This is a genomic window from Enterococcus sp. DIV0660C, assembly GCF_017316125.1.
GTDB lineage: Bacteria > Bacillota > Bacilli > Lactobacillales > Enterococcaceae > Enterococcus_B.
The window spans coordinates 1-115343 of sequence record NZ_JAFLWA010000034.1 but is presented as its reverse complement, the minus strand read 5'-3'; the positions used below and the strand labels follow the sequence as shown (position 1 = coordinate 115343).

The window sequence follows — 115343 nt, the reverse complement described above, 5'->3', positions numbered from 1 at the left end:
GGTGACAGAATTCTTTAAAGAATTTGAAGATTGGAAATCATCTGCTCTGTAATCATTCAAAATAGAAGGAGAGTACTATGTCTAAAACAATTGCAATCAATGCTGGAAGTTCAAGTTTAAAATGGCAATTATATCAAATGCCTGAAGAAACAGTTATCGCCAAGGGAATCGTTGAGCGTATCGGCTTAAGCGACTCTATTTTTACAATTAAATACGGTGACAATCAAAAGTTCGAACAAATTTTGGATATCGCTGACCACGACATAGCTGTTAGAATGTTATTAGACCAATTGATTGAATTAACAATCTTGAGTTCTTATGACGAAATCACAGGTGTTGGACATCGTGTTGTTCATGGTGGAGAAACGTATAGTGACTCTGTTGTCGTGACGGACGAGGTAATGGAACGAATTGCAGAATTGGCAGAATTTGCCCCATTACACAACCCAGCAAACTTGATGGGAATCAAGGCATTCAAAAAAATCTTGCCTGATATCATCAGTGTTGCAGTATTTGACACATCTTTCCATGCAACTATGCCAAAACATAACTACTTGTATAGTCTACCCACTTCTTACTACGAGGACTTTAAAGTAAGAAAATATGGTTTTCATGGTACAAGTCATCGATATGTTTCAGAACGTGCAGCTAGTTTATTAAACAAACCAATTGAAGACTTAAAGATCATTACTTGTCATTTGGGTAATGGTGTTTCAATCACCGCTGTTGATGGTGGAAAATCAGTAGATACGTCAATGGGATTCACACCGTTAGCAGGAGTAACGATGGGGACTCGTTCAGGTGATTTAGATCCAGCTGTTTTACCATACTTAATGGATAAATTGGATCTGACAATTGATGAAATGATTACAGTTTTAAACAAAGAATCTGGTTTATTAGGCTTAACAGGCTTATCAAGCGATATGCGTGATCTTGAGAAAAATTATGAAAAAGAGCATATCCGTTTAGCTTATGATATTTTTGTTGATCGTATTCGTAAATACATTGGTGGTTATGTAACTACTATGAATGGTGTCGATGCAATTGTGTTTACCGCTGGAATTGGTGAAAATGATGCGCACGTACGCAGTGAGATTATTAAAGGAATGACTTGGTTTGGGTGTGAAGTAGATCCCGAATTGAATAGCATTCGTGGTGAAGAAGTGGAAATTTCAACACCAGAATCTAAAGTAAAACTACTGGTTATTCCAACGGATGAAGAATTAATGATTGCTCGCGATGTGGAACGTTTACGCGGATAATAAAATTTTAAAAGAATGCCAAACTTAAGTTTGGCATTCTTTTTACATAATTCTGAAATACAAAATGTTTATCCCAAAGATGGAAGCTAATAGGCATGGAAGCAACTATCTACAAGTCAATTGTTGTCCGTCATTCAATATAGTTAAAACGAATAAAGCAGGGAGGGAGCGAACCGATTGTATCCGATTTATGATGTGATTGAAGAAGAAATCCAAAAGTTAAAGAAACCAAGTGTCATAGGAATCGATGGCAGTTATGCTTCAGGAAAAACGAACTTTACAACACAATTAGCCACTTATCTTAAAAATAATGGTTATGATGTACAAGTCATTCATTATGATAGCTTTCATAAACCGCTTCCCTTGATCAAATGGTCTGAAGAAAAAAGTAGTGAAGTGGATGCCTTTTATCATGCTTTCAATAGTCAAAAACTTTTGAATGAACTTTTGATTCCTTTGAAGCAAGAAGGTGTATTTAACAAGACAATCAAAGGTCTTGATTGGGTATTAGCTACCTATGTTGATGATTTGCCGATTAATATTGATGAGCATACAATTGTGCTTTTAGAAGGATCGCTTTTATTTAGAGAGAAGTTACTTCCATTTATTGACTACAAAATCTTTTTAGAGGTGTCACTGGAAGAAGTTATGCGAAGGGGAAGAGAAAGGGATGTACCGAAAGTCGGCGAATGGATTATGGACAAATATCGTACACGTTATATTCCAGTTTACCAACGACACCTTGAACAAAATCATGTAAAAGAAACCGCTGATTTGATTATCGATAATAACGATTATAATCATCCTAGTATAAAGTAGTTTACTTATTATAAGGGTTCTTATAATGAAAAATAAGCTTGTTTTGTCCAACGCATCTTGTAATAGGTATTTTAAAAATTAAAAAAAATCCCCGCCAATCATACATGATTGGCGGGGATTTTTAATTAAATTACTCTTCGTCGTCACCTGTTGGTAGTTGGTTTTCTAAATCTGTACGTACGACAAGGACGTCGCAATTTGCATTACGAATCACATACTCAGAAACTGAACCAATGAATAAACGTTCTACAGCGTTTAGCCCAGTTGCACCTAATAAAATCAAATCAATATCATTGTCATCAGGAATTTCTTTGGCAATGATTGGTTTTGGTGAACCATATTCCACAATAGTCGAAACTTTTTCTAGACCAGCTTCTTTTGCACTCTTTTCGTAGTCAGCTAGTGTTTGTTTAGCCATTTCTGTTGCTTGTTCAGCTAACATTCCATCAAATGAAGAAACAGTTTGAAATGCACGAGTATCAATAACATGTGCTAGTAAAAGTTCTCCGTTATTACGTTTTGCAACGTTGACCGCTTTTTTAAAAGCTAATTCCGCTTCGGCAGAGCCGTCGACGGCAACCATGATTTTTTTATATTGTTGTAACATAAGTGTTCGCTCCCTTCAAAGATCAGTTCTTTTCCTATCCTTATTGTAAAGCACTTTGCAAAAAAAGAAAATTATTTTACTGCTTAGTGGACGATATTTTTTTAGCAAATGAAATACTGAAAATAGTTGAAGCTAGAATAACAACTATTAAGAATAAAAAGGCAAGCATTCTTTGATTAAAAAAGATGACGAGTAAACCTAATGCAGCAAGAAAGGCATAGACAACACCTGAAAACTGCAAAAAGGCTTGATTCTTTTCAGATGGTTCAATTAAAACGAAGAAAATAGATTGTTTCTTGAATAAATAATAGCTAACAAAGACCAGTAGTATGGTTGCAATAGATATCAACACACGAATCATGAAGCGTTCCCCCAAAAAAATCAGAATAAAAATAGAAAAAGCAATTTGCTAAAAGCAAATTGCTTCATTCTTAAACAAAAGGTAATCTCCGTTAATGCCGTTGTTTGTCCTGTAGTATTGATCCCGCAAATTCTAGCAGGTGGGTCCCACGGTCGAAGCTTTGAACTACCAAATGATAAGGCATGTTACCAGCAGTGACACAAGACAGGTCCCAAGATATCAATAAAAATGTTCGGTCAACACACAAAGAGGACAATTCGAACATCACAGATTTCCCATCTCTATAGTAGCATAGGAATTTAAAAAGAGCAACGGGAGTGCTCCTTGGAAAGTAACCGTTCTATTTTTGAGGGGAATGCTTTTTCCAATTTTGAATTCGTTCATATTGTTGCTTTAAGGCTTGTTCATATTTTCCAGTTTCTTTTGGTTGATAATAGGTTTCATTTTTTAATTTTTCTGGTAAATATTGTTGATTGACCCAAGCGTGTTCAAAGTTGTGGGGATACTGATAATCAAGTCCGCGTTTTAATTTTTTCGCACCTTGGTAATGGCTGTCACGCAAATGATCTGGGACCTCACCGGCTTTGCCGGCTCGGATATCTGCAATGGCAGCATCTAGTGCAGTATAAGCAGAATTAGATTTAGGGGACAAACAAAGATCAACCACAACATCTGCTAAAGGAATTCGTGCTTCGGGTAATCCTAGACGTTCTGCTGCAAGAACAGCGTTAACAGTGCGGGCTGCTGCTGCGGGATTTCCTAGACCGATGTCCTCGTAGCCAATGACCATTAGACGTCGACAAATACTTGCAAGATCACCAGCTTCCACTAAACGTGCTAGATAGTGCAGGGCTGCGTCCACATCGCTGCCGCGAATCGATTTTTGGAAAGCAGAGATGACGTCGTAATGAGCGTCTCCATTTTTATCATGAGTTAATGCTTTTCTTTGTACACATTCTTCAATGATTGCTAAGGTGAGGTGGATAAGCCCATCTTCTATCGGTTTAGTTGATCGTGCTGCTAGTTCAAGGCCGTTTAACGCACTTCGCAAGTCTCCATTTGTTGCTCGTGATAAATGAAGCAAGGCGTCTTCATCAAGTTGAATCGGTAATTCTCCAAGTCCACGTTCTTTATCAAGTAAAGCTGTTTGAATTGCTGATTGTATATCTGTCTCATTTAAGGGTTTGACTTCAAAAATTTGTGTTCGACTACGAATCGCAGGATTAATGGTGATATAAGGATTTTCAGTCGTTGCGCCAATTAAAATGATACGTCCACTTTCAAGATGAGGCAAAAGAAAATCTTGTTTTGTTTTATCTAGTCGATGAACTTCATCAAGTAACAAAATGACTGTCCCGCTCATTTTGGCTTCTTCAGCTACAACTTGTAAATCTTTTTTTGAATCAGTTGCGGCGTTCAACGTACGAAAGGCATAGTTTGTAGAACCAGCAATGGCACTAGCAATACTGGTTTTTCCGGTGCCAGGTGGTCCATATAGAATCATTGATGACAACATTCGCGCGTCAACCATTCGGCGAATGATTTTTCCTTCACCGACTAGTTGCTGTTGTCCAACGACTTCATCGATTGTGCGAGGACGCATTCGATAAGCTAAAGGTTGTTGCATGAAGTGACCTCCCTTTCAATTTTTCGTTCGTTTATTATAGCATAGTTTGTAAAAAACTGGCGGAAAGAACATAGAAGAAACGTTTTGTTTTCATGGCATGTAACGGAAATATTGTGTATGATAAAGTAGGTGGAAAAAATGACAGAGAAAAAGAAAATCGAAAATTTTTTTGAAAATAAAACAACGCCAGAAATTGCGAAAAATTTATTAGGAATGTATTTAGAACATGTAACGCCGCTAGGTAAATTAGCTGGTTATATTGTTGACGCTGAAGCTTATCTTGGACCAGATGACCAAGCTGCCCACAGTTATGGAATGCGAGATACGCCAAGGGTGCGTGCGATGTATCAAAAGGCTGGAACAATCTATCTCTATACGATGCATACACATCGGATATTAAACATTATTACTCAACCAGAAGGCGTCCCTCAAGGTGTGATGATTCGAGCTGTTCAACCAGCTGCTAGTATTGAACAAATGAGTCAGAATCGTGGAGGAAAAGTGGGGCCAGAAATCAGTAACGGCCCAGGTAAGTTAGTAAAAGCATTAGCAATTGGTCCAGAACTTTATGGTCAATCAATTATGGATAGCGAAAGTACACTACGGCTAGACTTTGAAAAACGTAAGGAACCAAAAAAAATTATTGCTCTGCCACGAATTGGTATTCCAAATAAGGGAGAGTGGACGGATATGCCGTTGCGCTACATTGTTTCAGGCAATCCATATATTTCTTTACAAAAAAAGCGCCTGATCGATCAAGAAGATTGGGGATGGAGGAACGAAGATGAAAAAAAATAATTTATTAAGTTATTTGGATGAGTCCATTGAAAAAAACATTGCTACTTATGACGTCGCATTAGATTGGGATACAAAGAACCATACGATTGAAATAGTTGTGCGCTTGTTTGCGGAAAACAAAGCACATTTAGAAATCGATGATGCAAAAGGTGTTGTTTCTGAAGAAGAAATCATTGAATTTGAGGACGGTATTTTACTATTTAATCCACAAAAATCTTCATTTGATGAAGAGGACTATTTAGCAGTTATTCCTTATGAAGGTAAAAAAGGGTTGGAAAAAGCAGTTGTAGATGCAATGATTGATTATTTGAAGGATGTATTGGATCAAGGACAAAGCGATTTGTTGGACTTTTTAGATGCAGACGATGAAGATACGATTTTTGAATTACATTGGGACAATCAACAGTTCGCACAGTTCGTTGAAAAGAAACAGCAAGAACAAAATACAACAACTTATTTACCATATCCAAGTTATTAAGGAGTCGATAGCGATGAAATGGAACGAAGTAAAAGTAGAGACAGCAAGTGAAGCAGTTGAAGCTGTTGCCAATATTTTAATGGAAGCAGGAGCCAGCGGCGTGGCTATCGAAGATGCGCTTGACGTTGAGAATTTTAAATCAGACCAATATGGTGAAATCTTAGATAAGGCTGATTTTACTTCATTAACTGAAGGCGCATTGGTTATGGCATATTTTCCAGAAACAATTTTCTTACCAGAAATCTTACCTTTTATCAAAGACCGTGTGACACAATTACCTGAGTTTGGCTTGGCCATTGGGAAAAATATTGTAACGGCTAGTGAAGTAGAGGAGAGTAACTGGGCAACGGCTTGGAAAAAATACTATCATCCTGTTCGCATTACGAGAATGTTGACGGTTGCTCCAAGCTGGGAAAATTATACGACACAAGATCCACTGGAAAAAATTATTACCTTAGATCCAGGTATGGCTTTTGGAACAGGAACACATCCAACAACATTACTGACTTTGGAAGCATTAGAATCTGTTCTGCGTGGTGGTGAGACGGTACTAGATGTTGGTACAGGTTCAGGCGTGTTAAGTATTGCTGCCAAATATTTAGGTGCAAAAGATGTTTATGCATACGATCTTGATGAAGTAGCTGTCCGTTCAGCAAAAGAAAATATGGATATGAATGAAATTGCTAAAGATGTCCATGTTTCTGCAAATGATCTATTGAATGGGATAGAGATCGAAAGTGATGTAATTGTTGCCAACATTTTAGCTGATATTATTTTATTGATGATTCCTGATGCATGGCGTTTATTAAAGCAAACAGGAACGTTGGTTGTCTCTGGAATTATTGAAGATAAAAAGCAAATGGTTATTGATGCCATGGAGGCACAAGGATTTGTAGTTGATCAAATTTTCCAACAAAAAGATTGGTATGCAATTATTTTGAAAAAACCTGAGGTGGACTAAATGCAACGTTATTTTTTGGAGGAACCATATCAGCAAAAAGATCGTTTTTTATTAACCGGAGAGCCGTATCATCATATAACTCGAGTTATGCGTATGACGCTAGAAGACCGCGTTTACTTAGCTTTTAGTGACCAAGTGGCTATCATTGCTGAAATTATTGCTATTACAGAAAATGAGGTTGAATTAAAAGAGGTAATGAAAGAACAAGGGCAAAAAGAGTTGCCAAGTATGATTACCATTGCAAGTGGGTATCCAAAAGGTGAAAAATTAGACTGGATTGTGCAAAAAGGAACGGAACTTGGGGCACACGCATTTCTTGGGTTTCCGGCAAAGACGTCGGTTGTTAAATGGGATGAAAAAAAACGGAATAAACGGCAACAACGTTTAGCAAAAATTGCTCAAGAAGCTGCAGAGCAATCACATCGTCAAGTAGTGCCACAAGTAGAATTGTTAAGTACAGTCAATGAGTTCTATCAAAAAATTTCTACTTATGATCATGTGCTAGTTGCCTATGAAGAGTCAGCTAAGCAAGGCGAATTAGCAAACTTAGCACAAGCCTTACAAAAATCGGGTTCAGGACAACGTATTTTGGCAATTTTTGGACCAGAAGGTGGGTTGACGCCAGATGAAGTAGCAAAACTATCTGCAGAAGGCGCAATCCTTTGTGGTTTAGGTCCAAGAATTTTGCGAACAGAAACAGCACCATTATATCTATTGAGTGCCGCGAGTTATCAATGGGAATTACTAGGTGAACAGGAATAGGGAGTCCATTCGTGTACAATTATTGGATCATCAAATAAGTGATGACTTACTAAAAGACGGTGTACCATTTAGTTGCAAATGGGCTTACAAGAATCGCCATAAGTCATCGGAACTTTTCTTAATAAATTTGAACATGATAGAATTGAAAAAAGAAACGACAATTTGTATAATGGTAACAATAACCGTTCAAGAGTCCGATAAAAAATAAAAAGAGGTTGGGTCAAATTAACTAGCTCCGATGAAATTGACAAAAGGCACCAGAAATCATTTTTAGGTTTTTGTGTGATGATGCGTTGTTTTTTTCGGAGTTATTTTTAATACCATTCGTGGAAAAACGAATTCTTTATACCAGTTAGCTGAAATTTAGAAATTGTGATTTCAGATGCCTCTCCTGTTTTGCTATCGAAACGAAAGGGGGATCGGTTTGTATGTCAAAAGAAGAAATTTTAACAGGTCCTGGCGTTATTGCGCTTGTTAGTAAATATATGGGACCGGATCATGTTGCATTTGTACAAAAAGCATGTGATTATGCAACAGCAGCGCATGATGGACAATTTAGAAAATCTGGAGAGCCTTATATTATTCATCCGATCCAAGTTGCTGGGATCTTAGCTGAGTTGAAAATGGATCCGCACACTGTAGCAACAGGATTTTTACATGATGTAGTTGAAGATACAGAAGTGACTTTGGATGATTTACGAGAAGAATTTGGTGACGATGTAGCCATGCTGGTTGACGGTGTTACTAAATTGGGAAAAATAAAATATAAATCTCATGAAGAACAATTAGCAGAAAACCATCGTAAAATGTTGCTAGCAATGGCACAAGATTTACGCGTAATCATGGTGAAATTGGCCGATCGTCTTCATAACATGCGTACACTAAAACATTTACGGGAAGATAAGCAACGTCGAATTGCACAAGAAACATTAGAAATCTATGCACCGTTAGCACATCGTTTAGGGATTAGTCGAATCAAATGGGAATTAGAAGATACTGCTTTACGCTATCTTAATCCAAAACAATATTATCGAATCGTTCATTTGATGCGAACAAAACGTGAAGAACGCGAGCAGTATGTGAATGCAACTGTAGAAGATATTCGAGTAGCGACAGAAGAACTAGACATCTATGCAGAAATCTATGGTCGCCCAAAGCATATTTATTCGATCTATCGAAAAATGAAAGATCAGAAGAAACAATTTAGTGAAATCTATGATTTACTGGCTATCCGAGTAATTGTCGAGTCTATCAAAGATTGTTATGCAGTATTAGGTGCGATCCATACGAAGTGGAAACCAATGCCAGGAAGATTCAAAGATTATATTGCTATGCCAAAGGCGAACATGTATCAATCTTTGCATACGACAGTGATTGGTCCAGCGGGAAATCCTGTTGAAATTCAAATTCGTACGCAAGAAATGCATGAAATCGCAGAATTTGGGGTTGCAGCACACTGGGCTTACAAAGAAGGAAAAAATGATAAAGTAGAACCTGACGGAATGACGAAGCAGTTAAGTTGGTTCCATGAAATTATTGAATTACAAGACGAAAGTTATGATGCATCTGACTTTATGGAAGGCGTTAAGGGTGATATCTTCAGTGATAAAGTCTATGTCTTTACACCAAAGGGAGATGTAACCGAGCTTCCTAAAGGATCGGGACCATTGGATTTTGCTTATAGCATCCATACTGATATTGGGAACAAGACAACTGGCGCAAAAGTGAATGGCAAAATGGTTCAATTGGATTATAAATTGAAAAATGGTGATATCATTGAAATCTTAACTTCACCTAATTCGTTTGGTCCGAGCCGTGATTGGTTAAAAATTGTTGCAACGAGCAAAGCAAAAAATAAAATTAAACGTTTCTTCAAGGCACAAGATCGTGAAGAAAATATTACCAAAGGTCATGAATCAGTTACCAAGTGTATTTCTGATCTTGGTTTCTTGCCAAAAGATATTTTGACCAAAGAAAAACTGCAAGAAGTCTTGGATCGATTTAATTACAATAATGAAGATGATATTTATGCGGCCGTGGGGTATGGTGAAATCAGCCCGTTAACAATGGCAAATCGATTGACTGAAAAAGAACGTCGTGAACAAAAAATCGAGCAACAAAAACAAGAAGCCGACGAATTGATGAACCAACCGAAAAAAGAACCAGAAAAAATGAAGGTTCGTCATGAAGGTGGCGTGGTGATTCAAGGTGTTGAAAACTTGCTTATTCGTATTAGTCGTTGTTGTAATCCGGTTCCGGGAGACGATATTGTTGGTTATATTACCAAAGGACGAGGAATTTCCATTCATCGTCGTGATTGTCCAAATGTTCAGCCGGATAAACCGAATGTTGCAGAACGATTAATTGAAGTAGAATGGGAAGATACTTCAAATTCTAAAAAAGAATATGATGCTGACCTAGAAATTTATGGCTATAATCGTTCAGGTCTATTAAATGATGTTTTGCAAACTGTTAATTCTATGACAAAAAATCTTAATAGTGTGGAAGCACGTACGAATAAAGATAAGATGGCAACAATCCATTTAACGGTAGGGATCCAGAACTTAACACACCTAAAAAGTATTGTAGATAAAATCAAGTCTGTTCCAGATGTCTATAGTGTACGGCGGATGAACGGATAAATGTGAAGAGAGGGAAAATTTGATGCGAGCAGTCATTCAACGAGTGAGCCGAGCGACAGTTACGATCAATGGTCAAGAAATCGGTAAGATCAATCAGGGGTTATTAATTTTATTAGGTATTCATGAAGCAGATACTCAAAATGATGTAGACTATTTGGTTAAAAAAATCGCGCAAATGCGTATTTTTGAAGATGAACAAGGCAAGATGAATACAAGTATTGAAGACATTGGTGGTCAAATTTTAAGTATTTCACAATTTACGCTGTTTGCGGATACTAAAAAAGGCAATCGACCAAGTTTTATTGCCGCTGCACGTCCAGAAACGGCTATTCCATTATACGAAGCTTTTAATACTGGTTTGAAACAACGTGGTATTCCAGTTTCAACTGGTAAATTTGGCGAAGATATGGATGTTTCTTTAGTAAATGACGGTCCCGTAACCATTGTAATCGACTCACAAAATAAATAAAAACAGAAGTAAGAGCTCTCTTATTTACTAAAATAGTTAAGATAAAAGTCGACATGGCAGGTACATGCTAATGTTGGCTTTTATTTTTTATTTGTACTTTAAATTCGAAAATAAGGTTGTACAATACATTGATAAAATTATTGATGAATGTGCTTTTCTGTCATTTATTGGAATATCGACTAAAAAATAGGAGAGATTTGTCAGGTTTTGCAATCGATCTGGGGACATTAAATTAACACAGTTCTTCGTCATAGAAATCAATTCTATGTCAATTTATGTATCCTATGATTAATTTACTTGTATGGTATTTTTGTCCCAAGCTTTATGATGCAGTATGATAAAGCTTTTTATATTTCTATGTTATACTGGTGTATAAATATACAAAAAGGAGAGGTTTGATGGAAAATTTATTAGCAGGTGGTTTTCTATTTGTTGGAGGAGCGATACTTATGTTAGCAAGTGAGTATGCTAACTGGGTTCCCATTGTCGGAAGTATTGTTGCATTAGTAGGTTTTGGGATATTAGTTTATTTTTTATTTAGCAAAGATGGAAAGTATGACGGAAAATAAGTAGTATCTTTTTCTAGTATTGAATTGACGATAGAAAAATGCAATAACTACCATCAATCGCCTAGCCATTGGTTGCATTTTCCTATAACAAATCTTTTTTTAGCTTAAAGATGACGTAGAAAGCCGTAGATTTTAGTATATAAAATCTACGGCTTAGTCGAACAAGAACTTCTATTTTTGATTAAAATTCTGCAAATAGCTGATCGATTTGTTGGTAATCGGCATTTGTTAAATGGATATCTAAAGCCTGAGCATTACTTGAGACTTGTTCAGGTTTTTTTGCACCAGGAATTACGACAGAGACAGCTGGATTTTTCATATACCATGCTAATACTAATTGAGCAATGTTTGTTTGATAGTTCGCTGCGAGTGGACGAAGTTGCTCAACAGTATGAATAATTTTTTCAAAACGTTCACCTTGAAAATTTGGCTGCTTTAATCGAAGATCACCTTTAGAAAATGAAAGTGGTTGTCCAAGCTGATATTTCCCAGTCAAAAGACCTGAAGCTAGTGGAAAATAAGGGACAAAACTAATCTTATGTTGTTTGATGTAAGGAAAAAGTTCTGTCTCCGCCTTTCGTTGGATCAAGCTGTAATGGTCTTCAACGATATCTACGTATCCTTCTTGGTTAGCTTCTTTTAATTGGGCTAAAGAAAAATTTGAAACACCGATTGCTCGTATTTTTCCAGCTTCTTTTAATTGATGCAAAGTAGCTATTGCTTCGTTTTTTGGCGTTTTTTCGTCTGGAAAATGAATATAAAAAATATCAATATAATCTGTTTGTAGTCTTTTTAGAGCATCTTCAACAGCTTGAGTCAAAAATTCAGGTGTATTATTAAATTTTCCAGAATTGTTTGGGTCATGAGCTGCTTTAGTTGCAATGACGATACGTGAACGGTCATATTCTTTTTCTTTCAAGACTTCACCAATCAATTCTTCTGAGCGACCAAAACCATAGGCGTAAGCCGTATCAAGAAGATTGATGCCATTATCAAGTGCTGTTCGAATGATTTGTTTCCCCACTTCGTCCTCTAAATGAGGGAATAAATTGTGTCCACCAACAGCATTTGTTCCTAAGCCAAGTTGTTCTGCATATACTTGAGAATGTCCGATTCTTACTTCTGCCATGTTGAATTCCTCCTTTGTTTCAGTTTAAAACAAACTGAAGAAATGCAAAAATAAATTGTCTTTTGAAAAATGAAAGAGGCTTGTTTAACTTTTAGGGCAAATATTCTTGACTTTGTGAAGTGTTTTTAGTAAGTTGTAGATAATATAAAAAATCACTGAAAGAGCGAGTAAGTAACCTATACTTTTTAGATAGAGAGAATCATCGAGGCTGAAAATGATTCAAGAGTTGGTTACCGAAAAGACACTCTGGAGATGGACGCGTGCAAAGCCGTCCCGTGTACGAGCGTTATTCGTGAGAGGAAAGAGCAATCTTTCAAAATTAGGTGGTACCGTGTATGACTTTCATTCGCCCTTGTTCATTGTGAACAGGGGTGAATTTTTTTTTTTCACTTAGTTACATAAAAAGGAGAGAGATGTATGAACTTTCAACGACCAAAAGGAACGAATGATATTTTGCCAGGTGAATCAGAAAAATGGCAATTTATTGAAGAAACAGCACGTTTATTATTTAGAGACTATCAATACAATGAAATTCGCACGCCGATTTTTGAACATTATGAAGTTATCTCACGCAGTGTAGGAGACACGACTGATATCGTTTCAAAAGAAATGTATGATTTTTATGACAAAGGTGACCGTCACGTAACTTTACGTCCAGAAGGAACGGCTCCAATTGTTCGCTCATTTGTAGAACACAAATTATTCGGACCAGAGTTTGCTAAACCTTATAAAACTTTTTACATGGGGCCAATGTTCCGTTATGAACGTCCGCAAAAAGGTCGTTTGCGTCAATTCCATCAAATTGGTGTTGAGGCATTTGGTTCTGATAACCCAGCAACAGACGTTGAAAGTATGGCAATGGCGTTAGACTTTTTCAAACAGTTAGGCATCACACAAATTCGTTTGGTCATCAATTCTCTAGGTGATCAAGAAACACGACAGGCTTATCGTCAAGCATTGATTGACTATTTAGAACCAGTTGAAAATGAATTAAGTGAAGACTCAAAACGACGGTTACATCAAAATCCTTTGCGTGTCCTTGACAGTAAAGATAAACGAGACCAAAAATTTGTTGCAGATGCACCTTCGATTTTGGATTACTTAAGTGAATCAGCTAAGAACCATTTTGAAACTGTGACAGCTATGTTAGATGCATTAGAAATCCCTTATGAAATTGATAGCAATATGGTTCGTGGTCTGGATTACTATACACATACTATCTTTGAAATTATGAGTGATGCTCCAAAAATGGGTGCTCAAGCAACAATTTGTGCTGGTGGTCGCTATGATCGATTAGTAGAAGAGCTTGGTGGACCAGAAACACCAGCATTCGGTTTCGCAATGGGCATCGAACGTATCTTGTTAACCATGGAAGCAGAAGAAGTAGTTATTCCAGCCTTAAATGAATTAGATGCTTACGTGGTTGGAATTGGTGAAGTCACAAATCTTGAAGCATTAAAAGTGGTCCAAGCGATTCGTAACTTTGGCTTTTCTGCGGATCGTGATGTCATGAATCGTAAAGCAAAAGCCCAGTTCAAAACAGCTGACAAAGCAAATGCCAAATTAGTGCTAGTACTTGGAGAAGATGAACTAAAGAACCAGACAATTAATGTGAAGTCAATGGCAGATCGTAAAGAAAAAAGCTTTTCATTACAAGAAATCTATCAACGCTTTGATGAAGTGTACGATGAAATGACAACGACATTATTTGAGTAAGAAGGAGAGAGAAAGATGGCAAAAAGGACAATTTATTGTGGGTTTGTTTCCCAGAAACAATTAGATCAAACAATTACACTTAAGGGTTGGGTACAAAAACGTCGTGATTTAGGTGGATTGATTTTCATTGACTTACGTGACCGTGAAGGAATTGTGCAAGTAGTCTTCAACCCAGAAATTTCGAAAGAAGCTTGGGAAGTAGCAGATAAATGCCGAAGTGAATATGTAATTGAAGTAACTGGTGTGATCAAACGTCGTGCTGAGAATGCAATCAATACGAAAATGGCAACGGGTGAAGTCGAAATGATTGCCAATGAAATGACAATTTTAAACCAAGCAAAAACACCCCCTTTCTCGATTGAAGATGATCAAACAATCAGTGATGAAGTTCGTTTGAAATATCGCTATTTAGATTTGCGTCGTCCGAAAATGACAAAGAATATTAAAATGCGTCACGAAACAACTAAAGCCATTCGTCACTATTTGGATGATAATGATTTCCTAGACATTGAAACACCTTACTTAGGTAAATCAACACCCGAAGGCGCACGTGATTATTTAGTTCCTTCTCGTGTCCATGCAGGTCATTTCTACGCATTGCCTCAGTCACCACAATTATTTAAACAATTATTGATGAATGCAGGATTTGATCGTTATTATCAGATCGTACGTTGTTTCAGAGATGAAGACCTACGTGGCGATCGTCAACCGGAATTTACCCAAGTTGATATTGAAACAACTTTTTTAACTTCTGAAGAAATTCAAACCTATACAGAAGGTTTAATTGCGAAAGTCATGAAAGATGTTCGTGGATTAGATGTAACATTGCCATTCCCAAGAATGACTTATGATGATGCAATGAGTCGCTACGGCAGTGACAAACCTGATACACGTTTTGAAATGGAACTGATCGATTTAAGTGAAACGGTGAAATCCATCGAGTTTAAAGTATTCCAAATGGCTTTAGAAAATGGTGGAGTAGTTAAAGCTTTGAATGTAAAAGGTGCTGCTGGCAATTATTCTCGAAAAGATTTAGATCATTTAGGTCAATATGTTGGTCAATTTGGAGCAAAAGGACTTGCATGGCTGAAAGTGGAAGAAGAAGGTTTGAAAGGACCAATCGCAAAATTCATGAGTGAAGCTGGCGAAGAAATCATTCAAGCAACAGATGCCCAAGTTGGTGATTTATTGTTATTCTGTGCAGACAAAGCAGAAGTTGTCGCAGCATCATTAGGTGCTCTTCGTACGCGTTTAGCAAAAGAGCTAGGATTGATTGATGAAGAAAAATTCAATTTCTTGTGGGTAACTGATTGGCCACAATTTGAATATTCAGAAGAAGAAGGTCGCTATGTTTCTGCACATCATCCATTTACGATGCCAAAAGCCAAAGATGTTGAGTTGCTGGGTACAGATCCAGCGAAAGTCTATGCGGAAGCTTACGATATCGTTTTAAACGGTTATGAACTTGGCGGGGGTTCAATTCGTATCCATACGCGTGAGTTACAAGAAAAAGTTCTTGAAACACTTGGCTTCACGAAAGAACAAATGGAAGAACAATTTGGCTTCTTATTAACTGCATTGGACTATGGTTTCCCTCCACATGGCGGAATTGCTTTAGGCTTAGATCGTTTTGCTATGCTACTTGCAGGTGAAGAAAATATCCGCGAAGTGATTGCTTTCCCTAAAAACGGAAAAGCTGCTGATGTCATGAGTGAAGCACCAAGTTTAGTTTCGCCATTCCAGTTAGCAGAATTGAGTATTGATGTTACAGAGATTGAAGAATAAAATGAGTTAAAAAAGAAATGTTTCTGAGAGGATGGTAAAAGTCTTAAGCTTTTGCCATCTCCTCTTTTTTTTTATACGAAAAAACCTTATAATAGAGCCATAATTATGTAAAGCGAGGCTTTTTCATGAAAAAAACGTTCGAAAATTGGGCCTATCACGATTATACGACCAAGCTTTCGGTATCTATTGTTTATGCGTTAATTGCGTCAATTGCGTTAAATCTTTTTTATCAACCAGGTCATATTTATTCAAGTGGTATTACTGGTCTGGCACAAATTTTAACCACCTTATCCAAATCACTGATTGGTTTTGAAGTACCTGTATCAACAACTCTTTACCTATTGAATGTTCCGTTGTTTTTCTTAGCTTGGTTTAAAATCGGTAAGAAATTTACAATTTTCACGTTTATTACGGTCACGTTGACCTCGCTATTCATCCACATCGTTCCCGAAACAGTGTTATCAACTGATCCAATCATCTGTGCATTATTTGGTGGAGCAGTGATGGGGGCGGGGATAGGTTTAGTACTTAGAAATGGTTTATCTTCGGGCGGACTAGATATCGTCAGTATTACGATACGAAAGAAAACAGGGAAATCAATTGGATCTATTTCGATTTATTTCAATGCGTTGATTGTTTTTGTTGCAGGAATCTTGTTTGGTTGGCAATACATGTTTTATAGCACGTTGTCGATTTTTGTTAGCGGAAAAGTGACAGATGTTTTTTACACGAAACAGAAGAAAATGCAGGTTATGATTGTCACAAAACACCCTGAAAAAGTCGTGAATGAAATTCAAAAATGTATGCGTCGAGGGATCACGATCATCAATGAAGCAGAAGGTGCATACAAACATGATAAGCAAACAGTTTTGATGACGATTGTGACTCGTTATGAACTCCCGCTATTAAGAGAAGCAATGAAAGCCTCTGATCCGGACGCTTTCGTAAGTATTGCAGAAAATGTTCAAATTTTAGGCCGTTTCTATGAAGATGGCGTTTAAAGAGAAAATAAAAAAGAATCGGATAGGATAAAACGATTGTTCGTTTTATCCTGTTTTTTTACCCGTTTATTCGTGACCACAAAAAATAAATTGTTTCATCAAATCTTAGTTTGAAGCAAAAAGGAGGTAATGCGCTATTTCTTTTGAAAATTTCTTAAAGTCGATGAAATCATTGTTCTTTTGCCAAATTTTGTGGGATGATAGAAAAGATAGTAAGAAGTTTAAATAAGTCTTGCTATTTTCTTATAATGCACGTATATTACAAATGAAAAAAGTTTATGAAAAGTTGGAAGATTGAATGGAAAAACAAAAAAGATTGAAAAAGAGTCGCTATATCACAGGCTTTGATGGTATTCGTTCTTTAGCCGTAATGGGTGTTATTCTCTATCATTTGTTACCAAGAACAATGACAGGTGGTTATTTGGGCGTACCGATATTTTTTGTGGTATCTGGTTATTTGATTACCGATTTATTGCGACAAGAATGGGAACAAAATGGAAAAATAAATATTTGGCAGTTTTATGTTCGAAGGATGAAGCGGCTTTACCCGGGCTTAGTCTTTTTATTAGTTACTGCTTCAGCGTATATTACTTTGTTTCAGCGAGGTTTGTTAAATAACTTGCGAGGGACTGTCATCAGCAGTTTATTCTATGTGAACAATTGGTGGCAGATCAATAATGGATTATCTTATTTTGATCGGTTTGCCAATGAGTCACCATTCACACACATCTGGTCTTTGGCAGTTGAAGGACAAAATTATCTATTTTGGCCAATTATATTTGTTTTACTGATGACTTTAGTCCGAAAGAAAAAATGGATCTTTTACACTGTGCTGGGAATGTCAGGAATTTCAGCTATTTTGATGATGATTTTGTATTCGCCTGGCGCAGATCCAACTCGTGTTTATTATGGGACAGATACACGACTATTTTCAATTTGGCTTGGTTGTGCGTTGGCTTTTGTTTGGCCAAGCACACGTTTGAAAAAAGAGATTCCTAAACAAGCGAAGAAGACATTGAATATTGCAGGGTTGATTTCGTTTGTCTCATTGGTTGCGGCTTTCTTTTTCTTCAATGACCATATGGATTTTGTTTACTACGGTGGGATGTTGTTAGTTAGCTTGTTGTGTGTTGTATTAGTTGCTGTGACAGCTCATCCTGGTGCAAGTTGGAATAAATGGCTAACTAATCCGGTCTTTACTTGGATTGGGAAAAGAAGTTACGGCATTTATCTCTATCAATTTCCTGTAATGATTTTTTATGAGGCAAAGGTTTCTAATATTGGGGATCACGTTTTCATGCACACCATAATTGAAGTAACTTTGATCCTGCTGATCAGTGAATTATCTTACCGCTATATCGAACGACCGTTGGCACGTTTTGATTATGGAAAAACATTTTCAGTTGTTAAGGGGTGGTTCCAAAAACCCATTCTCAGTCTTGAAAAGCCATGGCTGATTCCCGGATTATTAGTTTTCATGATCGCATTAGTTGGTTTTGCGATTGCACCAAAGAATGCTGTGACAGCGGATCAAAAACAATTACAAGAAAAAATTGCAGCAAACAAAAAATTAGCAGAAAAAAGTAAAGAAGAAGATGGCAAAGCTTCTGGAGCATTGGATCAGAGTATTTTGGATAAATACGATTTGACCAAAGCACAAGGGAAGAAAGCACAAAAACTAGAACTTACAGCTTTTGGGGATTCAGTCATGCTTGATGCAGCCACGGACTTAAAAGAAATTTATCCTAAAGTAGTTGTGGATGGCGATGTCGGGCGTCAACTTTATACGAGTGAACCTTATCTTGAAGAACTGAAAAAACAAAAACTCTTGAAAGATACTGTGTTGGTTGGACTGGGAACTAACGGTGCATTTTCAGAAACGCAATTTGATAGTGTAATGGATGCGATAGGCGATCGCAAAGTTTACTGGGTGAATGTTCGAGTACCAACTAAACGCTGGCAAAATGATGTAAATGATATGCTAGCTCAAATGGCGAAAAAATATGATAACATGACTCTAATTGATTGGTACGACTATAGCAAAGACCATAACGAATGGTTCTACGATGATCAAGTTCATCCAAACCCTGAAGGAATGATCCATTATGCACACTTTGTTAGCCAAGCATTATTAGGTGGCAAAAGTACAGATAGTGAGTCAACAAAAGATTCAGAAGTAACTGATGAGGCAACGAGTCAAGGCAGTGAAACCCTAAGTAACGGTGCAGCTTCTTCCTCAACCTCAAGCATATCAGAAGAGCTAGATACAGAACAATAAAAAAAGAATTGAGATGAATCTTCATCTCAATTCTTTTTTTGTCCTAAAAGGAACAAGGTTAAGTTTTGTGTGTTAGATCTTTGGGAAGAATAACCGAAAGATGCGTAGTTAAATAAAGTTCTTTTTGCTTTCGAGTTAATTTTTTAAAGGCTGCTTCTGCTTTGGTTGCTTCGCTTCTAGTTTCAAAACATTCTGCGTGAATCATTTGTAGCGGCCGACGTTTACGTAAGCGAGTGTACTTAGCTCCTGTGCCGTTATTGTGTTCGGCAAGTCTCCTTTCAAGATTGGTTGTATATCCGCCATAAAAAGTATTGTCTTTACAAGCGAGTACGTAAAAGTAATGCTTAGTCTCCATAAAGCATACCACGTAATTCTGGAGTATATTGGCCTTCTTCATCATAAGTGATAAGTGGTGAAGAAACCTTGAAACCATCTAATTTTCCTTCTTTTATGCCTTCGACTAATAAAATATTCGCATCTTTTCCAACTTTTGGATAGACAAAACGGATCCGTTTTGGAATGATCTGATGTTCACGCATGACATCCAAAATTTCTAAAAAACGTTCAGGACGATGTACCATTGCAAAACGGCCATTTGTTTTTAAGAGTTTGCTGGAGATTTGAATAACATCGTTGAGTGTTGTATAAATCTCATGCCTAGCAATGGCTAAGTGTTCATTGGGATTTTTTTTGTTCGTAGGTAGCCCTTTGAAATAAGGTGGGTTACAGACAACGAGATCACAAGAATTATGACGAACAACTGCTAAACTATTTTTTAAATCAGTCGTGTGAACAGTGATTTGGTCTTCTAAATGGTTAAGCACAACGCTTCGTTTCGCCATATCGGCTAAACGAGGCTGTAGTTCGATCGAATCAATTTGTGCATTGGTTTTTTTACTTAAAAATAAGCCGACCGCACCGTTTCCAGCACATAGGTCAACGATTTGTCCTCTTTTTGGCACACGCGCAAAATTTGCGAGTAAAACAGCATCAAGTGAAAAAGAAAAAACTTGCGCACTTTGGATAATTTTAATATCTTCTGCGTATAATTGGTCAATTCGTTCGTCTTCGTGAAGCATAAGTTTCCCTCCAAAGTGAATAAAATAATCGTTTGTATTATACTATGTTTGTCAAAAAGAACCAAGTTTGCTTGCCAAGGAAGATTTTTTTAGGCATACTATCTATGTTCAGCAAAGAGAAAGGAAGAGTCTATGTTTTATCGTTTTATGCGCGGGGTTGTTCGAGTTGTCTTAGCAATAGTCAACGGCAATGCCCACTATGAAAATAAAGAATTATTGCCTAAAGATGAGAATTACATATTAGTTGCGCCCCATCGTACTTGGTGGGACCCATTGTATCTAGCAGTTGGAGCAGCACCAAAGAAATTTAGCTTTATGGCAAAAGAAGAGTTGTTCAAAAATTCAATTTTACGATTTATTTTGACACATGCGAATGCTTTTCCTGTCAAACGTGATAAGCCAGGGCCAAGTGCAATCAAAACGCCTGTAAAAATCTTGAAATCAACAGACTTAGGGCTAATCATGTTTCCAAGTGGCACGCGCCATGCAACAGAGTTAAAAGGTGGAATGGCACTGATTGCTAAAATGGCAAAAGTGAAAATCGTTCCAGCTGTATATCAAGGACCATTAACACTTGGCGATTTGTTCAAGCGAAAACGTGTAACGGTTCGCTTCGGAGAACCCATCGACTTATCTGACATTAAAAAGATGGATAAGGAAGGTTTGGAAGAAGTTGAGCGGCGAACACAAGGTGCGTTTGATCAATTAGACAAAGAAGTAAATCCTGATTTTAAATATGAAATAAAATAAGTAGGGAGCTGCGAGAAAATCAATTTTGATTTTTTCGTAGCTTTTTGTTTGTTCTCTGTTTTTTTTATAGATATAGGAGATGTGAAACATTTCTGTTATGACCTTCTGGGAAGTGTTATAATCATTAGAAGGACATTTTTTTGAGGTGAGTATATGCGTTTCTTGCACACGGCCGATTGGCATATTGGTAAAAAATTACAAGGCTATGATTTACTTGAGGAACAAAAGCAAGTTATTTCAGATATTTTGAAGGTAGCAAAAGAAGAACAAGTGGATGCAATCATTATTGCAGGCGATTTATATGATCGAAGCGTGCCAGCGACGGAAGCAGTGCAATTGTTTAATCAATTGATGATTGATTGGAATTTAGAAGAAAAATTTCCAATTTTCGCAATTTCTGGCAATCACGATAGTAGTATTCGATTGTCGACAGGGACACCTTGGTTTAGCCAATCTAATTTTTTCTTACGCACTCAGTTTGCTGAAGCGTTTCAACCAATTACATTTGGTGATACACAATTCTTTTTGTTACCTTACTTTGAACCAATTGCCGCTCGTTTATATTTTGAAGACGATGAAATTCGTACAATTCAACAAGCGATGGCTTTAGTCGTCGAAAAAATGCAGACGCTATTTGAACCAAATAAAAAACACGTATTAGTAAGTCACTTTTTTGTAACGGGAAGCTCAAAGTCTGACTCAGAAACAAAAATTGAAGTTGGCGGGTTAGATGCAGTATCTGGCGACTTATTGAGTGATTTTGACTATGTGGCATTGGGCCATTTGCATAACCAAGCGGCTTTGCACCAAGCAAATGCACGCTATAGCGGCTCGCCATTGAAGTTTTCTTTATCAGAAATCAATCAAAAAAAGGGTGTCTGGATTGTTGATTTAAATGATAAGCTACAATTGACGTTTCATGAGCTGACACCCCTACATGATATCCAAGAATTACAAGCCAATTTTAAAGAACTCTTGAGTCCAACATTTTACCAAACTGTTAATCGAGAAAATTACACACAAATCTACTTGATGGATCGAACGATCATTCCTAATATGATGAATCAGTTGCGGAAAATCTATCCAAGAATCTTAGGTGTGGAGCGAGTAAATGGTCGTTTAGAAACAATAACAAAAAAACAAACAGTAGAAATGAAGGATCCAAAATCAATGGCGATGAATTTCTTTAAAGAAATAACAAATGAACCACTGACCAATGATCAAGAAAAGTGGCTCACAGAAACTCTACAAGAACTCATGGAAATGGAATGATCAGTGATGAAACCACAAAAATTACGATTAAAAAACTTTGGTCCCTTTATTGATGAAATCATTGATTTTTCACTTTTGACTGAAGCACCTCTATTTTTGATTAGCGGGAAAACAGGTGCAGGCAAGACGACAATCTTTGATGGGATGACTTATGCTTTGTTTGGAGAAACCTCAGGGAGACTACGCTCGGGAAAAGAGATGCGTTCGTTATTTGCGACACCGGCGGAAGAAACCAGTGTCACTTTTTCGTTTGAACATCAAAAACTTACTTATGAAGTCACGCGTAAACCTGAGCAGATATTGGCTAAGCTAAAAGGTGACGGGAATCGTAAGCAAGCAGCGAAAGTTTCCTTGACGATTTTCGATGAATCAGGAAAAGAAGCACGTCAATTAACGAAACGCGGGGAAGTCGATGAACTGATTAAAGAACTCTTACACTTAGATGCTAAGCAATTTTCACAAATCGTATTACTGCCACAAGGGGAATTCCGTAATTTCTTGATTTCATCTAGTAGTGAAAAGGAAGTGGTGCTCCGTAATTTATTTGGTACGCAGATTTTCCAACAGTTCAATGAAATTTTAAAAGAAAAAGCTAAAAAGCAACAAAAAAAACTTGATTACTTAGAACAGGAATTGTTACTTTTGCAAAAACGCTTTGTTTCTTTAGAAGCACGAGACTTTTCTGAACTGAGCTTTGAAGAAGTGATGCAGTGTTGGACAAAAGAACAACAAGTGTTAGCAGAGAAAATCCAACTCGTTCAACAACAATTGAAAAAAGAACAAGATGCTCAAGAAAAGCTAGAAAAAGAGTATTATCAAATTCAATCTGTACAAAGACAAAGAGCAGAGAAGCAAACGTTACTTGAAAAACTAGAAAACTTGCTTGAAATGCAAGATGAAATAACAGAAAAACAACAATGGATTTGTTATTATGAGTTTGGGCAACGTTTGATTGACCCAGTATCACATAACAAAGAGTATGAAAATGAACGACAATCACTTCTTGAAGAGGAGGCAAAGCAGCGCCTTTTGTTGAACGAGCTGCAAGAAAAATTTACGCAGTGGAAAGAAAAAGAAAAAGAACGACAAAACTTGCAAGAAGCAGTTGATCGGTTAAATGATGACTATCAAGAAAAGAAAACACTGCTTCCTCGTGTCAAAGAATACAAGGAGCAAGACGAGTCACTTCAAGTGATCACTGCGGAATTAACTGATGGTACGCAAAAGTTGGCAGACTTGCAAGAGCAACAAAGCGTATTAAATAAACGTCAACAAGAAATAACACACCTCCTAACAACACAAGAAGAATTAGCAAAAGAACAACTGACATTTGCAAACTTACAGCAACAAAAAAGAGAGTGGGAAAGTGCACAACAAGAAACACAAAAACTTGACCAACAAAAAACGCAGAGTCAGCAGCAATTAGTTCAGTTAACTAGTGAAGTCGAAGAAATTCAAGAAGAACGAACAAGACATCAAGAAAAGATTGCTCGGCTTAAAAGTCAGTGGGCAAAGCAACAAATTGCTCGACTACAATTATTGCTTTTGCCAGGGGAACCTTGTCCAGTCTGTGGTTCTGTCGAGCATCCACTAGAAAATATCAGTCATGAAGCACCTGAAAAACAAACTGTGAAGCAACTGGAAAAAGAATTAGCAGATGCGGAAGCACATGCAGAATCGTTAAACCTACTTCTTGGTCAAAAAGAAGCATACTTAGCTAAGCTTGAACAACAATTAGTAAAAGAAGAAAAAGAATTAGCTAACTCACTGATAAAAGAAGCAAACTGCAAACAAACATTGAGTGAATCATTACAAGACTTTCCTTTGATCGAGGATTCATCAAAAATAACAGTTACCAATGAAAAAGTTTCAGGTTTGTTTAGTGAGATTGAGCAAAAAATAATTCAAGAAGAGCAATTATTAGGAGAAGCAAAGACGGAGCAAGGAGCCTTGCAAGCAAAACTTGAAAAAAATCGCCAAGCGGTCGAAGAACAACAAGAGATTCAGACGGAATTATTGGCGAAACATCAGCATAGCAGTGGACAATTGGAAACATTAAAGCAGCAATTAGCGACAGTTGACATCGATACACTGGAAGAAACCGTACAACGGCTGGCTCAACAAATAGAAGAGCAAAGTGAACAATTAGCTCAAGAAAAAGTAGCTGGAGAAAAAATCGATCAATCCATTGCGTTAACGCAAGCACAACTCAGCCAACTAATGGAACAATTAGAAAAATTAGTTGCCAAACAAATGAAAACACAAACAAAAATTCAAGGATTGTTAGCTGAACAAGAGTATTTTGACTCAGCAGATGCAGGAGTAGCTTTTGCGCAGCAACAAGTTGAATATGAGGAGTACAAAACAATTGTTACGACATATCAAGAAGAACAATTGATTACTAAGGCGAAACTGGCTCAACTAGAATCCGTGGATTTGTCAGCTGAAATGCCAGAGGATGCACATTTAGCTGAACAGATTGCACAAGGGAAACAATTGATTGAAGAACAACAAACAGCACTCTATAAAATTCAAGAACAACAAGAAAACAATCAAGCCATTGTGACAGAATTTTTAGCACTTTATCAAACTAGTCAAGAGCAATTGGATGAGTTGGCACAGTTACAACAACTTTCACAAACAATTAACGGTGAAAATGTGAAAAAAATCAGTTTAGAAAGATATGTCCTTCAAGTGTATTTACAAGAAGTGCTCCAAGTAGCTAACAACCATTTACAACGTCTAACGAAAAATCGGTATCAGTTTGAGTTAGCAGATTCAGTTGGGAGCTATCGTGGAAAAACTGGATTGGAAATCAATGTGTATGATGACGAAGCAGGTATGACACGAAGTGCACATACCTTGTCTGGGGGAGAAAGTTTCATTGCTGCCCTCTCGTTAGCGTTAGCATTGGCAGAAGTTATTCAGGCACAGTCAGGCGGAATTACTGTTGAAGCACTATTTATTGATGAAGGGTTTGGTTCTCTAGATGAAGAAGCTCTAGAGATGGCAATGGAAGCTTTAGAAACAATTGAAAGTGAAGGAAGGATGATAGGAATCATCAGTCACGTAAGAGAGTTAAAAGAACGAGTGTTACAACAAATAAGAATCGATGCAAAAGGTAGTGGACAAAGTACCGTTCGCTATCATCTTGGATAAAGGGAGATTGATAACGATGAAATGGAGTATTCCGGAAAAAGTGATTGAACGCGGACGCAAATACTTGCAAGAAGGTCGAGTGTTATCGGTTGTTCCTGATCAAGAAAATAACGTATGGCATGCTGAAGTATTAGGTAGCGAATTATACATGATTGATTTAGATGGTACAGCAAAGGAAGTTGATTATTGCCAGTGTCCTTATTGGGAAGAGCATCATTATTGTAAACATACGGTGGCTGTTGAATTATATCTTCGTTCCAAAAATGTTTCTCGAGTAATGAGTAAAGATCAGCAGATGCTTGAACCAGTTCGAACAGTTAGTGAAGGTGATATTTTAAGCAAAGGGTTTGCACGTTTACAGACGAAACAAACAACGCGTGCCATCCAGCCGCTAATTGTTGAGTACCAAGTCGAAGCAATTGAAACCAATCAATACCATCCAGAATTAGCGTTACTAGCAGTTTCTTTGAGAATCGGCTATTTAAAAGCACCTAAGAAAACCTATATTGTCAAAAATATCTATGACTTTTTGCAAGCTTATACAGAAAATGAATCGTACACTGTAAATAAACAATATCAATTTGAATTGGATAGACGCGCGTTTCAAGGAGAAGATCAAACGATTTTGAGCTTATTCGCTGGAACGGCACAAACACAACAACTACTCGGTGTCAGTGGACTACAAGTCAAAGGAAAATTAGACAAACGATATTTGATGTTACCAGTAGAGCAAGCAAAATATTTATTGGAGCAGATGAACCAAACCACTCGTTTGCAAGTGATGGTGGATCAACAAACCTATCAAGGAATTGAATTTTCAGAACAAGAAAAGCCACTGCATTTTAAAGTAGTTAAAGAAGATGATGCGTATCTATTACGTGCTGAAAAGACATTTGATTTATTTTTTACCCACTATCAATGGGGAATGATACAAGGAACTTTCTATTCTTTGACGAAACAACAGCAAACGATCTATCTTACTTGGGAACAACTAATGAAGCGTTTTGAAACGCCGCAAGTCAAATTTGAAAAGAAACAGCTTTCTTCACTTTTTAAAGAGTTGCTACCTTTGTTGTCTCAGATTGCAGAGGTTGAAGTAACGGAGGATGTAGAGTCAGAAGTTGTAGACATCCCTGTTGAATTTGTGTTTTTCTTCAGAAAGTCTAAAGGAAAAATTCAAGCACGAATTGATTTCATTTATGAAGATGTCATTTATTCAACTGATAAGAAGCATGAAGTACAATCAGACTCTTCTCGTGAAATTTTACGAGATCAAGCACAAGAACAACGAGTGATTGACTTATTCAAGATGTATCACTATCAAGCAAACGAAACTGGCTATGAGCGTGTGTTGCCTACAGGAGAAGAATTATATGCTTTTTTTAGAACAGAATTAGCTGTTTTTCGTCAATTTGGCGAAGTTCGCATTGGTAAAAAATTACGCGAGCTGTATTTGGATGCGCAAAAGCATCAACCACAAATTGAAGTGACTGAAACAGGTTCATGGTTAGATATACGGTTTGATGTGACAGGCATCCAAGAAAAAGAAATCGATCATGTATTACAAAGCTTGTTGCGCAATGATGCGTTCTATACACTGGAAAATGGTCAAGTATTATCCTTTGACTCAGAAGAATTTCAACAAACAAGTGAAGTTTTGCGTCAATTGAGAGAATCGATTCGCTCGGAGTCAGGAACGATCCATGTGCCCAAAAACCAAGGTTTGATTGTTCAAAGCCAATTATCAGGAAGTCGAGCAACCTTTAGTGACTCTTTCAAAAAAATGGTGCAGGATCTGATCCAACCAGAAAACTATGAAGTAACGTTACCTGAAGGATTGCATGCCGAACTACGTGATTATCAAAAGCAAGGATTTCAGTGGTTGAAGATGCTTGGTCATTATCAATTTGGTGGAATTTTGGCGGATGAGATGGGATTAGGGAAGACCCTGCAAACAATTGCTTTTTTACTTTCAGAAAAAGAAGAAAAAAATGAGCTATCTGCACTGATTGTTGCTCCTGCAAGTCTGATTTATAACTGGCAAGCAGAAATCAAAAAATTTGCACCTTCGTTAAGTGTCCAAGTGGTAAATGGAAATAAAAAAGAACGGGAAACACTTCTTAAAAATGATGTTGATATTCGTGTAACCTCTTATGCTAGTTTGCGACAAGACGTTATTGATTATCAAGAGATGCCAATTCAATATTTGGTTTTAGATGAGGCACAAATGGTAAAAAATAGTAGTACGAAAACGGCGCAAGCCTTAAGAGAACTACAAGTTCCACAACGATTTGCGCTGAGTGGAACACCAATTGAAAATAATTTAGAAGAACTCTGGTCATTGTTTGCGACAATCATGCCTGGTTTCTTTCCGAATCGAACAAAGTTCAGGGAACTTTCGACAGAAGAGATTGCACAGATGATTCGCCCGTTTGTTCTGAGAAGAGACAAGCAAACGGTTCTTCAAGATTTGCCAGAAAAAACAGAAATGAATTTATATTCTGCTTTGACGGAAGAACAGAAAACAGTTTATCTTGCTTATTTGCGGCAAATGCGGGAGGAAGTAGCTTCAATGGATGCAGAAGCATTTAAGAAAAATCGAATCGGAATTTTAGCTGGTTTGACACGCTTACGTCAAATTTGTTGTGACCCGCGCTTATTTATTGAGGATTATCAAGGGGGCTCAGGAAAACTAGAACAAGTGAAGGATCTGTTAGTTGCTGCAAAAGAAAACAACCGACGTGTGTTACTCTTCTCGCAATTTACTGGAATGCTAAGTATTCTGGAAGAAGAGCTGGCAGAACTAGGGATGACAACCTTCTACTTACGCGGAAGTACAAAACCACAAGATCGTTTGACAATGGTAGATGCTTTTAATGAAGGAGAACGAGATGTCTTTTTGATCTCATTGAAAGCTGGTGGAACGGGGTTAAATCTAACGGGAGCAGACACGGTTATCTTGTATGATTTGTGGTGGAATCCCGCAATTGAAGAACAAGCTGCCGGACGTGCGCACCGAATTGGCCAAAAAAATGTGGTAGAAGTTTGGCGAATGATTGCCGAAGGAACGATTGAAGAACGAATGAACTCTTTACAAAAAGAAAAACGAGAGTTGTTCCAAAAAGTAATTCAAGGAAACGAAGAACAATTAACGAAGCTGACAGAAGACGATATTCGCATGATCTTAAGTGTGGGTGAATTGGAAGAATAGCTTGAAAAAAAAGGAATGTTTTTGAAAAAGGTTACCTAATATTATCGCTAAATAGGAAAAAGCTTCCGGACAAAATAATTGTCCAGAAGCTTTTTTGATTTTTGTTAGGCAAATACAGACTCCATTGTTTCAAGTAATTGATCAAACGAACTAATTTCGATATCTGAAACAGGAGTTGTATCAATCGTTCTTCCACGATGATTAAACCAAAGTGAATGCCATTCTGCACGATGTGCGCCCAGAACATCATTGTCATAGTTGTCACCAACATACAGTGTTTCTGCTGGGTTCATTGAAAAGGTTTCGGCTGCTAATTGGAAAATTTCTTTTTCAGGTTTTTGAAACCCAGTTGCTTGAGAAACAATCATATTTTTAGTTGGAATCCATTTAGCTAATTGGAGCTGGTTTAATTTTTTTGATTGGTGATCTGTTGGGCCATTCGTAATAATGCCCATAGGTACGTTTTTTTCTTTTAGAAAGTCGAGTGTTTTGCGAACCTCATCATGTAGACAAATATTGTTTAATTCATCTTCGTATACTTGTTGGAAAAACAAACCATCTTCTTCAGTAATATGTGGATAATCTAAATCTTTTAGCGACTGGCTAATCCGATGTGCCCGCATATATTCTAATGTCCATTCCCCAGCCATCACTTTTGGGAAGTTTTCATCACTATGATGACGGAAACGAATATATAATGGATGCATATCTTCATCTGAAACCAGCGGAACCACTTTATTCACCGCATTTTTAAATGGTTGTTGTTGGTCATACATTGTATCGTCAACATCAAATACAACAGCTTTAATCAAATCTTACACGCCTTTCGATTTTCATTTGTTTTTTCACAAATCCTTCATCATTGTATCAGAAAAAAATCTCGATAAACGTTGATAATAAAGGTTTTTATTACTGTATTTTCTAGTCGTTGTTGTAACAACGTTTTTAAATTTCAGTTTTTTTCACCAAAAATGAGACAAAAAAGAAAAGAACAATCAAAACACTTAATTAGGCTTTTTTGAGATTATATTGTTGTGTGCTTTTGCTTTTAAATCTAAAGAAAAGTTTTAGAAATCGAATTTTGATACAGCATCAAAATTTCGTAGAAAACTTTAAATAACATTATTTTTCTTTTTAATTTAGAATTATTTTAATTGATTGTTTTTTATGTTAATAGTGGCTGTTATTTAGTACAGATGAAATAGGCGTTATGTTAAACATTTTTAGAAAACAGTAAGAAGGTATAATTGATCTTGTGGGAATAAAAAACATATCTACGAGAATGTATCCGATTTCTTTTGGCTTTGACGTTTTTAAAGTGGTACAGTTTTTTTAGCTGTTTAATTTTGCAGAAAAATTGGAAAACGATTGGAATTTTCTCATTTTAAAATGTGTATTAAAATGAAAAACCTTGCTTTTACTGTAAATAAACCTTAGATAACATTCATTTTTAAAAAAAAATATAAAAAAAAAGGTAGCTATTTAATTTGCGATTAGGTATAATAGAAACAGATGGAAGATGAAATGAGTCTTCTGTTACAAAAATGTGATGATTTTCACGAAAAGGAGTGGTGCACGTTGTTAACACTATATACTTCCCCAAGTTGTACATCCTGTAGAAAGGCTCGCGCGTGGCTGCAAGAGCATCAAATCCCCTTTGTTGAGCGTAATATTTTCTCTGAACCGTTGAATAGTGCAGAATTAAAAGCTATTTTACAAATGACAGAAGATGGTACAGAAGAAATTATTTCAACACGATCAAAGGTATTTCAAAAGTTGAATATGGATTTAGATGAGCTACCATTGCCAGAGTTACTAGACTTAGTTCAAAAAAATCCTGGATTGCTTCGTCGTCCGATCATGATTGACGATAAACGTTTGCAAGTTGGTTTTAATGAAGATGAAATTCGCCGTTTCTTACCGCGTGATGTTCGTCAATTAGAGTTACGTCAAGCCCAGTTGATGGCTGGTTTATAAAAGAGTATCGAACTTGGAAGACTGTCTGTAGATAGTCTTCCAAGTTTTTTGTTATAATAAAAAACTTGGATGCTATTTTTAGTTCAAGGATCATGATTATTTATTTTTGGTTAGATAAAAAATCATTACACAATTATAAAAAAGAGCATCAGTTGATTGTTTCAGTAGCTGCTTCAATAAAGAAAGATTTTTTAACTTTCTATTGGTAAAGTAAGGTTTTCCTTTACATTTAATTGGTTTTCGCTACAATGAAGCTATATTAACCGTTGTGGCAAAGTGAGGTGTTGCGAAATGGAAATGGAACATATAAATGAAAATACCATCCGCGTGTTGATTGGTCATGAAGATTTAGAAGAACGAGGTGTCTCTTTTTTAGATTTATTGGGCAATCATAAAGAGATTGAGAATTTCTTTTATAGTATTTTAGAAGAAGTCGACATCGAAGAAGAATTTCGTGGAAGCGAAGCTGTGACTTTCCAAGTTTTGCCAAAAGGTGATGGACTAGAATTATTTATTAGTAAGAATTTGCCTGATGAAGAAATGATCCAAGCGCACGATGGTCCGATTGATTCAAATGATGTTAGTGAGTTTTTGCGTCAACAAGTCATTGATGATTACGATGAGACCAAAGATGGGGAAGATGACTCTGTAAAAACGGATGAGAGTCGTGCAATTTTTGTATTTGATGACTTTGAACAAATGATTCAGTTAGCTCAAGATGTACAGTTGGAGTCTGCTTGGACGGATTTATATTTGTTTGAAGGAAAATACTATTTATCAGTACATTTTTGGCTTGAAAATCTTAACCAAGTGGATGTAGAAAATCAAGTTGCGAGAATTCTTGAATTTTCTAAGAAAAGTGACCGCACTGCAGATGCATTAAGCGAACATGGAACATGTTTAATGGAGCGAAATGCGATTGAACGTACTAGATTTTATTTCAACTAAATAGCGATATCGAAAAAGTCATTGTTGATAAACAATCAACAATGACTTTTTTTTGCAAAAAATTCATTAGAAATCGCGTAACTTCTTTTGACAAATGAAAAAGGGTGAATACGATGTTGTATGCAATCAATCGATGGGGAGAAAGATATCGCGCGGATGATGCTGAAAAACAAGAAAATTATTTTTGTCCAGGTTGTCGTTTACCGGTGATTTTAAAACAAGGGAAGCAAGTTCGGCCGCATTTTGCGCATAAAAAAAGTAATTTATGTCAAATGTTTAGTGAAGCAGAATCAGAGGAGCATATATTCCTGAAAGAAGTCTTTTATCAATGGTTAAAAAAATTCAATGAAGAGGTAGAAATAGAACCTTATTTACCCGAATTAGCTCAAAGACCCGATTTGCTTAGTGAGAATCTTGCGTTTGAGATCCAATGCTCGCCATTAATATATTCACGATTTATTGAACGGACAATGAATTATAAGCGTAAACAGTTCACCGTTTGGTGGATTCTTGGTAGTGGTTTGATTAACAAGAAGCTATTGTCGGAACAAAAATTATCTCAATTGGTGAAAGGAAGTTGCCGCTATGATGAACAACAAAATGTTCATTTTTGGGCAGTGGACAGACAAGCAGGAAAGTTGTATCTCTATTATCGATTAACGCTGTCGATTACTCGGAAAATCAGTTATCAAGTGATGGAATGGCCGTTTTATACTTGCTCCTTAACTGAGATTTTGACAAAGAAGTGGTGTAGCAGGACACAAATGATTGCTAATCGAGCTAAAAAAGGTATTTATCAGGAACTCGATCGGGAATTACGTCGGAAACAAGGTTCTCTGTTAAAAGTGCAAGAGTTTTGTTATATGAGAGGAAAGCATCTTCTTTATCTTTCATCATGGATTTACCAGCAAAGTGAATTTTTCTTTTTCTTTGGTACAAGTGTAGTTGTGTATCGAGTACTTTTTGAGGAAACAGTGCAAGAAAATCGATTGCTTCATTATCTTTTCTGGCGGGAAAAACTTGAAAAAATTGTGTCAGAGTGGTTATTTCCACTGATATCGAAAGAACAAACGTATTGGCGATTTTTTAAAGAGTGTTGTGATTTATGGAAAAAGAAAGAAGATAACTAAAAAGTTGAAAAACTTTTGTTAGAATATTTAGACTAATTTAAGCAAGAAGCTTTTGTCTGAGAAAATTTGTGATAAGATGAAGAAAGATTAAGAAAAGGAGTCGATTTCATGAGTGAAACAACCCAATTACCGAATCGTGAAGAATTATCCGAAAAATTAACTTGGGATTTGACGAAAATTTTTGCAAATGATCAAGAATTTGACGAAAAATATCAAGAACTATCTGAAGAACTGACGCAAGCAGAAACATATAAAGGAACATTGGCTAACGGCGCCACCGCATTTTTGAATGCGCTTGAGTTTGTTTTAGATGTTTATCGTAAAATTGAAGTATTGTATGTTTACGCTCATTTGAAGAATGACCAAGACACTGCAAATACGACATATCAAGCTTTGCATTCTCGTGCTGGCAGCTTAATGGCAAAAGTAGGGGAATCTGTTTCATGGTTAGAACCAGAAGTTCTACAATTGTCCGATGAAACGATTTGGAGTTACTTTGAAGAAGAACCAAAATTAGAAATTTATCGCCATTTCGTTCAACAAATGGTTGATAATCGCGCACATGTCTTATCCGCTGATCAGGAAGCACTTTTAGCTGGGGCTGGCGAGATTTTTGGCGCATCAAGTAGTACGTTTTCAGTGTTGAACAATGCTGATTTAGTTTTTCCAACAATCACAGGGGAAAATGGTGAAAAAATCCAACTTTCTCATGGGGTCTATGGTCAATTGTTAGAAAGTACAGACCGTTCTGTACGCGAAGCGGCATTTAAGGGATTATATGAAGTGTATGAACAATTTAAAAATACTTTTGCTTCGACTTTGAGTGCGCATATCAAGGGATACAATTTTAAAGCGAAAGCACGTCATTATGGTTCTGCTCGTGAAGCTTCTTTAAGCAATAATCACGTTCCCGAAAGTGTGTATGATACATTGGTTGAAGTAGTGAATAAGCACTTGCCATTGTTACATCGTTATATGGAGTTACGTAAACGTTTATTAAATGTGGAAGAACTACACATGTATGATTTGTATACGCCAGTATTGGGTGAAGCGCCAATCAAGTTCTCTTATGAAGATGCAAGAGCAAAAGCCTTGGAAGCTTTACAGCCAATGGGTGAAGAGTACATGGCAGTTGTTGAAGAAGCATTTGCTGATCGTTGGATCGATGTTGTTGAAAACAAAGGGAAACGTAGTGGGGCGTATTCTTCAGGAAGCTATGATACAAAGCCATATATTTTGTTGAATTGGCATGATACATTAGATCAATTATTTACCTTAGTTCACGAAATGGGTCATAGCGTGCATAGTTTCTTTACTCGTTCAAACCAACCGTATGTTTATGGGGATTATTCAATTTTCTTGGCGGAGATTGCTTCGACGACGAATGAGAATATTTTGACTGAGTATTTATTGGAAACAGAAACAGATCCTCGTGTGCGTGCATACGTATTAAATCATTATTTAGACGGTTTTAAGGGAACAATTTTCCGTCAAACACAATTTGCTGAATTTGAACATTTTATGTATGTTGAAGATGCAAAAGGTGTGCCGTTAACGAGTGAATATTTAAGTGAAAGCTATGGCAAATTAAATACAAAATATTACGGACCAGCAGTGGAAGAAGATCCAGAAATCAAATATGAATGGTCACGTATTCCGCATTTCTACTACAATTATTATGTTTTCCAATATGCAACAGGATTTTCTGCAGCCTCTGCATTAGCGAAGAAGATTTGGACGAAAGAACCAAATGCATTGGATAATTACCTAGCTTATTTAAAAGCAGGTAACAGTGATTATCCAGTGGAAGTAATGAAAAAAGCGGGTGTTGATATGACGCAAGCAGCTTATATTGAAGATGCAATGGCCATGTTTGAAAAACGTTTGGACGAATTAGAAGCGTTGATCGGTGAGTTATAAAAAGCAAGAAAGAAAAGAAGGTTTCTGCTGAGAAAACGAATCTTTCATGTGGGGATACAGGAGACGAGTTGTCTTCTTGTTGTCCACCTAAAAAAAGAGTCTCGACTTTTGTCGAGGTTCTTTTTTTAATGAAAGAAAAGCCTCCAAGACAGAGTGTTCAAGCAGTCTTGGAGGTCAAATAGATCATATTTATTTTGAATAAAATTAATTTGAAAGTAAGGATAAGTGGCTTGCGCCAGTTGTAAACTTTGAACCAGTTGTATGTAATTGCTGACCAGTAAAAATTTGGTAGGATTCATCAGTTACTTTACAAAGTTCTTGAATACGGTGAACAGTATTTGTGCCTTCGACTAAAACGCCGAAATCACAATCATATGCGTAATTATAAACAACAGCGGAAGGATGCTTAGTAATTCCCATCTCTCGAGCGATTTTCTGGTCAGAGAAAAAAGCTTCCTTTACAAATTCAGATTGACGGTCTTCTTTGAACATTGCTAGATCTCCACCAATAGACGCAAAAAGTTCCTCAGATAAAGCTTGTGAATAAGGAATATCATTACAGCCTACAGCTTCTTGCAATTTAATCAAAAACTGACGTCCTTTTTTCTTTCCTTGAAACTGTGCAGCTTTACAATCAAGTGATGCAGAGTAGATTGTTGAAAATAAATTGTTACGTTCTTCTAAATTTTGACGATCAATACCTCGTGTTTGCATGACATCCCCAATTGTCTGCAAGTTAACTAAAGGTAAAAAACGAAATTGAACTTTTTTGTTTTTTAGATTTGTCGTCCCATATTCTTCTTCGATGAACTGTAACAGCTGCCGTTCCATATTAAAACAGTATTTCCCCAAAGGGTTCACGAAAAGATAAATTTCGATCATACGAATCTCCCCCAAAAATAGATTCTATATAATTAGTGAATTCTTTCATCCACAGACTATAACTTAACAGAAAAAGCACAAAAAATGAACTCATGCGCCTTGTGAAAATGAAAGAAATCTAATTTTTTGCTTCGATCATTCGATAGATTTTATTTTTTGCTGGACGATAAGGAAGATGGAACGAATCTAGAAACTGCAAAAAATCAGCACTGGTTGTGTTTGTATCTTGCACTTCGAGCTCTAATTCATAGTCATGTAAATTCTCTGCCCAACTTTGGTCAATGGCTAAGAGACCTTCCTTTATGTGAAATTCTGCACGTTCAGTCGTTAGCTCTCCAGTTTTGATTAGTTGAGAGGAGTGAATTCCAAGCTCAATTAATTTTTCAAAGACGTGACCTGTGACTGGTAGCACATTTGATTGAAGAATGTCATCAGCACACGCTCGAGTTAGTGTATCAGTTGTTTCTAATAGACCTGATGCAACCGGAGTTTTTAGTGTGTATTCTGCCAGTTCTTCATATCTTCTAATGCGTAGTCCACAATTTTTTGCTTTTAATTGAAAATCAGGTGTATCAAAATAGCTATTTATTTGAGTTTTAAAATCGTTCGCTGTCAATTGATAATGAGCAATCAATTGTTGATATTCTGTTTGAGAAAGCATTGTTTTAAATTCGATTTCTAAATTTTCTGCCATGTTATTCGCTCCTTTTTTCTTTATTTTGCCTAAATTTTCTTTTCTGGTCAATGAAAGGGTGAACGATTACGGAAACTATTGGTTATATGGTAAAATAGGCAATGAATGTCAGTGCAAAGTAGAGGTATGAGTTATGGAACGAGATTGGGAAACATTTTTAGCACCATATGAACAAACTGTATCAGAATTGAAAGTTAAGTTACGCGGGATTCGTAAACAATTTCGTGAACAAAATCAACATGTGCCGATTGAATTTGTAACTGGTCGTGTGAAACCAGTCGATAGCATTGTAACAAAATCTCAGTTACGACATATTCCAATGGGACGGCTAGAAGAAGAAATGTCTGATATTGCGGGATTACGTATTATGTGCCAGTTTGTCGAAGATATTCACCAAGTTGTAGAGGTGATTCGTAACCGTAAAGACATGAAGGTAATTCAAGAAAGAGACTACATTACGAACAAAAAAGCGAGCGGGTATCGTTCCTATCATTTAGTAATCGAGTATCCTGTTCAACTGATTAACGGTGAAAAAAAAATCTTGGCTGAAATCCAAATTCGAACATTAGCGATGAATTTTTGGGCGACAATCGAACATTCGCTAAATTATAAATATCAAGGTGTTTTTCCAGAAGAAATGAGCGAGCGATTACAACGCGCCGCAGAAGCCGCGTATCAATTAGATGAAGAAATGTCTAATATTCGCGAAGAAATCCAAGAAGCACAGCGCCTATTTTCTCATGGTCGAGGAAAATCAGATGATGTTTATTATCGAACGTTGCTAGATAAAGAAGATGAGAAGCAAGGAGGCAACGAATGAAAGTAGCCATTGTTCATAATAATGAAGCAAAAACATTAGAAGTTACCGAACGGTTGGTTGCTCTTTTAACGAAAGCTGGTATCAAAATCAATGAAAAAAATCCGGAACTGGTAATTTCAGTTGGAGGGGACGGAACGTTACTTTCGGCTTTTCATCGGTTTAATCATCGGTTAAATGAAGTTCGCTTTTTAGGTGTGCATACTGGACATCTTGGTTTTTATACAGACTGGCGCGATTACGAACTAGAAGAGTTAGTGGATAGCTTGCTGACAACGCGTGAACAAAGTGTTAGTTACCCTTTACTCGATGTGCGGATCAGTTACACCAATAATCAACCGGACAAACATTTTTTTGCATTGAATGAATCGACAATCAAACGAGCAAACCGGACAATGGTTGCGGATGTGTATATCAAAGATGAATTGTTTGAAAGTTTTCGAGGTGATGGCTTGGCTATTTCAACGCCGACCGGTTCCACTGCGTACAATAAAAGTATTGGAGGGGCAGTGATTCATCCAAGTATCAATGCTTTTCAATTAGCAGAAATAGCCTCTTTAAATAATCGTGTCTTTCGGACGTTAGGTTCGCCCATCGTTATTGGGCAAGACGAGTGGGTTGAAATCAAATTAGAAAATACAGAAGATTATTTGGTGACAGTCGATCAATTAGACGTGGCAAAAGGACACATTCATTCAATTTATTACCGAATTGCGAAAGAACGCATCCATTTTGCTTCTTATCGACATATGCATTTTTGGCATCGTGTGAAGGATGCCTTTATTGGTGAGGGATAGTATGCAGTTTACATGGATATACCAAAAGGAACATCCGCAACAAGTAAAATATTTCTTGAAAGAACAGGGAATTTCTAAAGGTTTATTAGCAAAAATAAAATTTCAAGGTGGCGAGATCAAAGTCAACGACCAAGTCGAAAATGTCTTGTTTTCTCTGACGGACAATGATAAGGTAACCATTGTGATTCCTGCTGAGGGAGAGCATGAAACAGTTCTTTTAGATGAGACGCCAATCGATATTGTTTTTGAAGATGAACATGTTTTAGTCGTCAATAAACCAGCAGGTGTTTCTTCGATTCCGGCACAATACCATCCCAATGGTACGATGGCGAATCGAGTCAAAGCGTATTACAAAAAACAAGGGTATGAAAATCAAGTGATACATGTAGTAACCAGATTGGATCGAGATACATCTGGACTGATGCTATTTGCCAAACACGGTTTTGCTCACGCAAAGTTGGATACACAACTTCGAGAAAAGAAATTTACGAAAAAATATCAAGCGTTAGTTAGCGGGAAAATCGATGAACTGCAAAAACATGGAAGTATTGAATTGCCGATTGCGAGGGATTATACTTCGTTACTGAAACGAACGATTTCTCCAGAAGGTCGAGCAGCGGAGACGGAGTATTGGCTGGACCAAGCTTTTTTAGATGCAGCATTGGTTGATATCCAGCTTCATACAGGACGTACGCATCAAATTAGGGTTCATTTTGCTGCAATAGGTTGTCCTTTGTTAGGTGATGATATGTATGAAGGACGTATGGATTTGGGCATCCAAAGGCAGGCGCTCCATTGTTATGATTTACGATTTTATCATCCGTTTACTCAAGAATTATTGGAATTTAAGCAGCCATTAGCAGAAGATATGGCTGCAGTGATCAAATGTTTTAAAGATTAAGGTGAGGTGAGATTGGTTTGGACGAAAATCAAGAATTAGAGGAAAGATTTGCCCAGTTGGCTCAGGATTTGAAGAAAAATAATATTCAAGAATTTAGAAATGATTTCTTGGAGATGCACATTTATGAGCAGGGGCAGTTCTACCAGTCACTCCCTGAAGATGATCGTCAATTGATCTATACGTATCTTTCGCCGAAAGAATTAGCTGATATGTTCGATGTGATTGAAGAAGATAATGAACATATGAAGGAATATTTGGCGGAAATGCGACCAAGCTATGCTGCGGATATGTTAGCAGAAATGTATACCGATAACGCAGTCGATTTGTTAAACACATTAGATAAAAGACAAACAGCTAAATATTTAAGCTTGATGTCCACTGAAGATGCTAGTGAAATCAAAGAATTGTTACACTATGAAGATGAGACAGCCGGTGCCATCATGACAACGGAGTTTGTTTCGATCGTTGCCAATCAAACTGTTCGTTCAGCGATGTATGTGTTGAAAAATGAGGCGGATGTAGCTGAAACGATTTATTACATTTATGTGGTCAATCAAGAAGGAAAACTAGTTGGTGTTATTTCTTTGCGTGATTTGATTGTCAATGATGACGATACGATGATCGCTGACTTGATGAGTGAGCGAATCATCTCAGTGCATGTGGGTGATGACCAAGAAGATGTGGCGCAAACATTCCGAGACTATGACTTTCTAGCATTGCCAGTTACTGACTACGATGATCACTTGTTAGGGATCGTAACGGTTGATGACATTATTGATGTTATTGATGATGAAGCAGCAAGTGATTACTCTGGTTTAGCCGGGGTCAATGTAGAAGAAGTCAATGAAAATCCGATCAAGGCTGCATCCAGGCGACTACCGTGGTTGATTACGCTATTATTTTTAGGTATGTCAACAGCGTCATTGATTAGTCATTATGAAGACCTCGTGAGTGAAGCAAGTATTTTGGCGGTGTTTATTTCACTAATTACAGGGACAGCTGGGAATGCGGGGACGCAGTCATTGGCGGTTGCTGTGCGACGACTAGCTATCTCCGATGAAAAGGAAAATAGTTTTACACGATTGATTCTAGCAGAAGTTTTTACAGGTTTAGTCACTGGAGCAGTGACAGGTCTGACTATTTTCTTGATCGTTGGTTTTTGGAAGAATAATTTTATTCTAGGATTTGTTATTGGAATGGCAATGTTGTTTGCAATTACAGTTGCTAATCTAGCAGGAAGTTTGATTCCAATGTTGATGGATCGTTTGGGGTTTGATCCGGCAGTTGCGAGTGGGCCATTTATTACCACTTTAAGTGATCTGACAAGTGTATTGATTTATTTTAATATTGCTTCTTTATTTATGGGGTATTTTATGTAAGGTTGTGGCTCAAAGCGTTCAGCTCCAATAAATTAGCGAGCAATCATTTATACTATAAAAAAGAGTGTGACCTCATCAGGCCACACTCTTTTTTTGGGATTAATCCAGTGAAACAATTTTTGTCCCATGTACCTCAGCAACACCCAATTCTTTTGCAACTTGTTCTGCGTTTTTATCAGATACACCACCGCCGGGTAAAATAATCAAACGATTATCTGCATACGCTATTAATTCTTTCAAATGCGCAAAGTTATTCTCAATTGGTGTACCGGCTATACCGCCATGGGTTAAAATTCGTTCAACGCCATGTTCAACTAGCCAATCGATTGCTTCAAATTGACGTTCTTTAGGGATGCTATCAAATGCCATATGGAAAGTGATCTGTAATCCTTCTGCTGTTTCAATCAACAACTCTAAGGCTTCTTCATCTAACCAACCAGAAGGAGTGAGACAGCCAATAACAACACCATCTGTTCCTAGTTTTTTTGCTTCAATCAAATCAGTATGCATGATTTTTAATTCAATATCGTTGTAAACAAAGTCGCCTCCACGTGGACGAATGATCGTCATCACGGGGATTTCTTTTTCGCCAGCGTAGCTTAAAGCTTCTTCAATTACGCCAGTGCTTGGTGTGGTTCCCCCCACAGCAAGGTTGTCGCATAACTCGATCCGGTTCGCGCCGCGGGAAATCGCTAAAGGGATCGAGGTGTAATTTTCGGCACAAAATTCTCTAATCATAAACTGCACTCCTTTGCGTTTCTTCTTGGGCATTGTAACACATTTTTTCCGGTTGCTAAAGTTTTCGGCAACAGGTAAGATAAAAATGAAATGAGGGAAGTATATGCTAAAAAAAATTGACCGTGGACGCCAGTTTTTATTGAAACATCAGCAGTTGTTTTGTTGTCCAGTTTGCCATGGAGCGATTGTTGCAACAGAACAAGGTTTAGTTTGTGAAAACAGTCATCGTTTTGATTTATCTAAAAAGGGAACACTTTATTTTTTATCGCATGCAGTCAAAACGGACTATGATCAAGAAATGTTTGCGCCTAGGCGACGAATGATACGTTCAGGAATGTACCAACCGGTAATCGAATTGATTGCCAAACATCTACCAACAGAGGCGACTGTTTTAGATGTTGGTTGTGGAGAAGGTAGCTTCTTAAATGAAATCAATGAGTTGCAAAAAATAAAAACAGCAGTTGGTTTTGATATTTCTAAAGAAGGTGTATATGCTGCAACGGAACAAGAAGTTCAAGCCTTGTGGTGTGTAGCAGATTTAACAAACTTACCCTTTGCATCACAACAGGTTTCATCGATTTTAAATATTTTTTCACCTTCACACTATCAAGAATTTCAACGGGTGTTAACAGACGATGGCGAGGTTTTAAAAATTGTACCTCAAGAAAACTATTTGAAAGAATTACGACAAGCTTTTTATCCAGATCAACCAGAAAAACAAAATTATTCAAATGAGCGAGTTGTCACAAAGTTTGCTGAATCACTAGACTTGATTGAACGTCAGCGTGTCACATATGAATTTGAAATCCCAGAAAAAAATCAACGAGATCTCTTGGCGATGTCACCTTTGGAATGGCAAGTTGCGTCTGAAATAAAAGAGAATTTGTATAAGCATCCGCTAGAAAAAATTACAATCGATGTTGAATTATTAAAAGGAACTAAGAAAAACCGTTTACATTGAGTTTTTATTAACAAGTGGTTGCAAAAATAATTTAATGGTGATATAGTAGCAACAAGTTGTTTTTTCATTGGTTTTTATCAGGTTCCTGTTCTGATAAAAGATAGTGAGAAGAGCTTCACTAACGTAACGACTCGCAGTGACTAACACCGAGTTGATACGTTTTTTTTTATGCCAAAATTCAATCGTATTTATTAATAAAAATGAAACATTACCATGAGAGGATGAGCAACAGATGAATCATATCGTTTTATTTGAACCTTTGATTCCAGCAAATACTGGAAATATTGCACGAACATGTGCCGCAACGAATACACCCTTACATTTGATCGAACCTTTAGGCTTTTCCACCGATGATAAACACTTAAAACGTGCTGGGTTGGACTACTGGAACGATGTAAATATCAAGTATTATCCAAATCTCGAAGCATTTTTAGACTTTTTGGGAAATCGAAAACTACATTTGATTTCAAAATTTGCCAATAAAATCTATAGTGATGAAAATTTTGCAGATGGCGAAGATCATTTCTTTTTATTTGGTAAAGAAACTACCGGATTACCTGAAGAATTCATGCGTAGTAATGAAGAGAAATGTTTACGTATTCCAATGAACGATGAACATGTGCGTTCACTGAATTTGTCAAACACGGCAGCTATGATCGTTTATGAAGCGTTGCGCCAACAGGGGTTTCCTGCGTTAGAGTTAACACACCATTATGAACATGATAAACTTGATTAATCTTTGATAAAGAAGTGTAAAAAGAATGCTAGACAAATGAGTGAGGTGTGAGGAAGAATGGATTTATATTTTACCCGACATGGCAAAACAGAATGGAATCAAGAACGTCGCTTCCAAGGAAGTAATGGAGATTCACCTTTACTCCCACAAAGTTATGAAGAAATCAAAGCACTAGGGGAAAAAGTGAAGAACGTTCCTTTTGAAGTTATCTATGCAAGTACGGCGAAGAGAGCACGTGATACAGCTGAAGGAATCAACCGCATGTTGACACACCCAGTTGAAATTATTTTTACGGATAAGCTTCGCGAGTTGGGGCTAGGCCTGCTGGAAGGTCAAAAAATCGAAGAGATGTATGAAAAATTCCCCAAAAATCTACCTAATTTACGTAATCATTTAGATAAATATGATCCAACACCGTTTCATGGTGAACCGATTGCAGCCGCGATTACGCGAATCGAAACTGTTGTAGCAGATGCAGTGGCACAACATGATGGCCCCATTTTATTCGTGGGACACGGAGCGTCGTTGACGGCCGCAATTCAGTGGATGACGGGAAAAGAGTTGAGCCAATTACGTGAAATGGGTGGCTTATTTAATAGTAGTTTGACTATACTAGAAACCGAAGAGCCAAATAACTTATTACCTTATCGACTAAAAGTTTGGAATGAAGTAGATTTTTTAGGATTGGATAATAAACCAGAACCGTTACTATAGAAGAAGGAGGCGGCTTCGATGCAGCCAGAAGAAATGCCATATTTCGTTGGGACAGTTGCCGCGATTTTTTTTCAAAACCCAAGTAATTTTTATAAAGTTCTCTTAGTCCATGTGAATGAAACGAGTGCAGACTATCGAGAAAAAGAAATCGTTGTTACGGGGAGTTTCGGTGAAATCCAAGAAAATGAAACGTATCGTTTCTACGGCGAACTAGTGGATCATCCTAAATATGGCCGCCAGTTGAAGGTTGAACGTTATGAGCAAGAAAAACCAACAACAGCTAATGGAATCGTTTCGTATCTTTCAAGCGAAAAATTTCCGGGGATTGGTAAAAAAACAGCTGAAAAAATCGTTGAGACGCTGGGAGAAGATGCGATTGAAAAAATCATCGAAGATCCTTCGCTTTTACGACAAATCTCTGGTTTAACGAAACCAAAGCGTGACATGATTGCTGAAACGATTCGCTTGAATCATGGAATGGATCAAGTCATCATGGGGTTAAATCGATATGGTTTCGGTAGTCAATTGGCTTTCAGTATCTATCAAGCGTACAAAAATGAAGCGTTAGATATTATTCAAGAAAACCCGTATCAGTTAGTCGAAGATATTGAAGGAATTGGATTTAAACGAGCAGACAACCTGGCGGAACAAATTGGGATCGCTTCGGATTCGCCAAGGAGAATTCGTGCGGCTATCTTGCATCAAATTTTCCAGCACAGTGTCCAAACAGGTGATACATATGTTCCTGCTGACACTCTTTTGGCGCAAACAATCCGGATTTTAGAAACCAGTCGTCCGGTTGAGATTGAGCCGGATCAAGTTGCCACAGTTATTATTCAACTGGTCGAAGAGGGAAAAATCCAACAGGAAGAAACAAACTTATATGAAAATAGCTTGTATTTTTCAGAGTGGGGGATTGGCAACTCGATTCAACGATTGTTAAGTCGTAAAAAAGAAATTCATTATCCAGAAAAAGAGATCACTAAAAATATTCGACGTATCGAAAAAATCTTTGGAATCCAATATGGCGATTCACAAGAAAAAGCGATTGCTGAAGCGATACGTTCGCCTTTATTTATTTTGACAGGGGGACCAGGGACAGGAAAAACAACGGTCATCAACGGGATCGTTCATTTATTCGCTGAATTAAATGGAATTGAACTAGATCCCAATAAATATACGCAAGAACTCTTTCCGGTTTTACTAGCAGCGCCAACGGGACGAGCAGCTAAGCGAATGAATGAGACAACAGGCTTGCCAGCTAGCACGATTCATCGCTTACTTGGATTGAATGGCCGTGAAAAAACACCTTCTGTCAGCACGAAAGAGCTAGAAGGTGGTTTATTGATTGTCGATGAAATGTCGATGGTGGATACGTGGTTAGCGAATACTTTATTTAAAGCAATTCCAACAAATATGCAGGTTATTTTAGTTGGGGACAAAGATCAGCTACCATCCGTTGGTCCTGGTCAAGTATTACATGACCTACTAGACATCGAACAGATTCCAAAAATGGAACTCAATGAGATTTATCGACAAGGGGACGGATCCAGTATTATTCCATTAGCACATGAAATCAAGGAAGGTCGCTTGCCAAGTGATTTTACTCAGAATCAAAAAGATCGCTCTTTTTTTAGAAGTGATGCGTACCAAATCGAACCTTTGATTTCGCAAATCGTAGAAAAGGCTAAAAATAAAGGATTTACTGCGCAAGATATTCAGTTATTAGCGCCAATGTATCGAGGTGCAGCTGGAATTGATGCGTTGAATAAGATGATGCAAGAAATCTTTAATCCGGGTGGACCTAATAAAAAAGAAGTTCGCTGGAATGAAACAGTTTATCGAATTGGGGACAAAGTATTACAGCTAGTCAACACACCAGAACTGAATGTTTTTAATGGAGATATGGGTGTCATCACAGGAATCATTTTAGCGAAAGATTCTGATGATAAAGTGGATGAATTAGTTATTCAATTCGATGCAAACGAGGTAACGTATAAGCGAAACGAGTGGAATAAAATTACCTTGTCATATTGTTGTTCGATCCATAAATCGCAAGGTAGCGAATTTAAGATGGTTATCTTGCCGATGGTGCATCAGTATCAACGGATGTTACAACGTAATTTATTGTATACAGCAGTTACCCGAAGTAAAGATCTGTTGATTTTGTTGGGAGAAGAGCAAGCTTATTTGACTTGCGTCAAAAATGAAACGGCTAGTCGTATGACGACCCTGAAACGAAGGATTGAAGAAAACGATAGTATGACGCTTGTTACGCGGACGAAGTTGACTGCATATGAAGATTCATTAGTGGGAAATGATCCTTTTGAAGATGGTTCCTATACAAGTGAAGGATCAGAAAAAGTAGTGAAGACAGCCAAAAAAGAAGAGGCAGTGGTTTCCAATAAAAAAGAAGTCAAAAATGAATTTGTTGTCCAAGAAGTTCCTTTATTTGAAACACAAACGATGGAAACAGAAAAAGAAGTGGGAGCAAACGAAGAACCTAAAAATTACATCTTAACAAGTGAAGCAATTGAAAATCAATCAATCGATCCAATGATTGGGATGGAAAAGATTCGTTTGAAATGACAAAACACTAAAATTAGCGGGTAAAATCAACCATCGTTGATTTTACCCGCTAATTCTTTTTACCATATATTGAGGAGTTGTTCTGGAAACAATCTCCTTATTTTTTTGTTTGGCACCAAAATGACTGGGTCTTCGTTCCAAACTGTAAATCAAATGATTGGGGTGCAATGTCTTCGCCGTCTGCTTGGCCAAACTGTGGAGTCGTGGAGACGATACGTAGTTTGCTTGTAGTAAAATGGTGGAAATTCTTTGATTTTAATTGTTTCTTTTGTAGTAATAAAATCACGATCCAAATAATTTTGAATAAATTAATTCTCTCAACCACAACAAAATCAATTGTTGGTTTAAATACCTCAGCAGTTGGTGCAATAGCAACGCCACCCCCAAAATAAGGGTGGTTGGTCGTTGTACAAAGAAAAGCTTTTTCAAAATTTATTGTTTTTCCGCCAACATCTACCAAAATTGGAAATCCTTTTTGTGTAAAAAAGACATGTAAAATGGATAAAATATAAGAAAGTGAGCCTAAATTATACTTATTTAAGCGCTCTTTGGTAGCGGAATGGTTTGTTGTATGAACGATTGCCGCATCAAGACCAATGCCAAGATTGTTGACTAAAACTCCTTTGGTGTCAGTTACCTGTTCTTGATAAGTCAATAGATTGATTTCTTGTGGCTCATCTGTGTTCAATAAATGAGTGACCGCTTGTTCTGTATTACGAGATAAGCCAATTCCGCGGGCAAAATCATTTCCAGAACCAGCTGGAACATAAGCGACGGGTAACTCCAAATCTAATTGGTAAAACGTGTTTAACACTTGGTGTAGCGTTCCGTCACCACCAACGATGACTAGGAGCGGGAAAGTAGTCACTGTTTCTTGATTCTCAGTAGTCCATGGTAATAGTGTGTCTTTAGCAAGTTGCTCTGCTAGCTCTGCATCATGTCCAGGGTATTCTGAATAATAGACAGAATAGTTGGCTTGATGCTGATCGAAAATGGGAAACATTTTATCGGCGACTTTTTGACCATTGCCACTTCCAGCAGCTCGATTGATTAAAAGATGATAATGAAAATTCATGTGTGCCTCCTGTGGCTAACGCAAAAAAAGATCTTTTTTTGCAGATTCCTAGTTATTATAGCAGAGGAAATCCGAAATAAAAAAGAACTTATCCGAAAAAAATAAAAAAAAGTCTAGCAAGTGCTCAATCCTTAACTGTGTAAGGAGAAGAATTCTAAGGTTCGAAATGTCCACTTAGTTCTTCCGCTGCTTGCTAGACCTTGGTAATAGTAAGAGGTAGCTCAAATTCCCACACCTTTCTGTTGTTTATTTAAGTTCATAACAATTCTCTGCGTGCAAAACCTACTTCGTTTGCGTGACGGGGAATTCCTATGTCCTCTTACACTTATTTTATACCATAAAACACACTGTTTTTGCAAACGTTTACAATTGTGACTGTTGCTTAAAAAATAAAAGCATGGTTGAAAAGTAAAAGACATCTGCTATAATACCTTTTGCGGTTCGTCGACCATCCCGCGTTAACAAAACTAGGAGAAAAGAGGAAAAGGAAATGAAAACAAAAAGTAATCAGCGTTTAAGAGTAGTAATAATTAATGGAATTGTAATGGCCTTATATTTAGCGTTGACTTTTGTTACACCACTTTCATCAGGACCAGTTCAAATCCGAATTTCAGAAAGCTTGAATCACTTAGTCGTCTTTAATCGAAAACTATTATGGGGCGTCTTAGGCGGTGTAGTTGTGTATAATGCTTTTTTTGGTTTTGGTATTTTAGATGTCTTGTTCGGTGGAGGACAAACATTACTTGCACTAGGTATTACAGCTTTATTGCATAATAAAGTAAAAAACGTCAAAGTTCGTTTGGCATTGAATACTTTATTTTTCACAGTGAGTATGATTTTGATTGCGTACATGCTAGTGCCAACAGGTGGCAAACCTTTTTGGATCACTTATGGAACATTGGCATTGAGTGAATTCGTGACAATGGCAATCTCTGCACCAATTATGTATTACTTGAATCGAGCAATTGGATTTGATAAAAGAGTATAGATTTTCTAATCAGAGCAGTAGACAACATCCTAAAAACAGTGACAAGTGAATCAATAAATTTAGAAAGAACTAGCCAATTTTCTTGTAGAGTGAAGGTTAGTTCTTTTTGTATTTTTTAGAGTCTGTCTAAAAAAGATAGAAATAAAATCTCATACGAAAAAAAGTTACGCCAATTTAGCGTAACTTTTTGTTATTTACATATCTCTTAAGTTTTCGATTTCAACAACTTTATAGTTTTTACGTTCCAAATGCTCAACAATCGTATCGCAAAGTTTTTGATCAGTATCAGCTGGCAAAGTAATCAATGTGCGACGAATAAATTCGTCTTTGCCGATATCCAGTGTGATACAGCTGGCAATGCTGCTGTATTTAGAAATGATTTTAGAAATAGCTGCTAAGTCACCTTGCTTACCCGTAGAAGCAATAGTTAGAACGTAGCTTCCTTGCTCAACGCTCCAAGATTGTGACAACATGTTTAGCAATGTACTGTGAGTCAAGATGCCATAGAAATGATTTTCATCATCGAGAACAGCAATATAAGGTAACTCTTTAATCGTGAAGAACACTTTAAAGAATGAAGTGTTCACGTAAATAAATTTTGTCGCATTTTTTAACAAGTGAGTGACTGGTAAAGTCATATCTCCGCCATTTGCTTTATGACGATAGATGTGCATTTTGTAGATGTTTCCACGGAAGATTTTCCCAGATTCGTCTAAAATTGGTACACAACGATAACCAGATGTTTCTAAGATTTCAAGTGCTTCTTCTAATGTGTTTGTTTCGGTTACAGTTGTTAGATCTTTTTTCTTATATACAAGTGTTTTAAGTAGCATAATAATACCTCCATATCTCATTTTTACTTCATTTCTTACTAATCATATCATAAGTATTTATAAAACAATAGCTCGTACTTACCACAAATTGACAAGAACTTATTTTCATGCTAATGTTAATAGGTATAAATTTGATTTTCAGTTAGGAGGTAGACACGGATGGCAAAGAAAAAAGCTGCATTAGCTTGTTCCGTTTGTGGCTCTCGAAACTACACCAAATCGGTTAGTGAAGGAAAAAGTGGCGCGCGTTTGGAAATCAATAAATTTTGTAAATATTGTAATCAATACACATTACATAAAGAAACAAAATAAGAAGGAAACGAGGACACAACGGTGAAATTTATTAAAAGTGTACTGGCTGAAATGAAACAAGTGACTTGGCCAACAAAAAGACAATTGCGTCGTGACACTTTAGTTGTCATTGAAACATCAATTATTTTTGCTTTGATGTTTTTCATTATGGACACGGCGATCCAAAGCTTATTTGCACTAGTTCTTAAATAAGACGCTAGTAAATGAGCTTGATTTGTGCTACAATTGGGTGGAAGAAAAACTTCGGGTGACTGAGGTTTTTTTATTTTACAACGAAATGAGGAGCCGTAAATGGAATCTTTTGAAAAAAATTGGTACGTGCTGCACACGTATTCTGGTTATGAAAATAAGGTAAAGGCAAACATTGAATCTCGTGCGCAAAGCATGAAAATGGCTGATTATATTTTTCGTGTCGTTGTCCCAGAAGAAACAGAGACTGAAATAAAAAATGGCAAAGAAAAAGAAACGGTTCATAAAACATTCCCTGGGTATGTCCTAGTTGAAATGATTATGTCCGACGGTTCTTGGTATGTTGTTCGTAATACGCCAGGAGTAACTGGTTTTGTAGGATCTCACGGCGCCGGCAGTAAGCCCGCTCCTTTGTTACCTGAAGAAGCAAATCACATTTTACGTTCAATCGGTATGAGTGTGCGTCAAAATGATTTAGAAGTTGGCGTTGGTGAAACAGTGAAAATCATTGAAGGTGCATTTGCTGGACTTGAAGGACACGTGACTGAAGTCGATGAAGAAAAAGAAAAACTAAAAGTAAATATCGATATGTTTGGTCGCGAAACAAGCACTGAGCTTGACTTCGATCAAGTAGATAAAATTGACTAATTAAACAAAAAACCTGAATTGTTGATCCCAGTGATTAGCGCTTCAGGTTTTTTTAGTAAACAAGACGATCACTTATTAAAGGAGGAAAAAGTCATTGAAAAAAATTCGTTCAAAGAAAATCAATTTTGCTTTGTTCACTAGCTTTCTTTTATTAGGGCTGGTCATCATGGCTGGTTGTCAAAGAACAACGAGCAAAGCTAGTTCCAGCGCATCTACGCAAATTGAAAAAACGACACAAACAAGCGAGGCTCCAAAGAAGTCAACGACCCCAACACTTTTTTTTCATGGCTACAGTGGAACAGTCAATTCTTTTAAGGGCATGTTGCAACGGCTAGAAGAAAATCAAGTAGCAAAACAATCCCTTCAGTTGACTGTGCGCCCAGATGGAACGGTTCAAGCAACGGGAGAGTTAAACCAACAGGCAGAAAATCCAATGGTTCAAGTTTTGTTTACTGATAATGTCAACAATGAATGGAATCAGACGGAGTGGATCAAAAACTGTTTAGCCTATTTACAAACAACATATGGCGTGGAAAAAGTGAATGTTGTTGGTCATTCGATGGGGGGCGTGAGTGCGTTGCGCTACTTAGCAACTTATGGTCAAGAGAATTCATTACCTCAAGTCAAAAAATTTGTAGCAATTGGTGCGCCATTTAATGATTTTGTTGATGATAGCACACAAACATTATCAGATGAATTAGCCAATGGACCAGCGGTAACTTCTAGTCGTTACCAAGACTATCAGCGAATGATCGACAATGTTCCTACGCAGACCAAGATATTATTGATTGCGGGGCAATTGAGCCAAACGGATTTAAGTGATGGAACGGTACCGCTCAATAGTGCGTTAGCTGTATTTGCGTTGCTAACCCAGCATGGTAATCAAGTGGAGGAACATGTCGTTGAAGGAGATAATGCTTCTCATAGTATGCTGCATGAAAATCAAGAAGTAGATAAACTTGTCCAGAAATTTCTGTGGGAAGCGAAAGAATAGAATTTAGGAAAGTGCAGTAAAATAAAAATTTTTAGTTGAAATAAATTGAGCGGTAGCTATTTTAAGCTAGTGCTCTTTTTTTCGAGTATAAATATTTGCTTACTTTTTGTAAGAGTAATATACTTACTTTTGTAAAGTTGAAAAGAAAGAAGGAGTCAAAATGACTTATCATACAAGTAATGAAGAACATCCAATCGAAATCGTGAATATTGCATCACTAGAAGGTCGCGTGAGAGAACGCATGGAAGCAGGTGCTTTCGGGTATATTCGTGGCGGCTCTGAAGATGAATGGACAATGAAAGAAAATACTTCTGCATTCAATACTAAAAAAATTATGCCACGCGTCTTACGCGGGATTGATCATGCTGATTTACACACATCTATTTTCGGCATTGATCTAGATACACCAATTATTCAAGCACCATCAGCTGCACAAGGATTAGCTCATGAAAAAGGGGAGGCAGATACTGCAAAAGGTGTCGCAGCTGCTGGTTCAATTTTCTCAATCAGCACGTATGCGAATACAACAATTAAAGATGCCGCTGCAGCAGCACCAGATGCACCACAATTTTTCCAACTATATATGAGTAAAGATGATGGCTTCAATGAATTTATTTTGACACAAGCGATGGAAGCCGGAGCAAAAGCAATTATTCTTACAGCGGATTCGACATTAGGTGGCTATCGTGAAGAAGATGTCATCAATCAATTCCAATTCCCTTTACCAATGCCTAACTTAGCTGCTTATAGTGAACAAAGTGCTAGTGGAAATGGTGAAGGAAAAGGAATCGCTGAAATTTATGCAGCGGCTAAACAAGGGTTAGTTCCAGAGGACATCAAAAAAATCAAAGAATTTACACATCTTCCTGTTTTTGTAAAAGGCATTCAATCACCAGAAGACGCTGAAGTTGCAATTGCTGCTGGAGCAGATGGCATTTGGGTCTCAAACCATGGTGGACGCCAATTAGACGGTGGTCCTGCCTCATTTGAAGTATTACCAATGATTGCTGCAACAGTTAATAAACGCGTACCAATTGTTTTTGATTCAGGTGTACGTCGTGGTGAACATGTTTTCAAAGCATTGGCAAGTGGTGCGGATCTAGTAGCAATTGGTCGTCCAGTGATTTACGGATTGAACTTAGGTGGAGCAGAAGGTGTAACTTCCGTCTTTGAACATTTCAATAAAGAACTATCCATTACTATGCAATTAGCTGGTACAAAAACAATTGAAGAAGTAAAAAATACGACATTGTTGGATTAGGTGAGAAAGTGTAACCAAAAACTTTCTAGCTATATTTAAATCTATCAATAAAAAAAGAGCAGTGACAAACATATTGTCACTGCTCTTTTTTATAAAGTGTACTTATTGCTTGAAGCGAAACACCTTTGTCACAGCCACTTTATCATCAAATATTTTGTAAGAACTATCAACCTAGTAAGCTCGGCTACTTCTTTTTTCTTGATAAAAGATCTTGTACTTCGTAAGTGTGAAGTTGCTGCTTAATTTGGTCAATTTCATCTTGCTGTCTAGCTAATTTGACAGATAAAGATATTACAGCTCCTGAGAGTAATAAGATTGCGATAAAATCATAGTGATCAATAAAAAATTTGAAAATATCCCTGAAGATGTTCATTTTTAGTCCTTTCATAAAATAAATTAACGATTATACATTCCTTGAATAATTGCAATAGAATAGGCGATAATTCTTAAAATGACTTCAATACCAACTCTAGAATGAGGTTTGGTACTTAAAAACTCAAGATAACCATCCAACAATGCATCGTGATTTTCAGAAGTGACAGTTTTTCCGTAAAAATATTCTTTAAAGTATGTAACGGATAAACTAGTAGCATGTTCTTTTAAATACTTCACAGCTTGGTTATAGTTTTGATTATTTTCATTGAAGACATATATTTCTTGTGTGCTTGTTTGTTCATTAGTCAGGTTAATCTGATTATTTTCTTCAGCTAAGACAGTAGCTGTTGGGACAAGAGCTCCGGAAATTGTAATAACTGATAATAAACCTGTAACAACTTTTAAATTTTTTGCTAACCTTCTCAACACTTCTTTCTAAAATTTTTTCTTTACAAAAATAACTTACTACGCAATGATGTAACTAACTAGCAAAGGTGTTTTACATAAGACTTTACATTCGTAAAATTTGATAAGAAAGGGGGTTGTTTGATCGTATGCACCAAAAAATAAAAGCATAAAGATTGAAAAAAAACTAACACAAGAAGAATTAGCAGAAAAAATCTTAGTTTCTAGACAAACAATTTCTAATTGGGAAAACCAACGAGCGATTCCTACTACGGATAATATTATTTTATTAGCTCAATTGTTTAATTTGCCAATTGATTATTTTTACTCTGAAAATGAAGTGGTGGATTCAGAAAGGATGAACAAACGAGTTAGAAAAAATAGGCTATTTGAGATACAAGATTTGAAATTATGGAATTTTGCTTTGATTATTCTTTTAGTAATTGCGGTGTTTATTCCTTACTCCACACCCATCGCCCTTTCCATGATTTTTACGTGGAAGAATAAAATTACTCCAAACAATTTAAACGAGCGATTGCACTGATGATTGTGATCGTTGTGCTTGATATTTTAACGATGCTTATAGTGTTTCTTTATTTTGTGGGTTATAAATAAATAGAGCAGATAATACATAGAAGTAATCATTATTGAACTAAAAATCGTTGTGTAACAACGTATTTCAACGTAGTAGCCCGTTGAGGTATGAAATTGGAATGCATGAAGTTTTCGATTCTCACATATAAACAAAGAAAAAAACTGAAGACAACAACCATCCTTTCATGGTTGTTGTCTTCAGTTTGGCTGAGGCAGAATTATCTGCCCCGACCTTTTTAAGTTTGTTTAGTTAACAGTTCATTGGTTAATCGTTGTGCAGTAGGTGTCGTAGCCAAACCGCCTTCAGCCGTTTCCTTGAAAATCGATGGCATTTGGCGTCCAACTTGATACATAGCAGCAACTACTTCGTCTGGTGGAATGACACTCTCGATTCCTGCAAGTGCCATGTCTGCGGAAATAAAAGCTTGTGAGGAACCTAAAGCATTTCGTTTCACACAGGGAACTTCTACTAGTCCAGCGACAGGATCACAGATTAGCCCCATCATATTTTTTAATGTGATGGCAATTGCTTGAGCAGCTTGATGCGGTGTGCCATTTTTTGCACAAACTAAAGCTGCAGCTGCCATCGCACTAGCAGAACCAACCTCTGCTTGACAACCACCTTCGGCACCGCTGATTGAAGCATTGTTTGCAATGACTAATCCAAAAGCTCCTGCTGTGAATAAAAAATCTAGTTGCTGCTCGTGTGTTAAAGAAAGACGTTCACGAACGGCCATTAGTACACCTGGGACAACACCTGCACTTCCAGCAGTAGGCGTCGCACAGATAAGCCCCATTTTGGCGTTAACTTCATTCACTGCAATAGCATTTCTTACAGCTGTTAAAATCGTGTCACCACTTAAAAAATCACCTTGTTCCAAGTAAGCATCTAAACGTTTCGCATCTCCACCAGTAATTCCTGTAACAGAAGTGACTCCAGCTTTTCCTTCAGTGATCGATTGCTCCATGACTGTTAGATTTTTTTCCATGATTTGAATGATTTGTTCACGCGAACGGCCACTCATTTCCATCTCAGTTGCAATCATTAGCTCTGCGACAGATGAGTAGTCTTTTGCTTGTTCGACTAATTCTTCAATTGATAAAAACATAGGCTTTGCAGACTCCTTTAATCAAAGTAATTCACGCTATCAATATGTGGTAGCTGTTGTAGTTTTCGGACAGTTTCTTCGACTTGTGGATCATCCACTTCGATAATCATAATGGCATTTTCACCTTTTGATTCTCTTGTCACGGTCATCGTTCCGATATTTGTGTTTGTTTCGGAAAGAATATTGGTCACTTTAGCGATCATCCCAGGAACATCTTGATGGACAACGATCAGTGTTGGTGTTCCCATGCTTAAAGAAATTTTGAAGCCATTAAGTTCGGAAATCTGAATATTTCCGCCCCCAATCGAGATGCCTGTCACTGACAATTTGCGTTTTCCTTTTGTTAAAAGCATTTTAACTGAGTTCGGATGCTCTGCTTTTTCACTTTTAGGTACGAACAAGACTTCCATCCCAGCTTCATACGCTAATTTTAGTGAATCAGCTAAACGCTCATCATCAGGCTCCATTCCCAACAAACCACCAACTAAAGCAATATCGGTACCGTGACCACGATACGTTTTTGCAAAGGACTCATAAAGGTAAATCTCAACAGAATCTGGTTGTTCGCCAAAAATACTGCGAATCACTTTTCCAATTCTAGCTGCACCTGCAGTATGAGAACTGCTTGGACCAATCATCACTGGTCCGATAATATCAAAAACACTTCTATACTTTAACTCTTTCATTTTTTCACCTCGTCAAATTCTTAAGGAAAAAAGTTTCTATAAAAAACTTCATTTTTCGTACATTTATTTATTCTGGCGTAAGTTTAGCACAAAAGGGTGAGAGAAAGAGAAAAATCTTTCTTTTTATAAGAAAATTTTTAGCACTTTTTTCTCATAACTCTAAAAATAATCGAAAAAATTCTTGAAAATATGATTGAATTTGCTATAATGTATCAGTGTGCATTGAAATGCGCATTTTTATCTAACTTTTTAAAAAATTGATAGATGAAAACGTGGGAGGAGAAATATGTATCTCCAATTAACCACATCACGGACTTAAGGAGGTATGTCTCGTGGCAAAGAAAGTAGAAAAAATCGTTAAATTGCAAATTCCTGCAGGTAAAGCAACTCCAGCACCACCAGTAGGTCCTGCACTAGGTCAAGCGGGTATCAACATTATGGGATTCACTAAAGAATTCAACGCTCGTACAGCGGATCAAGCAGGCTTGATTATCCCAGTTGTAATTTCAGTATATGAAGACCGTTCATTTACTTTTGTTACAAAAACACCACCAGCTGCAGTTTTATTGAAAAAAACAGCTAAAATCGAAAAAGGTTCAGGCGAACCAAACAAAAATAAAGTTGCTACAATTTCTAGCGATCAAGTAAGAGAAATCGCTGAGTTGAAAATGGAAGACCTAAACGCTGCTAACGTTGAATCAGCAATGCGCATGGTTGAAGGAACTGCACGAAGCATGGGTATCGTTGTAGAATAATTTATTCTAACGACCCCAAGAAAGTAGCTTCTCAGTTGGCTCTGTATTGAAAGATATAGAACACGTGGGAGGTACAACCGTTATAACCACAATCAAGGAGGAAACAAAATGGCTAAAAAGAGCAAAAAAATGCAAGATGCATTAAAAAAAGTTGATTCAAGTAAAGTTTATCCTGTTGCAGAAGCAGTAGCTTTGGCAAAAGAAACTAACATTGCAAAATTCGACGCAACTGTTGAAGTTGCTTACCGTTTGAATGTTGACCCTAAAAAAGCAGACCAACAAATTCGTGGTGCTGTTGTATTACCAAACGGAACTGGTAAAACACAATCTGTTTTAGTATTTGCTAAAGGCGAAAAAGCAAAAGAAGCTGAAGCAGCTGGTGCAGATTTCGTTGGTGACGACGACATGGTTCAAAAAATCCAAGGTGGATGGTTTGACTTTGACGTAGTTGTTGCAACACCTGACATGATGGCAACTGTTGGTAAATTAGGTCGTGTATTAGGACCTAAAGGCTTAATGCCTAACCCTAAAACTGGAACAGTTACAATGGACGTAACAAAAGCTGTTAACGAAGTAAAAGCTGGTAAAGTAACTTACCGCGTTGACAAAGCTGGTAACGTACATGTTCCAATCGGTAAAGTTTCATTCGATGACGCAAAACTTATCGAAAACTTCCAAACAATCCATGATGTATTAGTGAAAGCTAAACCATCAGCAGCTAAAGGTCAATACATGAAGAATGTTACTGTAACAACAACATTCGGACCTGGTATCCACGTTGACCAAGCTTCTTTCTAATTTGAATTAAATTAGAAAGTTGATTGATCCAACTGAAAAATAATTCTTGACTCAACTAGTTTAGCGTGCTAAGCTAGTTGAGGTTAATAATTAACTTGTACCGAAGACAGTAGGTGGCTTTGCCTTAATTTCCTACCGAGGACGTTTATTGAATAATTTCAATAGTCCCTCTATGTCTACGGTGGCATAGGGTTTTTTTATTGTGAATCACTAAGAGCGGAGAGGTTAGCTGATGAACATTACTCGTTGAGCAAAGTGAAAGGAGTTTCCTTTCGAGCAATGCGAGATTGAATCACTAAGAGCAAAGTGATTAGAGGATAAACAATACTGATTAAGCAAAGTAAAAAGGATTCCTTTTGAACAGCGTAATGAGGTAACTAAAGACTCTTCCATCAAAATTCAGGAGGTGAAACTCAAAATGAGTGAAGCAGCAATCGCAAAAAAAGCAGAGATCGTTGATAAAGTAAGTGAAAAATTTACAGCAGCAGCATCTGTAGTAGTCGTTGACTACCGTGGACTAACTGTTGATGAAGTAACTCGCTTGCGTAAACAACTTCGTGATGCAAACGTAGAAATGAAAGTTATCAAAAACTCTATCCTTTCACGTGCTGCAAAACAAGCTGGATTAGAAGGCTTGGACGAAGTATTTACTGGCCCTACAGCCGTTGCATTTAGTAACGAAGATGTAGTTGCACCAGCAAAAATCATGGATGAATTTGCTAAAGACGCAAAAGCATTAGAAATCAAAGGCGGTATCATCGAAGGTAAAGTATCTTCATTGGAAGAAATTACAGCCTTGGCAAAATTGCCAAACCGCGAAGGACTTCTTTCTATGTTGCTATCTGTACTACAAGCGCCAGTCCGCAACGTGGCTTACGCTGTCAAAGCAGTCGCAGACAAAGAAGATGGAGATGCAGCTTAATAGCCGCATAGCATAAATAAAACAAACAACATTTAATGGAGGAAATTATCATGGCATTGAACATTGAAAACATCGTTGCTGAGTTAAAAGAAGCAACTATCCTAGAACTTAACGACCTAGTTAAAGCTATTGAAGAAGAATTTGGCGTATCTGCTGCTGCTCCTGTAGCTGCAGCTGGTGCTGTAGCAGGTGCTGCAGCTGAAGAACAAACTGAATTCACTGTAGAATTAACTGCAGCTGGAGACCAAAAAGTTAAAGTTATCAAAGCAGTTCGTGAAGCAACTGGCTTAGGCTTGAAAGAAGCTAAAGCAGTAGTTGATGGCGCTCCTGCACCAGTTAAAGAAGGCGTGTCTAAAGACGAAGCTGAAGAATTAAAAGCTAAACTTGAAGAAGTTGGCGCATCAGTAACAGTTAAATAATTTTTGCTGATTATAGAGCATCGAAATCCCATCAAGGATTTCGATGCTTTTTTATTATACTTGCTACTTGATGATGTCAAAACATGAGTCTAACGCGAGACAAAAAACTCTCACGGAATAATGTTCCAGTAAGAGCTAGAGAGTTATAAATTGGCTTTTTTACTTTTTTGATACTTTATGTGTCTGTTGTATCTGTTCTACAAAAACATCAAGTGTAATTTGAACAGTATCACCAATTACATTTTTCACGAGAAGAAAAAGAATTTGGACGTTGAAATAGGCGAAAAATATCTAGATAAAGTTGAACGCTAGGGATAGTTTGAATTAACTATGTTTACTAATTGTCTGATTTTTTTCAATAAATGCTATTAAGAATCAATACGTGATTATAATGAAAGTATAGGATAAGTATTATGGCTATTCCAAATGTCAGCATTGAAAAATATTTTTTGGGGTAAACTAGTTAATCCTACTTTTTGGAAGTGAGCAGTATTCTAATCAATATTTTTAATAATCTATTGAAGATTAGGGATTGAGCTTTGAATAGAGAAGGAATAAATAGACTTTACTTTGGTTAAAAAGCGAATACATAAAGAAAATAAAAAGATTGGAGCTGAGATAGGCTGAATGAAGGAGGAAGCAAAGAAAGTGAAACCTATGCTAAAATAAGAAATAAAAGAAATAGTTGAGAAAAGGAGTATCAATGAAAAAGCGAAGGATTCAACTCATTTTGATTCTATGTGGTATCGGATTGATTTTATTGATTGGCTATCATGTCTATTTGCAGTATGCAAAGGATCTTGCTATCTTGCTAAATCCTAAGGCAAGTCAGGCGTTATTACAAAAACAGTACGTTCTCATGGGGTACTCACTGCAATATTACTGATTTTATTAACAACAGTAATGTGTGTGGTGCCGGGGATTCCAACATCGATTGTCGGTATCTTAGTGGGGGTTAGTTATGGTCCAGTTGTTGGAAGTTTCATCAATATTAGTGGGAATGCCATAGGGAACTTATTTGCTATTTTTTTATTGCATCATATATCTTTTTTGGATCGATCAACCAAAGAAAACCGTTGGGTAAAAGCGATTACTCGAATGAGACACCCTAAAATAGGTGTGATGATTGGCTACATGGTACCAGTAATTCCTTCCTCCATTGTCAGTTTTACAGCATATACACTAAATTTATCTTTAAAACAAGTGACGATGTCAGTGATTTTAGGCGTATTACCTTCATCAATCTTATATGCTTGCGGGGGTGAAGCATTGTTTCATGGCTATAGCAAAACAGCAGTAGGAATTGTTGCAAGTGTACTTTTACTGATTGGGTTAGTTGTGATTATTTATAAAGATCGTGAAAAACATCGGTTAGGTATGGAAAAGAAAAGTGAATAAAATGTTCATAGATGATTTCATTTCTTTGATGAAAGAGCTACACTATTAGTTGGAAGTGAGGGGAAAGAATGGAACAAAAAAAACAAATTCAACTAACAGGAGCATTGACGACTTTACTAGCAACTACTTGTGGTGTCGTGGTTGCCAATATGTATTATATCCAACCGATTGGAACAAAAGTAGCAACAAGTTTTTCAGTTAGTACAAGTGCAATTGGTATTTTAACCATGTTGACGCAACTCGGCTATGCTTTGGGCTTGTTGTTCTTAGTACCATTGGGAGATGTTGTCAATCGACCTAAATTGATTATTCGGATGGCTGCATTATCGGCTATTTCATTATTGGCTGCTTTTTTTGCGCCATCGTTTACGTTATTTGCATGTGCATCTTTCTTAATTGGATTATTGTCTATCGTGCCACAAATCATTATTCCATATGGGGCTGTTTTAGCAGGTTCAGCAGCACGCGGAAAAGTAATGGGTCAATTATTAAGTGGCTTATTGATTGGGATCTTATTATCGAGAACGATATCAGGTATTATTGCCAGTGTATTTTCTTGGCGGATGGTCTATTTATTTGCACTGGTCGCTGTGGGATTATTAACAGTATTGCTTTATGAAAAATTACCAAGAACACAAGAAAATCGAAAAGCATCCGTTTCTTATGTTGATTCCTTGAAGAGCTTACCGCATTTATTTGTATCACAACGTTTATTACGTGAATCGGCATTCAATGGCTTTTTTATGTTTGGAACGTTTTCGATTTTTTGGTCAACGTTGATTTTTTATATTAGCAGCCCTGCGTATCATTGGGGGACATTTGAAGCAGGGATCTTAGCAATTTTTGGTTTGTCGGGAGCTGTTGCGGCACCAATTGTGGGACGTTTAGCAGATTCTTATTCGGAAAGAAAGATTATTTCGATGGGGTTGTGGATGCAAACACTGAGTTTCGTTTTACTTCTCATTGGTGGCGACCATTTAGCACTTTTGTTATTTGCAATTATTTTATTAGATGTTGGGAATCAGTTTGGTCAAGTGTCTAATCAAGCACGTGTCCAAGGTCTGGGTGAAGAAGCAAGTAACCGCAATAATACGATTTTTATGTTCATGTATTTTATTGGTGGAGCAACAGGATCGTTAGTAGGTACAACGATGTGGGAACATTTCGGCTGGATGGGTGTCACTCTTGCAGGCTTAGCTTTTCAAGCATGTGCTTATTTCTGTCAATTGATTTTATTCCGTAAAAAATAAAAAAGTTAGCACTAAAAAAAGGTGAAGCAAAACCTCATTTCGTTTTGCTTCACCTTTTGATTTGGCACGTTGCTAAGTGATTGTTGCTGTACGTTGTCTAAGTCGTTTCGATTTCAATCACTCGATCAACCAGTTCTTGATAAAATTCTTGTTCATGGGAAACAACTAAGACAGTTCCTGTAAATTGTTGAATCCCTTTTTGTAAACTTGCTTTCGTTTCGTGATCAATATGGTTTGTAGGTTCATCTAAAATCAGTAGATTCCCACTGTTCATAGTCATCTGTGCAAGTTTTACTTTTGTTTGCTCACCACCACTTAGTGTAGCTAGAGGTTCGCTTGCCAGCTGGTTGACTAAGCCAGCTTTGGCTAATTGACGACGTAATTCTTTGATTGTTGCTTTAGGAAAGTGCCCACTTAAATATTGTAACGGTGTTTCCAATGGATTTTCCCAAGTTAAATCTTGTGAAAAATAATTGATTTTGGTGTTTTCTGGAAAATGAAACTGACCATCTAATTGTTTGATTTCACCAATTAAGGTTTTAAGCAATGTCGATTTTCCAATCCCATTAAAGCCACGAATCGCAACGGTTTCACCAAAACGAATCGTCAAGTTGATAGGTGATAGCAGAGGTCGTTCGTACCCAATGACTAAATCGGTTGTCTCTAGTGCTAATGTTGTGACAATTGGTGTGAAAGGGAAATCAAATACAGCAGTTGCTGTATTGGTTGGCGGTTTCAATCGATCGACTTTGTCTAATTGTTTTTGACGACTCTTTGCCATGGTTGAGCGAGAGCCAGCTTTGTATTTACGAATATAAGCTTCAGTTTTCTCGATTTGTTTTTGCTGCGCATGATATTGTCGTAAATAACTTTCTCGATTTTGTTCTTTTTGTTTCAAAGCTTGTTTTAGATGACCTGTGTATTTTGTTAATTGACCGAATTCGATATCTGCAATGTGTGTAGTGATTTGATCTAAAAATTCTTGATCATGGGAAATCACGATATATGCACCTTGAAAGCTTTGCAGAAACTGTGTCAGCCATTGGATGTGTTGATCATCTAAATGGTTTGTAGGTTCATCTAAGATTAAAACATCTGGATTTTCTAAAAGTAATTTGGCTAAGATCACTTTTGAACGTTGTCCACCGCTCAGTTCTTTTAATAATGTATTGGTGCCTAACACGTCTAAGCCAAGCCCACTACTCATTTCAGCTACAAGCGTATCAATTTGATAAAAGATACCTTGATCGAGTTCGGTTTGTAATTTTCCTGCTTTTTCAAGTAGGGAGTCATCAAACGTCTCACCATATTGGGTATAAAGTTCGCCGATTTTTTGTTCTTTTTCAAATTCATCAGCATAAGCAGTTTTCAGAAATTCTTGGATTGTCAATTGTTCATCGACTTCGACGTACTGATCTAAATAGCCACGATGAATATTCTTTTGCCATTGGATATGACCGTTATCTGGAAGAATTTCCCCTGTGATAATTTTGATCAAGGTACTTTTTCCCGCACCATTTTGACCAATCAGTCCTAAATGCTCGCCAGCGTTTAATTGTAGTTGAATGTCTTCATAAAGAATTTTATCACCGAATTGTTGGGTGATATTTGTTAGTGTTAATATACTCATAATTTCTCCTTCTTAATAGTAAAAAAACTGCAGACAGTTCTGTCCGCAGTCGTCAAGTATCCTGGTTAAAATGCAGCAAAAATCAATTTAATTACCTCGTCTTATGCAAACTAACACAAATGAATGAAAAATGTCAAGAAAATGAAAAAAATTCAAATTTGGTCTATACTAATTATTGTAATCTGAAAAAAAGGGTGCTATAATTGGGCTATACCAAAACACAAAGGAGTAATCACTATGGAAATCATTCGTGTGAAAAACGCTGAAGAAGGCGGCAAAAAAGCTTTTGAAATAATCAAAGATAGCATGGCAAATGGGGCAAAGGTTTTAGGTTTGGCAACAGGTAGTACGCCAATTACTTTATATAAAGAAATGACTTCAAGCGACATTGATTTTAGTGACATGACTTCTGTTAACTTAGATGAGTATGTTGGACTAGGCGGATCAGATGAACAAAGCTACCGTCATTTTATGAACGTTCAATTATTTGATAAAAAACCATTCAAAGCAACTTATGTACCAAATGGTAAAGCAGAAGATTTAGCTGCTGCATGTAAAGAATATGACAAAACAATTGACGAAAATCCAATTGATATCCAAATCTTAGGAATTGGTCAAAATGGACACATTGGTTTCAACGAACCTGGTGCGCCATTTGACGGAACAACTTCTGTCGTTGACTTAACTGAATCAACAATCAATGCGAATAAACGCTTCTTTGACAAAGTGGAAGATGTACCAACTAAAGCTGTTTCAATGGGAATTGGTTCAATTCTTAAAGGAAAGAAAATCGTCTTGATGGCTTATGGCGAAAACAAAGCAGACGCCATCAAAGGAATGGTTGATGGACCTGTGACAACAGAAATGCCAGCAAGTGCATTGCAAAACCATGATAATGTTGTTGTAATCATCGACGAAGAAGCTGCAAGCAAGCTATAAGAAGAGGTTCCAAGCAATCAGCTCCGACAAGATAGCGAGCAAACATTCAAAATAACTTTTCATATTTTGCAATGAATGTAAGCTATTAATGTAAGCTATTTTGATAGAGTTGCTTGAGATATTCAGAAATAGGAGATAGGACAAAACTTTTGTCTTATCTCCTATTTTCTTGTGTATATTTCAATGAGGCATTCGTGATAGCCATTTTTATTTTAAAAAAGGGGAAATTATTTGATAAAAAATTTTTCATTTGTTTTAGGTTAAGTAAAAAAGAAAAGCCGGCTGAATCCTTGGAATTAAAAATGCCTCGTACAAAGTTAATAGGTTAAGTTAGTGGCCAAAAAAAATTTTTCTCATCTAACATTCATTTTGAAAAAAATGTTAAGTTGAAAAAGCAATAGTACCTTGTTATCCTTGATTGAAAGAGGTAAGGGGGAGATTGAGTGTATCAGGAAGAAAAAAGTCATTTTTTTACGCGCGAAGATTTTCAGTACGCATTGGAAGACATGATTCAACCTTTACGAGATGAGATGATTCATTCGGAATTATCCGGATTACACTTGGGGAGTAGTGGCGCAGTATACGATCAAAAACGCGCAGATATGGAAGCGCTTATCCGTGTGCTTTGGGGCTTAGGCCCGTATTGGACAACGAAGCAAGAGGATGAATTAAGAGATGCTTATATCCAAAAGATTTCAAATGGGACCAACCCAGACAGCCCATTCTACTGGGGAGCAGTCGAAGACTATGATCAATATATCGTTGAAATGGCTGCACTTTCACTAACTTTATTATTAGATAAAGATTATTTTTGGCTGGAAATGTCAACCAAGGATCAACGAAATCTTGTTGCTTGGTTGACTCAAGCATTGGATAAAAAAATTCCGAAAAATAATTGGACTTTTTTCAAAGTACTGATTCGTTTGGCACTAGCTCATTGCGGAGAAAAGTTGAATCAGAAAAAATTGATTGAAGAATTGACTTTGATTGATACAATGGCGATCGAAAATGGTTGGTATGTGGATGGAAAACTAACACAAAAAGATTATTATGTGCCTTTTGCTTTTCATTATTACGGGTTGATTTTTGCGAAATTCATGAAAGAAGAACTACCAGAATGGGCAGATAAATTTGTTGCTCGTGCTAAAAGATTTGCGCAAGAATTTATTTATTTCTTTGACTCAGATGGCGAGGCACTACCGTACGGACGAAGTCTGACTTATCGGTTTGCTCAAGGTGCATTTTTTTCAGCACTGATTTTTGCAGAGGTTGAAGCAATCCCTTGGGGACAAATGAAAACACTTTTATCCAATCATCTACAGACGTGGCTGACACACGATATCTTTACTTTTGATGGACGATTGTCAATTGGGTACCACTACGAGAATCTTGTCATGGCAGAAGGATATAATGCTCCAGGATCACCCTATTGGGCATTGAAGATTTTCTTATTATTAGCTACGGAACGAACACATCCATTTTGGCAAGCAGAGCCAGAACCAATCGAAAAAAAAGAAAACCAGTTTATAACTACAGGAAATATGTTCATCGTTCAGGCAAAAAATGGACAGCATGTATTGGGGTATCCATTTGGAAATCTAGTGTATCACCAAGCGCATGCAGAAGCGAAATACAGTAAATTTGTCTATTCAACCAAGTTTGGGTTTAGTGTCCCAAAAGCTGGCGTCGAGTATGAAGCGGGTGCGTTTGATAATGTTCTGGCAGTTTCCAGAGACGGTCAATCTTACCGAGTGAAAGGAGAAGTCATTTCTTATCACGCGGATAACAATTGTGTAAGCTATCTCTGGCAACCCTTTGAAGAAGTAGAAATTCAGACAGCGATTTATCCTTTTGGTGAATGGCACGTACGATTCCATGAAATCAAAACGATGATCCCAATTGAAATCAGAGAAGGGGGTTTTAGTTTACCGTTAAAAGGGAAAAACATTGGAGGCATAATTGAGCCATTATCCGCGAAAATCAATTCAGAAGAGTTATGCTCGCAAATCATAGCTGTTGAAGGATATGAAGAAGCAAAGGTCACGCAATTGGAAGCAAATACTTCTTTGTTTTTCCCGCGGACTAGCTTACCGTATTTGAAAAATCATTTGCAACCCGGAACACATCGCTTGATTTGTTTAGTTGGTGGCATAACAGAAAAGGGAGAAAAACATGCTGAAAATTAGTTTGAAAAATCAATACAATCAACCAATTATTGGAAAAATCGATCATAACAAAGAAGTAGGACCATTTGAAGCAATGGGAGAAGATATGGCTGTTTTGGCAATTAAAGATTACCGTTATCAGTTGGGCGATAAAGTCGTAGTGACTACAGAGGCAAATGAAAGTTATTTTGTCGTTCAGTTAGATGAGACATTAGCACCAAATTTGATTTATTTGCCCGAAGAAAAATGGGAATATCATTTTCCTTTGGAGGAATCCTTGATGAAATCAAGTGTAGAAACTGGATTTCAATCAACTCGACATCAGTTGATGATTCGTAAAGCTTATGAATTTGAAATCACTAACTATCAAAACTTGTCCATCAATACACATGACCAAAAAAATGATACAGGTGTTTATCCGCATGCGTTTGCAAATGTAGAAACACGAAATGATGCTGTCTTTTTTGCTAAAAATGCGATTGATGGTAAATATGGCAACCTTTCTCATGGTTCCTATCCATTTGCTTCTTGGGGAATCAATCAACAAGCAGATGCAGAGTTAGTTATCGATTTTGGACGAATGATTGAGACAGATCGGGTACAAGTGCTCTTTCGCGGAGATTATCCACATGATAGTTTTTGGACAGAAATCACGTTACTTTTTTCAGATGGCGAAACGCTGGTTGTACCGACGACAGATGCTTTGTCATTCCAAGAAATTACTTTTCCACTGAAAAAAACAAGCAAACTAACACTAAAAAACTTGAAAAAAGCAAATGATGACTCACCATTTCCAGCATTAACACAAATCGAAGTCTTTGGACGAAATATTCGCGATGAATAATTAAAAGAACATAGCAAAAACGGCTGAAGTAAACGCTCCAGCTGTTTTTGCTATGTACGAGTTTTAATTAGTCGTTGAAGTGGATACTTTGATTCATAACTTCAATTGAGGTATTGCCAAAGTATCCACACTTTGGTAATACCTCTTTTTCATAGAAAAAAGGGAAGCCATTGTTAGAAAAGTATCCTTATTGCTTGAAGCTGAGCGCTTGGAGCCACAACCTCATTCACGGTGTTCCCCAAGCAACTCCTCGAAATAACTCTCAACTGTCCCAAAATATGAAAAGCTATTTTAGTCAGTTGCTCAATATTTTTTTGGAGCTGAGCGCTTGGAGCCACAACCTTTACAGGTTTGGTCGATCAATAACTTTTTCCTTCGGTGCATCAACAAAACAAAGTTCTTCGATTTTCACTCCTTCCGTCTCAAAAATCACAACTTCATTTTCTCCTTGTTTCAAGAAACTTTTTGGACAATATAGAGTTAGAAGTGGCCCTTGATTCCAATAACGCCCCAGATTGATTCCGTTGACAACTACAACGCCCTTACCATAACGGGAGCAATCAATAAACGTATCTGCAGTGTCTGCTAAATCAAACTTGAATTGATAAAAAGAAGGTTGCTCTGGTACTTTTCCAGCTTGGTAATCAATTTTTTCGAGTTGTTCTTTTTCCAACGTCAATGGATAGTGAACATATCCTTGATGAAAATGGATATCTTGCATGATGCCCCCACGAATGCCTTTTGACTGTGTAGGACCATTTAATTTAGCTCCGTAATTCACTCGACCTAAATTTTCTACTAATACATCGATTTGGATTACCTCGTTTTCTTTTTGACCAGTAATCATGATTTCTTCACCGAGTGTTTCTTGATATTGTGTAGCCTGATGCTTGCCATCACTATAGATATGCGCACGATCACTTGCTTCAACAAGTCGTAATTTATTTTCGTGCTGATAATTTTTCCACTGAGCAGAATAGAGGATATAGCCATAACCTGTACTGATATTTTCCATGGTTAATGGGTAAGGAGAAGCAATTCCCGTCATCATTTGATCTTTTGTTTTGAAAAAGGAAACACTTTCTGTTACTGGATAATTTCCAAGGGCACTCAATTTTTTCGTTCTTGGTTCTGCTTGCCAAACATCAGGACAGACTTCTTTGATTGCTTGTTGCACGAGATAGTATTTTTCAGTTGGTTCACCAGATTCAGTTAACAATGCATCATAATCATAGCTGGTAACTTGTGGTAAGTCGGTCATTCCTCGAGCTGAACAGCCATTGTAGAAGCCAAAATTTGTACCACCATGGAACATGTACAGATTAAGAGAGCCAATTTTCAGCATTTCTTTGACTTCATTTGCTAAATCTTGTGGATCACGTTTGATAATGGGTTCGTTCCAGCGATTAAACCAACCATCCCAGTATTCCATACACATGATGGGCCAATTTTTTCCATGTTGTTCCATGAATTTTTTTAAAACGTTTGCATTTTCTTTTGAACGACTGCCAAAATTTCCAGTCACAAATACATCGTCTTCAATCAATGTTCCCGCATCTAAAACTTCAAGCCAAGAACCATCAGAGGTAAATAAAGGAACCGTAATAGCAAAAGATTCAATCAGTTGTTTTGTTTGGCGAAGATATTCTTTTTCCATGCCATATGAACCATACTCATTTTCGATTTGCATCATGATAACAGGGCCACCTTGAGAGACTTGAAGCGGTGCTAGTTTTGGTAGCAAAACAGTATAATAATTTTTGACTTTTTCCATAAATCGAGGATCAGTTGAGCGTAATCGTATACCAGGTTCTTTCAGAAGCCAAGCTGGTAAACCACCGAATTCCCACTCAGCACAAATGTAAACAGAAGGACGCAAAATAACCATCAAACCTAATTCTTGTGCTAACTTAACAAAAGCTACAACATCTTTTATTCCTTCAAACTCAAAAGTTCCTTCTTGAGGTTCATGGAGGTTCCAAGGAATATAGGTTTCAACCGTGTTGGCGCCTAAAGCTTTTAAATTATATAGGCTGTCCTCCCATTGAGCAGGTGCTAGTCGAAAGTAGTGAATCGCTCCGCTGATTAATTTGATGGGTTCTCCATCAAGTAAAAAATCTTCTTTGATTTCAAATGTCTGCATCGTTTTTTCTCCTCACCAATATTTTTTCCACTCAGGTCTTGCTAAACGCATCAGTGCTTCAAAATAAAAATAATCGCCCCAAAGGTTTGGTTCATCGATGCCTTTTCCTTCTGCATGCGCATAGACACCGTGTAATAGAAGACCTTCGTTTTGCGTTTCGGATTTGGCTGAATATTTTTCACCTAATTGATAAATCATTCCTTGTGCTAATTCCTTTGCAGATGGATAGGCACTACTTTTATCAGCTTCCAGTAGACCACATGCAGTGATTGCTAGAGCAGAACTGTCTTTATCTGAAGGAACTTGGTCATTAAAATCAAAGTCCCAGTAAGGAACGAGATCTTGAGGTAGGTTCGTTAAAAAGACATCGACGATTTCCTTATAGTTTGACGGGAAGCCAGCATTTGTTAGAGGTGTAACTTCCTTTGTCCCATTTAGTTGCTTATTTTGTAAATAACTTTCATTTAATGGGATACCTAAAATTGCCCAGCTTTGTCCGCGTGCCCAAATCGACTCATCACTGTTTCCTTGATGAGTTGCACCATGGCTGGGTTCGCCGGTTAGTGGATCAAAATAATAAGTATGGAAAGTGGTCGCATTTTCTCGAATGACCGTTTTCAGTAAAGTATGATAGTGCTTTTGGGCAATTTCTTGATAGCGTGTGTCACCAGAAATTTCTGTTGCACGAAAGAGTAACGGCAAATTGATTAGTGAGTCAATGATTAGTCGATACTCTTTGGGTTCCCCAAATTTTCCCCAAGCTTGAATAAATTGTCCTTTTTGCTGAAACCGAGCCATTAAAACATCTGCAGCTTGTAAAATTTGCTGCTGACACAACAAACTGTCGGTAACAGTATAACCCGCTCCAGCAGATAAACTATATAAAAAGCCAATATCATGATGATCTAACACAAAATGCTTGTCTAATCGCTCTTGAAAGCTATGGATATTTTCCATCGCACGCACTAAAAATAGTTCTTTTCCCGTCCATTCGTAAGCGAGCCAAAGCATCCCAGTCCAAAAACCATTTGTCCAATCATCATTTGGTTTGATTCGATAGTTTCCGTCTGTTGCACAGGCGGAAGGGAAATCTAACCCATAACGTTGCATATTTGTTTCGATTTGTTGGCAGCACCAATCTAATTGTTGTGCTAACCAGTCTTCTTGTACGTTACTACTGAGTTGAATCAATTCCTTTTGCTTATCTTGAAGTTTCATGAGAGCCTCCTTTTAACTTGTTAACATATTAACTTAGATTAGTATACCGTACTTAACTATAAAAAGCGAATGTTCCATTTCTTCTTATCCATTTAAAAAAGGACTGAAGCACAAAAAAAGTGGTAGCTTACTCAGCTTCCACTTCGATTTTTGTTTTGAAATATTTCCAATGTTTGTAGCTGACGATGTACTCTGCGACACTTTGATCAGCTAAGTAAGAATGTTTGACTTGCTTGACGACAGGTTCTCTAAAACTTAACTGTAGTAAATTCAATAGTTCTGAGTCATCAGAAAAAATAATTTCGTCTGTTTCAACAGAAGCTAGGGAAAATAAATCAATGTCAAAGTCTTTGCGTACCCGCTCATAAACACTTGCGTAGGCCGAGAGATCTTTTGCCAATGGTTCTTTTACCAACTTTTTAGGTAAATGAGTGATATGTAAAAGAAAAGGCACGTCTTCAAAAAAACGAACACGCTTGATTTTATAGTAGGAAGCATTGGCAGGTAAGCCAAGTTCCTTTAAAATAGTAGGGTGATTCTCTTCTTCAATAGCTAAAACTTTGACTTTTTCTTTGTCTAAAGAATGAAGTTCAATATCAGAAAATTTCACACTTTGGGAGACTTTTGATTTGGAAACAAACGTTCCTTTTCCTTGAATACGGTACAGATAACCTGCATTTGTCAACTCGTTCAATGCTTTGACAGCTGTAATTGAGCTGACAGAATATTTTTGTTTGATGTCAGCTTCGGAATAAAATTTATCTCCAGGAATAAATTTATGTTTTTTTATTTCTGTTAATAAATCTTGCTTAATTTGTTCATATTTGGGAATCATTCGATTATACCCTCCATTCTCTGCGGTAAATACTAACTAGTAGCATAACATGTTAACTTTAGTTTAGCAATTGATTATCCTTGGGTTAATTCACGAAATGTGATTTTTATCGAAAAAAATATAATATGTTAAGATGTTAGGTTTACGTGAAGAAAGTGGTGTGATATAGTATGAGTATGCAAAACATAATATGTTAAGTTTAATATTCAATTTGGGGGATGAAAACAGATGAGAAATATCCTATTGATTAGCCATGGAAATATGGCAGAAGGGGTCAAAGCAAGTTTGGAGATGATTGTTGGCAAACAGACACATGTTCATACAGCTTCTTTGAAACCAGATGGGGACAATCTACAATTTGAAAATGAATTAAAAGAAAAAATGAAAGCCCTTAATGGAGAGACTTTGATTATTGCCGATTTATTAGGTGGAACACCGTGTAATGTTGCATTGACTAACTATCTTGACAATGACGACGTAGAAATTATTGCTGGAATGTCTTTACCATTAGTCATTGAAGCTACGTTGAACAGCCAAGCAAGTGTCAGTGAGTTGATTCAACTATCGTTAAGCGGAATTGCAAACGTTAAAAAGAAAATGATGGAAGCCGAAGTCGAAAAAGATCCGATTGTTTCTAATGCAGATTTAGAAAAATACAAAGAATATGAAGGTAAAGCAAATATTGTTAACGTCCGCATCGATGAACGTTTGATTCATGGACAAGTGGCGGGTATCTGGTCACCCAGCTTGAATACGCAACGAATTATTGTGATCAATGATGAAGCAGCTAAAGATTCTTTACAAAAATCTTCGTTAAGAATGGCAGCGCCTACATCGATGCGTCTCTCTGTTTTAGACGTCGCTACTGCAGCTAAAAATATTCAATCAGGTAAGTACGGAAAACAAAGAATTTTCTTGGTCTTTAAAAATCCAACGGACGTATTGCGATATTTAGAAGCTGGTGGCCGACTGGAAACGGTCAATGTCGGAAACATGAGTTATAAAGAAGGCGCAAGAGATGTAACGAAGAGCATCAAAGTATTGAAAGAAGAAGAAACAATTTTCGAAGCGATTGCCGCAAAAAAAGTGAAAGTAACTGCGCAATTGGTGCCAAATGATCCAATTATCGACTTTATGGAAAAATTAAGAAGCTAATATTAGGAGGAAGACAGCCATGCATTTAGAAATATATCAAATTATTCTTATTACTGTTTATGCTTTTATTGCCATTAATGATTCACTTATTTCAAATACACTAACGCAGCCAGCAATCGCCGGAATGATTTCAGGAATGATCATGGGGGATTTAAAAACGGGGTTAATGGTTGGCGGGACGCTTCAATTGATGCGTTTAGGTATCGCAGCATTCGGTGGCGCTTCAGTTCCTGATTACTTTACAGGAGCCGTGCTAGGAACTGCCTTTGCGGTGATTTCAGGAAAAGGAGCAGAGTATGGAATTGGATTAGCTGTTCCAGTTTCTTTATTGATGTTGCAACTTGATGTAGTAGCTCGTTTCTGTAATGTTTTCTTGTTACACCGTATTGATCGTGCAATTGATGAGATGAAAATTGGCCGAATTCCTCGACTTGTATTGTCTGGTTCTTTCTTATGGGGATTATCACGTGCGATTCCAATCCTGTTGATGTTACTTGTAGGTGACGCTGCTGTCTCAACAATTACTGAAAATACACCAGCTTGGTTGATGGATGGTCTAAAAACAGCTGGCGGTGTGTTGCCAGTAGTTGGTATCGGAATCTTGCTACATTACCTTCCTACAAAACAATATATTCCTTATTTGCTTTTAGGTTTCTTTTTAGCTGCATATTTGCAAGTACCAATGTTAGGTATTTCAATTGTGGGTGTCATTGCAGCAATGATTGTCTTTAAACGTGATAGCGAAAAAGCAGCACGTGTTCAAACAGTAGCAAACACTGGAACTTTCGAGGGAGGATTTGATGGTGATGAATAATCAAAAACTAACAAAAAAAGAATTGAACGCAATTAGTTGGCGTTATATTTTAGGAAGTCAATTGAACTGGAACTATGAACGAATGATGAGTTCAGGTTATTTATATGGGATGTTGCCTGTTTTGAAAAAGTTTTATGGAGAAGATCCATTGGAACTACAAGATATGTTACGAACACATAACCAATTTTTTAATACAAATGCGATTTTTGGGAATTTGATTATGGGGATCGATGTTGCAATCGAAGAAGAAGATGGCTATCAAGCAAAAGATACGATCGTTGCGTTAAAGACAGCATTGATGGGTTCACTTGCAGGTGTAGGGGATTCACTATTCCATGTAATTTGGGGAACGATTTTTGGATCAATTGCAGGTACCTTAGCCCAAAGTGGTTCAATTGTTGGATGTGTTATCTGGGTTATCGCCAATATTGCTTTGCTATTTGGTCGAGCTGCTTTATTACCATTGGGCTATAAACAAGGGGTAAAATTAGTTACGACCTTAAAAGATAAGTTATCTGCTTTTACGAATGCGGCAACTGTCTTAGGAGTTACGGTTATTGGGGCATTGATTCCTTCCGTTGTGAAAGCAACTGTACCGTTTGTTTATAAAAAAGATGGCGTAGAACTAGTGATCCAAGATACATTGGATGCTATTTTACCTTCATTAGTACCAGTTTTATTAGTCTTGTTGACTTACTGGATGCTAGGCCACAAGAAATTAAATTCCACACGTGTCATCTGGATTATTTTGATTTTATCGATTGCGTTAAGTGCACTCGGAATTTTGGGCTAATCATAAAAAAGACATGATTGAAAAGAAGACGACCAAATCAATGAGTATTTGGTCGTCTTCTTTTTTCTTACCCATAAAAAATGTGCTATATTGAATGAGAGGAGATGGTGAGATGGCAGATATGGTATTAACGATTCCAGAAATCACTCTGCGTCTAGGATTGGCGATGTTATTTGGGGGTGCAATTGGTTTTGAAAGACAATATAAAAATCGTCCAGCAGGAATGCGCACGCATATTTTAGTTTGTATGGGCGCATGTATCATTGCTTTGATACAAGTCGAAATTGCTGGAGGAGCAGTGCAGGATGCAATGCAACATCCAGATCTTTCAGGCGTGATTCGTTCAGATGAAGCAAGATTGATTGCTCAAGTTGTTAGTGGAATCGGTTTTTTAGGTGCTGGAACGATCATTGTAACAAAGCGCTCGGTGACTGGTTTGACGACAGCGGCTTCTCTTTGGGCAGGAGCTGGCCTAGGAATTGCAATCGGGATGGGCTTTTATTCAATTGCAATCATCAGTTTCATTGGAGTGATGATTGCTTTGACAATGGTTAAGCGGATTATTCACGTTCCGACAACAAAAAAATTAGAGATCCAATTTATTCATCGACAGGAAACCAAAGATTTTTTGTCTGATTATTTTGAAGCGAGAAAAATTAAAATTGAAGATGTGAATTTTGATGTTAAATTTGTTGAAGATTATCGCATTTACACGAATATTTACACGATTGATTTACCCAAGGGAATGACTTACACGGATGTGATCGAGGAACTTTCCACATATAAAAATATTACTAAGTTACGCTTAGTTAGTCTTTCTTGACAACTAGGAACGTAAAAAATGTCTAAGACATAATCATTTTGATTATGTCTTAGACATTTTTTTATGAATCAACAGCAGCTCAAAGGAAAATTTCCCAGAAAATAAGTCAAATGATTTTTGGTTTTCTAGAGCGAATAGTTGATGTGTTCCTTTCTTTTTAGCGAAAGAAAATGACCAAAAGATTCGATTAAAGAATGTCGAATGTTTATTCTAATCCAATTAAATAATCGTCATCTTTCATTGCTTCCACATGACCTAGTAAATAACCATTTCCGACTTGAGAGAAGAAATCATGGTTACTTGTACCAGTTGAGATCCCATTCATGACGATTGGATTGACATCATTTGCAGTATCTGGGAAAAGTGGATCCATCCCGAGATTCATCAATGCTTTATTTGCATTGTAGCGTAAGAAGGTTTTTACTTCCTCTGTCCAACCCATTTCATCATACAATTCTTCTGTATAACGTTCTTCATTTTCATACAATTCGTAAAGCAAATCGTACATCCAGTCTTTTAATTGTTCTTGTTCTGCTTCAGGTAACTCGTTGTAGCCAAGTTGGAATTTATAACCAATGTACGTTCCATGAACAGATTCATCGCGGATAATCAATTTGATGATTTCAGCAACGTTTGCTAATTTGTTATTTCCTAAATAATAAAGAGGTGTATAAAAACCAGAGTAAAAGAGGAATGTTTCTAAGAAAACACTCGCTACTTTTTTCTCTAAAGGTGTACCGTTTTTATAGATCTCATTGATACGTTCTGCTTTACGTTGTAAATAGACGTTTGTATTAGTCCACTCAAAAATTTCTTCAATTTCTTTTTTTGTATTTAATGTACTGAAAATAGAAGAATAACTTTTCGCGTGAACAGATTCCATAAACTGAATATTGTTTAAAACGGCTTCTTCATGTGGCGTACGGACGTCATTTCGTAGCTGATCCATCCCGCTTTCTGATTGGACAGTATCAAGCAACGTCAAACCACCGAATACATGACCAACGGTTTCTTTTTCTAGTTCAGAAAGTGTCCGCCAGTCGTCTAAATCGTTTGAAAGTGGGATACGAGTATCTAACCAAAACTGTTCCGTTAGTTTTTCCCAGGTAGACTTGTCAATAATATCTTCGATTTCATTCCAGTTAATTGCTTCATAATAAGTTTCTGACATGAGTTTACTCCTTTATTGATTGTCGTTTCTAAATTCTTGGCTTGTTAAATGACACAACTTTCACATTGATTGCTGCCAATTTCTTCTGCATCATCGGTAAAGGTACGTACATAGTAAATTGATTTCACACCTTTATGAAAGGCATAGTGACGTAAAATATTTAAATCACGTGTGGATTGCTTGCTACTTGTTTTCCATTCATATAAGCCTTCTGGAATTTCTGAACGCATAAATAAAGTTAAGCTCATTCCTTGATCAACGTGCTTTTGCGCAGTCGCATAAATGTCGATGACTTTACGCATATCCATATCGTAAGCAGAAGTATAGTAAGGAATCGTTTCATTTGAAAGATAAGGTGCAGGATAGTAAATTTTTCCGATTTTCTTTTCTTGGCGTTCTTCAATCATTCGCGTAATCGGATGGATACTTGCACTTGTATCATTAATGTAAGAAATTGAACCGTTTGGCGCTACCGCCAGACGATTTTGATGGTATAGGCCATCTTTCATAATCGCTTGTTTTAACTCTTCCCAATCTTGTGCAGTTGGGACGAAGATACCTTCAAATAATGCTTTTACTTTTTCCGATTTTGGTTGAAACTCGCCAGTGATATATTTGTCAAAGTAAGTACCATTCGCATAGTCTGATTTTTCAAAGTTGTGGAAAACTTCCTTACGTTCACGAGCAATTTGATTACTTTCAACTAATGTCCAGTAATTCAACAACATGAAATAGATATTGGTAAAGTCTAACGAATCTTCAGAACCATATTCCATTTGTTCTTTTGCAAAGTAAGTGTGTAAGCCCATTGCGCCTAGTCCAATGGTATGATTTAGTTTGTTTCCATTTTGGATTGGTGGCACAACATCAATATCAGAAGCATCTGTAATGTATGTTAGGGCACGAGTCATTGTTCGAATCGATTTTCCAAAGTCGGGACTATCCATCAAGTTAACAATATTCGTTGAACCTAGATTACATGAAATATCTGTTCCTAACACTTCGTACTCTTGCTTGCCATTGATAACAGAAGGTGTTTGGACTTGTAAGATTTCAGAACATAGATTACTCATGATGATTTTGCCGTCGATTGGGTCTTCACGGTTCGCTGTATCAATATTGATGATATAAGGATAACCAGATTCTTGTTGTAATTTTGAAATTTCATTTTCTAAATCACGTGCTTTGATTTTTTGTTTACGAATATTAGGATTTGCTACTAAGTTATCATATTCTTCCGTGATATCTACATAAGAAAATGGAACGCCATATTCTTTTTCTACACTATAAGGACTAAATAAATACATTTCTTCGTTTTTACGAGTCAATTCATAGAACTTATCTGGAACAACAACACCAAGAGAAAGTGTTTTGACACGGATTTTTTCATCAGCATTTTCTTTTTTGGCAGATAAAAAGGCAACGATATCTGGGTGGAAAACGTTCAAATAAACCACACCAGCACCTTGACGTTGACCTAATTGATTTGAATAACTAAAGCTATCTTCGAATAATTTCATGACAGGAACGACACCACTAGCTGCTCCTTCATATCCTTTGATAGGGGCACCTGCTTCACGTAAGTTGGAAAGAGTAATCCCTACACCGCCACCAATACGAGATAATTGTAGAGCGGAGTTGATTGATCGCCCAATTGAATTCATATCATCAGTCACTTGTGTTAAGAAACAAGAAACTAACTCGCCACGACGTTTACGCCCAGCATTCAAGAATGAAGGAGTTGCGGGTTGGTAACGTTGATGGATCATTTCATCTGCTAAAGCTAATGCAAGTGCTTCATCACCATTTGCAAAGTATAAAGCATTGAAAGCCACACGATCTTCATAAGATTCAAGATAAGCAGAGCCATCATTTGTTTTTAACGCATATTGAGAATAAAATTTATAAGCTGCCATAAATGACTTAAAGGTAAAGTGTTGGTCTGCCAAAAATTGGTACAACTTTTCAATAAATTTATCAGAATATAATTGGATAAATTCTGCTTCGATATATTGATTTTCAATCAGATAATCGATTTTTTCTTTGATTGTTGGAAATGTCATTGTATTTGGTTGCACATTTTCCTCAAAAAAAGCTGCAAGAGCTTCTTTATCCTTGTTCAAAGGAATTTGACCGTTAACTGGTCGGTTAATCTCGTTGTTTAACTTAAAGTAACTGACATCTTTTAAATTTTTAAGACTCATAAGTACGCCCAACCTTCTTTTCTTTTTGTTTAGTTTTGGAGAATCGTGCTTTAAAAAAGGATTTGGGGCTTTTGGTCGAGCCGTCAAATCCAAGTGTGCTACCTATTTTTAGTTGATAGACAAATTAGCTAGCTAATTTGCGTAATTGATCTGGACGAAAGCCAATAACTGTTTCAATTTCAGAAGTTGTCACAGGGACGCTTTGGAATCCTTGTTCTTTCAACCAATTGATTGCTTCTGGTTTTTCATCGATATTTACTTCTTCAAAATCAATTTTATTATCAGCTAAAAAGCGTTTGACCATTTTGCATTGCATACAGTTGTTTTTAGAAAAAATTTTTACGTTCATTCTTTCTGCCTCCTCATAACATATTCCGTCGTTATCTATAATCAATAGTATAAAACTCTTAGTAAAAAAGTCAATTAAGAAACACTATATATTGTGTTGTGGAAACTGTGGAATACTAAGTTTTGTGTTTTTTGAAAAACAATTGAAAGCAAGCATCAGTAAGGAAAAACCCATAATCAAGTAAAAAAAAGCTGTGGATAACCGCTTAAAAAGAATTTTTTTCCATCAAATTAAAATAATTTATAACAAAAGTGTAATCTTTCACAATGATAATTGACTTTCTCAATTGATGGAGTTATCCTTGTTGAGAATGATTATCAATCGTTAATATGTTCAATAAAAATAAATAGAAACAAAAAGAATGAAATCATTTCCCTACACGATTTTTTTCACAAGAAAGGATTTCGGATGGAAACTTTAGCACAAGCAAAACAGAATTTAGTTTACCAAATTGTCAAAATCCAGACAAAAGAGTCTGTCAAAAATCATTTACAAAATTTAGGAATCATTCCAGGAACCAAAATTGTTGTTGTGAATTTTTCAGGGGAAAATGCAATTCTACTATTAAAGAACAATCGAATTGCAGTCAATCGAGAATTATTAGCGCAAATCATTGTGAAGAAGCCAGAATCATTAGCTGAAGCTTGGACATCCCTTGATCAACTAACTGTTGGTGAAAGTGCGACAGTGGTAGCTATTCATGGGCAAGGTGCAGTGAAACGACGTTTAATGGATATGGGTGTGACTAAAAATGTTCGAGTTGTGATTCGGAAGTTAGCACCATTGGGCGATCCACTCGAGATTACTTTACGCGGATATGAATTAACATTGCGAAAAAAAGAAGCTGAATTGATTCTTGTTCAAAAGGAGCAAAGTGAATGAGTATTGAAGTTGCGTTAGTTGGTAATCCTAACAGTGGGAAGACAAGTCTATTCAATGCGCTGACGGGAGCCAATCAATATGTTGGAAATTGGCCAGGAGTGACAGTCGAAAAAAAATCAGGTAGCCTGAAAAAACATCCAGCCATTCATATTCAAGATTTACCCGGTATTTATTCTCTCTCACCGTACACACCTGAAGAAATGGTTGCCAGAGAGTATTTGATTCATGAACGTCCAGATGTTGTGTTGAATATCGTAGATGCGACGAATCTGGAAAGAAACCTCTATCTAACTACGCAGTTACTTGATTTAGAAATTCCAGTGGTTGTCTGTTTAAACATGATGGATGTGGTCAAAAAAGAAGGAAAAACAATTAATCTGGAAAAATTGTCTTATGGTTTAGGTGTGCCAGTTATTCCGATGAGTGTTGTCAAAAACCAAGGACTTGAGCGTGTTTCAAAGTTGTTAACCACTCGAGAAACCTTTACCATACCAGAACCGTGCGAGTACGATCCGCGATTGGAAGCAGCATTAAATGAAATTGAAGATGTCTTGTATTTTGATTTCACAATGAAAAACCAACGTTGGTATGCCTTGAAGTACTTTGAACGAGAAACATTAGCTAGTTCTGAATTAGTGTTAACAACGCAACAAACAAAAGAAATTGAAGAGCTGATCCAGTTAACAGAAAAAATTTTTGCAGAAGAAAGCGAAACGATTCTCGTCAATGAAAGATATGAATTTATCACACAGCTAACAGCTTTGAGTATGGTAACGGTTGACTCCTTCCAATATTCGTTAAGCGACAAAATTGATCGAATCGTAACGAATCGTTGGTTGGCGTTACCAATCTTTGCGCTAGTGATGTGGTTTATCTATTATTTAGCCATTCAAACAATTGGAACGATGGGCACGGACTGGATCAATGATACATTCTTTGGCTCATGGGTACCGGAAACAGTTGGAAGCTGGTTACAGGCTGCTCAAGTCGCAGACTGGATGCAACAACTCATTTTGAATGGAATCATTGCTGGTGTTGGTGCAGTGTTAGGCTTTTTACCACAACTGATGGTTCTGTTTCTCTGTTTAAGTTTTCTTGAGGACTGCGGGTATATGGCACGCATTGCTTTTGTGATGGATCGTTTGTTCCGCAAGTTTGGCTTGTCAGGTAAGTCGTTCATCCCGATGTTGATTGCGACGGGGTGTGGTGTACCGGGCGTGATGGCGAGTCGGACGATTGAGAATGAACAAGATCGTCGTTTAACGATTATGGTTACGACTTTCATGCCTTGTTCCGCAAAACTACCAATCATTGCATTGATTGCAGGCGCTTTTTTCCCACATTCTTCTTGGGTAGCACCGTCTGCTTACTTTTTGGGAATGAGTGCCATTATTTTATCTGGGATTGCGTTGAAAAAGACACGCCTATTTGCTGGCGAAACAGCCCCATTTATTATGGAATTACCTATGTACCATTTTCCGCAGCTTCAAACGATTTTGCGACAAACGTATGATCGCTGTAAATCATTTGTAAAAAAAGCAGGAACGATTATTTTTGTTTCAAGTATTGCTGTTTGGTTTTTATCTTCTTATAATTTCCGTGGTCAGTCAGTAGCGGAAACCCACAGTATTTTAGCTGGACTGGGAAGAATCATTGCACCTATTTTCCACCCACTTGGCTGGGGAAATTGGCAAGGGGCCGTTGCAACGATTACTGGGTTAGTAGCAAAAGAAAATGTGATTGGAACATTTGGTATTCTTTTCGGAAATACAGAAGTTTCCGAAAACGGACAAGAAATCTGGCAAGTTCTTCGTGGAACGTATACGCCAGTCGCAGCTTATTCGTTCCTTGCATTTAATTTGCTGTGTGCGCCATGTTTTGCTGCAATTGGCGCAATTCATCGTGAAATGGGTTCGAAAAAGTGGACATGGATTGCGATTGGTTATCAGTGTGGCTTAGCTTACTTAGTAAGTTTTATCATCTATCAAATTGGGCATGCGGTATTTGAAGGTGGAACTTTGTCAATCATGACTTATTTAGCGGGCTTCGTATGGATTGCTCTCGTGTATGGCATCATAAAAAAACCGATGGCACAGAAAGAATCTGTTGTGTCACTTTCATTGAAAGGAGAAAGATAAGATGGCAACATTTTTATTAAGTGTGTTGATTTTTGGTAGTGCAGGCTATATTATTTATTCTCGTGTGAAAAAAGGTAAAAATTGTGACGATTGTCATACTACTTGTCCAGTGAAAAAAGCATCAAGCGCTGAAAAATAAAAAAATTGAGTAAGAACTGATAAAAAGCTGAGGGAAGACATTCGTTTTACTTCAGCTTCTTTTGCTTATTTTAACCGAGCATAGTAAGATGAGTTTGACAAGATTCGAAAGGGAAGAGGAAAGAAGCCATGGCGGAAAAGAAAAAAGTTGTTCGTCCACGTTATCAACAAATTGCGGTGGACTTAGCGGAACGAATTGTGGAAAATCGTTACAAAGTTGGCGAAAAAATCCATGCCCGCTCAACCTTAGCAAGCACTTATAATGCCTCACCAGAAACGGCACGTAAAGCCATCAATGTTTTAGTTGATTTGGGAATCATGGAAGTTCGTCATGGTAGTGGTGCATTTGTTGCTTCCAAAGAAAAAGCAAAAGAATTTTTATTACAATATCAAGATGTACAATCCATTCAGGAGACCAAAGCAGATATTATGGCTAGTGTCGAAAAACAAAAAGAAGAGTTAGATCACTTTTCGCAACTTCTGGATCAATTAGTTAACCAAACAAAACGTATCCACAAAATGAATCCATTGTTACCATTTGAATTGCAATTAAGTAAAAATGCGGAACATTTGGATCAATCAATCAGTGAATTAAACATTTGGCAAGTCACTGGTGCGACAGTCATTGCGATCTCGCACGAAGAAGAACTACTCGTTTCTCCAGGCCCATACGCAAAATTTAGTGAAGGCGATACAGTTCACTTTATTGGAAATGAATATACGTTACAACGAATGATGAATTTTTTCTATCCAGAAGAATAAAAATGAGTAAAATGCCGAGCGGACAAGCGATTGTACGCTCTTTTTTCTTTTTTTGACAAAGTGACTACATGATGTTAATATTGTGTGGTCACTTTTTTCATGAAAAAAAATTGAAACTTGCGAAAAAAAGGAGAATTGGTTTGGCAAAAGTTGAAGTAAAAAAATTAACAAAAATTTTTGGTAAAAAGACACAAACCGCATTAGAAATGATGCAACAGCATCAACCAAAAACAGAAATTTTAAAGAAAACTGGTGCAACAGTTGGCGTATACGATGTGAATTTTGATGTGAAAGAAGGCGAAATTTTCGTCATCATGGGACTTTCAGGAAGTGGAAAGTCTACATTGATTCGATTATTGAATCGTCTGATTGAGCCAACTTCTGGGAATATTTATATTGATGGGGAAGATGTATCCCAATTAAATAAAGAAGAACTACGCGAAGTTCGTCGTCATAAAATCAACATGGTTTTTCAAAACTTTGGGTTGTTTCCACAACGAACGATTTTGGAAAATACGGAGTATGGATTAGAAGTTCGTGGCGTACCCAAAGAAGAACGCCAAAAAAAAGCAGAACAAGCGTTAGAAAATTCCGGTTTGCTTTCATTTAAAGATCAATATCCTAATCAATTATCTGGTGGGATGCAACAACGTGTTGGTCTAGCACGTGCGCTAGCAAATGATCCAGAAATTTTGCTGATGGACGAAGCTTTCTCTGCATTGGATCCATTGATTCGTCGTGAGATGCAAGATGAGCTACTTGAATTACAAGCTTCTGTTCAAAAAACAATTATTTTTATCACGCATGATCTAAACGAAGCTTTACGTATTGGGGATCGAATTGCTCTAATGAAAGATGGAGAGATTATGCAGATTGGAACAGGGGAAGAAATTTTAACAAACCCTGCCAACGAATATGTCCGTGAATTTGTGGAAGAAGTCGATCGTTCAAAAGTCTTGACTGCACAAAATATCATGGTACCAGCTTTAACAACAAATATTGAAGTTGATGGACCAAACGTTGCATTGACACGAATGCGCAGTGAAGAAGTAAGTATGCTGATGGCTGTTGATAAAAAACGTCACTTAAAAGGAATTATTACAGCTGAAAATGCTTTGGAAGCGCGTCGTCAAAAACGGCCATTGACTGATTTCTTGGATGAGAATGTAACGACCATTGATAAGGATATGTTAGTTAATGACATCTTTAATATTATTTATGATTCACCAACGCCACTAGCAGTTGTTGATAATGGCAAGTTACGAGGAGTTGTCATTCGTGGAAGTGTGATTGAAGCGTTGGCAGAAACAAGTGAGGTGAGTGAACATGAATAATTTATTAAACTATCAAATTCCTGTTGCTGATTGGGTAGAAACGATTACGGAATGGTTCACAACAACATTTTCGAGCTTATTTTCTTTCCTACAAACAATAGGACAAGCAATCATGACTGGGATAACAAATCTTTTATTGATTATTCCAGCACCAATTTTCATTTTACTATTAACAATAGTAGCTTTCTTTATTTCTAAAAAACGTCTAGGATTAACTTTATTTACACTGGTGGGTTTATGGTTTATCTATAATCAAGGTTTATGGACTGATTTGATGAATACAGTGACCCTTGTTTTATTATCAAGTGTGATTTCGATTATCATTGGTGTACCTTTAGGGATCTTAATGGCAAAAAGTGATAAAGCTCAGAGCATAATCAAACCGATTCTTGATTTTATGCAAACAATGCCTGGTTTTGTTTATTTAATTCCAGCAGTTGCCTTTTTCGGAATTGGAATGGTACCCGGTGTTTTCGCTTCTGTCATTTTTGCTTTACCGCCAACTGTTCGTTTTACGAATTTAGGTATTCGTCAAGTACCGAAAGAGTTAGTGGAAGCCTCTGATTCATTTGGGAGTACAGGCTGGCAAAAATTATTTAAATTAGAATTACCTTTAGCCAAAAATACTATTATGGCTGGTATCAACCAAACGACGATGCTTTCATTATCCATGGTTGTGATTGCTTCAATGATTGGTGCGCCTGGATTAGGACGTGGAGTGTTGTCCGCATTACAACGTGCACAAGTTGGGAACGGGTTCGTTAATGGTGTTGCTTTAGTTATTTTAGCGATTATCATTGACCGTTTCACACAACATTTGAATCAACCACGTACCAAAAAAGCAAGTGATCCTGCAGGTGTTAAAAGTAAAAAACGTCGTGGAGCAATCATCCTTGCAACAGCAGTTATCGTACTAGGTGCACTAGGTGTTGGTAGCGTCTTTTCAAGTAAAGAAACGAAGAAAATCAACTTATCTTATGTTGAATGGGATACAGAAGTGGCTTCAACGAATGTTGTAGGCGAAGTCTTACGCCAAATGGGGTATGATGTAACGATGACACCACTCGATAATTCAATCATGTGGGAATCAATAGCTAAGGGCGAATCAGATGGCATGGTTTCTGCGTGGTTACCAAAAACACATGGCTCTCAATATGCTCAATACAAAGATCAAATTGTTGATTTAGGAGCAAATTTAAAAGGTGCAAAAGTTGGGTTAGTTGTTCCAGACTATATGGATGTGGACTCAATTGCTGATTTAACAAATCAAGCAAATAAAAAAATCATTGGGATCGAGCCCGGTGCTGGTGTAGTCAACGCCGCAGAAAATACAATCAACACATATGATAATTTAGCAGACTGGACGGTAGAAACCTCTTCATCCGGTGCAATGACAGTTGCTTTAGGACAAGCTATTAAGAAGAAAGAACCAATTGTGATCACTGGTTGGTCACCTCATTGGATGTTCGCAAAATATGAGTTGAAATATTTAGAAGATCCTAAAAATGGTATGGGTAGTGAAGAACAGATCCATACAATGGTTCGTAAAGGATTGAAAGAAGATCAAGCTGAAGCATATAAAGTATTGGACCAATTCAATTGGACGAAAGAAGACATGGAAGAAGTTATGCTAGAAATCAACAATGGAAAAGATCCGCAAGAAGCTGCAAAAACTTGGATTGAAAATAACCAAGATAAAGTAGCTAGCTGGAAAGCTTAACAGAAGTTGACAAAAAAGGAGTGCAGCCAGAATGGCTGTACTCCTTTTATTTTGTATGAGTAAGTCAGAAAAAAACAAAAAGAAAGTTACCTAGCGCAAGACTGACAGCTAGTCTTCCTCTAAGGGAAGATTGACCATCCAATTGATTCCGTAGCGGTCAGTAAAAGTCCCGTAAAGTTTTGCCCAAAAGGTGGGTTCTAAAGGCATAGTAACTTCTCCGCCTTCACTTAATTGTTGGAAAAGTTGCTTGGTTTCTGTTGGAGTAGTCGTCTGAATGACTAAAGAAACATTATTGCCCATCACAACCGGAACAGACATACTTTCTGGCGTGTCGGAAAACATGACGCGTGTGCCATAAATCATCAGACTAGCATTTAAAACAAGCTCTTTTTGTTCTTCCGGGATAGAAAAATCAGGTGAACTAGGCATATCTCCAAAAGTTGTTAGATCGGTACAAGTGACGGAGAAGATTTTTTCGTAAAAACAGATGACTTCTTTTGCTTGATTGGTAAATGTCAAATAGATGTCCATGGTTGTTCCTCCTAAAGTTTTTTCCAGCGTAGAAGTTAGTTGGTTTACTAAACTTACTTTGTTTTTAATGCTCAAATGACACAACGGACAACTGACCAAGTGACAGACTGTATTTCATACCTCAAAGCTTAAATGAGTTATTAATGGAAAGCAAACGTTACGTTGTTTGCTGGAAAAGGGAACAAAGAAAGCCTTAAAAAAAGTAGCGGTTCAAATGGTAAATCTTATTGGATTAGAAGATTTACACTAATTTCATTCACTGGAACAGCTCGCTGAGAGAGGTCTTTCTACTATATAATATATATTTATTTGGGAAGAATAGCAGTAAAAAAGAGGAGGGGAAACAGAGAAATAAAAATAGAAGCGTTAATGAACTCGTTTTTGTGTATTCATATTATTAAAGTCAAAAAAATGAGTAGTGTATCCGAATTTTATGTCCGAAAATAAAAAAAGAGAATGCGTAGTCTGTCTTCCAAACGTCCGAAGACGCCGACAAACTACCATTCTCGTGGGTTTGGCACCCAATGGGCCGTGAGGGGCTCGAACCCGCGACCCGCTGATTAAGAGTCAGCTGCTCTACCAACTGAGCTAACGGCCCGTACCAAAAGTACTTAATAATATTAGCACTAAGAGTTTTAAAATGCAAGAAGACGTAGAAAAAAATCAAAGAAAAATTTACAAGGTTAGAGAATTTTTTTCATAGTTTGTTCATAAATTCTGGCTATTATATAAGCATACCAACAAAACAAAGTTCTTAATAAAAGAACGAGCCCTAACACTTTTTCATTTTTACTCCTTTCCCGCCGATTTTTCGGCGGGCCTCTTGATTCTTAACGATAATAAAAATAAAAACAAGCATGCTTTGGCTGGCGTGCTTGTTTTTTTGTTTGAGAACCATGTTGTTTACAACTTGATATATGCTAATGTTAAAAGGCAATAACTTAAGTCGTTTTGTCTGCAACATCAGTAATCTCAGCGATCTCATAGAAGGTGGATATTTGTTTTATGAGTTATGTTTAACTTATGATACGAACTATCCTCTTATAGGTAAATGGATGAAAGGATAGCTCGTAAAACTCATAATGGATTTCTTATTTCAACAGTTATAAAGGAATTTTTTGTTGCTAAGCAAAGCTGATTATTGTTCTTCATTCACTAGTTTTGTTTTATTATTTTCCATCACTTTGAAAAATGGGTAATAGATGACAGCACTGATAAGGATTAGTAGTAAACAAAAGACAATATTTCGCCAATCCATACTTGAAAGATATGCCTGTGCAAAAAATGGTGTAAAGGAAGGATCTACGATAAATCCTAGGCCAATCAAACCAATTTTTTGAGCAAAATAGGTTAGTAATAACGAAACGATTGGTGTAACTAAAAACGGAATTGCCAGAATTGGATTAAAAACGATTGGCAGACCGAAAATGATTGGTTCATTGATTGAACAAATACCCGGGATAAGTGATAGCTTTCCAATCGTACGATATTCTGACACTTTGCTACGCATCATTAAAATGACTAAGCCAAGGGTTCCACCAGCACCACCTAAAACAGAAATACGAAACATTTGTAAATTCATTAGATGGGTCATCGCTTCTCCATTAGACATTTGTTCAGCGTTCAGTCCAGTTTGCGCCATCCCTAAGGTAAATACGATTGGGAAAATAATGGATGAGCCATTAATGCCAAATAACCATAAGATATTTCCTAGAGTAACGATCAACAGGAACCCGCCAAGGCTTCCTGCAATATCAGTGGCTGGTGTTAGTATGCTCATGATTGTTTCTGGAAAAATCTTTTTAGTTGTACTTAAAAAGAGTAAGTTCATTCCATAAAAAAGAATGATATTCGTCAGTAGTGGAACCAAAGTGTTGATGAAGGTTGCTACCATAGGTGGTACGGTATCTGGCAGTTTTAATTTAATATCTTTTACTTCAAATAAACGATTGATTTCAACCACCAGAAGACCAATTATAATAGCTACGAACAAACCATTTGTCCCTAAATAATTTAAATTGATCATGCCTTCTGTTACAGGTGTACATACCATTAGAAAAATAACTGATGCAACCATGCCATTCATAGATGGATTGATTTTGTATTCACTAGCAAGAGAAAAAGCGATCCCAAAAACACTAATGAGTCCAATAAGTCCCATAGTCAAATTATATGGTGCAGTAATCAGATCGTAATTTGCAACTGCAAAATCTTTCCAGCTTGCCATAAATTTCAGGAAAAAATTAGCTGTTTCAGGATTGTATTGATCTAAATTGATAGGTGGGTTAGCAAAAATCAGAAAAAAAGAACCAATAACAATAAAAGGCAAACCAAACATCATACCACTAGAAATTGCTTTAAGGTGACGCTGATTTCCAATTTTTGCAGCGATAGGGCTAAGCATCTCGTTGAGTTTCGTAATGATTGTCGAATTTTCCATGAAATTTCCCCCTTATACTTGCCAAGGATTAAAAACAAAGGTACTTGGAACCACGTGAGTTGGATCATATTTTTCTATGATTTTTTCATATTGTTCTTTGTAATCATTCGTTACTTTTGCTTGGGGAACCACTTTGCTAGCTTCGTGTAAAAAATGTTCTGAACCACGTCCCATTTCTTGACCACGAGTTGTATGCTTGTCGAGGGCAATGTCTGGAATCTCAGGTACATAGCCCATAGCAAAACTTTTTATCACAATATTTTTAAGTAAATCAGATGAACGATCTTTTTCTGATTCACACAAGTAACGAATGGCATGGAAGAAAAACATTGCACGGTCTGATTCGTTATATTGGAATTCTTTACGCATGATGTTTAAATGATTGATCATCATTGCAGCCATTGGATTTCCCATTCCAATATCCTCTACACTGATAGCTAGTAATCGACGCCATAGTTTCTCTTCAAATTGAGGTGAAGTGATGTACATTTCATAGGCAAATTCGCAGGCTTCTTTTTCTTTTCCTCTACGAATAGATTTTTGTAACGCTGAAATAACTTCATCTCCTGCTAGACCATTTCTAGTGGTCATTTTTGCCCAAGGGTCTTGAATAAACTGTTTTTCTGTCATAATATAATACTCCTAACGAAAGAATTGAATTTGAGGTGATCTGATGGATACGGAAACGCTTATTGAAAAATATCAGTTGAATGATTCAGAAGCTGCTGTTTTACGATTTATGGATAACAATCGTGAAATACTAAAAAAATTAGGGATTCGTGACGTAGCAAAAGAGTCCTATGTCTCAACTGCAACGATTGTCAATATGGCAAAAAAGATTGGCTATTCTGGTTATAGTGAACTAGTTTTTGCTTATGGAAACAAGCAGTCTCTCAACAATTTCTCTCGTACTTACTCAAGTACCGATAGAGATATGTTCGTCAACTTGCTGACCATTTATCGCGAAAAAAGAATTATGATCCTAGGATCAGGGTTTTCTCAAAATATCGCTAATCACTTTTCTGAAATGTTTAATCTGTATGGATTTCGTGCGACTGCTAATAGTCATTTGGAATTTCTTCGCGAAAATGTTGAAAAAGATGTTCTGATTATTATTATTTCAAATTCTGGGGATACTTTTCGTTTAACAGAACTTGCCGAAATGGCCAAAAAACATCGGATCGATTTAATTTCCTTTGTCGGAGAAAAAAATTCTCGAATCGGACAATTATCAACCTTAACAATTAGCACAGAGACGTATACACCACAAGTTTTATCAGAATACCAACCGAATCTTTTCTTTGGGACAGCATTGAATCAATTTGAACAATTACTGAGTGAAGCGTTAAAGTCTATCTTTGATTAGAAGAACGAGGTGGCCACTGTTTCTTCACTTATTAGTATAAATATTGGATATGAAATTGTAAGGGGTTTCCCTAAGGTGTGAACATGTTTTTTAATTTATAAACGTGTTTAGGAAGTATAGAATATAAAAAACGATTTGCTTAATACAAATGCAAATGGGGAACATTTATTGCGCAGCTGCCAAAAAGATCTTTTGTCAAAGAATCTTTTTCTTCGTAAGTTTTGGTGAAGTGCTCAAAGAGTTATGGATAGAATTTTTCTATATGAACAAAAAATGATTGACTTAAAATTCTGAAAAGGATTCTAGGCCAATCATTTTTTGTTGTTTGAGTCTTTCTTTTTGTTCCAACTTTTTTATATAATGAAAATTAAGAAAATTATCTAGTTTTAAAAACTAGATTGAATGTTTTTGATAACTTTGATATGATGTTGGTGAAATCAGAAAAGGAGACGAACTAATGGAAAAAATGCGTGAACAATTAGTTGCGTGGGGAACGGATATCGAAACATTTTGCTTACCACGATGGGAAGAATTACCCGATTTAGAGTTATACATGGATCAGGTGATCACTCTGATTGATCGTTATCTATCACCGATTATCCAAGGAGAAAAGCATCCATTATTGACGTCTTCGATGGTCAATAATTATGTTAAACAAGAATTGATCCCAGCACCTGTCAAAAAACGTTACAATAAGCAACATGTTGCTTTTTTAATCGCAATTACAACTTTAAAACAAGTCTTGACGATTCCAGAAATCAAAAACGGAATCCTGTTTCAAGGAAAAGTGATCGGCATTCGGGAAGCTTATAATTTATTTTGCGAAGAACAGGAAGCCGCTATTCATTTAATCAGTCAACAGTCACAAGGAAAAGAGCAAGCACCACTCATTTTAAATCAAACAATGGCGATCGAAAGGATTGCTGTTAAAACGGCGACTTTATCTTTTGCCTTAAAATTACTTGCAGAAAAAACAATTATGCTAGAAACAGATTATCTAAAAGGGGAGAAATCAAATGAATAAAGAAAAAATTGCGATTTTAGTTGATTCAGGTACAGATGTTCCGGCAGAACTGATGGAACAATACCATATGTATATGATTCCTTTGAAAATTATTTATTCAGATCGTGAATATATTGATAAGGTAGACATTACCCCAGAAGAAATTTATGAAAAATTACCAACAGAAATTCCGGGAACTTCATTGCCTGATGGTGAAACGATTACTGCTATTTTTGATCAAATTAAAGCAGATGGATACGAAAAAGTGCTAGCGATTACAATCTCTAGCGGTTTATCTGGAACCTATAATGTTGTGCGACTGATTGCTGAACAACAGACAGCGTTAGAAACATATATTCTTGATACGAAAAATATTGGTATTGGTGCAGGTTTCTCAGCTATTCAGGCAGCACAATGGCTTGAAGATGGAATGGACTGGCAAACAGTCATTAAACAATTGGAAACTTTGGTGAAACAAACAAAGGTTTTCTTCAACGTGGCGACGCTAGAATATTTACAAAAAGGTGGTCGTATTGGTTTAGTTGCGTCCATTTTAGGAACAGCTTTGAAATTAAATCCCATTATTTCTTGTAATGAAGAGGGAATTTATTACACTGTTGCTAAAGCCAGAGGTCGAAAAAAAAGTTTGGATAAAACCGTAGCTTTAATTAAAGAACGAGTAGGAAACGCAAAAGTTTTCAATTTAGCTGTGGCACATGGAGCTGCAGAAGAGGAAGCACATGCCATGGAAGCAAGATTACGACAAGAGTTTCCACAAGTACAACAAATGTACTTTGGTCAAATCTCGCCTGCTTTAGTGGTGCATACTGGACCAGGTTTGTTAGGTGTAGGTGTTCAAATTTTGGAAGCTTGATCGAAAAGAATATATCTCAAGAATGCAATTTCTTGGAAATTTTCAAGAAAATGATATAATTGCAAAGAAAGGAGATGTATTTTTTTATGAAAAAAGGTATTGCAGAATTTATTGGCACTTATATTTTAGTCTTTGTTGGGACTGGCGCAGCTGTACTAGGTGGAGGTGCAGAAGGGATTGTTGGGATTGCCGGTATCGCGTTAGCATTTGGTTTAACAATCGTTGCAGCAGCTTACAGTATTGGTACTGTTTCTGGCGCTCATTTAAATCCAGCCGTTTCGATTGCAATGTGGATGAATAAAAGAATTTCAGCTACTGAATTAGTTTACTATATCGTTGGTCAAGTTGTTGGGGCATTTGCAGCTTCATTAACATTATCTGGCTTGCTTGATTCAGCAGGTAAAAGTGTTGAAAACTTGGGACAAAATGTTTTTGAAATGGGTACAGTAGGTGCATTATCAGTTGAAATTATTTTAACTTTTATCTTTGTATTAGTTATCATGACTGTTACAAGCCAAACAAAAGGAAACAGTAGCTTAGCTGGTTTAGTGATTGGGTTGTCATTAACATTGATTCATTTCGTTGGTATTCCATTAACAGGAATGTCAGCTAATCCAGCACGTAGTTTAGCACCAGCTGTGTTAGTTGGCGGCCAAGCGTTAGAACAAGTTTGGGTATTTATCGTAGCACCAATCGTAGGTGGAATCCTTGCAGCACTTGTTGCAAAATATTTATTAAATACTGAAAACGATCGCGTAGAAGCTTAAGCTTTCTAAAAAGAGAGAAGTCAGGACAGAAATGTTCTGGCTTTTTTGTTTGTAATAAATCGTGTGCCATTCTTTTTCGCTAGTAGTAAAAAAGAATTTAGATGAATGAATAGTCATTGCAAAAGTAAAAACTATTCTGTGTGAGTGTTCCTTATATTTACGGACTAGATAATTCTTTCACAACCTTTTACACGGTGTTCACAAAGCAACTCCTCGAAATAATTCGTAACGGATCAAAAATATATGAGGCTATTTTTTTCAGTTGCTCCTTATTTTTTCGGAGCTGACCGCTTTGCCTCACAACCTTTTTAAGTTTCCTTTTCATTTCAAAATGCAAGGATGAAACAAATCTCGAAATACGGTATAATGAAAAGGTATGACAATAATAAAAAAGAGGTGGCTCTTTATGAAGAAAATTTTAGTTGTCGATGACGAAAAGCCGATTTCGGATATCGTTAAGTTTAATTTAACAAAAGAAGGTTACGATGTTTATACTGCGTACGATGGCGAAGAAGCCTTAGAAAAAGTCGAAGAGGTAGTTCCTGATTTGATTTTATTAGATTTGATGTTACCCAAAATGGACGGACTAGAAGTAGCGCGAGAAGTTCGTAAAACTTATGACATGCCAATCATCATGGTAACTGCAAAAGATTCTGAAATTGATAAAGTTTTAGGATTAGAGCTTGGCGCAGATGACTATGTGACGAAACCGTTTTCGAATCGAGAGTTGGTTGCTCGTGTCAAAGCAAATTTACGTCGTGGTGCAGCAGCTGCAAAAGAAGTCGAAGAGGTGACACCATCTGAATTGACCATCGGTGATTTAACTATTCACCCAGATGCTTATATGGTAACAAAACGTGGGGAAACAATTGAACTAACACATCGCGAGTTTGAATTGCTTTTCTATTTGGCAAAACATATTGGACAAGTAATGACACGTGAACACTTATTACAGACTGTTTGGGGTTATGATTATTTCGGTGATGTACGAACAGTTGATGTTACGGTGCGTCGCTTACGTGAAAAAATCGAAGACAATCCAAGTCACCCGAACTATCTAGTTACACGTCGTGGTGTTGGTTACTACTTGCGTAACCCAGAACAGGAGTAATCAATGAAGAAAAAGGTCCGCTTTTTTCGATCAGTCAATTTTAAAATCGCGATTACATTCATTTTGATTTTATTGATTTCGATTGAAATTATTGGTGCGTATTTTATACGTGGTTTGGAGCGCTCCACGATCAACACGTTTATCAAAGATATGAATCAGACAGTTGTCTCATTAGCTTCAACGATTAGTCCTGAACTTAGTCGAAAAGATACGGCAGATCCAGATGAGGTCAATGCGAATATCAAGCGTTTTATCGAAAATAGTGCTTCAAGCGATATTATCGAAATTCGTGTGGTTGATGAAAAAGGGATTATTCGGGGGACAACAGATGTAAGTGAACAAAGTTCTATCGGTAAAAAAAATGATTATGTAGCCGTTGATGATTTTACTACTAAACGTTATGTCGCACTTGATTCAGATGACAAACGGGTAAATATTAATGTTCAGCCTATTCTGTCCCCGACCGGCGATGCCGTCATCGGGGCTCTTTACGTCAAAAGTGATATTGAGCAAAAGTATTCAGAAATTAGCAACACAGCGATTATCTTTTTCACGGCTTCGCTGATTGCGGCATTCATCTCGATGATTGTGTCGGTTTTGGTTGCTCGTTCAATTACACAACCAATTGGCGAAATGCGTGAACAAGCTATCCGGATTGCGCGAGGTGACTATAGTCGAAAAGTCAAAGTTCACGGACAAGATGAGTTGGGACAATTGGCAGACACATTTAACCAGTTAGCTGAACGAATCGAAGAAGCGCAAGACACGATGGAAGCTGAACGAAATCGATTGGACAGTGTCCTTTCCCATATGACGGATGGGGTTATTGCCACCGATCGTCGAGGAAAAGTTATCACGATTAACGATATGGCTTTATCATTGTTAGATATTAAAAATGAAGAGGCGATTGGTCAGTCTATTTTGACATTACTTGATATCGAAGAAGAGTATACATTACGTAAATTGTTAGAAAACCCAGATGAGATGGTTCTTGACCGCTCAACAGGTTCTACCGAAAGCGACCAGATGATTTTACGCGTTGACTTTTCGATGATTCGTCGTGAATCAGGCTTTATTAGTGGCTTGGTTGCTGTATTGCATGATGTAACAGAGCAAGAAAAAACAGAACGTGAACGTCGCGAATTTGTTTCCAACGTATCACATGAACTGCGCACACCATTAACAAGTATGCGTAGCTATATTGAAGCGTTGAGCGAAGGTGCATGGCAAGATGAAGAGATTGCTCCGAATTTCTTGAAGGTAACTTTAGATGAAACAGACCGTATGATTCGGATGATCAATGACTTATTGAATCTTTCTCGAATGGATACGGGGAATACACAACTACAATTAGAATATGTCAATTTTAATGAGCTAATCAATTTCGTCCTCGATCGTTTCGACATGATGGTTGGCAATCAAGAAAAGAAATATGCGATTCGCCGTGAATTTACTCAACGAGATCTCTGGGTCGAAGTGGATACCGATAAAATTATCCAAGTAATCGATAATATTATGAATAATGCCATTAAATATTCTCCTGATGGAGGAACAATCACTTGTCGCTTATTAGAAACACATAACAATGTCATTTTAAGTGTAACTGACCAAGGACTAGGCATCCCTAAAAAAGATTTGAATCGAGTATTTGAACGCTTTTATCGTGTAGACAAAGCTCGAGCACGTGCGCAAGGTGGCACAGGTCTTGGTTTAGCAATTTCACGTGAAGTAGTTAAAGCACATCGAGGAGCCATTTGGGCAGAAAGTAAAGAAGGACAAGGTTCGACTTTCTATATTTCGCTACCCTATGAACCATACGAGGAGGACTGGTGGGAATGAAAATTTCAGGAAAAATCATCCGGATTGGACTAGTTTTGATGGTTGCACTGAGTTTATATTTCTCCTATGTTATCTGGCTAAGTCCTGCTGGAAAAGAAACAGTGAATGTGGATGAAACAAGTACGCAAGTGATGACTGAATCACAGGCTAATCGAAAATCTTCAGAAATTTTTTTGCCACTCCATGTGACGTGGGTCCAAGGAGAGAATATTCGAGAAACCAATAGTGAGAACTTAGTTTCGCGTTTACAAACAGTCATCGGTAAAGCTCGTTTTGGCAAACTTGCAGCAGTGGTTACAGGAAATAAAACTGAATTCGATCAGAAAAAGGAACTTTCGGAAGGTTTTGAGTTAACTTATCTTGCTCCTTTTTTGTTACAAGAATACATCCAAGCATTTGGATTGAACTTAGACATAAGTAGTCTATCCAATGATGCGGAGATGATTTCATTTACTTGTATCCAGTTTGATGAAAAAAATAAAAAAATCCGTTTCTTGGACTTTGTTCATCAAACAATCTATGAAGCCAATATCTCTCTAAATTGGGAGGATATTGAAAAAGAGTTATCTTTCGATGAAAATAAATGGACTAAAATGTCTAAAAAAGCATCTGTGATTGCTCAACAATATGATACAGAATCACCAATCAAGTTAAAAAAATACAGTTACATTCTATCGCAACAACCTTATACACTTTTTCGAAATGCTTTCTTCCAGTCACCTGATGAAGTAAAAAACAATGATGAAAGTAGCGAATTGATTTTTTATGGTGGGAATGAAACAATGACAATTCATTCTGCTAGTCAAGTTGTCGATTTTCGAGGAGAATTGTCTGATACAAATGCTAATGGAAATATTTATTCAAAAAGTTTTCCATACATCAGTAAAATTGGTAGTAGCTTAGGAAATCTTCATTATTTTGATCGCACAGATAACCAAATCGATTATCGGATTTTTGTTGAAGGCTTCCCAGTATTTGGTACGGATAGTAAAGGAAAAGTTGGGATAACGATTAATGATGAAGCCAGTGAAAAAGCGCAAGTGAACATTCAGACTAGTTTAAATGCGATTCAAGTACCTATCCCTTCAGATGAATCAGTAGAATTGGCTAGCACAGCTGAAGTGATTCAACAATTGGTTACCCATGGTGTGGAAAAAGAAGAACTTGAATCGGTCATCATTGGTTATACGTGGCAAAATATCAAAGAAACAAACCGAGTCGTAGATTTGCTACCAGAATGGTATGTGAAATATCAAGGGAATTGGTACTCTGCCAGTGAATTGTCTAACAAACTAGCTGAAATGGAGGCGAACTAAGTGGACTTTAAAAAAATTGAATGGATTTTTTTCCTAGCTTTCTTAGGTCTCAATATTTTTTTATTCAGCAGTTATCACGAGGCAATGAACCAAGAAAACAATGTGATACGATCAGATCAAACGGAGTCAATACAAAATCGTCTAGCTAGTGATGATATTTCTTATTCAGGGAATATTTCTTCTGAGAGCAAGCAAGGATATTATTTAAGTGCTGAACAAAGTGATTTAGGCACGGTCTTAACACAACATCGAAAAAAGAATTCTACGGGGTTGCTTCGTAGCGGCATCACTTTTGACGGGCTGTCTACTTTAACGAAGACGTTTGCTACTGAAGAATCCGAAAAGTACAAGATCGACAATAAACAAACTAAACATTCGATTACGGAATTTTTGAATAGCCAAAATAATGTGCTTTATGGCGATGAATATGAATTTATGACGAATTTCTCGACATTAGACGGAGATTCACTAGAGATTCAGGCGAGTCAGTCGTATGAAGGAATTCCATTTCATGATGACACAGCTGAAATCAATTTTATGGTGGAAAAGGATGATGGTGTCTACCAACTGACGAAATATACGCAAACACATTTAACGAATATTGAACAGCTACGTGAAAAAATGGATCTATATTCAGAAGAAGAAGCAATCCAAACGCTTTATGTGAATAATAAGATTCCTAGTTCTTCAAAAATTTTATGGCGTCAACTTGCTTATTCTTGCATCGTAAAGGTTCGAGAAAAAAATGTGTACGTTCCAATTTGGTATGTGGCTATTGAAACAAGTGATAAAAGTGTTCAAATTGAATCCGTTAATGCATTCAGTAACACCATTGTGACAAATAATGTGGTTCCAAAAGTGGAAGATAATTAAAAAAGTAGGTATAATGAAAAAAGTTTACAGTGTGAAGAAGGGAAGTAATAAATAAATGGTCCAAGAAAAACCAGCTTTTAAAATCAGTATCCTTGCGAGTGGGAGTTCAGGAAACTCACTTTATTTGGAAAGTGAGAAGAAACGACTATTGGTGGATGCAGGTCTTAGCGGGAAAAAAATTACTTCCTTGATGGCTCAAATTGATCGTAAACCTGAAGACTTAGATGGTATTCTTGTGACGCATGAACATCGAGATCACATTCATGGTGTAGGTGTACTGGCACGGAAATACCATTTAGACGTGTATGCCAATGAAAAAACGTGGGAAGCAATGTCGCCGTTGATCGGTAATGTACCCGTCGAGCAAAAACATTTATTTGAAATGGGAAAAGTCCAAACTTTTGGAGATGTCGATATTGAAAGTTTTGGTGTTTCGCATGATGCGGCTGCGCCACAGTTTTATCGTATCTACAAAGAAAATCGTTCTTTCGTGATGTTAACGGATACTGGTTACTGTAGTGATTATATGCGTGGGGTTATTGAAAACGCAGATGGTTATCTGATGGAAAGTAATCATGACTTGGAAATGTTACGGATGGGTTCGTATCCGTGGAATTTAAAACAACGAATTTTAGGAGATCGTGGTCATTTATCAAATGAAGATGGTGCATTAGTGATGACTGATGTGATTGGTAATCGAACGAAACGTATTTATTTAGGTCACTTGAGTAAGGAAAATAACTTGAAAGAGCTAGCTCATTTGACGATGGAAAACATATTAAAAGAAAAAGATTTCGGTGTGGGGTCTGATTTTGATGTGTACGATACGGATCCAGATCAAGCAACGGAATTGTTTTCAATCTAACAAATTGTTCCAAAAATATCATAAAAAATCCCAACAGTTTGCTTAAACTATTGGGATTTTTTATTTACTTTATTGACTTACAACACTAATATGCTCGTTTTCATGCTTATCTGCTAAGACCTCATCAATTAAAGCAATGGCATAGTCCGCCATACTGATAACACTTTCTCCATGTGCATTGTTGTGAAGAAAGTCGTCATTTAATTGATATTTTCCAGTTCGTTCGCCAGTTGGATTGAAGAACGCAGCCGGACTGATATAGGTCCAACGAAGTCCCTTTGTGTTTTTTAAATGAGCAAGCGCTTGTGACATATGGAAAGCTGTTGGATAAAAAGGCGCGTCTTTTGGTACTTGGTCAATCATCCGAGTTGTTTTTTCTGGGTCAGTAAATAGAGAAGACGCACCGCCAACGACAAGTAACCGAGTCGAAGTATTCGTTAAAATTTTTGCTAAATGAGCAAGGGATGTTTGATGCATTTCTTCCTTGCCTGCGGGTGCGTTGAATGCATCAATAACAATGTCAAAAGAAGCAAGGTCTTCAGTCGCCAAATCGTATAAATCTTTTTCAATAAATGGAACAGCTACTGTTAGTTTTTTGGCATTTCTGACAACGGCTGTAACATCGAGCTGACGAGCAAGGGCCTCCTTTAAAATCAATGAACCTGCGTGACCAGTTGCACCAATAATTGCTATTTTCATCAAAAAACCTCCTATCATTTCCTTTATTGTATGAAGTTATGTGAGTAGGGTCAAAGAATTGGTTTTTTCTGGAAGAATTCAGTGCCAGACTTTCTTTTATATTTATTGCTCTGTTATAATTAAAAGATAATGAGGGGAGGGAAAACAGTGTTTGAATCAGAAAAAATAAAGCAGTTAAATGAACTAGAAATGATTGTTTATAATTATTTGATTGCCAATTTAGAGGAAGTTTCAAGAATGACGATTCGTCAATTATCAGATGCGTGTCATGTGTCGACCACGACGATTTTACGTTGTTGTAACAAATTAGGTTTACAAGGTTTTTCCGAGTTGAAATTTGCAATCAAAAATTATCAGACACAAGCGAAGCAGCAAATGTTTGAACAATTTTATGATGCAACTGTTCAAGTGGATTCTTTTTTGAAAAAAGTCAACAATGAAAGCTATCGAATCGTTTTGGAACAAGCAGTACAAATGATTGTAGAAGCTCGTCATGTTGCTTTTTCTGGAATTGGTACAAGTGGTGTTCTGGGATTATATGGCAGCCGCTACTTTATCAATTTAGGATTGAATGCATATAGTATCACTGATCCATTCGCCCCAGTTCCTTCTCGTGGTTTAGAAAGTACATTAGCGATTATTTTGTCCGTATCAGGTGAGACGTCTGAAATGATCGAAAAAACAGAAGCTTTTAAGCGTTATGGTGCGAAAGTCTTGAGTATTACCAATGACGAAACGTCAACGATTGCTCGTTTGGCAGACTACAATTTGTCTTATTATATGCCAGAAACAAGAGGAAAAGAGGAGTCACTGAATCTTACGACACAAGTCCCAGTGGTGACCTTATTAGAAATGTTAGCGCAAAAAGCGAGTCAAGAAATGGAAAGAGCACATTAGCCTGTTTTTTTTGTTGGAACATGTTCCTGCATACGGCTGAGCTCTTTTTTTCTTTGGCAAGGTTAGTTATAGTTATATATGTAAACGGATACAAAGCGAAAGAAAGGAGTATAGAAAAGGATTTATTGGATGAAGTGCACTTATTTTTTATTGGATGATTTTTTTAATTTACTTGGATAAGGAGAGATGTATTATGAACGAATGGATTAATGAGAAAGTTTTACCTCCGGTTTTAAAATTTGTTAATACAAAGCCTATTACTGCTTTGCGTAATGGGATGTTATATACAATGCCTTTCACCATTGTTGGTTCGGTTTTTCTATTACTAGCGAACTTCCCAGTTACAGCCGTTTCAGAATGGGTCAATAATTCTGGTCTTGCTGTTTACTTTAATCAAGCGTATGGTGCTTCATTTGCGATCATGGCAATTTTTGCAGTAGTTGGGATTGCTTATTCTTACGTTAAAGACGAAGGATTTGAAGGATTGCCAGCAGGAATGATTGCATTAGTTATCTTTTTATTAACAATGCGTTCAGATGTGACGGATGCAGAATCTGGTGTTGTAATTGGAAACGTAATTGATAAAGCTTGGACTGGTGGTCAAGGAATGATCAGTGCAATCTTGGTGGGATTATTTGTTGGATGGGGCTACACTTGGTTCCTAAAAAGAGATATTCGAATCAAATTGCCTGAGCAAGTGCCCGATAATGTGGCTAACTCATTTACTGCATTGATTCCAGCAGCTGTGTTGATCACTTTTGCAATGCTTGTATATATTTTCTTTGATGCAGTCTTCAGCACAACAATGATTCAATGGATTTACGAAGTAATCCAAAGCCCAATGCAAGGTGTAACTGATTCACTTGGTGGTGCATTGATGCTTGGTTTCTTAGTTCCATTCTTATGGTTCTTTGGGGTACATGGTTCAACGATTGTCGGCGGGATCATGGGACCAATCTTACAAGCAAATTCATTAGCAAACACAGAGATTCTTGAGTCTGGTAAAGCATTGACTGTTGCGAATGGTGGACATATCGTTACACAACAATTTTTAGATCAATTTATGACAGTAACAGGTGCTGGAATGACAATTGGTGTCGTGATGTTCATGGTTTTCTTTGCAAAATCAGCGCAGTTCAAACAACTTGGTCGTTTATCTTTAGCACCAGCTATCTTTAACATTAACGAACCAATTATTTTTGCAACACCGATTGTAATGAACCCGATTATGGCCATTCCATTTATTGCAACGCCAGTTGTTTCTGGCGTGATCACTTACTTTGCTTTGTATACAGGACTAGTTCCGTTATTCACAGCTGTACAAGTACCATGGACAACACCACCAATTATCTCAGGCTTTTTAGTAGGTGGCTGGCAAGCAGCATTGTTACAAACATTTGTTTTAGCAGTTGGTTTCTTTATCTATCTACCATTTGTGAAGAAAATCGATGCAATGAATTATGCACAAGAAAATAATCTTTCTTTTGAGGAAGCAGATCAATTAGAAGAGTCACAAGTTTTATAAACGATTTTACAAATTAATAAGAAATGAGTCGATCGTATGAGCGTATTGAGAAAAAATTTTTTATGGGGCGGTGCAGTAGCAGCCCATCAATTAGAAGGTGGTTGGCAAGAAGGAGGCAAAGGCGTTAGTGTTGCTGATGTCATGACTGCTGGAAAAAATGGTGTAGCAAGAGAAATTACAGATGGTGTAATTGAAGGCAAATATTATCCTAATCATGAGGCAATTGATTTTTATCACCACTATAAGGAAGATGTGCGTTTGTTTGCGGAATTAGGATTGAATTGTTTTCGAACATCCATTGCTTGGAGCAGAATTTTTCCAAAAGGTGACGAATTAGAACCAAATGAAACAGGATTACAATTTTATGATGACCTATTCGATGAATGTTTAAAGTATGGAATTGAACCAGTTATCACACTTTCTCATTTTGAAATGCCGTATCATTTGGTGAAAAAATATGGGGGCTGGCGAAATCGAAAAATGATTGAGTTTTTTACTCGATTTGCGGAAACTTGTTTCACTCGTTATCAAGAGAAAGTGAAATACTGGATGACCTTTAATGAAATCAACAATCAAGCAAATTTCCATGAAGATTTCGCACCATTTACTAATTCTGGTATTCGTTATGAAGAAGGCGAAGATCGCGAAGCAATCATGTATCAGGCTGCACATTATGAATTAGTAGCAAGTGCGCAGGCAGTGGAGATTGGTCATCGAATCAATCCAAACTTTGAAATTGGGTGTATGATTGCCATGGTTCCAATCTATAGTTACTCATGTAGTCCCAATGATATGATGGCAGCAACAGTTGCAATGCAAAGACGCTATTGGTTTACTGATGTGCATTGCAAAGGTCATTACCCAAGTTATATGGATGCATACTTCAAACGAAAAGGATTTGACTTAGATCGAACAGCAGAAGATGCCCGTATTTTAAAGGCAGGATGTGTCGACTATATTGGCTTTAGTTACTACATGTCGTTTGCAATCAAAGATCATGGAAAAGCACCAACTTTTGATTATGATGAAGCAGCAGATTTAGTAGAAAATCCTTACGTGAAAGCATCTGATTGGGGTTGGCAAATTGATCCTATGGGCTTACGCTACGCAATGAACTGGTTCAATGAACGTTACGAAAAACCATTATTTATTGTGGAAAATGGATTTGGCGCGATCGATGTGATTGGGGAAAGCGGACAAGTTGAAGATGATTATCGTATTGAGTATTTACAAGAACATATTGCTTCAATGAAAGACGCTGTTGAATATGACGGTATTGATTTAATGGGCTATACGCCATGGGGATTCATTGACTTGGTTTCGGCTGGAACAGGAGAAATGAAAAAACGTTATGGCTTTATCTATGTTGATAAGGACAACGAAGGAAATGGGACATTGGCAAGAAGCAAGAAAAAATCGTTTGATTGGTATAAGGAAGTTATTGCTACGAACGGTGAAACATTAAGCTAAAAAAAAACTGCGACAAAATCATTTGAGATTTTGTCGCAGTTTTTAATTGAAGGTGAAAATTATTTTTGGATCAACAACTGTACAACGATAACTAATGTATTCATACCAACGTGTGTGATCATCGAAGTCCAAATTCGACCAGTTGATTTATACAATAAACTAAAGAAGAAACCCAAAAAAAAGTAAACTAATAGATGTCCATCTGCATGTGCAACGGCAAAAAGTAGAGAACTGATTACAGCGCCTACCCAAAAATTAGAGTAGTGACTAATAAGACCTAGAATGCTACGACGAAAAACAAGTTCTTCCATAATTGGGCCACCAATAGTCGTTGCTAAAATAAAGGCAGGTGCTTTTAAAATCATCTGGATGATATTTTGCGTATTTTCAGATGGAGCGCTTTGACCAAATAAAAAAGTTTCTATTCTGACAGCTACACCTTGTAAAAGGATCGCTATCAAAATACCACCTAATCCAAGCAAAATGATTTCAGGAACACTTGCTTTGGGTACATCTGCTTCTATCGTTAAAGGTTCTTTTTGCTTAAAATACAGAAATAGTAGAATCAAAGCTCCTAGTAAATACGTGATCGTTGTCGCTGAAATCAAACCAGTCGAAGTAGTAACAATACCAGTAATGCTCAAAAGTACAGGGGAAACAAAAACTAAACCGTAGCAAAAAATGCTTAGTAGACTATATTTTTTTAATGACATAAAATTCCTCCTTGCAGGCTCTTATAAAAGATGGCTTACCTGTGTTAGTAGTCAAGATTTATTGGTAATTATACCATACGAAAGTTGTTCGCCGATGAAAATAAAAAATCAGATTTCTTTGATTTAAAAAGCTTGCAAAAAAGGAGCAGAATGAGTATTATTAAAAATGTAGGTTAGCACTCGATGAGTAAGAGTGCTAACAGAACTAAAAATCGTGTTATCGGAGGGATTTATCGTGTTAAAACCATTAGGTGACCGTGTCATCATCGAAGTCGCAAAAGAAGAAGAAAAAACTGTGGGAGGAATCGTCTTAGCTTCCTCTGCAAAAGAAAAACCACAAACTGGTAGAATCGTTGCGGTTGGTGAAGGCCGTTTATTAGAAAACGGTGAAAAAGTTCCTGCCGCTGTTAAAGAAGGCGATCAAGTAATGTTTGAAAAGTATGCCGGAACAGAAGTGAAATTTGAAGGCAAAGAATATTTGATCGTTTCTGGCAAAGATATTATGGCGATCGTTGAGTAAAGTTAGATAAATAAAATTTATTATTGAGGTGAAACCAATCATGGCAAAAGAATTGAAATTCGCAGAAGACGCACGCGCAGCAATGCTTCGTGGCGTAGATAAATTAGCTGATACAGTAAAAGTTACTTTAGGGCCAAAAGGTCGTAATGTTGTTTTAGAAAAATCTTATGGTTCTCCATTGATTACTAATGATGGGGTAACAATTGCAAAAGAAATTGAATTAGAAGATCATTTTGAAAACATGGGTGCAAAATTAGTTTCTGAAGTTGCTTCAAAAACGAATGATATTGCAGGTGACGGTACAACTACTGCTACTGTTTTAACACAAGCAATCGTTAGAGAAGGTTTGAAAAACGTAACTGCTGGTGCTAATCCTTTAGGTATTCGCCGAGGAATTGAATTAGCTACAAAAGCAGCAGTAGAAGAATTACACAATATTTCTACAGTTGTTGATTCAAAAGAAGCAATCGCACAAGTTGCTGCTGTTTCTTCTGGTTCAGAACAAGTGGGTCATTTGATTGCAGATGCAATGGAAAAAGTCGGTAACGACGGGGTAATCACAATTGAAGAATCAAAAGGAATCGAAACAGAATTAGATGTTGTTGAAGGAATGCAATTTGACCGTGGGTATTTATCACAATACATGGTCACTGATAATGACAAAATGGAAGCTGTTTTAGATAATCCTTATATCTTGATCACAGATAAAAAAATCTCAAATATTCAAGATATCTTACCTTTATTAGAACAAATTTTACAACAATCTCGTCCATTATTGATCATTGCAGATGATGTAGATGGCGAAGCATTACCAACATTAGTCTTGAACAAAATTCGTGGAACATTTAATGTAGTTGCTGTCAAAGCACCAGGATTTGGCGACCGTCGTAAAGCAATGCTTGAAGATATCGCTATTTTGACAGGTGGTACAGTGATCACTGATGACTTAGGTCTAGAATTGAAAGATGCAACGGTTGATAACTTAGGAAATGCTTCAAAAGTCGTTGTTGATAAAGATAATACAACAATCGTTGAAGGTTCTGGCGATAAAACAGCAATTGATGCACGTGTTCAATTGATCAAAAACCAAATTGCTGAAACAACTTCTGATTTCGATCGTGAAAAATTACAAGAACGTTTAGCTAAATTAGCTGGTGGTGTTGCAGTTGTCAAAGTTGGTGCGGCGACTGAAACTGAGCTAAAAGAATTGAAATTACGTATTGAGGATGCGTTAAATGCTACTCGTGCTGCCGTAGAAGAAGGCATGGTATCTGGTGGTGGTACTGCATTAGTGAATGTCATTGGTAAAGTTTCTGAAGTAGAAGCTCAAGGTGACGTAGCAACAGGGATTAAAATCGTTGTTCGTGCATTAGAAGAACCAATTCGTCAAATCGCTGAAAATGCTGGATATGAAGGCTCAGTAATCGTTGACAAATTGAAAAATGTTGAACTTGGTACTGGATTCAATGCAGCAACAGGCGAATGGGTAAACATGGTGGAAGCCGGTATCGTTGACCCAACGAAAGTAACACGTTCTGCATTGCAAAATGCTGCTTCCGTTTCAGCGTTGTTATTAACAACTGAAGCAGTTGTTGCGGATAAACCAGAACCAGCTGCTCCTGCTGCTCCAGCGATGGATCCATCAATGATGGGCGGTATGATGTAGTAATCTAACATATATAAAAGAGAGCTGTATGGTTACAGCTCTCTTTTATTGAATGAGGTATCTACAGATAAAGAACAATCATCTAAATAAAAAAGAAGACAGTTGACGAATTCATCCGTCAACTGTCTTCTTTTTTGTTATCAAAACGTTTTGCTTGCTCTGGGACGCGTTTCATAAATTATACTCGAACTATCAAGAAGGAGGGCTTACCTATGCATACTTATGTGAAAATTTTAGGAACATCAAGCACTTGTTTTTACGCGTTGGTAGATTGTCGTGAAAATAAATTAGTTTTAAAAAGTTTTCAAGGCCTGAATAAACCAGTGATAGAAAAAATTGATATCAGCGAGTTAACCAATTTAACCAAAGATACCTTTTGGGGCGGACAACGAATTAGTTTTTATTATCAAGAAAAGTTGTATCAATTTTATGAATGTGGGCCAGCTGTGATAGACTATCTACAAGAAAAACTTTTCGTTTAAGGTAGGTGGATTGACATCGTGGCAACTATTCGAGATATTGCACGTTTGACAGGCTATTCCGTTTCGACTATTTCTCGAGTTATTAATGAACACCCTTATGTGGATGAAAAGAAACGTGCAGAAATTTTAGCGGTTATGAAGGAACTAGATTATATTCCTAATGCAAATGCACGAACATTAAGTTATGGGGAAACGAAAAATTTGGGCGTCATTTTGCCCTACACTAATCACCCCTACTTTGATCAGCTGATTAGCGGAATCAATGAGGCAGCCTTTGATTCCAATTATAAAGTCACTTTATTACCAACAAATTATCAAATAAATCGTGAGAAAGCGTATCTCGAAGAATTTGCAGCAAAAAGATTTGATGGCCTAGTTGTAACATCACGTGCTAATTCATTAGAAACACTGAAGGCATATCAAAAATATGGTCCTATTATTTTTTGTGAAGAAATCAAAGATGAAAAGTCAAGTTGCGTATTTATCGATCGGGAGCAGTCGATTACAGAAGCATTGGAGTATTTACAAAAAATTGGTGTCAAAAAATTGGGTGTTACTTTAGGAAGGAGTAGCCGAATCAGTTTCAATTCTAAAATCACCTTACAATTATGTCGGAAACTCTATCCAAATTTTGAAGAAGAAATGGTTTTCTGGGACTGTATTGGGTTGGAAGATGGAATCAAGGCGGGGACCTTTTTTAATGAGCATCCAGTAGACGGTATTTTTACAAATGCAGATATGGTTGCAGCTGGTATCCTCAAAGCATTTCCTAAAGGAAGAGCACCTAAATTAGTTGGCAGAGATAATCTGTATGTGAGTGAGCTATTGAACTTTTCCACCATTGACCATCACTTGAAAAAGTGTGGGGAAATGGCATTTTACTTATTCTTGAAAAAGAAACCTGAACAAATCAAGATTCCATATGAATTTATTCAAAGATGAAAGTAATTGGAACGAACTAATAGAAAAAATGATTAGTGGTTAGAGATCTGGTTATAAAATAATAAAAAAGACTGGAATAGCTTTACGTGATGCCACAAAAAGTTCGATTTTCAAATGGAACTTTTGATGGACACTTGAGTAGGCTATCCCAGTTTTTTTCTTCGGATAAATCAAAACAGAATGGAATGAAATAATCCATTCATTTTTTCCTAGAACGGATAAAGGATCAAAAAGTAATCATTATTTATTCGTATAATATTGAATGATTTCATTCAATGCTTTGGTTGCACCATTTCCACTGCGATCATCATAATAAGCGGTAAAGCGCTCATCTGCTAGATACATTTGTCCCAAGCCTTGGTGAGCTTGTGGTGTATAAGTAGACCAACTAAATGCTAACCATTCTTTGTGCGCGTCAAAAATGGCCTTCGCTAGTGGTTGATCTAGTTCCGGCTGTGTAAGATAAGTTGCTAAATCTGTTAAAAGCTGTTCTTCAATTACCTGCATTTCTTGAAATTGTTGCTCAGTCATATTTGCCCATTTTTGATTGGCTTCCTCAACTGTTTTTTCGCCATATTTTTCTCGGATCTCTTGTCCAAATTGTTCTTCATTTTCGCTGATTTTTTGTTGTTTAAATCCTTCGAATTTTTCTTGGTCTGACATGGTTATTCCTCCTTCGTAACTAGTAAGTGTTTTTTGAACAGTTGTCAAAAGGGCGTCGATTTGTGCACGTTTCTTTAATAGCAGTTGCTGATGGTTACGTAATGCTTGTTGTTGATCAAAGTCTGGTTGGTTTAGTAATTCCTGAATTTGTTCAAGTTTGAACTCAAGTGAGCGATAAAATAAAATCTGTTGAAGCCGATCAATCTCTTTTGCACCATAGATGCGATAACCAGAAGAGTTGATCTTAGCTGGTTTAAGCAATCCAATTTCATCATAGAAACGTAATGTTCGGGGACTGACACCGGATAACTCTGCTATTTTTTTAATTGTATATTCCATTTTTTCCCTCCTGACAATTGCTAGAATACTCCCTCACGTAACGAGAAGGTCAAGGAAAAAATTCAAAATCCTATTAAAAATTATGTTATACTATTTTATAAGAAAAGGAAAAGGAGAAATCAATGAACATTGTTTTTTCAGATATTGATGGTACGTTTCAAGAGCTAGGAAAAGAAATCCCATCGATTAATCGCGAAGCCATTCAAGCACTGCAAGCAAAGGGAGATCATTTCGTTTTTGTCACAGGACGAGGATATGACCTAGTCAAGCAAATGAATGACGAGTTGTTAATTGATTGTGATGTTATTTTTGGAAATGGTGCAGGCATAAAAAAAGTAGGTGAGCCTGAGCGTTACACTAGCACCCTAACGCACCAAGAAACAAAAGAAGTGATTCAAATTTTAGAAAAGCAAGAAATTTTATACTTTGTTCATACAGATCGTGGTGTGGTGATACGCCCAACAAAAGAATACACGAAACAGCTAAGTGCGCTGCGAGAATCATTAGAAAAACTTGGAGAACAAGGTAAACGAATCATGGATTATAAAGAACAATATTTTGAAAACGATTGCGTACATACGGAAGATATTGCAAAATATCTTTCCGAAAGACCTGAAACAGTCGTGGTCAAAATCGAATTGATGGAAGCAGATGACGAGCGTCATGAAGTGATTCGATCTTCTTTACAAGAAACAGAGTTACTTGTATTTCATTCATTTATAAAGACCTTAGAAATTGTGCATCCTAATAGTACAAAAGGAAGTGCTATCACCAATTATTTATCAGACTATCCATTAGCGACCAGCTATGGTATTGGGGACGGAGAAAATGACTTAGCTATGTTAGCTGTTGTTGATGTGCCTGTTGCTGTGGAAAACGCTGCAAGGAATGTAAAAGAAAATAGTCATATGATTGCACCAAGTTGTAGTGAAGGTGGCGTCGGTCAGTTTATTTTTGAACATGTTCTATAAGTAAAAAGAAAAAGAGGGATGAGATGAAATTAGTTGAAACACCAATCAATAGTAATCTAAATATCAAGACATTTTACCCAAAAATAGTGAATTTCTTTTTTGGAGATCAAACAATCAACTATTACAAATTCTACGCACTAGATCGTACACAAATTTTATATGTAGATACATACGATAAGATCCAGTTGGTGATGATTAATACGAAAAAGAAGATCACAAAACAAGAAATCGACTATGCTATTCGCCGAATTTTGAAAGTAGCACGGGAAGAGGTATCTGTTCATGTCGGAGTCAAACAAGAATTGGAAAGGGCCGGCCTCCAATTCAAACGTCCAAATAAAGATATTGTGATCATCGAACAAAACGTAGCCAATATATAATAAAAAAACTTCTCAGTAAAAAACTGAGAAGTTTTTTTATTTTTGAATAATTTCTTTCCAAAAATGAAAATATTGTTCAGCTAAGCAAATCGTTGAAATCTGTTCCCATTGGATAAAATGCTCATCAATATAGAAGCCATCAGGTGTGATGGTTGGTTGAACAAATCCTTCTGCATAACTATGATCCAAGCGCTCAACGATAATCTTTTGCTTTGCGATATAAGCAGTGATAATAACTGTTTCAAAGTGTTGTGTGATTGTACGCATACCGGCCTCCTTAATCGATACTGTCTAAATAGAGTGCACGAATAAATGAATTAATAACAAAATAAATTGAAATCTTTTACAAATCAATTAGAACATATGTTCGTATCTCTGTCAATCCATTCATAGAAGAAAAAATGAAAATGATTGAAGAATATAAAATTGATATTTTCGGAAAAAAATCAAGTTTTCTTTTCCTATTTCGTTTTTTTGATATAATGGTTAGGAAATGAAAAATCGCCAAGAGGAGTATTAAACAGATGAATAAAATTTACCCAGATGACAGTTTGACGCTACACACTGATTTGTACCAAATCAATATGATGCAGACATACTGGGAATTAGGTCGCGCAGATTTACATGCCGTTTTTGAATGTTACTTTCGAGAAATGCCTTTTAACCATGGTTATGCTGTCTTTGCTGGTCTGGAACGTTTGGTTCAGTATTTAGAAAACTTAACTTTCAGCGAATCAGATATTGATTATTTACGAGAAGAGGGTAACTACCCAGAAGACTTCCTTATTTATTTAAAAGAATTTGAATTTAAAGCAACTGTTCGTTCAATGCTTGAAGGCGAAATCGTCTTTAACAATGAACCACTTATTCAAGTAGAAGGACCACTAGCACATTGTCAATTGGTTGAAACAGCGCTACTGAATATGGTCAATTTTCAAACATTGATTGCTACGAAAGCAGCCCGAATCAAATCCGTTATTGGTGATGATCCACTATTGGAGTTTGGGACAAGGCGTGCGCAAGAACTGGATGCAGCAGTTTGGGGAACACGTGCGGCCTTCATTGGTGGTGCCGATGCGACAAGTAATGTGCGTGCTGGGAAAATTTTTGGTATTCCTGCGAGTGGAACGCATGCTCATTCATTGGTTCAATCCTATGGAAACGATTATGATGCCTTCATGGCTTACGCAAAAACACATAAAGACTGTGTCTTTTTAGTTGATACGTATAATACATTGAAGTCAGGTGTGCCAAGTGCGATTCGAGTAGCAAAAGAAATGGGCGATAAAATCAATTTTCAAGGTGTTCGAATCGATAGTGGTGATATGGCATATATTTCAAAACGTGTACGTGAACAGTTAGATGCGGCAGGATTTACAGATGCAAAAATCTATGCTTCTAACGATTTAGATGAAGCAACAATTCTAAATTTAAAAATGCAAAAGGCTAAAATTGATGTTTGGGGTGTTGGCACTAAGTTGATTACAGCTTATGATCAACCGGCATTAGGAGCGGTGTTCAAATTAGTATCGATTGAAAACGAAGAGGGAAAAATGATCGATACCATCAAATTATCTAGCAACGCAGAAAAAGTAACAACGCCAGGGAAAAAGCAAGTTTGGCGTATCACACGGAACTTTGATGGGAAATCTGAAGGTGACTATGTCACATTGTGGAATGAAGATCCTCGTAAGGAAGAAGAAATCTTCATGTTCCATCCTGTTCACACGTTTATCAATAAAACGGTACGCGATTTTTCTGCGCGTCCGATGTTACAAGATATTTTCGTTGAAGGTAAGTTAGTCTATTCATTGCCAAGTTTAAATGAAATCAAAGAGTATGCACGTGAAAATCTGGATTCTCTATGGGAAGAGTATAAACGTGATTTGAACCCACAAAAATATCCAGTCGATCTATCAACAGAATGCTGGAATCATAAGATGTCTATTATGGAACGAATGAAAAAAAGCGTTGCTGAGCTACACAATGAAGCATGAGTAAAATCGCTGAGGGGGAAAAAACATGAGTTTACAACAAGAAATCATCAAAGAATTAGGCGTGAAACCTGTCATTGATGCGCAAGTAGAAATTCGTCGAAGTGTGGATTTCTTGAAAGACTACTTGAAAAAATATCCATTTATCAAAACATTTGTTTTAGGGATCAGTGGCGGACAAGATTCAACTTTAGCTGGCCGTCTGGCACAATTAGCAATGTCTGAAATGCGTGAAGAAACACAGGATGACAGTTATCAATTTGTTGCTGTTCGCTTACCTTATGGCGAACAAGCGGATGAAGAAGATGCAAAAGCTGCATTGGATTTTATTCAGCCTGATGTGAGTTTACGTGTTGATATCAAACCAGCCGTGGATGCACAAGTTTCTTCATTAGTTGAAGCAGGTATCGAAATCAGTGATTTTAACAAAGGCAATATCAAAGCACGTCAACGAATGATTACCCAATATGGCATTGCTGGTGCAAAATTTGGTGCCGTCTTAGGGACAGACCATGCAGCAGAAAATATTACAGGATTCTTTACAAAATTTGGTGATGGTGGGGCGGACATCTTGCCACTTTTTCGTTTGAATAAACGACAAGGAAAAACCCTCTTAAAAGAATTAGGCGCCCCAACCGAATTGTACACTAAAATCCCAACAGCTGACTTGGAAGATGGTAAACCATTGATTGCGGATGAAGTTGCTTTAGGTATCACTTATGATCAAATTGATGATTATTTAGAAGGAAAAGAAATTCCTGAACATGCGCAAGAAACCCTTGAAGCTTGGTGGAACAAAACCAAACATAAACGTCATCTACCAATCACAGTTTTCGATGACTTTTGGAAGTAAAGGCTTTGAAGAAGTCTGAGAATTTAAAAATTCTCAGACTTCTTTTTTGTTTCGAGCAAGTTATATTTTACAAGTCCCAATAAAGAAATACAAAGAATAGCGGAAAACGTTATAATAAAAGGAGAAATCAAAAAAAATGAGAAATATGTTTCGAAGAAGTTTTCAATTATTAGCAAGGAATGCCAATTATAAAATTGAAAAAATAATCATTTAGTAGGTGAAGAAAAATGACACAAAAAATCAAACTAGTAATGAGTGATATTGACGGAACGATTTTAACTAGCCAACACAAAATTGATGACGAATTAGCTGTTCGTTTGAAACAGCTCAAAACTAAAAAGATTCCTTTTGTCTTGGCATCTGCCAGATCACCTAAGGGAATGCAGGCCATTGCTAAGAAATTGGAAATCACTGAATACCCAATGGCTTGTTACAATGGTGCCTTGATTGTTCGAGAGGTAGAAAATGATCAATTTCAACAAATTTTTAGTCAAGAATTGAATATAGAAGAAACGCTTCAGCTCATTGGACTATTAACAAAACAATTCAAAGACATCTCAATTAGTTTATATTCAGGAAGTGACTGGTATGTAGAGGCAGTGGATGAATGGGTAGCACAAGAAGCTGCCATCACGAAACTGGAACCAATTGTAGCCAGTCTTACCCAACTACTTTTAGAACAAAGGCTACCTGTGCATAAACTATTATTGATAGGGGCAACGCCAGAAATTAAGAAATTAAAAAAAGTTTGTGAAACATTAAATCTGGAAACTAGTTCGTTTTATTTATCAAAGAAAAATTATCTTGAAGTTACCCACTATGAGGTATCGAAAGAAAAAGCGTTAACGACTGTGGCAGATTACTATCAAATTCCTTTGGAAAGTACGATGGCAATTGGGGATAATTTTAACGATTTGCCTATGATCAAATTATCTGGACTGGGTGTGGCAATGGGCAATGCACCAGAAGAAGTGATTAAAGAGGCAAATCTCCAAACTTTGACCAATGATGAAAATGGTGTGTCAAAAGCATTGTTGAATCAGATTCTTTTGAAAGAAAGTTGATTGTATTTCTTTATGAAGGAGACAAACTGTTCTGCTTAGAAAACGAATGGAATAACGACGGATGGTTAGTAGAAGTTAATTCTTGTCTAAATTTCGGTAATCAGAGATACTGATAAAAAGGAGGCGTTTTTATGTACCGAATTTCGTTCGTTGATGAGATTGCAGAGGAACAGTTGAAACAATTAGAAGGACCATTTTTTGAACGTACGAAGAAACAAAACGCGCATGGCTTGCTCGTAAGAAGCTCTGTCGTTGAAGAAGACTGGATAAGTCCAGAATTGCTAGCAATTTCAAGAGCTGGTGTGGGTGTCAACACGATTCAGGTACAAAAAGCTACTGAAAATGGCACGATCGTGATGAATACTCCTGGTGTGAATGCAAATGCAGTTAAAGAATTAGTCCTAAGCTGTTTGTTTCTGTCTGTTCGCCCGGTTACCAAAGCAAGCGAGATGGTTCAAAAATTAGAGGGAGAAAATTTATTAGAACAAGCAGAAGCAAATCGAAAACCGTTTGTTGGTCAAGAATTGCAAGGCAAGGTGATTGGTTTACTGGGATTGGGTTCAATTGGAAGAGAAGTTGCTCGAGTCTGTTATGAATTAGGCATGGAAGTTTTGGGCTATGCTAGAAGAGACCATGAGTTAGACTATGTAGAACAATTACCCTTGCCTGATATTTTACGCTTATCTGATTTCGTCGTGATTATGTTGCCTTCAACACCGGACACAAACGGTTTGTTGGGGGAAGAACAGTTATCTTTAATGAAAGAAGAAGCTGTTCTGATTAATGTTGGACGAAGTGAAATTGTGGATAACACAGCACTTTTACAAGTTATTGAGAATGGAAAACTGGCAAAATACATAACAGATTTTCCAGCACAAGAATTTTTAGGAAATGAAAAAATCATGATGCTTCCGCATATGGGTGGGTCCACACAAGAAGCTTTAGCGGATAGCAGTCGCGAAGCTATTCGGGCACTACGAAACTATTTGCTATTTGGAACAGTTCGTTCATCCGTTAATTTTCCAACTGTGCGAATGATTTTTCGTGCGCCCTATCGTTTTACAATTTTCTATCAAAAAAGACAAGGTATCTTATCTGAAGTTTTTAAGATCTTAGAGGAGAATGTCTTGCCAATTGGTAATATGACGCGTAATCAAAAAGAGGAGTACGTCTATACACTTATAGACATTGAGAGTACAGATGTCCAAAATTTATTAGAAGCTAAACGCCAGTTGGAAACAATTGCAGATGTCAAACGCGTGCGTTTATTAGCTCACCCACAAGTGTAATCGAGTTATTTTTATTTTCTTAATTAGCCAGTGACTGCTTTACATTCAAATTTGATGCTACTAAAATAAGAGAGTGAGTCAAATTTAAATTAGTCGTTTAAGCTTGTAAAGTAGACGATGAAGGAGCAATTAATTGAAGAAAAGAATAAGTGATCTTTCACTCAAACAAAAAAGTATCATTCGAATTAGTTTGACTACGATTGGTGTGATTATTTTAGTTGTCTTGAGTAATTTGTTTTTACAATGGTGCCAAAATGATTTGTCCTATGACTTAGCATTGAAATTTGCGTTTTCTTGGCATACAGAAAAGTTTATTTTAGCTTGTTTGGTTTTACTCGTTTTTCTAGCCTTTCTAAGTAGCGTTGCCGGTTCGGTTTTGATTGGTTCTATTTTGTATACAACAATTATCGGGATTTTAGGGATAGCTGACTATTTAAAGATGAGTTATCGACAAGAGCCCATTTATCCCGATGATATCAAAATGATTACTGAACTTGGTTTGTTGAGAGAAATGGCAGGCTCAACGACATTTTTTGTCTTAATGGGGGTTGCTGGCTTAGTAATCATCTTATTTGCTTGGGGGTTATATCGCAGTTTTAAAAAAAGGCGTCATTTTCAGCTTGTACGAGGAACTGTCTTCGTTCTATCTGTTATTTTGTTGATGTACATCGGTAGTTTCAATAACCCGAATAATCTTTTACGAAAAGCGTATAACAAAACAGCCTTGTGGATTCCTTATAGTCAAAAAATGAATTACTATAATACAGGTTTTATTGGCGGGTTTCTTTACAATCTACAAGTTTTAGAAATGGATGAAGCAAAAGGCTATTTCAAAGATAAAAGAGCAGAAAAAAATAAAAATTATCAGAAAATAACTGATAAAAAAAAAAAAAAAAATTATGAAA

Annotated in this window: 106 protein-coding genes, 1 tRNA gene, 1 other RNA gene, 2 pseudogenes and 1 other annotated feature (1 of these 111 running past the window's edge); of the genes and pseudogenes, 79 read left to right on the top strand and 31 right to left on the bottom strand. The window is 36.9% G+C overall.

What is annotated here, in order from left to right; all coding sequences use genetic code 11:
- The 3 genes from DOK81_RS09535 to DOK81_RS09525 form a co-directional block, all read left to right on the top strand.
- On the top strand, positions 1–52 hold the 3' portion of the coding sequence (locus DOK81_RS09535) for a class I SAM-dependent methyltransferase (RefSeq protein WP_206910313.1). The gene continues 956 nt to the left of window position 1, outside the view; the window shows 52 of its 1008 coding nt (coding positions 957–1008); the start codon falls outside the window, past its left edge; its stop codon occupies positions 50–52.
- Positions 53–77: 25 nt separating this feature from the next.
- Complete coding sequence (locus DOK81_RS09530; RefSeq protein ID WP_206910312.1) at positions 78–1262, top strand: acetate kinase; 1185 nt, start codon at positions 78–80, stop codon at positions 1260–1262.
- Between the two features lie 177 nt (positions 1263–1439).
- Positions 1440–2081, top strand: a complete 642-nt coding sequence (locus tag DOK81_RS09525; protein WP_206910311.1) for a hypothetical protein — start codon at positions 1440–1442, stop codon at positions 2079–2081.
- A gap of 130 nt (positions 2082–2211) precedes the next feature.
- Here the strand turns inward: DOK81_RS09525 and DOK81_RS09520 are convergent, their stop codons facing one another.
- From DOK81_RS09520 to DOK81_RS09505, 4 genes are all read right to left on the bottom strand, one after another.
- Positions 2212–2688, bottom strand: a complete 477-nt coding sequence (locus DOK81_RS09520) for a universal stress protein (protein ID WP_206910310.1) — start codon at positions 2686–2688, stop codon at positions 2212–2214.
- Positions 2689–2764: 76 nt separating this feature from the next.
- The gene (locus DOK81_RS09515; protein ID WP_206910309.1) at positions 2765–3049 is read right to left on the bottom strand and encodes a hypothetical protein; all 285 of its coding nucleotides are present in this window, start codon (positions 3047–3049) and stop codon (positions 2765–2767) included.
- Positions 3050–3130: 81 nt separating this feature from the next.
- Positions 3131–3325: non-coding RNA, 6S RNA (gene ssrS / locus DOK81_RS09510), on the bottom strand.
- 64 nt (positions 3326–3389) lie between these two features.
- Complete coding sequence (locus tag DOK81_RS09505; RefSeq protein WP_206910308.1) at positions 3390–4676, bottom strand: replication-associated recombination protein A; 1287 nt, start codon at positions 4674–4676, stop codon at positions 3390–3392.
- A 138-nt stretch (positions 4677–4814) separates the two neighbouring features.
- On the opposite strand from DOK81_RS09505, the gene DOK81_RS09500 reads away from it, so the two are divergent.
- From DOK81_RS09500 to DOK81_RS09470, 7 genes are all read left to right on the top strand, one after another.
- The gene (locus DOK81_RS09500) at positions 4815–5474 is read left to right on the top strand and encodes a DNA-3-methyladenine glycosylase (protein WP_206910307.1); all 660 of its coding nucleotides are present in this window, start codon (positions 4815–4817) and stop codon (positions 5472–5474) included.
- Positions 5461–5952, top strand: coding sequence for a DUF3013 family protein (locus DOK81_RS09495; RefSeq protein ID WP_206910305.1), 492 nt, complete (start codon positions 5461–5463; stop codon positions 5950–5952). Before DOK81_RS09500 ends, DOK81_RS09495 begins: the two co-directional genes overlap by 14 nt.
- A gap of 13 nt (positions 5953–5965) precedes the next feature.
- Complete coding sequence (gene prmA / locus DOK81_RS09490; protein ID WP_206910303.1) at positions 5966–6913, top strand: 50S ribosomal protein L11 methyltransferase; 948 nt, start codon at positions 5966–5968, stop codon at positions 6911–6913.
- A complete protein-coding gene (locus DOK81_RS09485) occupies positions 6914–7675 on the top strand; it encodes a 16S rRNA (uracil(1498)-N(3))-methyltransferase (RefSeq protein ID WP_206910301.1) in 762 nt (253 codons plus the stop codon). It abuts the gene before it with no gap.
- Positions 7676–8103: 428 nt separating this feature from the next.
- On the top strand, positions 8104–10317 hold the full coding sequence (locus DOK81_RS09480; protein WP_206910299.1) for a bifunctional (p)ppGpp synthetase/guanosine-3',5'-bis(diphosphate) 3'-pyrophosphohydrolase: 2214 nt from the start codon (positions 8104–8106) through the stop codon (positions 10315–10317).
- A 22-nt stretch (positions 10318–10339) separates the two neighbouring features.
- Positions 10340–10786, top strand: coding sequence for a D-aminoacyl-tRNA deacylase (dtd, locus tag DOK81_RS09475; protein ID WP_206910297.1), 447 nt, complete (start codon positions 10340–10342; stop codon positions 10784–10786).
- A gap of 398 nt (positions 10787–11184) precedes the next feature.
- Positions 11185–11355, top strand: coding sequence for a hypothetical protein (locus DOK81_RS09470; protein ID WP_206910295.1), 171 nt, complete (start codon positions 11185–11187; stop codon positions 11353–11355).
- Between the two features lie 181 nt (positions 11356–11536).
- Here the strand turns inward: DOK81_RS09470 and DOK81_RS09465 are convergent, their stop codons facing one another.
- Complete coding sequence (locus DOK81_RS09465; RefSeq protein ID WP_206910293.1) at positions 11537–12484, bottom strand: aldo/keto reductase; 948 nt, start codon at positions 12482–12484, stop codon at positions 11537–11539.
- 417 nt (positions 12485–12901) lie between these two features.
- Between DOK81_RS09465 and hisS the strand changes: the two genes are divergently transcribed.
- From hisS to DOK81_RS09445, 4 genes are all read left to right on the top strand, one after another.
- Positions 12902–14200: a histidine--tRNA ligase gene (gene hisS / locus DOK81_RS09460; RefSeq protein WP_206910291.1), complete on the top strand. Its 1299-nt coding sequence runs from the start codon at positions 12902–12904 to the stop codon at positions 14198–14200.
- Between the two features lie 15 nt (positions 14201–14215).
- Positions 14216–15985 carry an aspartate--tRNA ligase gene (gene aspS, locus DOK81_RS09455; protein WP_206910289.1) on the top strand — a complete coding sequence of 590 codons (1770 nt, stop codon included), beginning with the start codon at positions 14216–14218 and terminating at the stop codon, positions 15983–15985.
- A gap of 125 nt (positions 15986–16110) precedes the next feature.
- On the top strand, positions 16111–16986 hold the full coding sequence (locus DOK81_RS09450; protein ID WP_206897679.1) for a YitT family protein: 876 nt from the start codon (positions 16111–16113) through the stop codon (positions 16984–16986).
- Between the two features lie 298 nt (positions 16987–17284).
- The gene (locus DOK81_RS09445; RefSeq protein WP_206910287.1) at positions 17285–19264 is read left to right on the top strand and encodes an acyltransferase family protein; all 1980 of its coding nucleotides are present in this window, start codon (positions 17285–17287) and stop codon (positions 19262–19264) included.
- Between the two features lie 58 nt (positions 19265–19322).
- Here the strand turns inward: DOK81_RS09445 and DOK81_RS09440 are convergent, their stop codons facing one another.
- Positions 19323–19619 (bottom strand): GIY-YIG nuclease family protein, encoded by a 297-nt coding sequence (locus tag DOK81_RS09440; RefSeq protein WP_206910286.1) that lies wholly within the window; start codon positions 19617–19619, stop codon positions 19323–19325.
- The gene (locus DOK81_RS09435; RefSeq protein ID WP_206910285.1) at positions 19609–20343 is read right to left on the bottom strand and encodes a tRNA1(Val) (adenine(37)-N6)-methyltransferase; all 735 of its coding nucleotides are present in this window, start codon (positions 20341–20343) and stop codon (positions 19609–19611) included. The genes DOK81_RS09440 and DOK81_RS09435 overlap by 11 nt, the downstream gene beginning before the upstream one ends.
- 132 nt (positions 20344–20475) lie before the next feature.
- On the opposite strand from DOK81_RS09435, the gene DOK81_RS09430 reads away from it, so the two are divergent.
- From DOK81_RS09430 to DOK81_RS09415, 4 genes are all read left to right on the top strand, one after another.
- Positions 20476–21093, top strand: a complete 618-nt coding sequence (locus tag DOK81_RS09430; protein WP_067483031.1) for a 1-acyl-sn-glycerol-3-phosphate acyltransferase — start codon at positions 20476–20478, stop codon at positions 21091–21093.
- A gap of 153 nt (positions 21094–21246) precedes the next feature.
- Positions 21247–22365 (top strand): exonuclease SbcCD subunit D, encoded by a 1119-nt coding sequence (locus tag DOK81_RS09425; protein ID WP_206910284.1) that lies wholly within the window; start codon positions 21247–21249, stop codon positions 22363–22365.
- A gap of 6 nt (positions 22366–22371) precedes the next feature.
- The gene (locus DOK81_RS09420; RefSeq protein WP_206910283.1) at positions 22372–25524 is read left to right on the top strand and encodes an AAA family ATPase; all 3153 of its coding nucleotides are present in this window, start codon (positions 22372–22374) and stop codon (positions 25522–25524) included.
- Positions 25525–25540: 16 nt separating this feature from the next.
- On the top strand, positions 25541–28735 hold the full coding sequence (locus DOK81_RS09415) for a DEAD/DEAH box helicase (protein WP_206910282.1): 3195 nt from the start codon (positions 25541–25543) through the stop codon (positions 28733–28735).
- Positions 28736–28839: 104 nt separating this feature from the next.
- On the opposite strand, the gene DOK81_RS09410 is transcribed toward DOK81_RS09415, so the two are convergent.
- Positions 28840–29547, bottom strand: coding sequence for an HAD family hydrolase (locus tag DOK81_RS09410; RefSeq protein ID WP_206910281.1), 708 nt, complete (start codon positions 29545–29547; stop codon positions 28840–28842).
- Between the two features lie 766 nt (positions 29548–30313).
- Here DOK81_RS09410 and spxA point away from each other — a divergent pair.
- The 4 genes from spxA (at position 30314) to pepF (ending at position 34710) form a co-directional block, all read left to right on the top strand.
- On the top strand, positions 30314–30712 hold the full coding sequence (gene spxA, locus DOK81_RS09405; protein WP_067483021.1) for a transcriptional regulator SpxA: 399 nt from the start codon (positions 30314–30316) through the stop codon (positions 30710–30712).
- 291 nt (positions 30713–31003) lie between these two features.
- Positions 31004–31660 carry an adaptor protein MecA gene (locus tag DOK81_RS09400; RefSeq protein ID WP_206910280.1) on the top strand — a complete coding sequence of 219 codons (657 nt, stop codon included), beginning with the start codon at positions 31004–31006 and terminating at the stop codon, positions 31658–31660.
- A 113-nt stretch (positions 31661–31773) separates the two neighbouring features.
- Complete coding sequence (locus DOK81_RS09395; RefSeq protein WP_206910278.1) at positions 31774–32790, top strand: competence protein CoiA family protein; 1017 nt, start codon at positions 31774–31776, stop codon at positions 32788–32790.
- Between the two features lie 108 nt (positions 32791–32898).
- Entirely contained in the window at positions 32899–34710 is a 1812-nt protein-coding gene (gene pepF / locus DOK81_RS09390; RefSeq protein ID WP_206910276.1) for an oligoendopeptidase F, read from the top strand.
- 204 nt (positions 34711–34914) lie between these two features.
- Here pepF and DOK81_RS09385 read toward each other — a convergent pair whose 3' ends face one another.
- Positions 34915–35592, bottom strand: a complete 678-nt coding sequence (locus DOK81_RS09385) for a ClpXP adapter SpxH family protein (protein WP_206910274.1) — start codon at positions 35590–35592, stop codon at positions 34915–34917.
- 118 nt (positions 35593–35710) lie between these two features.
- Entirely contained in the window at positions 35711–36286 is a 576-nt protein-coding gene (locus DOK81_RS09380; protein WP_206910272.1) for a CYTH domain-containing protein, read from the bottom strand.
- A gap of 133 nt (positions 36287–36419) precedes the next feature.
- On the opposite strand from DOK81_RS09380, the gene DOK81_RS09375 reads away from it, so the two are divergent.
- From DOK81_RS09375 to mgtE, 4 genes are read left to right on the top strand one after another with little or no spacing between them, the layout of a single operon-like run.
- Positions 36420–37106 carry a GTP pyrophosphokinase family protein gene (locus DOK81_RS09375; protein ID WP_206897666.1) on the top strand — a complete coding sequence of 229 codons (687 nt, stop codon included), beginning with the start codon at positions 36420–36422 and terminating at the stop codon, positions 37104–37106.
- Positions 37103–37900, top strand: a complete 798-nt coding sequence (locus DOK81_RS09370; RefSeq protein WP_206910270.1) for an NAD kinase — start codon at positions 37103–37105, stop codon at positions 37898–37900. The genes DOK81_RS09375 and DOK81_RS09370 overlap by 4 nt, the downstream gene beginning before the upstream one ends.
- A gap of 1 nt (position 37901) precedes the next feature.
- Entirely contained in the window at positions 37902–38801 is a 900-nt protein-coding gene (locus DOK81_RS09365) for an RluA family pseudouridine synthase (RefSeq protein WP_206910268.1), read from the top strand.
- Between the two features lie 17 nt (positions 38802–38818).
- Positions 38819–40180, top strand: coding sequence for a magnesium transporter (mgtE, locus tag DOK81_RS09360; RefSeq protein ID WP_206910266.1), 1362 nt, complete (start codon positions 38819–38821; stop codon positions 40178–40180).
- A gap of 99 nt (positions 40181–40279) precedes the next feature.
- On the opposite strand, the gene DOK81_RS09355 is transcribed toward mgtE, so the two are convergent.
- Complete coding sequence (locus DOK81_RS09355; protein ID WP_206910263.1) at positions 40280–40918, bottom strand: copper homeostasis protein CutC; 639 nt, start codon at positions 40916–40918, stop codon at positions 40280–40282.
- A 103-nt stretch (positions 40919–41021) separates the two neighbouring features.
- Here DOK81_RS09355 and DOK81_RS09350 point away from each other — a divergent pair, with 103 nt between their 5' ends.
- The 4 genes from DOK81_RS09350 (at position 41022) to DOK81_RS09335 (ending at position 45918) form a co-directional block, all read left to right on the top strand.
- Positions 41022–41879 carry a methyltransferase domain-containing protein gene (locus DOK81_RS09350; RefSeq protein ID WP_206910260.1) on the top strand — a complete coding sequence of 286 codons (858 nt, stop codon included), beginning with the start codon at positions 41022–41024 and terminating at the stop codon, positions 41877–41879.
- A 232-nt stretch (positions 41880–42111) separates the two neighbouring features.
- Complete coding sequence (locus DOK81_RS09345; protein WP_206910259.1) at positions 42112–42615, top strand: tRNA (cytidine(34)-2'-O)-methyltransferase; 504 nt, start codon at positions 42112–42114, stop codon at positions 42613–42615.
- 57 nt (positions 42616–42672) lie between these two features.
- Positions 42673–43329, top strand: a complete 657-nt coding sequence (locus DOK81_RS09340; protein ID WP_206910256.1) for a histidine phosphatase family protein — start codon at positions 42673–42675, stop codon at positions 43327–43329.
- Positions 43330–43347: 18 nt separating this feature from the next.
- Positions 43348–45918 carry an ATP-dependent RecD-like DNA helicase gene (locus DOK81_RS09335; RefSeq protein ID WP_206910254.1) on the top strand — a complete coding sequence of 857 codons (2571 nt, stop codon included), beginning with the start codon at positions 43348–43350 and terminating at the stop codon, positions 45916–45918.
- 97 nt (positions 45919–46015) lie between these two features.
- Here the strand turns inward: DOK81_RS09335 and DOK81_RS09330 are convergent, their stop codons facing one another.
- On the bottom strand, positions 46016–46993 hold the full coding sequence (locus DOK81_RS09330) for a diacylglycerol kinase family protein (protein WP_206910252.1): 978 nt from the start codon (positions 46991–46993) through the stop codon (positions 46016–46018).
- Between the two features lie 490 nt (positions 46994–47483).
- On the opposite strand from DOK81_RS09330, the gene DOK81_RS09325 reads away from it, so the two are divergent.
- The gene (locus tag DOK81_RS09325; RefSeq protein WP_206910251.1) at positions 47484–47981 is read left to right on the top strand and encodes a QueT transporter family protein; all 498 of its coding nucleotides are present in this window, start codon (positions 47484–47486) and stop codon (positions 47979–47981) included.
- Between the two features lie 194 nt (positions 47982–48175).
- Here DOK81_RS09325 and cbpA read toward each other — a convergent pair whose 3' ends face one another.
- Positions 48176–48814 (bottom strand): cyclic di-AMP binding protein CbpA, encoded by a 639-nt coding sequence (cbpA, locus tag DOK81_RS09320; protein ID WP_067482986.1) that lies wholly within the window; start codon positions 48812–48814, stop codon positions 48176–48178.
- A 159-nt stretch (positions 48815–48973) separates the two neighbouring features.
- Between cbpA and rpmG the strand changes: the two genes are divergently transcribed.
- The 5 genes from rpmG to DOK81_RS09295 all read left to right on the top strand — a co-directional run bounded on the left by rpmG (position 48974) and on the right by DOK81_RS09295 (position 52218).
- Positions 48974–49126: a 50S ribosomal protein L33 gene (gene rpmG, locus DOK81_RS09315; protein ID WP_067482984.1), complete on the top strand. Its 153-nt coding sequence runs from the start codon at positions 48974–48976 to the stop codon at positions 49124–49126.
- Between the two features lie 21 nt (positions 49127–49147).
- Complete coding sequence (secE, locus tag DOK81_RS09310; protein ID WP_067482982.1) at positions 49148–49318, top strand: preprotein translocase subunit SecE; 171 nt, start codon at positions 49148–49150, stop codon at positions 49316–49318.
- A 99-nt stretch (positions 49319–49417) separates the two neighbouring features.
- Positions 49418–49963, top strand: coding sequence for a transcription termination/antitermination protein NusG (nusG, locus tag DOK81_RS09305; RefSeq protein ID WP_206910250.1), 546 nt, complete (start codon positions 49418–49420; stop codon positions 49961–49963).
- A 166-nt stretch (positions 49964–50129) separates the two neighbouring features.
- Positions 50130–50957, top strand: a complete 828-nt coding sequence (locus DOK81_RS09300) for an alpha/beta fold hydrolase (RefSeq protein ID WP_206910341.1) — start codon at positions 50130–50132, stop codon at positions 50955–50957.
- A gap of 160 nt (positions 50958–51117) precedes the next feature.
- Positions 51118–52218 carry a lactate oxidase gene (locus tag DOK81_RS09295; RefSeq protein WP_206910249.1) on the top strand — a complete coding sequence of 367 codons (1101 nt, stop codon included), beginning with the start codon at positions 51118–51120 and terminating at the stop codon, positions 52216–52218.
- A gap of 396 nt (positions 52219–52614) precedes the next feature.
- Here DOK81_RS09295 and DOK81_RS09290 read toward each other — a convergent pair whose 3' ends face one another.
- Positions 52615–53019 carry a hypothetical protein gene (locus DOK81_RS09290; protein WP_206910248.1) on the bottom strand — a complete coding sequence of 135 codons (405 nt, stop codon included), beginning with the start codon at positions 53017–53019 and terminating at the stop codon, positions 52615–52617.
- 148 nt (positions 53020–53167) lie between these two features.
- Here DOK81_RS09290 and DOK81_RS09285 point away from each other — a divergent pair, with 148 nt between their 5' ends.
- Positions 53168–53542 carry a helix-turn-helix transcriptional regulator gene (locus DOK81_RS09285; protein ID WP_206910339.1) on the top strand — a complete coding sequence of 125 codons (375 nt, stop codon included), beginning with the start codon at positions 53168–53170 and terminating at the stop codon, positions 53540–53542.
- A 286-nt stretch (positions 53543–53828) separates the two neighbouring features.
- On the opposite strand, the gene sdaAA is transcribed toward DOK81_RS09285, so the two are convergent.
- Together sdaAA and sdaAB are read right to left on the bottom strand one after the other, a co-directional pair.
- Positions 53829–54701 carry an L-serine ammonia-lyase, iron-sulfur-dependent, subunit alpha gene (sdaAA, locus tag DOK81_RS09280; RefSeq protein WP_206910247.1) on the bottom strand — a complete coding sequence of 291 codons (873 nt, stop codon included), beginning with the start codon at positions 54699–54701 and terminating at the stop codon, positions 53829–53831.
- Positions 54702–54718: 17 nt separating this feature from the next.
- Positions 54719–55387 carry an L-serine ammonia-lyase, iron-sulfur-dependent subunit beta gene (gene sdaAB / locus DOK81_RS09275; RefSeq protein WP_206910246.1) on the bottom strand — a complete coding sequence of 223 codons (669 nt, stop codon included), beginning with the start codon at positions 55385–55387 and terminating at the stop codon, positions 54719–54721.
- A gap of 332 nt (positions 55388–55719) precedes the next feature.
- Here sdaAB and rplK point away from each other — a divergent pair, with 332 nt between their 5' ends.
- From rplK to DOK81_RS09245, 6 genes and pseudogenes are all read left to right on the top strand, one after another.
- Positions 55720–56142 (top strand): 50S ribosomal protein L11, encoded by a 423-nt coding sequence (rplK, locus tag DOK81_RS09270; protein WP_206897644.1) that lies wholly within the window; start codon positions 55720–55722, stop codon positions 56140–56142.
- 108 nt (positions 56143–56250) lie between these two features.
- Positions 56251–56940, top strand: coding sequence for a 50S ribosomal protein L1 (rplA, locus tag DOK81_RS09265; RefSeq protein ID WP_067482954.1), 690 nt, complete (start codon positions 56251–56253; stop codon positions 56938–56940).
- Between the two features lie 82 nt (positions 56941–57022).
- Positions 57023–57148, top strand: a sequence feature (ribosomal protein L10 leader region).
- Positions 57149–57358: 210 nt separating this feature from the next.
- Positions 57359–57862, top strand: a complete 504-nt coding sequence (gene rplJ / locus DOK81_RS09260; protein ID WP_206897643.1) for a 50S ribosomal protein L10 — start codon at positions 57359–57361, stop codon at positions 57860–57862.
- A gap of 50 nt (positions 57863–57912) precedes the next feature.
- Positions 57913–58281, top strand: a complete 369-nt coding sequence (rplL, locus tag DOK81_RS09255) for a 50S ribosomal protein L7/L12 (RefSeq protein WP_067482950.1) — start codon at positions 57913–57915, stop codon at positions 58279–58281.
- A 703-nt stretch (positions 58282–58984) separates the two neighbouring features.
- Positions 58985–59679: pseudogene (locus tag DOK81_RS09250) on the top strand (VTT domain-containing protein).
- Between the two features lie 68 nt (positions 59680–59747).
- Positions 59748–60929 carry an MFS transporter gene (locus DOK81_RS09245; protein WP_206910244.1) on the top strand — a complete coding sequence of 394 codons (1182 nt, stop codon included), beginning with the start codon at positions 59748–59750 and terminating at the stop codon, positions 60927–60929.
- 97 nt (positions 60930–61026) lie between these two features.
- Here the strand turns inward: DOK81_RS09245 and DOK81_RS09240 are convergent, their stop codons facing one another.
- A complete protein-coding gene (locus DOK81_RS09240) occupies positions 61027–62559 on the bottom strand; it encodes an ABC-F family ATP-binding cassette domain-containing protein (protein ID WP_206910242.1) in 1533 nt (510 codons plus the stop codon).
- A gap of 237 nt (positions 62560–62796) precedes the next feature.
- Here DOK81_RS09240 and nagB point away from each other — a divergent pair, with 237 nt between their 5' ends.
- From nagB to DOK81_RS09225, 3 genes are all read left to right on the top strand, one after another.
- Complete coding sequence (gene nagB, locus DOK81_RS09235) at positions 62797–63498, top strand: glucosamine-6-phosphate deaminase (RefSeq protein ID WP_206910241.1); 702 nt, start codon at positions 62797–62799, stop codon at positions 63496–63498.
- 443 nt (positions 63499–63941) lie between these two features.
- Complete coding sequence (locus DOK81_RS09230; RefSeq protein ID WP_206910240.1) at positions 63942–65684, top strand: DUF2264 domain-containing protein; 1743 nt, start codon at positions 63942–63944, stop codon at positions 65682–65684.
- Complete coding sequence (locus DOK81_RS09225) at positions 65671–66507, top strand: hypothetical protein (protein WP_206910239.1); 837 nt, start codon at positions 65671–65673, stop codon at positions 66505–66507. Before DOK81_RS09230 ends, DOK81_RS09225 begins: the two co-directional genes overlap by 14 nt.
- A 343-nt stretch (positions 66508–66850) precedes the next feature.
- Here DOK81_RS09225 and DOK81_RS09220 read toward each other — a convergent pair whose 3' ends face one another.
- From DOK81_RS09220 to DOK81_RS09210, 3 genes are all read right to left on the bottom strand, one after another.
- Complete coding sequence (locus tag DOK81_RS09220) at positions 66851–68650, bottom strand: beta-galactosidase family protein (protein ID WP_206910238.1); 1800 nt, start codon at positions 68648–68650, stop codon at positions 66851–66853.
- Between the two features lie 12 nt (positions 68651–68662).
- The gene (locus DOK81_RS09215) at positions 68663–69868 is read right to left on the bottom strand and encodes a glycoside hydrolase family 88 protein (protein WP_206910237.1); all 1206 of its coding nucleotides are present in this window, start codon (positions 69866–69868) and stop codon (positions 68663–68665) included.
- A 127-nt stretch (positions 69869–69995) separates the two neighbouring features.
- Positions 69996–70703 carry a GntR family transcriptional regulator gene (locus DOK81_RS09210; RefSeq protein WP_206910236.1) on the bottom strand — a complete coding sequence of 236 codons (708 nt, stop codon included), beginning with the start codon at positions 70701–70703 and terminating at the stop codon, positions 69996–69998.
- Positions 70704–70931: 228 nt separating this feature from the next.
- Here DOK81_RS09210 and DOK81_RS09205 point away from each other — a divergent pair, with 228 nt between their 5' ends.
- The 4 genes from DOK81_RS09205 to DOK81_RS09190 all read left to right on the top strand — a co-directional run bounded on the left by DOK81_RS09205 (position 70932) and on the right by DOK81_RS09190 (position 74288).
- Complete coding sequence (locus DOK81_RS09205) at positions 70932–71858, top strand: PTS mannose/fructose/sorbose transporter subunit IIAB (protein WP_206910235.1); 927 nt, start codon at positions 70932–70934, stop codon at positions 71856–71858.
- A 19-nt stretch (positions 71859–71877) separates the two neighbouring features.
- A complete protein-coding gene (locus DOK81_RS09200) occupies positions 71878–72672 on the top strand; it encodes a PTS sugar transporter subunit IIC (protein ID WP_206910234.1) in 795 nt (264 codons plus the stop codon).
- Positions 72659–73465: a PTS system mannose/fructose/sorbose family transporter subunit IID gene (locus tag DOK81_RS09195; protein WP_206910232.1), complete on the top strand. Its 807-nt coding sequence runs from the start codon at positions 72659–72661 to the stop codon at positions 73463–73465. The genes DOK81_RS09200 and DOK81_RS09195 overlap by 14 nt, the downstream gene beginning before the upstream one ends.
- Positions 73466–73577: 112 nt before the next feature.
- Positions 73578–74288, top strand: a complete 711-nt coding sequence (locus DOK81_RS09190; protein WP_067482927.1) for an MgtC/SapB family protein — start codon at positions 73578–73580, stop codon at positions 74286–74288.
- Between the two features lie 205 nt (positions 74289–74493).
- On the opposite strand, the gene nrdF is transcribed toward DOK81_RS09190, so the two are convergent.
- The 3 genes from nrdF to nrdH all read right to left on the bottom strand — a co-directional run bounded on the left by nrdF (position 74494) and on the right by nrdH (position 78012).
- Complete coding sequence (nrdF, locus tag DOK81_RS09185) at positions 74494–75459, bottom strand: class 1b ribonucleoside-diphosphate reductase subunit beta (protein WP_206910230.1); 966 nt, start codon at positions 75457–75459, stop codon at positions 74494–74496.
- A 44-nt stretch (positions 75460–75503) separates the two neighbouring features.
- The gene (nrdE, locus tag DOK81_RS09180; RefSeq protein ID WP_206910228.1) at positions 75504–77663 is read right to left on the bottom strand and encodes a class 1b ribonucleoside-diphosphate reductase subunit alpha; all 2160 of its coding nucleotides are present in this window, start codon (positions 77661–77663) and stop codon (positions 75504–75506) included.
- A 124-nt stretch (positions 77664–77787) separates the two neighbouring features.
- Positions 77788–78012, bottom strand: coding sequence for a glutaredoxin-like protein NrdH (nrdH, locus tag DOK81_RS09175; protein ID WP_206910225.1), 225 nt, complete (start codon positions 78010–78012; stop codon positions 77788–77790).
- A gap of 408 nt (positions 78013–78420) precedes the next feature.
- Between nrdH and DOK81_RS09170 the strand changes: the two genes are divergently transcribed.
- The 6 genes from DOK81_RS09170 (at position 78421) to DOK81_RS09145 (ending at position 84986) form a co-directional block, all read left to right on the top strand.
- On the top strand, positions 78421–78894 hold the full coding sequence (locus DOK81_RS09170) for a ferrous iron transport protein A (RefSeq protein WP_206910223.1): 474 nt from the start codon (positions 78421–78423) through the stop codon (positions 78892–78894).
- Complete coding sequence (gene feoB, locus DOK81_RS09165; protein ID WP_206910221.1) at positions 78891–81032, top strand: ferrous iron transport protein B; 2142 nt, start codon at positions 78891–78893, stop codon at positions 81030–81032. Before DOK81_RS09170 ends, feoB begins: the two co-directional genes overlap by 4 nt.
- A gap of 1 nt (position 81033) precedes the next feature.
- Positions 81034–81171, top strand: a complete 138-nt coding sequence (locus tag DOK81_RS09160) for a FeoB-associated Cys-rich membrane protein (RefSeq protein WP_206910219.1) — start codon at positions 81034–81036, stop codon at positions 81169–81171.
- A gap of 128 nt (positions 81172–81299) precedes the next feature.
- Positions 81300–81932: a GntR family transcriptional regulator gene (locus tag DOK81_RS09155; RefSeq protein WP_206897622.1), complete on the top strand. Its 633-nt coding sequence runs from the start codon at positions 81300–81302 to the stop codon at positions 81930–81932.
- A 140-nt stretch (positions 81933–82072) separates the two neighbouring features.
- Entirely contained in the window at positions 82073–83266 is a 1194-nt protein-coding gene (locus DOK81_RS09150; protein WP_206910216.1) for a glycine betaine/L-proline ABC transporter ATP-binding protein, read from the top strand.
- Complete coding sequence (locus tag DOK81_RS09145) at positions 83259–84986, top strand: ABC transporter permease/substrate binding protein (protein WP_206910215.1); 1728 nt, start codon at positions 83259–83261, stop codon at positions 84984–84986. Before DOK81_RS09150 ends, DOK81_RS09145 begins: the two co-directional genes overlap by 8 nt.
- 108 nt (positions 84987–85094) lie before the next feature.
- Here the strand turns inward: DOK81_RS09145 and DOK81_RS09140 are convergent, their stop codons facing one another.
- From DOK81_RS09140 to DOK81_RS09125, 4 genes are all read right to left on the bottom strand, one after another.
- Complete coding sequence (locus tag DOK81_RS09140) at positions 85095–85517, bottom strand: VOC family protein (RefSeq protein ID WP_206910213.1); 423 nt, start codon at positions 85515–85517, stop codon at positions 85095–85097.
- A gap of 525 nt (positions 85518–86042) precedes the next feature.
- A tRNA-Lys gene (locus tag DOK81_RS09135) sits at positions 86043–86115 on the bottom strand.
- 540 nt (positions 86116–86655) lie between these two features.
- Entirely contained in the window at positions 86656–87957 is a 1302-nt protein-coding gene (locus DOK81_RS09130; protein ID WP_206910212.1) for a PTS transporter subunit EIIC, read from the bottom strand.
- A gap of 12 nt (positions 87958–87969) precedes the next feature.
- Positions 87970–88587: a hypothetical protein gene (locus DOK81_RS09125; RefSeq protein ID WP_206910211.1), complete on the bottom strand. Its 618-nt coding sequence runs from the start codon at positions 88585–88587 to the stop codon at positions 87970–87972.
- 43 nt (positions 88588–88630) lie between these two features.
- Between DOK81_RS09125 and DOK81_RS09120 the strand changes: the two genes are divergently transcribed.
- The 9 genes from DOK81_RS09120 to DOK81_RS09080 all read left to right on the top strand — a co-directional run bounded on the left by DOK81_RS09120 (position 88631) and on the right by DOK81_RS09080 (position 97971).
- On the top strand, positions 88631–89323 hold the full coding sequence (locus DOK81_RS09120) for an SIS domain-containing protein (protein ID WP_206910210.1): 693 nt from the start codon (positions 88631–88633) through the stop codon (positions 89321–89323).
- A 457-nt stretch (positions 89324–89780) separates the two neighbouring features.
- Positions 89781–90347, top strand: a complete 567-nt coding sequence (locus DOK81_RS09115) for a DUF1836 domain-containing protein (RefSeq protein WP_206910209.1) — start codon at positions 89781–89783, stop codon at positions 90345–90347.
- Entirely contained in the window at positions 90340–91200 is an 861-nt protein-coding gene (locus DOK81_RS09110) for a DegV family protein (protein ID WP_206910208.1), read from the top strand. The genes DOK81_RS09115 and DOK81_RS09110 overlap by 8 nt, the downstream gene beginning before the upstream one ends.
- Positions 91201–91286: 86 nt before the next feature.
- Positions 91287–91967 carry an MIP family channel protein gene (locus DOK81_RS09105; protein ID WP_206910207.1) on the top strand — a complete coding sequence of 227 codons (681 nt, stop codon included), beginning with the start codon at positions 91287–91289 and terminating at the stop codon, positions 91965–91967.
- A gap of 406 nt (positions 91968–92373) precedes the next feature.
- The gene (gene yycF / locus DOK81_RS09100) at positions 92374–93078 is read left to right on the top strand and encodes a response regulator YycF (RefSeq protein ID WP_067482900.1); all 705 of its coding nucleotides are present in this window, start codon (positions 92374–92376) and stop codon (positions 93076–93078) included.
- A 3-nt stretch (positions 93079–93081) separates the two neighbouring features.
- Entirely contained in the window at positions 93082–94917 is a 1836-nt protein-coding gene (gene walK, locus DOK81_RS09095) for a cell wall metabolism sensor histidine kinase WalK (protein WP_206897612.1), read from the top strand.
- On the top strand, positions 94914–96233 hold the full coding sequence (gene yycH, locus DOK81_RS09090) for a two-component system activity regulator YycH (RefSeq protein ID WP_206910206.1): 1320 nt from the start codon (positions 94914–94916) through the stop codon (positions 96231–96233). Before walK ends, yycH begins: the two co-directional genes overlap by 4 nt.
- Positions 96234–97106 (top strand): two-component system regulatory protein YycI, encoded by an 873-nt coding sequence (locus DOK81_RS09085; RefSeq protein WP_206910204.1) that lies wholly within the window; start codon positions 96234–96236, stop codon positions 97104–97106.
- 55 nt (positions 97107–97161) lie between these two features.
- Positions 97162–97971, top strand: a complete 810-nt coding sequence (locus DOK81_RS09080) for an MBL fold metallo-hydrolase (protein WP_206910203.1) — start codon at positions 97162–97164, stop codon at positions 97969–97971.
- A 69-nt stretch (positions 97972–98040) separates the two neighbouring features.
- On the opposite strand, the gene DOK81_RS09075 is transcribed toward DOK81_RS09080, so the two are convergent.
- Positions 98041–98670, bottom strand: coding sequence for an NAD(P)H-binding protein (locus DOK81_RS09075; RefSeq protein WP_206910202.1), 630 nt, complete (start codon positions 98668–98670; stop codon positions 98041–98043).
- A 147-nt stretch (positions 98671–98817) separates the two neighbouring features.
- On the opposite strand from DOK81_RS09075, the gene DOK81_RS09070 reads away from it, so the two are divergent.
- The 3 genes from DOK81_RS09070 to DOK81_RS09060 all read left to right on the top strand — a co-directional run bounded on the left by DOK81_RS09070 (position 98818) and on the right by DOK81_RS09060 (position 102562).
- Entirely contained in the window at positions 98818–99567 is a 750-nt protein-coding gene (locus DOK81_RS09070) for a MurR/RpiR family transcriptional regulator (protein ID WP_206910201.1), read from the top strand.
- A 193-nt stretch (positions 99568–99760) separates the two neighbouring features.
- Positions 99761–101092 (top strand): PTS sugar transporter subunit IIC, encoded by a 1332-nt coding sequence (locus tag DOK81_RS09065; protein WP_206910200.1) that lies wholly within the window; start codon positions 99761–99763, stop codon positions 101090–101092.
- 36 nt (positions 101093–101128) lie between these two features.
- Positions 101129–102562, top strand: a complete 1434-nt coding sequence (locus tag DOK81_RS09060; protein WP_206910199.1) for a 6-phospho-beta-glucosidase — start codon at positions 101129–101131, stop codon at positions 102560–102562.
- Between the two features lie 59 nt (positions 102563–102621).
- On the opposite strand, the gene DOK81_RS09055 is transcribed toward DOK81_RS09060, so the two are convergent.
- Positions 102622–103275, bottom strand: a complete 654-nt coding sequence (locus tag DOK81_RS09055; protein ID WP_206910198.1) for a CPBP family intramembrane glutamic endopeptidase — start codon at positions 103273–103275, stop codon at positions 102622–102624.
- Between the two features lie 235 nt (positions 103276–103510).
- On the opposite strand from DOK81_RS09055, the gene groES reads away from it, so the two are divergent.
- The 4 genes from groES to DOK81_RS09035 all read left to right on the top strand — a co-directional run bounded on the left by groES (position 103511) and on the right by DOK81_RS09035 (position 106885).
- Complete coding sequence (gene groES / locus DOK81_RS09050) at positions 103511–103795, top strand: co-chaperone GroES (RefSeq protein ID WP_071869115.1); 285 nt, start codon at positions 103511–103513, stop codon at positions 103793–103795.
- Between the two features lie 40 nt (positions 103796–103835).
- On the top strand, positions 103836–105461 hold the full coding sequence (gene groL / locus DOK81_RS09045) for a chaperonin GroEL (protein ID WP_206910197.1): 1626 nt from the start codon (positions 103836–103838) through the stop codon (positions 105459–105461).
- A gap of 212 nt (positions 105462–105673) precedes the next feature.
- The gene (locus DOK81_RS09040) at positions 105674–105943 is read left to right on the top strand and encodes a hypothetical protein (RefSeq protein WP_206910195.1); all 270 of its coding nucleotides are present in this window, start codon (positions 105674–105676) and stop codon (positions 105941–105943) included.
- Between the two features lie 18 nt (positions 105944–105961).
- Positions 105962–106885 (top strand): LacI family DNA-binding transcriptional regulator, encoded by a 924-nt coding sequence (locus DOK81_RS09035; protein WP_206910193.1) that lies wholly within the window; start codon positions 105962–105964, stop codon positions 106883–106885.
- A gap of 240 nt (positions 106886–107125) precedes the next feature.
- Here DOK81_RS09035 and DOK81_RS09030 read toward each other — a convergent pair whose 3' ends face one another.
- The gene (locus DOK81_RS09030; RefSeq protein ID WP_206910191.1) at positions 107126–107887 is read right to left on the bottom strand and encodes a MerR family transcriptional regulator; all 762 of its coding nucleotides are present in this window, start codon (positions 107885–107887) and stop codon (positions 107126–107128) included.
- Between the two features lie 122 nt (positions 107888–108009).
- Here DOK81_RS09030 and DOK81_RS09025 point away from each other — a divergent pair, with 122 nt between their 5' ends.
- Positions 108010–108858, top strand: a complete 849-nt coding sequence (locus DOK81_RS09025) for an HAD-IIB family hydrolase (protein WP_206910190.1) — start codon at positions 108010–108012, stop codon at positions 108856–108858.
- A 23-nt stretch (positions 108859–108881) separates the two neighbouring features.
- On the top strand, positions 108882–109238 hold the full coding sequence (locus DOK81_RS09020; RefSeq protein ID WP_206910189.1) for a DUF1827 family protein: 357 nt from the start codon (positions 108882–108884) through the stop codon (positions 109236–109238).
- Between the two features lie 36 nt (positions 109239–109274).
- Here the strand turns inward: DOK81_RS09020 and DOK81_RS09015 are convergent, their stop codons facing one another.
- Positions 109275–109505, bottom strand: coding sequence for a hypothetical protein (locus tag DOK81_RS09015; protein WP_206910188.1), 231 nt, complete (start codon positions 109503–109505; stop codon positions 109275–109277).
- Between the two features lie 257 nt (positions 109506–109762).
- On the opposite strand from DOK81_RS09015, the gene DOK81_RS09010 reads away from it, so the two are divergent.
- The 5 genes and pseudogenes from DOK81_RS09010 to DOK81_RS08990 form a co-directional block, all read left to right on the top strand.
- Positions 109763–111235, top strand: coding sequence for a nicotinate phosphoribosyltransferase (locus tag DOK81_RS09010; RefSeq protein ID WP_206910187.1), 1473 nt, complete (start codon positions 109763–109765; stop codon positions 111233–111235).
- A 25-nt stretch (positions 111236–111260) separates the two neighbouring features.
- On the top strand, positions 111261–112085 hold the full coding sequence (gene nadE, locus DOK81_RS09005) for an ammonia-dependent NAD(+) synthetase (RefSeq protein ID WP_206910186.1): 825 nt from the start codon (positions 111261–111263) through the stop codon (positions 112083–112085).
- A gap of 227 nt (positions 112086–112312) precedes the next feature.
- On the top strand, positions 112313–113149 hold the full coding sequence (locus DOK81_RS09000) for a Cof-type HAD-IIB family hydrolase (protein ID WP_206910185.1): 837 nt from the start codon (positions 112313–112315) through the stop codon (positions 113147–113149).
- A gap of 131 nt (positions 113150–113280) precedes the next feature.
- Positions 113281–114438, top strand: coding sequence for an NAD(P)-dependent oxidoreductase (locus tag DOK81_RS08995; protein WP_206910183.1), 1158 nt, complete (start codon positions 113281–113283; stop codon positions 114436–114438).
- Between the two features lie 133 nt (positions 114439–114571).
- A pseudogene (locus tag DOK81_RS08990) lies at positions 114572–115343 on the top strand (LTA synthase family protein); the annotation flags it as partial.

What these genes read in the sequence shown, in the direction of transcription:
- DOK81_RS09120 (WP_206910210.1), top strand. Translation starts at nt 88,631, where the DNA reads ATGGATACGGAAACGCTTATTGAAAAATATCAGTTGAATGATTCAGAA.
- DOK81_RS09010 (WP_206910187.1), top strand. Translation starts at nt 109,763, where the DNA reads ATGAATAAAATTTACCCAGATGACAGTTTGACGCTACACACTGATTTG.
- DOK81_RS09210 (WP_206910236.1), bottom strand. Translation starts at nt 70,703, where the DNA reads ATGATTCCCAAATATGAACAAATTAAGCAAGATTTATTAACAGAAATA.
- DOK81_RS09445 (WP_206910287.1), top strand. Translation starts at nt 17,285, where the DNA reads ATGGAAAAACAAAAAAGATTGAAAAAGAGTCGCTATATCACAGGCTTT.
- nadE (WP_206910186.1), top strand. Translation starts at nt 111,261, where the DNA reads ATGAGTTTACAACAAGAAATCATCAAAGAATTAGGCGTGAAACCTGTC.
- yycH (WP_206910206.1), top strand. Translation starts at nt 94,914, where the DNA reads ATGAAAATTTCAGGAAAAATCATCCGGATTGGACTAGTTTTGATGGTT.
- DOK81_RS09430 (WP_067483031.1), top strand. Translation starts at nt 20,476, where the DNA reads ATGTTTTATCGTTTTATGCGCGGGGTTGTTCGAGTTGTCTTAGCAATA.
- DOK81_RS09300 (WP_206910341.1), top strand. Translation starts at nt 50,130, where the DNA reads ATGGCTGGTTGTCAAAGAACAACGAGCAAAGCTAGTTCCAGCGCATCT.
- groL (WP_206910197.1), top strand. Translation starts at nt 103,836, where the DNA reads ATGGCAAAAGAATTGAAATTCGCAGAAGACGCACGCGCAGCAATGCTT.
- DOK81_RS09495 (WP_206910305.1), top strand. Translation starts at nt 5,461, where the DNA reads ATGAAAAAAAATAATTTATTAAGTTATTTGGATGAGTCCATTGAAAAA.
- DOK81_RS09195 (WP_206910232.1), top strand. Translation starts at nt 72,659, where the DNA reads ATGGTGATGAATAATCAAAAACTAACAAAAAAAGAATTGAACGCAATT.
- DOK81_RS09000 (WP_206910185.1), top strand. Translation starts at nt 112,313, where the DNA reads ATGACACAAAAAATCAAACTAGTAATGAGTGATATTGACGGAACGATT.
- sdaAB (WP_206910246.1), bottom strand. Translation starts at nt 55,387, where the DNA reads ATGAAAGAGTTAAAGTATAGAAGTGTTTTTGATATTATCGGACCAGTG.
- aspS (WP_206910289.1), top strand. Translation starts at nt 14,216, where the DNA reads ATGGCAAAAAGGACAATTTATTGTGGGTTTGTTTCCCAGAAACAATTA.
- nrdH (WP_206910225.1), bottom strand. Translation starts at nt 78,012, where the DNA reads ATGAACGTAAAAATTTTTTCTAAAAACAACTGTATGCAATGCAAAATG.
- DOK81_RS09350 (WP_206910260.1), top strand. Translation starts at nt 41,022, where the DNA reads ATGCTAAAAAAAATTGACCGTGGACGCCAGTTTTTATTGAAACATCAG.
- DOK81_RS09200 (WP_206910234.1), top strand. Translation starts at nt 71,878, where the DNA reads ATGCATTTAGAAATATATCAAATTATTCTTATTACTGTTTATGCTTTT.
- nrdE (WP_206910228.1), bottom strand. Translation starts at nt 77,663, where the DNA reads ATGAGTCTTAAAAATTTAAAAGATGTCAGTTACTTTAAGTTAAACAAC.
- DOK81_RS09295 (WP_206910249.1), top strand. Translation starts at nt 51,118, where the DNA reads ATGACTTATCATACAAGTAATGAAGAACATCCAATCGAAATCGTGAAT.
- DOK81_RS09225 (WP_206910239.1), top strand. Translation starts at nt 65,671, where the DNA reads ATGCTGAAAATTAGTTTGAAAAATCAATACAATCAACCAATTATTGGA.
- DOK81_RS09365 (WP_206910268.1), top strand. Translation starts at nt 37,902, where the DNA reads ATGCAGTTTACATGGATATACCAAAAGGAACATCCGCAACAAGTAAAA.
- DOK81_RS09385 (WP_206910274.1), bottom strand. Translation starts at nt 35,592, where the DNA reads ATGATCGAAATTTATCTTTTCGTGAACCCTTTGGGGAAATACTGTTTT.
- DOK81_RS09515 (WP_206910309.1), bottom strand. Translation starts at nt 3,049, where the DNA reads ATGATTCGTGTGTTGATATCTATTGCAACCATACTACTGGTCTTTGTT.
- DOK81_RS09060 (WP_206910199.1), top strand. Translation starts at nt 101,129, where the DNA reads ATGAGCGTATTGAGAAAAAATTTTTTATGGGGCGGTGCAGTAGCAGCC.
- DOK81_RS09055 (WP_206910198.1), bottom strand. Translation starts at nt 103,275, where the DNA reads ATGTCATTAAAAAAATATAGTCTACTAAGCATTTTTTGCTACGGTTTA.
- DOK81_RS09400 (WP_206910280.1), top strand. Translation starts at nt 31,004, where the DNA reads ATGGAAATGGAACATATAAATGAAAATACCATCCGCGTGTTGATTGGT.
- DOK81_RS09130 (WP_206910212.1), bottom strand. Translation starts at nt 87,957, where the DNA reads ATGGAAAATTCGACAATCATTACGAAACTCAACGAGATGCTTAGCCCT.
- DOK81_RS09245 (WP_206910244.1), top strand. Translation starts at nt 59,748, where the DNA reads ATGGAACAAAAAAAACAAATTCAACTAACAGGAGCATTGACGACTTTA.
- DOK81_RS09145 (WP_206910215.1), top strand. Translation starts at nt 83,259, where the DNA reads ATGAATAATTTATTAAACTATCAAATTCCTGTTGCTGATTGGGTAGAA.
- DOK81_RS09115 (WP_206910209.1), top strand. Translation starts at nt 89,781, where the DNA reads ATGGAAAAAATGCGTGAACAATTAGTTGCGTGGGGAACGGATATCGAA.
- DOK81_RS09040 (WP_206910195.1), top strand. Translation starts at nt 105,674, where the DNA reads ATGCATACTTATGTGAAAATTTTAGGAACATCAAGCACTTGTTTTTAC.
- DOK81_RS09190 (WP_067482927.1), top strand. Translation starts at nt 73,578, where the DNA reads ATGGCAGATATGGTATTAACGATTCCAGAAATCACTCTGCGTCTAGGA.
- DOK81_RS09160 (WP_206910219.1), top strand. Translation starts at nt 81,034, where the DNA reads ATGGCAACATTTTTATTAAGTGTGTTGATTTTTGGTAGTGCAGGCTAT.
- DOK81_RS09375 (WP_206897666.1), top strand. Translation starts at nt 36,420, where the DNA reads ATGGAACGAGATTGGGAAACATTTTTAGCACCATATGAACAAACTGTA.
- DOK81_RS09075 (WP_206910202.1), bottom strand. Translation starts at nt 98,670, where the DNA reads ATGAAAATAGCAATTATTGGTGCAACTGGTCACGCAGGTTCATTGATT.
- DOK81_RS09395 (WP_206910278.1), top strand. Translation starts at nt 31,774, where the DNA reads ATGTTGTATGCAATCAATCGATGGGGAGAAAGATATCGCGCGGATGAT.
- rplA (WP_067482954.1), top strand. Translation starts at nt 56,251, where the DNA reads ATGGCTAAAAAGAGCAAAAAAATGCAAGATGCATTAAAAAAAGTTGAT.
- DOK81_RS09345 (WP_206910259.1), top strand. Translation starts at nt 42,112, where the DNA reads ATGAATCATATCGTTTTATTTGAACCTTTGATTCCAGCAAATACTGGA.
- DOK81_RS09065 (WP_206910200.1), top strand. Translation starts at nt 99,761, where the DNA reads ATGAACGAATGGATTAATGAGAAAGTTTTACCTCCGGTTTTAAAATTT.
- rplJ (WP_206897643.1), top strand. Translation starts at nt 57,359, where the DNA reads ATGAGTGAAGCAGCAATCGCAAAAAAAGCAGAGATCGTTGATAAAGTA.
- DOK81_RS09240 (WP_206910242.1), bottom strand. Translation starts at nt 62,559, where the DNA reads ATGAGTATATTAACACTAACAAATATCACCCAACAATTCGGTGATAAA.
- DOK81_RS09520 (WP_206910310.1), bottom strand. Translation starts at nt 2,688, where the DNA reads ATGTTACAACAATATAAAAAAATCATGGTTGCCGTCGACGGCTCTGCC.
- feoB (WP_206910221.1), top strand. Translation starts at nt 78,891, where the DNA reads ATGAGTATTGAAGTTGCGTTAGTTGGTAATCCTAACAGTGGGAAGACA.
- DOK81_RS09450 (WP_206897679.1), top strand. Translation starts at nt 16,111, where the DNA reads ATGAAAAAAACGTTCGAAAATTGGGCCTATCACGATTATACGACCAAG.
- DOK81_RS09355 (WP_206910263.1), bottom strand. Translation starts at nt 40,918, where the DNA reads ATGATTAGAGAATTTTGTGCCGAAAATTACACCTCGATCCCTTTAGCG.
- DOK81_RS09170 (WP_206910223.1), top strand. Translation starts at nt 78,421, where the DNA reads ATGGAAACTTTAGCACAAGCAAAACAGAATTTAGTTTACCAAATTGTC.
- pepF (WP_206910276.1), top strand. Translation starts at nt 32,899, where the DNA reads ATGAGTGAAACAACCCAATTACCGAATCGTGAAGAATTATCCGAAAAA.
- DOK81_RS09015 (WP_206910188.1), bottom strand. Translation starts at nt 109,505, where the DNA reads ATGCGTACAATCACACAACACTTTGAAACAGTTATTATCACTGCTTAT.
- DOK81_RS09025 (WP_206910190.1), top strand. Translation starts at nt 108,010, where the DNA reads ATGAACATTGTTTTTTCAGATATTGATGGTACGTTTCAAGAGCTAGGA.
- DOK81_RS09020 (WP_206910189.1), top strand. Translation starts at nt 108,882, where the DNA reads ATGAAATTAGTTGAAACACCAATCAATAGTAATCTAAATATCAAGACA.
- DOK81_RS09500 (WP_206910307.1), top strand. Translation starts at nt 4,815, where the DNA reads ATGACAGAGAAAAAGAAAATCGAAAATTTTTTTGAAAATAAAACAACG.
- DOK81_RS09205 (WP_206910235.1), top strand. Translation starts at nt 70,932, where the DNA reads ATGAGAAATATCCTATTGATTAGCCATGGAAATATGGCAGAAGGGGTC.
- DOK81_RS09465 (WP_206910293.1), bottom strand. Translation starts at nt 12,484, where the DNA reads ATGGCAGAAGTAAGAATCGGACATTCTCAAGTATATGCAGAACAACTT.
- prmA (WP_206910303.1), top strand. Translation starts at nt 5,966, where the DNA reads ATGAAATGGAACGAAGTAAAAGTAGAGACAGCAAGTGAAGCAGTTGAA.
- nrdF (WP_206910230.1), bottom strand. Translation starts at nt 75,459, where the DNA reads ATGTCAGAAACTTATTATGAAGCAATTAACTGGAATGAAATCGAAGAT.
- cbpA (WP_067482986.1), bottom strand. Translation starts at nt 48,814, where the DNA reads ATGCTACTTAAAACACTTGTATATAAGAAAAAAGATCTAACAACTGTA.
- DOK81_RS09080 (WP_206910203.1), top strand. Translation starts at nt 97,162, where the DNA reads ATGGTCCAAGAAAAACCAGCTTTTAAAATCAGTATCCTTGCGAGTGGG.
- DOK81_RS09335 (WP_206910254.1), top strand. Translation starts at nt 43,348, where the DNA reads ATGCAGCCAGAAGAAATGCCATATTTCGTTGGGACAGTTGCCGCGATT.
- hisS (WP_206910291.1), top strand. Translation starts at nt 12,902, where the DNA reads ATGAACTTTCAACGACCAAAAGGAACGAATGATATTTTGCCAGGTGAA.
- DOK81_RS09420 (WP_206910283.1), top strand. Translation starts at nt 22,372, where the DNA reads ATGAAACCACAAAAATTACGATTAAAAAACTTTGGTCCCTTTATTGAT.
- DOK81_RS09435 (WP_206910285.1), bottom strand. Translation starts at nt 20,343, where the DNA reads ATGCTTCACGAAGACGAACGAATTGACCAATTATACGCAGAAGATATT.
- DOK81_RS09370 (WP_206910270.1), top strand. Translation starts at nt 37,103, where the DNA reads ATGAAAGTAGCCATTGTTCATAATAATGAAGCAAAAACATTAGAAGTT.
- DOK81_RS09505 (WP_206910308.1), bottom strand. Translation starts at nt 4,676, where the DNA reads ATGCAACAACCTTTAGCTTATCGAATGCGTCCTCGCACAATCGATGAA.
- DOK81_RS09155 (WP_206897622.1), top strand. Translation starts at nt 81,300, where the DNA reads ATGGCGGAAAAGAAAAAAGTTGTTCGTCCACGTTATCAACAAATTGCG.
- DOK81_RS09530 (WP_206910312.1), top strand. Translation starts at nt 78, where the DNA reads ATGTCTAAAACAATTGCAATCAATGCTGGAAGTTCAAGTTTAAAATGG.
- DOK81_RS09330 (WP_206910252.1), bottom strand. Translation starts at nt 46,993, where the DNA reads ATGAATTTTCATTATCATCTTTTAATCAATCGAGCTGCTGGAAGTGGC.
- DOK81_RS09125 (WP_206910211.1), bottom strand. Translation starts at nt 88,587, where the DNA reads ATGACAGAAAAACAGTTTATTCAAGACCCTTGGGCAAAAATGACCACT.
- nagB (WP_206910241.1), top strand. Translation starts at nt 62,797, where the DNA reads ATGGAAATCATTCGTGTGAAAAACGCTGAAGAAGGCGGCAAAAAAGCT.
- DOK81_RS09325 (WP_206910251.1), top strand. Translation starts at nt 47,484, where the DNA reads ATGAAAACAAAAAGTAATCAGCGTTTAAGAGTAGTAATAATTAATGGA.
- DOK81_RS09220 (WP_206910238.1), bottom strand. Translation starts at nt 68,650, where the DNA reads ATGCAGACATTTGAAATCAAAGAAGATTTTTTACTTGATGGAGAACCC.
- DOK81_RS09380 (WP_206910272.1), bottom strand. Translation starts at nt 36,286, where the DNA reads ATGGCAGAAAATTTAGAAATCGAATTTAAAACAATGCTTTCTCAAACA.
- nusG (WP_206910250.1), top strand. Translation starts at nt 49,418, where the DNA reads ATGGAATCTTTTGAAAAAAATTGGTACGTGCTGCACACGTATTCTGGT.
- DOK81_RS09340 (WP_206910256.1), top strand. Translation starts at nt 42,673, where the DNA reads ATGGATTTATATTTTACCCGACATGGCAAAACAGAATGGAATCAAGAA.
- rpmG (WP_067482984.1), top strand. Translation starts at nt 48,974, where the DNA reads ATGGCAAAGAAAAAAGCTGCATTAGCTTGTTCCGTTTGTGGCTCTCGA.
- DOK81_RS09105 (WP_206910207.1), top strand. Translation starts at nt 91,287, where the DNA reads ATGAAAAAAGGTATTGCAGAATTTATTGGCACTTATATTTTAGTCTTT.
- DOK81_RS09140 (WP_206910213.1), bottom strand. Translation starts at nt 85,517, where the DNA reads ATGGACATCTATTTGACATTTACCAATCAAGCAAAAGAAGTCATCTGT.
- DOK81_RS09440 (WP_206910286.1), bottom strand. Translation starts at nt 19,619, where the DNA reads ATGGAGACTAAGCATTACTTTTACGTACTCGCTTGTAAAGACAATACT.
- DOK81_RS09485 (WP_206910301.1), top strand. Translation starts at nt 6,914, where the DNA reads ATGCAACGTTATTTTTTGGAGGAACCATATCAGCAAAAAGATCGTTTT.
- DOK81_RS09415 (WP_206910282.1), top strand. Translation starts at nt 25,541, where the DNA reads ATGAAATGGAGTATTCCGGAAAAAGTGATTGAACGCGGACGCAAATAC.
- rplL (WP_067482950.1), top strand. Translation starts at nt 57,913, where the DNA reads ATGGCATTGAACATTGAAAACATCGTTGCTGAGTTAAAAGAAGCAACT.
- dtd (WP_206910297.1), top strand. Translation starts at nt 10,340, where the DNA reads ATGCGAGCAGTCATTCAACGAGTGAGCCGAGCGACAGTTACGATCAAT.
- DOK81_RS09030 (WP_206910191.1), bottom strand. Translation starts at nt 107,887, where the DNA reads ATGGAATATACAATTAAAAAAATAGCAGAGTTATCCGGTGTCAGTCCC.
- DOK81_RS09110 (WP_206910208.1), top strand. Translation starts at nt 90,340, where the DNA reads ATGAATAAAGAAAAAATTGCGATTTTAGTTGATTCAGGTACAGATGTT.
- sdaAA (WP_206910247.1), bottom strand. Translation starts at nt 54,701, where the DNA reads ATGTTTTTATCAATTGAAGAATTAGTCGAACAAGCAAAAGACTACTCA.
- DOK81_RS09425 (WP_206910284.1), top strand. Translation starts at nt 21,247, where the DNA reads ATGCGTTTCTTGCACACGGCCGATTGGCATATTGGTAAAAAATTACAA.
- DOK81_RS08995 (WP_206910183.1), top strand. Translation starts at nt 113,281, where the DNA reads ATGTACCGAATTTCGTTCGTTGATGAGATTGCAGAGGAACAGTTGAAA.
- DOK81_RS09480 (WP_206910299.1), top strand. Translation starts at nt 8,104, where the DNA reads ATGTCAAAAGAAGAAATTTTAACAGGTCCTGGCGTTATTGCGCTTGTT.
- walK (WP_206897612.1), top strand. Translation starts at nt 93,082, where the DNA reads ATGAAGAAAAAGGTCCGCTTTTTTCGATCAGTCAATTTTAAAATCGCG.
- DOK81_RS09215 (WP_206910237.1), bottom strand. Translation starts at nt 69,868, where the DNA reads ATGAAACTTCAAGATAAGCAAAAGGAATTGATTCAACTCAGTAGTAAC.
- yycF (WP_067482900.1), top strand. Translation starts at nt 92,374, where the DNA reads ATGAAGAAAATTTTAGTTGTCGATGACGAAAAGCCGATTTCGGATATC.
- DOK81_RS09470 (WP_206910295.1), top strand. Translation starts at nt 11,185, where the DNA reads ATGGAAAATTTATTAGCAGGTGGTTTTCTATTTGTTGGAGGAGCGATA.